Source organism: Alloiococcus otitis ATCC 51267 (genome assembly GCF_000315445.1).
In the GTDB taxonomy this organism is placed as follows: domain Bacteria; phylum Bacillota; class Bacilli; order Lactobacillales; family Carnobacteriaceae_A; genus Alloiococcus; species Alloiococcus otitis.
On the sequence record NZ_JH992958.1, the window covers coordinates 302,579 to 387,570 of the forward strand.

Annotated in this window: 77 protein-coding genes, 1 riboswitch and 2 other annotated features; of the genes, 50 read left to right on the forward strand and 27 right to left on the reverse strand. The window is 45.7% G+C overall.

Annotated elements, in window-relative coordinates; genetic code table 11:
* Nucleotides 1-251 precede the first annotated feature (251 nt).
* The 4 genes from HMPREF9698_RS08435 to HMPREF9698_RS03925 all read right to left on the reverse strand — a co-directional run bounded on the left by HMPREF9698_RS08435 (nucleotide 252) and on the right by HMPREF9698_RS03925 (nucleotide 2,209).
* Nucleotides 252-821, reverse strand: coding sequence for a TetR/AcrR family transcriptional regulator (locus HMPREF9698_RS08435; RefSeq protein WP_003777505.1), 570 nt, complete (start codon nucleotides 819-821; stop codon nucleotides 252-254).
* Nucleotides 822-1,069: 248 nt separating this feature from the next.
* Entirely contained in the window at nucleotides 1,070-1,315 is a 246-nt protein-coding gene (locus HMPREF9698_RS03915; RefSeq protein WP_003777507.1) for a hypothetical protein, read from the reverse strand.
* 66 nt (nucleotides 1,316-1,381) lie between these two features.
* On the reverse strand, nucleotides 1,382-1,591 hold the full coding sequence (locus tag HMPREF9698_RS03920; protein ID WP_003777510.1) for a hypothetical protein: 210 nt from the start codon (nucleotides 1,589-1,591) through the stop codon (nucleotides 1,382-1,384).
* Between the two features lie 24 nt (nucleotides 1,592-1,615).
* Complete coding sequence (locus tag HMPREF9698_RS03925; RefSeq protein WP_003777513.1) at nucleotides 1,616-2,209, reverse strand: manganese efflux pump MntP; 594 nt, start codon at nucleotides 2,207-2,209, stop codon at nucleotides 1,616-1,618.
* A 384-nt stretch (nucleotides 2,210-2,593) separates the two neighbouring features.
* On the opposite strand from HMPREF9698_RS03925, the gene HMPREF9698_RS03930 reads away from it, so the two are divergent.
* From HMPREF9698_RS03930 to HMPREF9698_RS03945, 4 genes are all read left to right on the forward strand, one after another.
* Entirely contained in the window at nucleotides 2,594-3,442 is an 849-nt protein-coding gene (locus HMPREF9698_RS03930) for a glycosyltransferase family 8 protein (RefSeq protein WP_003777515.1), read from the forward strand.
* A 424-nt stretch (nucleotides 3,443-3,866) separates the two neighbouring features.
* Nucleotides 3,867-4,574 (forward strand): WxL domain-containing protein, encoded by a 708-nt coding sequence (locus HMPREF9698_RS03935; RefSeq protein WP_003777517.1) that lies wholly within the window; start codon nucleotides 3,867-3,869, stop codon nucleotides 4,572-4,574.
* 77 nt (nucleotides 4,575-4,651) lie between these two features.
* Nucleotides 4,652-5,740, forward strand: coding sequence for a WxLIP family cell surface protein (locus HMPREF9698_RS03940; protein WP_003777519.1), 1,089 nt, complete (start codon nucleotides 4,652-4,654; stop codon nucleotides 5,738-5,740).
* Nucleotides 5,741-5,757: 17 nt separating this feature from the next.
* Nucleotides 5,758-8,529 carry an Ig-like domain-containing protein gene (locus HMPREF9698_RS03945; protein WP_003777521.1) on the forward strand — a complete coding sequence of 924 codons (2,772 nt, stop codon included), beginning with the start codon at nucleotides 5,758-5,760 and terminating at the stop codon, nucleotides 8,527-8,529.
* Between the two features lie 122 nt (nucleotides 8,530-8,651).
* On the opposite strand, the gene HMPREF9698_RS03950 is transcribed toward HMPREF9698_RS03945, so the two are convergent.
* Entirely contained in the window at nucleotides 8,652-9,107 is a 456-nt protein-coding gene (locus HMPREF9698_RS03950) for a MaoC/PaaZ C-terminal domain-containing protein (protein WP_003777523.1), read from the reverse strand.
* Nucleotides 9,108-9,276: 169 nt separating this feature from the next.
* On the opposite strand from HMPREF9698_RS03950, the gene HMPREF9698_RS03955 reads away from it, so the two are divergent.
* Together HMPREF9698_RS03955 and yghU are read left to right on the forward strand one after the other, a co-directional pair.
* Nucleotides 9,277-10,218, forward strand: a complete 942-nt coding sequence (locus tag HMPREF9698_RS03955; protein ID WP_003777525.1) for an IS481 family transposase — start codon at nucleotides 9,277-9,279, stop codon at nucleotides 10,216-10,218.
* 307 nt (nucleotides 10,219-10,525) lie between these two features.
* Nucleotides 10,526-11,311: a glutathione-dependent disulfide-bond oxidoreductase gene (gene yghU, locus HMPREF9698_RS03960; protein ID WP_003777526.1), complete on the forward strand. Its 786-nt coding sequence runs from the start codon at nucleotides 10,526-10,528 to the stop codon at nucleotides 11,309-11,311.
* A gap of 56 nt (nucleotides 11,312-11,367) precedes the next feature.
* Here yghU and HMPREF9698_RS03965 read toward each other — a convergent pair whose 3' ends face one another.
* The 8 genes from HMPREF9698_RS03965 to HMPREF9698_RS04005 all read right to left on the reverse strand — a co-directional run bounded on the left by HMPREF9698_RS03965 (nucleotide 11,368) and on the right by HMPREF9698_RS04005 (nucleotide 19,067).
* Nucleotides 11,368-12,420: a 2,3-butanediol dehydrogenase gene (locus HMPREF9698_RS03965; RefSeq protein ID WP_003777527.1), complete on the reverse strand. Its 1,053-nt coding sequence runs from the start codon at nucleotides 12,418-12,420 to the stop codon at nucleotides 11,368-11,370.
* A 254-nt stretch (nucleotides 12,421-12,674) separates the two neighbouring features.
* Nucleotides 12,675-13,973, reverse strand: a complete 1,299-nt coding sequence (locus HMPREF9698_RS03970) for a Na+/H+ antiporter family protein (RefSeq protein WP_003777529.1) — start codon at nucleotides 13,971-13,973, stop codon at nucleotides 12,675-12,677.
* Between the two features lie 476 nt (nucleotides 13,974-14,449).
* The gene (gene thiT / locus HMPREF9698_RS03975) at nucleotides 14,450-15,016 is read right to left on the reverse strand and encodes an energy-coupled thiamine transporter ThiT (protein WP_003777530.1); all 567 of its coding nucleotides are present in this window, start codon (nucleotides 15,014-15,016) and stop codon (nucleotides 14,450-14,452) included.
* A 72-nt stretch (nucleotides 15,017-15,088) separates the two neighbouring features.
* A riboswitch (TPP riboswitch) is annotated at nucleotides 15,089-15,188 on the reverse strand.
* A 96-nt stretch (nucleotides 15,189-15,284) separates the two neighbouring features.
* Nucleotides 15,285-15,911, reverse strand: a complete 627-nt coding sequence (locus tag HMPREF9698_RS03985; RefSeq protein ID WP_156795139.1) for a hypothetical protein — start codon at nucleotides 15,909-15,911, stop codon at nucleotides 15,285-15,287.
* Between the two features lie 169 nt (nucleotides 15,912-16,080).
* The gene (locus HMPREF9698_RS03990; protein ID WP_147292213.1) at nucleotides 16,081-16,779 is read right to left on the reverse strand and encodes a hypothetical protein; all 699 of its coding nucleotides are present in this window, start codon (nucleotides 16,777-16,779) and stop codon (nucleotides 16,081-16,083) included.
* Between the two features lie 89 nt (nucleotides 16,780-16,868).
* Entirely contained in the window at nucleotides 16,869-17,510 is a 642-nt protein-coding gene (locus tag HMPREF9698_RS03995; RefSeq protein ID WP_003777541.1) for an ABC transporter ATP-binding protein, read from the reverse strand.
* Nucleotides 17,511-17,512: 2 nt separating this feature from the next.
* Nucleotides 17,513-18,322 carry a hypothetical protein gene (locus tag HMPREF9698_RS04000; RefSeq protein ID WP_003777543.1) on the reverse strand — a complete coding sequence of 270 codons (810 nt, stop codon included), beginning with the start codon at nucleotides 18,320-18,322 and terminating at the stop codon, nucleotides 17,513-17,515.
* Nucleotides 18,323-18,677: 355 nt separating this feature from the next.
* Nucleotides 18,678-19,067: a DUF4430 domain-containing protein gene (locus HMPREF9698_RS04005; RefSeq protein WP_003777545.1), complete on the reverse strand. Its 390-nt coding sequence runs from the start codon at nucleotides 19,065-19,067 to the stop codon at nucleotides 18,678-18,680.
* A gap of 331 nt (nucleotides 19,068-19,398) precedes the next feature.
* On the opposite strand from HMPREF9698_RS04005, the gene HMPREF9698_RS04010 reads away from it, so the two are divergent.
* Nucleotides 19,399-19,884: a hypothetical protein gene (locus HMPREF9698_RS04010; RefSeq protein WP_003777547.1), complete on the forward strand. Its 486-nt coding sequence runs from the start codon at nucleotides 19,399-19,401 to the stop codon at nucleotides 19,882-19,884.
* A 2-nt stretch (nucleotides 19,885-19,886) separates the two neighbouring features.
* Here HMPREF9698_RS04010 and HMPREF9698_RS04015 read toward each other — a convergent pair whose 3' ends face one another.
* Entirely contained in the window at nucleotides 19,887-20,330 is a 444-nt protein-coding gene (locus tag HMPREF9698_RS04015; protein WP_003777549.1) for a YaiI/YqxD family protein, read from the reverse strand.
* Nucleotides 20,331-20,367: 37 nt separating this feature from the next.
* On the opposite strand from HMPREF9698_RS04015, the gene HMPREF9698_RS04020 reads away from it, so the two are divergent.
* The gene (locus HMPREF9698_RS04020) at nucleotides 20,368-21,027 is read left to right on the forward strand and encodes an HD domain-containing protein (RefSeq protein WP_003777551.1); all 660 of its coding nucleotides are present in this window, start codon (nucleotides 20,368-20,370) and stop codon (nucleotides 21,025-21,027) included.
* Nucleotides 21,028-21,036: 9 nt separating this feature from the next.
* Here HMPREF9698_RS04020 and HMPREF9698_RS04025 read toward each other — a convergent pair whose 3' ends face one another.
* Complete coding sequence (locus HMPREF9698_RS04025; RefSeq protein ID WP_003777554.1) at nucleotides 21,037-21,393, reverse strand: GNAT family N-acetyltransferase; 357 nt, start codon at nucleotides 21,391-21,393, stop codon at nucleotides 21,037-21,039.
* A 376-nt stretch (nucleotides 21,394-21,769) separates the two neighbouring features.
* On the opposite strand from HMPREF9698_RS04025, the gene HMPREF9698_RS04030 reads away from it, so the two are divergent.
* Entirely contained in the window at nucleotides 21,770-23,101 is a 1,332-nt protein-coding gene (locus HMPREF9698_RS04030; protein WP_003777555.1) for an MATE family efflux transporter, read from the forward strand.
* A 94-nt stretch (nucleotides 23,102-23,195) separates the two neighbouring features.
* On the opposite strand, the gene HMPREF9698_RS04035 is transcribed toward HMPREF9698_RS04030, so the two are convergent.
* The 5 genes from HMPREF9698_RS04035 to HMPREF9698_RS04055 all read right to left on the reverse strand — a co-directional run bounded on the left by HMPREF9698_RS04035 (nucleotide 23,196) and on the right by HMPREF9698_RS04055 (nucleotide 27,642).
* Entirely contained in the window at nucleotides 23,196-24,068 is an 873-nt protein-coding gene (locus HMPREF9698_RS04035; protein ID WP_003777557.1) for a DegV family protein, read from the reverse strand.
* A gap of 76 nt (nucleotides 24,069-24,144) precedes the next feature.
* Nucleotides 24,145-24,657, reverse strand: coding sequence for an NUDIX hydrolase (locus HMPREF9698_RS04040; RefSeq protein WP_245530960.1), 513 nt, complete (start codon nucleotides 24,655-24,657; stop codon nucleotides 24,145-24,147).
* A gap of 113 nt (nucleotides 24,658-24,770) precedes the next feature.
* The gene (locus tag HMPREF9698_RS04045; RefSeq protein ID WP_003777562.1) at nucleotides 24,771-25,820 is read right to left on the reverse strand and encodes an LTA glycolipid anchor biosynthesis glycosyltransferase, IagA/BgsA family; all 1,050 of its coding nucleotides are present in this window, start codon (nucleotides 25,818-25,820) and stop codon (nucleotides 24,771-24,773) included.
* Nucleotides 25,821-25,831: 11 nt separating this feature from the next.
* On the reverse strand, nucleotides 25,832-26,425 hold the full coding sequence (locus tag HMPREF9698_RS04050; protein WP_003777567.1) for a TVP38/TMEM64 family protein: 594 nt from the start codon (nucleotides 26,423-26,425) through the stop codon (nucleotides 25,832-25,834).
* A gap of 5 nt (nucleotides 26,426-26,430) precedes the next feature.
* Nucleotides 26,431-27,642: a glycosyltransferase family 4 protein gene (locus HMPREF9698_RS04055; protein WP_003777570.1), complete on the reverse strand. Its 1,212-nt coding sequence runs from the start codon at nucleotides 27,640-27,642 to the stop codon at nucleotides 26,431-26,433.
* Between the two features lie 491 nt (nucleotides 27,643-28,133).
* Nucleotides 28,134-28,353, forward strand: a binding site (T-box leader).
* 229 nt (nucleotides 28,354-28,582) lie between these two features.
* On the opposite strand from HMPREF9698_RS04055, the gene HMPREF9698_RS04060 reads away from it, so the two are divergent.
* The 14 genes from HMPREF9698_RS04060 (at nucleotide 28,583) to nrdG (ending at nucleotide 42,818) form a co-directional block, all read left to right on the forward strand.
* Nucleotides 28,583-29,683 (forward strand): methionine ABC transporter ATP-binding protein, encoded by a 1,101-nt coding sequence (locus HMPREF9698_RS04060; RefSeq protein WP_003777573.1) that lies wholly within the window; start codon nucleotides 28,583-28,585, stop codon nucleotides 29,681-29,683.
* Between the two features lie 11 nt (nucleotides 29,684-29,694).
* On the forward strand, nucleotides 29,695-30,384 hold the full coding sequence (locus tag HMPREF9698_RS04065; RefSeq protein WP_374189083.1) for a methionine ABC transporter permease: 690 nt from the start codon (nucleotides 29,695-29,697) through the stop codon (nucleotides 30,382-30,384).
* A 32-nt stretch (nucleotides 30,385-30,416) separates the two neighbouring features.
* Nucleotides 30,417-31,244 (forward strand): MetQ/NlpA family ABC transporter substrate-binding protein, encoded by an 828-nt coding sequence (locus HMPREF9698_RS04070; RefSeq protein WP_003777578.1) that lies wholly within the window; start codon nucleotides 30,417-30,419, stop codon nucleotides 31,242-31,244.
* 31 nt (nucleotides 31,245-31,275) lie between these two features.
* Nucleotides 31,276-32,013: a MetQ/NlpA family ABC transporter substrate-binding protein gene (locus tag HMPREF9698_RS04075; RefSeq protein ID WP_003777579.1), complete on the forward strand. Its 738-nt coding sequence runs from the start codon at nucleotides 31,276-31,278 to the stop codon at nucleotides 32,011-32,013.
* 31 nt (nucleotides 32,014-32,044) lie between these two features.
* Nucleotides 32,045-32,905, forward strand: coding sequence for a MetQ/NlpA family ABC transporter substrate-binding protein (locus HMPREF9698_RS04080; protein ID WP_003777581.1), 861 nt, complete (start codon nucleotides 32,045-32,047; stop codon nucleotides 32,903-32,905).
* A 231-nt stretch (nucleotides 32,906-33,136) separates the two neighbouring features.
* On the forward strand, nucleotides 33,137-34,027 hold the full coding sequence (locus tag HMPREF9698_RS04085; protein ID WP_003777584.1) for an ABC transporter ATP-binding protein: 891 nt from the start codon (nucleotides 33,137-33,139) through the stop codon (nucleotides 34,025-34,027).
* The gene (locus HMPREF9698_RS04090; protein ID WP_003777586.1) at nucleotides 34,020-34,778 is read left to right on the forward strand and encodes a hypothetical protein; all 759 of its coding nucleotides are present in this window, start codon (nucleotides 34,020-34,022) and stop codon (nucleotides 34,776-34,778) included. Before HMPREF9698_RS04085 ends, HMPREF9698_RS04090 begins: the two co-directional genes overlap by 8 nt.
* Nucleotides 34,779-34,920: 142 nt before the next feature.
* Entirely contained in the window at nucleotides 34,921-35,931 is a 1,011-nt protein-coding gene (trpS, locus tag HMPREF9698_RS04095) for a tryptophan--tRNA ligase (RefSeq protein ID WP_003777588.1), read from the forward strand.
* Between the two features lie 287 nt (nucleotides 35,932-36,218).
* Nucleotides 36,219-36,446 (forward strand): glutaredoxin-like protein NrdH, encoded by a 228-nt coding sequence (nrdH, locus tag HMPREF9698_RS04100; protein ID WP_003777590.1) that lies wholly within the window; start codon nucleotides 36,219-36,221, stop codon nucleotides 36,444-36,446.
* A 1-nt stretch (nucleotide 36,447) separates the two neighbouring features.
* Nucleotides 36,448-36,828: a class Ib ribonucleoside-diphosphate reductase assembly flavoprotein NrdI gene (gene nrdI / locus HMPREF9698_RS04105; RefSeq protein WP_003777591.1), complete on the forward strand. Its 381-nt coding sequence runs from the start codon at nucleotides 36,448-36,450 to the stop codon at nucleotides 36,826-36,828.
* On the forward strand, nucleotides 36,806-38,977 hold the full coding sequence (gene nrdE, locus HMPREF9698_RS04110; protein WP_003777593.1) for a class 1b ribonucleoside-diphosphate reductase subunit alpha: 2,172 nt from the start codon (nucleotides 36,806-36,808) through the stop codon (nucleotides 38,975-38,977). The genes nrdI and nrdE overlap by 23 nt, the downstream gene beginning before the upstream one ends.
* 14 nt (nucleotides 38,978-38,991) lie before the next feature.
* Nucleotides 38,992-39,951 carry a class 1b ribonucleoside-diphosphate reductase subunit beta gene (nrdF, locus tag HMPREF9698_RS04115; RefSeq protein WP_003777595.1) on the forward strand — a complete coding sequence of 320 codons (960 nt, stop codon included), beginning with the start codon at nucleotides 38,992-38,994 and terminating at the stop codon, nucleotides 39,949-39,951.
* A gap of 126 nt (nucleotides 39,952-40,077) precedes the next feature.
* Nucleotides 40,078-42,255: an anaerobic ribonucleoside-triphosphate reductase gene (gene nrdD, locus HMPREF9698_RS04120; RefSeq protein WP_003777597.1), complete on the forward strand. Its 2,178-nt coding sequence runs from the start codon at nucleotides 40,078-40,080 to the stop codon at nucleotides 42,253-42,255.
* Nucleotides 42,255-42,818 (forward strand): anaerobic ribonucleoside-triphosphate reductase activating protein, encoded by a 564-nt coding sequence (gene nrdG / locus HMPREF9698_RS04125; RefSeq protein ID WP_003777598.1) that lies wholly within the window; start codon nucleotides 42,255-42,257, stop codon nucleotides 42,816-42,818. Before nrdD ends, nrdG begins: the two co-directional genes overlap by 1 nt.
* Nucleotides 42,819-42,936: 118 nt before the next feature.
* Here the strand turns inward: nrdG and HMPREF9698_RS04130 are convergent, their stop codons facing one another.
* Complete coding sequence (locus HMPREF9698_RS04130) at nucleotides 42,937-43,374, reverse strand: DUF2188 domain-containing protein (RefSeq protein ID WP_003777599.1); 438 nt, start codon at nucleotides 43,372-43,374, stop codon at nucleotides 42,937-42,939.
* A gap of 216 nt (nucleotides 43,375-43,590) precedes the next feature.
* On the opposite strand from HMPREF9698_RS04130, the gene HMPREF9698_RS04135 reads away from it, so the two are divergent.
* Both HMPREF9698_RS04135 and HMPREF9698_RS04140 read left to right on the forward strand, forming a co-directional pair.
* Complete coding sequence (locus HMPREF9698_RS04135; protein WP_003777602.1) at nucleotides 43,591-44,052, forward strand: low molecular weight protein-tyrosine-phosphatase; 462 nt, start codon at nucleotides 43,591-43,593, stop codon at nucleotides 44,050-44,052.
* A gap of 23 nt (nucleotides 44,053-44,075) precedes the next feature.
* Nucleotides 44,076-44,945, forward strand: a complete 870-nt coding sequence (locus HMPREF9698_RS04140) for a fructosamine kinase family protein (protein WP_003777604.1) — start codon at nucleotides 44,076-44,078, stop codon at nucleotides 44,943-44,945.
* A 208-nt stretch (nucleotides 44,946-45,153) separates the two neighbouring features.
* On the opposite strand, the gene HMPREF9698_RS04145 is transcribed toward HMPREF9698_RS04140, so the two are convergent.
* The 3 genes from HMPREF9698_RS04145 to HMPREF9698_RS04155 are packed head-to-tail and all read right to left on the reverse strand — an operon-like array spanning nucleotide 45,154 to nucleotide 47,470.
* A complete protein-coding gene (locus tag HMPREF9698_RS04145; RefSeq protein ID WP_003777605.1) occupies nucleotides 45,154-45,903 on the reverse strand; it encodes an amino acid ABC transporter ATP-binding protein in 750 nt (249 codons plus the stop codon).
* A gap of 28 nt (nucleotides 45,904-45,931) precedes the next feature.
* Nucleotides 45,932-46,597 carry an amino acid ABC transporter permease gene (locus tag HMPREF9698_RS04150; protein ID WP_003777608.1) on the reverse strand — a complete coding sequence of 222 codons (666 nt, stop codon included), beginning with the start codon at nucleotides 46,595-46,597 and terminating at the stop codon, nucleotides 45,932-45,934.
* Nucleotides 46,598-46,621: 24 nt separating this feature from the next.
* Nucleotides 46,622-47,470 carry a substrate-binding periplasmic protein gene (locus tag HMPREF9698_RS04155; RefSeq protein WP_003777610.1) on the reverse strand — a complete coding sequence of 283 codons (849 nt, stop codon included), beginning with the start codon at nucleotides 47,468-47,470 and terminating at the stop codon, nucleotides 46,622-46,624.
* Between the two features lie 993 nt (nucleotides 47,471-48,463).
* Here HMPREF9698_RS04155 and HMPREF9698_RS04160 point away from each other — a divergent pair.
* A complete protein-coding gene (locus tag HMPREF9698_RS04160) occupies nucleotides 48,464-50,416 on the forward strand; it encodes an alpha/beta hydrolase family protein (RefSeq protein ID WP_003777614.1) in 1,953 nt (650 codons plus the stop codon).
* 107 nt (nucleotides 50,417-50,523) lie between these two features.
* On the opposite strand, the gene HMPREF9698_RS04165 is transcribed toward HMPREF9698_RS04160, so the two are convergent.
* The 3 genes from HMPREF9698_RS04165 to HMPREF9698_RS04175 form a co-directional block, all read right to left on the reverse strand.
* Nucleotides 50,524-52,464, reverse strand: a complete 1,941-nt coding sequence (locus tag HMPREF9698_RS04165; protein WP_003777616.1) for a fructose-specific PTS transporter subunit EIIC — start codon at nucleotides 52,462-52,464, stop codon at nucleotides 50,524-50,526.
* Nucleotides 52,465-52,704: 240 nt separating this feature from the next.
* Entirely contained in the window at nucleotides 52,705-53,655 is a 951-nt protein-coding gene (gene manA / locus HMPREF9698_RS04170) for a mannose-6-phosphate isomerase, class I (protein ID WP_003777617.1), read from the reverse strand.
* Between the two features lie 38 nt (nucleotides 53,656-53,693).
* Nucleotides 53,694-54,242 carry a Gx transporter family protein gene (locus tag HMPREF9698_RS04175; protein WP_040292458.1) on the reverse strand — a complete coding sequence of 183 codons (549 nt, stop codon included), beginning with the start codon at nucleotides 54,240-54,242 and terminating at the stop codon, nucleotides 53,694-53,696.
* A 326-nt stretch (nucleotides 54,243-54,568) separates the two neighbouring features.
* Here HMPREF9698_RS04175 and HMPREF9698_RS04180 point away from each other — a divergent pair, with 326 nt between their 5' ends.
* The 24 genes from HMPREF9698_RS04180 to tuf all read left to right on the forward strand — a co-directional run bounded on the left by HMPREF9698_RS04180 (nucleotide 54,569) and on the right by tuf (nucleotide 84,780).
* Nucleotides 54,569-55,642, forward strand: a complete 1,074-nt coding sequence (locus HMPREF9698_RS04180; protein ID WP_003777621.1) for an FAD:protein FMN transferase — start codon at nucleotides 54,569-54,571, stop codon at nucleotides 55,640-55,642.
* Nucleotides 55,643-55,871: 229 nt separating this feature from the next.
* A complete protein-coding gene (rpmG, locus tag HMPREF9698_RS08650) occupies nucleotides 55,872-56,024 on the forward strand; it encodes a 50S ribosomal protein L33 (protein ID WP_083860995.1) in 153 nt (50 codons plus the stop codon).
* Between the two features lie 35 nt (nucleotides 56,025-56,059).
* Nucleotides 56,060-56,227 (forward strand): preprotein translocase subunit SecE, encoded by a 168-nt coding sequence (gene secE, locus HMPREF9698_RS04185; protein ID WP_003777623.1) that lies wholly within the window; start codon nucleotides 56,060-56,062, stop codon nucleotides 56,225-56,227.
* Between the two features lie 122 nt (nucleotides 56,228-56,349).
* The gene (locus HMPREF9698_RS04190) at nucleotides 56,350-57,999 is read left to right on the forward strand and encodes a PTS transporter subunit EIIC (protein WP_003777626.1); all 1,650 of its coding nucleotides are present in this window, start codon (nucleotides 56,350-56,352) and stop codon (nucleotides 57,997-57,999) included.
* A gap of 234 nt (nucleotides 58,000-58,233) precedes the next feature.
* A complete protein-coding gene (nusG, locus tag HMPREF9698_RS04195) occupies nucleotides 58,234-58,776 on the forward strand; it encodes a transcription termination/antitermination protein NusG (RefSeq protein WP_281086590.1) in 543 nt (180 codons plus the stop codon).
* Nucleotides 58,777-58,918: 142 nt separating this feature from the next.
* Entirely contained in the window at nucleotides 58,919-59,344 is a 426-nt protein-coding gene (gene rplK / locus HMPREF9698_RS04200; protein ID WP_003777629.1) for a 50S ribosomal protein L11, read from the forward strand.
* Nucleotides 59,345-59,441: 97 nt separating this feature from the next.
* Nucleotides 59,442-60,140: a 50S ribosomal protein L1 gene (rplA, locus tag HMPREF9698_RS04205; protein WP_003777631.1), complete on the forward strand. Its 699-nt coding sequence runs from the start codon at nucleotides 59,442-59,444 to the stop codon at nucleotides 60,138-60,140.
* A 55-nt stretch (nucleotides 60,141-60,195) separates the two neighbouring features.
* Nucleotides 60,196-60,326: a sequence feature (ribosomal protein L10 leader region), on the forward strand.
* A gap of 29 nt (nucleotides 60,327-60,355) precedes the next feature.
* The gene (gene rplJ, locus HMPREF9698_RS04210) at nucleotides 60,356-60,865 is read left to right on the forward strand and encodes a 50S ribosomal protein L10 (protein ID WP_003777633.1); all 510 of its coding nucleotides are present in this window, start codon (nucleotides 60,356-60,358) and stop codon (nucleotides 60,863-60,865) included.
* Nucleotides 60,866-60,928: 63 nt separating this feature from the next.
* Complete coding sequence (gene rplL / locus HMPREF9698_RS04215) at nucleotides 60,929-61,297, forward strand: 50S ribosomal protein L7/L12 (RefSeq protein WP_003777635.1); 369 nt, start codon at nucleotides 60,929-60,931, stop codon at nucleotides 61,295-61,297.
* A gap of 282 nt (nucleotides 61,298-61,579) precedes the next feature.
* Complete coding sequence (locus HMPREF9698_RS04220) at nucleotides 61,580-62,278, forward strand: N-acetylmannosamine-6-phosphate 2-epimerase (protein ID WP_003777637.1); 699 nt, start codon at nucleotides 61,580-61,582, stop codon at nucleotides 62,276-62,278.
* Nucleotides 62,279-62,296: 18 nt separating this feature from the next.
* The gene (locus HMPREF9698_RS04225; protein WP_003777639.1) at nucleotides 62,297-63,178 is read left to right on the forward strand and encodes an N-acetylneuraminate lyase; all 882 of its coding nucleotides are present in this window, start codon (nucleotides 62,297-62,299) and stop codon (nucleotides 63,176-63,178) included.
* An 18-nt stretch (nucleotides 63,179-63,196) separates the two neighbouring features.
* Nucleotides 63,197-64,720, forward strand: a complete 1,524-nt coding sequence (locus tag HMPREF9698_RS04230) for a sodium:solute symporter family protein (RefSeq protein ID WP_003777641.1) — start codon at nucleotides 63,197-63,199, stop codon at nucleotides 64,718-64,720.
* Between the two features lie 70 nt (nucleotides 64,721-64,790).
* Entirely contained in the window at nucleotides 64,791-65,672 is an 882-nt protein-coding gene (locus HMPREF9698_RS04235; protein WP_003777643.1) for an ROK family protein, read from the forward strand.
* A gap of 10 nt (nucleotides 65,673-65,682) precedes the next feature.
* Nucleotides 65,683-66,507: a MurR/RpiR family transcriptional regulator gene (locus HMPREF9698_RS04240; protein WP_003777646.1), complete on the forward strand. Its 825-nt coding sequence runs from the start codon at nucleotides 65,683-65,685 to the stop codon at nucleotides 66,505-66,507.
* Between the two features lie 114 nt (nucleotides 66,508-66,621).
* A complete protein-coding gene (locus HMPREF9698_RS08445) occupies nucleotides 66,622-68,061 on the forward strand; it encodes a polysaccharide deacetylase family protein (RefSeq protein ID WP_003777647.1) in 1,440 nt (479 codons plus the stop codon).
* Between the two features lie 289 nt (nucleotides 68,062-68,350).
* Nucleotides 68,351-69,565 carry an FtsW/RodA/SpoVE family cell cycle protein gene (locus HMPREF9698_RS04250; protein WP_003777650.1) on the forward strand — a complete coding sequence of 405 codons (1,215 nt, stop codon included), beginning with the start codon at nucleotides 68,351-68,353 and terminating at the stop codon, nucleotides 69,563-69,565.
* 18 nt (nucleotides 69,566-69,583) lie between these two features.
* Nucleotides 69,584-70,759: an FtsW/RodA/SpoVE family cell cycle protein gene (locus HMPREF9698_RS04255; protein ID WP_003777653.1), complete on the forward strand. Its 1,176-nt coding sequence runs from the start codon at nucleotides 69,584-69,586 to the stop codon at nucleotides 70,757-70,759.
* Nucleotides 70,760-70,991: 232 nt separating this feature from the next.
* Entirely contained in the window at nucleotides 70,992-72,293 is a 1,302-nt protein-coding gene (locus HMPREF9698_RS04260; protein ID WP_003777654.1) for a uracil-xanthine permease family protein, read from the forward strand.
* A 324-nt stretch (nucleotides 72,294-72,617) separates the two neighbouring features.
* Nucleotides 72,618-76,187, forward strand: coding sequence for a DNA-directed RNA polymerase subunit beta (rpoB, locus tag HMPREF9698_RS04265; RefSeq protein ID WP_003777656.1), 3,570 nt, complete (start codon nucleotides 72,618-72,620; stop codon nucleotides 76,185-76,187).
* Nucleotides 76,188-76,287: 100 nt separating this feature from the next.
* Complete coding sequence (gene rpoC / locus HMPREF9698_RS04270) at nucleotides 76,288-79,947, forward strand: DNA-directed RNA polymerase subunit beta' (protein WP_003777657.1); 3,660 nt, start codon at nucleotides 76,288-76,290, stop codon at nucleotides 79,945-79,947.
* A 386-nt stretch (nucleotides 79,948-80,333) separates the two neighbouring features.
* The gene (gene rpsL / locus HMPREF9698_RS04275) at nucleotides 80,334-80,744 is read left to right on the forward strand and encodes a 30S ribosomal protein S12 (protein WP_003777660.1); all 411 of its coding nucleotides are present in this window, start codon (nucleotides 80,334-80,336) and stop codon (nucleotides 80,742-80,744) included.
* A gap of 45 nt (nucleotides 80,745-80,789) precedes the next feature.
* Nucleotides 80,790-81,260, forward strand: coding sequence for a 30S ribosomal protein S7 (rpsG, locus tag HMPREF9698_RS04280; protein WP_003777662.1), 471 nt, complete (start codon nucleotides 80,790-80,792; stop codon nucleotides 81,258-81,260).
* Between the two features lie 103 nt (nucleotides 81,261-81,363).
* Nucleotides 81,364-83,454, forward strand: coding sequence for an elongation factor G (gene fusA / locus HMPREF9698_RS04285; protein ID WP_003777665.1), 2,091 nt, complete (start codon nucleotides 81,364-81,366; stop codon nucleotides 83,452-83,454).
* Nucleotides 83,455-83,595: 141 nt separating this feature from the next.
* The gene (gene tuf / locus HMPREF9698_RS04290) at nucleotides 83,596-84,780 is read left to right on the forward strand and encodes an elongation factor Tu (protein WP_003777667.1); all 1,185 of its coding nucleotides are present in this window, start codon (nucleotides 83,596-83,598) and stop codon (nucleotides 84,778-84,780) included.
* The last annotated feature ends 212 nt before the right edge of the window (nucleotides 84,781-84,992 follow it).

The following is an 84,992-nucleotide window of genomic DNA, read 5'->3' on the forward strand; positions in this document are numbered from 1 at the left end:
GATTCAGCCAAACGGATTGCGTATTCACGCAAAAAGTACTGGCGACTGTCATGCACACATGAATTTCATCGTGCAATAACAACAGAAAGACTCAGCAAGTGGGGCTTAGTTCCACTAAGCACTATCGCTGAGTCTGCTTACGCAAGATATTGAACCGCCGTGTACGGAACCGTACGCACGGTGGTGTGAGAGGTCGACTAGCCAATTAATGGCTAGTCTCCTACTCGATTCAATTTAGTGGCTTACCAGTCTTATTCCAAGGGGATTTCAAAAATATCAGTCAGGGAGTGGCTGGCCAAATAAGTATAAGCATGGATGTAAAAGTCGATATCATAGTCATCGTTGAGGTTGTGGCAGTAGTGGTAGAGGACCTGGACTAGGCCATTAGTGTAGAACTTGGCCACATTTTCCATGCCTAAGGTTTGGATGGCCTCCTCATCTTGGAGGGGAAGTTCTTGGAGGAGGTAAATGGCAAAGGTCTCGATCTTATCTGATAAGATGCTAATGAAGTTGGGCTGTCCTTCGATGTTGAAGGCCTTTTTGTAGAAGTCTTTGTTTTTATTGAAGTAGGCAAAGATAACCGGGATGATTTCGGTGACCATGTTAATTTCAACCAAGGAGTAGAGGGTCTTGAACAATTCCTGGTCCAAGATTTGTTCAAAGATCATAAACTTGTCGGAGAAGTAGTTGTAAAAAGTTGGGCGGATGACACCAGCACCATCTGTTATTTTTTTGATGGTGATTTTTTTAAAGGGGATCTTCATCATCAGGGACTTGAAGCTAGCGACCAGTAAGTCTTGGGTATTTCTCTCCTCGGCCAAAAAAACCACCTGCCTTGTATCCGTTCTTAACCTCATTTTAACATTATGCGGCTCTTTTTAACACGAAAACCACTTGGTAAATAGAAGAATATTAAGCTTAAGCAAAGTTGATCAGTCAATTGTATAATAAATAAATAAGACTAGTTTGTTTATCTGCAAAAAAACTTCAAGCCCCCAAGGGACTGAGACAGGTCCCTTGAAGGCTTGAAGCCGGTTAAATATTTATAAGGAGTTAGCAAATGAGTTTATCAGACCAGGCCGATTATGAGGGCGATCACACCGATAATAATAGCGGCCCAGTTGACACCTTTTTGTGGAGAGAAGAGTCCTATGATACCAAGGACAGCAGCAATAATACCGAGCCAGATTGGTTGCCAGAAAAAGCCGATGACACCGACGATAATCCCGATCCAACCGAGCCATAAGCCTGCTGTATCACTTAGTCCACTGTTGTTATTAGGTGCTTGGTTTGTGTTTCCTGGTTCTTGTGACATACAAACGCCTCCTAAAGCATTGTGGTTCGAACTTACAAAGTCATCATCTGTCTTAGCCTAAACTTGTCAGACCATGGCGATAATCAAGGCAATAGCCCCGATTGCGATGGCTACCCAAGCAAGGGCTTTTTGTGGGGAGAATAAATTGATAATACCTAAAACTAAAGCGATAATTCCCAACCACACTGGTTGCCAGAAGAAGCCGATCACACCGATAATAATCCCGATCCAACCGATCCATAATCCGGCCGTATTGCTTAGTCCGCTATCTTCCATTTATTCCACCTCCTAATTGGTCGACTAGATACTTACCAATCTGAAGAGTAGGTCGACGCTGATGACCAAGAAGATGGTCCCAGCAACATAGTGGGCGACTGGTTTTTCTTCAAAGCCAAACCAGTGGCCGACATAGATACCTAAGAAGACGGCTAGGATACTAAAGATGATAAAGGGGAGGAGAATTTCAAAAATTGAAACATCCAAGGCCCCCAGTCCCATGCCGACTAAGATGGCATCGATGCTGGTGATCACCGCCAAAGATAGGATCTTGGTCATACTAAGTTGGTCGACCCTTCGCTCAAGTATGGTGTCCTTGTGGCGGTACTTCCAGATCATAAACAAACCCAAAATGGTAAATATTCCTATTGCAAAAATCAAGAGGATGTCTTGGACTGCCCTTTGATCAATGGGTATACCATAGTCGATCAACCGACCAGTAATGACATTACTCAGACCAACAGTCACAGTCTGCCAAGATCCAAAGAGAATACCAACTTTAAGTAAGTTAAGGTAGTTTATGCGTGAGAGCATGGAACCTTGGATCACCATGGCAGCAAAAACATCTAGTGATATTGCAATAGCTAATAAGACAATTTCAATTGTACCTATTTGCATCACCTGCCTGTTGATCAGGGGGTTTTTGAAGGAGTGATACTGCCAAGACCTCCATCTCCCTTGATTTCTAATTATAGTATAGGTAGAATGATCCAAACATGAAAGATGCAAAAATGGCCATTTGTGGCTAAGATCATGCACTTTTACCTACTTGCATACGGGTCAGCTACAAAAAGGGGAAATTGTATTGGAAGGAAGTCAAAGCTAGGAAAGTGTCAGTTGGGATTGGGGTTTTTGGCCAGTTAAAATGGCTTGGGTAAAAGCTACTGAAGCCCCATTTTTTCATAGGGTTTTGGTTTGTTCTATGCTAAGATAGAGTAACGGTTAGAACTTGGCTTAGATATTTTGACTCAGGAAAAAATCCTAGAATGAAAGGAAGATGGTATGTCCCAGCAGGCTATCTCGGTCCTGGTTTCTTTTGATGAAAATTATATCCCACCCTTTAAGACCATGTTTTACTCCCTCATCCAAAACAATCCAGACCAAGCTTTTAAACTATGGCTATTACACCAACAGGTTAGCGAGTCAGCCCTTGAAGAAATCCGATCATACTGCCAAGACCTGGGAGCTGACTTTCAGGCCATTAAGGTCAAGGACCAGGATTTTCAAAATGCGGCTGTCACCAACCGCTACCCACGTGAAATGTACTTTAGACTTCTAGCCCCCTTTATCCTGCCAGCTGATTTGGGCCGGGTCCTCTACCTGGACCCAGATATTTTGGTGATTAACCGGATTGAAGAGCTTTGGCATACCGACTTGGCGGGTAATTGCTTTGCGGCAGCCTCCCACAAGGGCTTTACAGATATGGTGGGCGGGATTAACCGGGTCCGCTTGCAGACTGAACATGATTATTTCAATACAGGGGTTATCTTGATGGACTTGGACCGGGCCCGCCAGGTAGTTGACCCGGATGAGATCTTTGCTGCCGTCAACAAGTTCGACAAGCTTCTGCTCTTGCCCGACCAAGACATCTTCAACCACCTTTACGGCAAGCACACCAAGCTATTGGCCGAAGAAAAATGGAACTACGATACCCGCAAATACACCCGCTATTACCTAAAAAGCGACCAAGAATACACCCCCGAGTGGACGGCGCAAAACACAGCCATCCTCCACTTCTGCGGCCGGGACAAGCCTTGGGAGTCGACCAAGTTTACTGGTTTTGTCCTCTTATACCAACACTATGACCAGGCCCGGCAGCAATTTGAAAAAGAGCGAAAAATAAAAGCATAAAGACCCCAAGCCCACCCTCTTACTTTAGGATAAGGGTGGGTTTTGACTTTGATGGAGGTTTTTTGAGCCCAAGGTCTTCCTAGTTAAGCAGACTTGGTCTGAGAAAGGTAAGAGTTTATGGATAGTCAGCTTGGACGAGGTGAGAAAATACGACGTTTATTCTCACTGAGTTAGGGGGTTAGTTGATAAGTAGAGTTTCTTATTCTCATTAGCGGGATAAGCATGACGATTACACTTGTGCTTAAAATGATTTGGTTAGTGGGAACTAGTCTTTTATGAGCTTTCTTCTAGGAAAAATATGGTTTTCAAAGAAGAAAAATTAATTATTAAGAATTATAATAAGCCCTTGATTTGCTAGATTAGTTTCGATATAATCGGCTTAACTATTGTTATTTAAAGAACTTGTAAAAAGGAGAGATTGTGAATGAAAGTGAAACACTTTGTAAAAGGGAGTCTTTTAGCAGGCTTAGTCCTACTCCCTGTTTTAAGTAAAACTGTTGATGCAGCACCAGGAGACTACGAACCGCGTTCAGCAAATTCTGACGCTACTGTTGAATTCACCCAACCCCAGGACACTCCATCTATTATAGACCCTGAAAATCCAGGTGAAGACAATGATGAACAAGGCGGTACTGGCCAAACTGGTCCCTTGACTATAGACTGGGTGTCAAACTTGAACTTTGGTAGCCACGAATTTTCAGTCGAAAAGCAAACCTATGAGGCTACAAACCCAGCACCATTTGTCCAAGTTTCTGACCGTCGTGGTACAAGTGAAGGCTGGAACTTAACTGTCCAAGCAGCCCCATTTACTACTAGCGGACTATTGGGTGCTGAAACAAGTCTTCCAGGTGCTACGTTAACCTTTACTGGTGGGGAAGCTGTTTCAAGAATCAACCCACTTTTAGCACCTACTGTCTCTGACCCAATTGAAGTTGAGACCAATAATGAAGCGACTCAAGTTGCGACTGCTACACCAGGTCAGGGTGTTGGCTCATGGGCAATACGTTGGTTGAAAGAAGAGGGATTAACAACTGACTCTAAAGTAGAATTGACTGTTCCAGAAGCTGCTGCTTCACCAGGTGAACACACTTCAACCTTAACCTGGACCTTGACTGATGCACCAGGTCAATAAGGGAGAATACATTTTAAATAAAAACGTCTCTATTTTAATAGAGATGTTTTTATTTAATCATAGGGGTTAGTGAATTTATGAAGAAAAAAATATTATCGCTTTTACTTGTCTTGTCAAGCTTGTTTGCCCTTTTTGCCACTACTGTCCATGGTCAAGATGAGGGACAAGCTGTTCCTTATTCGGTCCAGGCCCTCTTGCCCGACAACCAGGTCAATGACCAGGTTTCCTATTTTGATATTGAAATGGAACCGGGTGCTTCTCAAGCCTTAGAAGTTGATGTCTTCAACTCTTCGAGTGAGGAGATAAAAGTGGCGGTAGAAACCAACTTTGGAGCCAGTAACAGTAATGGGATTATCACCTATGACGGTACTATTGAAGAGTATGATGACAGTATGGAAGCCCCCTTTGACGAAATCAGCCGGGTCTATGAGGAAGAAATAACCATTGCCCCGGAGGACTCCAAGCGGGCCATTATCGATGTGGACATCCCAGAAGAAGGCTTTAACGGTCAAATTCTTGGGGGAATCTTCTTCCGTCTGATCGATGATGAAGAAAACGATGGCCAAGCTGAGGGTGAGGAAGAAGCAGGCCTCGGTTTTGAAAATGAATATGCCTATGTTGTTGGGGTCAACATTGTTCAAGCTGACCCTGAAGAAGATGGTGACCAAGACCAAGCCTGGGCGGATAAAAAATCAGTTGAGGAGATCGACCCAGAATTAGAACTGAATTGGGTGGAAGCGGACTTGATTAACTACCAAACCGGTGTGGATGCTGAGTTTGCTAATAAAACCCCTGTCTTGGTTGAAGGGGTTAACTTCCACGCTTATGTCACCCAGGTGGGCAGCGAGGAAGTCTTGTATGAACGGGAAGTGGATAACTTTTCTATCGGGCCCAACAATGTCTTCAAGTTCCCAGTCCTTTTCAACCAGGAGCCCTTGGAGCCTGGGGACTACACCTACCATGCTAACTTGTCCAATGAGGAAGAAGATTGGGAATTTTCCCAAGATTTTACCATTACAGAAGTTCAATCGGAAGAATTAAACGAACAAGCAGTTGAACTTGACGATGGCTGGAACTGGACTGCTATTGCCATTGGTGCGATTGTCCTAGTCCTCATCCTCATTTTGGTCATTGTCTTCCTACTGCGTAAATTGCAAGCCAAGTAAGTTGAAGGAGGGGTAACGTGAAAAAACTTGTAAAAATAGGGACTAGCCTAATCTTGCTCGTCCAATCTATCCTCCTTGCTTGGCCTGTCCAGCCAGTCCAGGGGCAAGACCAGATTGGTCAAGATTTTGAATTTTTCTTAGACCCCCCTTTAGTGGGTGACCAAAGCATCACTGGGGAAGCCTTGCCCAACCACCCTATTAGCTTAGAGGTCCAAGACCAGGAATTCGAAACCTTAGTTGAAGAAGATGGTCAATTTGAATTTGACCCTATTCCTGGGTTAAGGGAAGAAGATGACATCTTAGTCAAGCAAGGTGAGAATGAACTTAAAAGTCCGGTCTTTACTGAAGACCAGGCCCCAGACCGGGTGGAATTTGAGGGAGACTTCAATTTTGAAGGCCTGGTTGACTTAGATGAGGCAGAAGACCTAGACCCGGATGCTGACCAAGCTGGAGAACAAGAATCTGATGTTGAGGAAGAAACTGAAGACGAGGCCCAAGACAAGTCTGAAGCTGGGTCTGACCCAGAAGGTTCGGACCGGTCTGTAGGAGAAGAAGGGGAGGACCCGGAAAATTCTGAGGATGAAGCAAGTGCTTCTGACGAGGAAGAGGAAGTAGAGACGGAAGACGATTCAGAAGATGCGGACGCCACAGGTGATCCTGGTGATGAGGAAGTGGACGAAGAGGCTGAGGACGAAGAGAATGCAGAAGAAGGCGACCAGCCAATTGGTCAGTCCCGAGCTGCTGCACCACCTAGCCAGGCTCCAGGCCCAACAAGTAGCTCAGCTGCGGTCGCTCAAGTGTCCAACTTAACTGAATTGATTAGGGCTATGGAAAATCCTAACATTGAAATTGTCCGTCTGACCAGTGATATTTCAGGGTCTTCAGGAGCAAGACCTAATATGAGAGTAGACTCCAATAGTCGGCGGAAGATCTTAGATGGCCAGGGTTTTAGTTTGCATATTAACCAAGCTGCTGGTTTTGACACTGGGACCCGGATCGATGATATGGTGGTCAAGAATTTTAGTAATATCTATACCCGTCACTCAGATAATGACGAGGGCTTCATGCGAATGCGGTCTAACCCTTACAATTTCCACCTGGAGGATGTGACCTTTAACGATGATAATTTACCTGATGGGGCCCACCTCTTTTCTGCCTGGGAGTCAACTATCCACTTCTATGGTCAAATCAATGTTAACACCCCTCCCAGTCGTGACTTTATAACCCGGACCCGGCTAGCTCATTTCCATGATGGGGCCCAAGTTGTTTTACGGTCAAATGGAATTGGACTCCAGCAACTCGACCAGGGGAATGTCCGAAACCTTCCTAAGGGGATCGTTGTCGGTGATGGGGTTAACCTAACGATTAAATCAAAGGATGCTGCCTTACACAATACCTTTGCAGGGGCAGGGCCTATCCAACTAGAGATTGGGACAAATTCCAATGTTAACCTGGAGTCGATCGATAATGATGCCATCAATATTGAGGGGACGTCCAACTTTAACATGGAAGTCGCTCCCGGGTCACGACTTAACCTATTTTCCGAAAGATGGTCGGGCTTGTCTGGAACCAATAATAATGCGGACCAAGTCTTTAACCTGGATATCCGGGGCCATTTAGATATTGAAGCCAACCGGGGCCTCTATTTTAGACGGCAAGCCTTCAACTTCACCCTAAGAGAAGGGGCTAAAGCCACCATTCAGGGGGGAGAGAGTGCGGTTTACCAATACAATGCCATTAACCGGAACCGGCCCCAGTTTAATGTCTACCCCCAGGCTAGTTGGGAAGCAAGCAGTCAAAATGGGGATACCTTTAGGCTGCTAGGGCAGTCAGACTTTAACATACAAGCACCTGAATCAGTGGATTTCAGGGCGGAGCAACCTGACACCCTAACCATTTCCAGGGATACTAGCCACCGCTTTAGAATAAGTAACTTATTAATGCGGTCCTGGACCGAGAATATTAATAACCTTTATGCCGGGGTCCAAACCCGACAATTTGATCAAGGGTCCTTTACTTTGACTCCCGATAGCTTTACCGATGTGAATATGACACCATCCAGTTCTGTCTTCCCTAGAGAGTTTCCCCGCACGATGCGGCGGTGGCAGTTTATAGCAGGCTTGGATGATCCGAAAGTGGATGAGCCAGTCTACGATACTTCGACAGAGATTACTGGTCAGGCCCAGGCCAATTCTGAGGTTGTTATCTTAGATGATGACTCAGAAGTTATTGCCGCCACCGATACAGATTCTAACGGACGTTTCAAGTTTGAATTGGACCAGCCCTTTCCAGTTGGGACGACTTTAACCTTCCAAGCCCGTCGGGGAAGTGTTCGGTCAGGCTGGGTAGACGTTGAAGTCCAGGGTAACCGGTTAGAACTATTCTCAGTGGATGACCTAGTCTTCCAGACTACCGAAATCAAAGACCAAGCCAACCAGGTCATTCCTAAGACCCAACCTGTCCAGGCCCAAGTCTTAGATACTCGGCCGGAAGGGTCTTGGCAGCTAACCGCACAAGCCCTAAGTCCCTTGACCAACCAGACTGGCTACCAATTGCCTAATGCCTTGTATTATTACAGTAATTCCACCAATAACTTCCAGCTCTTGGAAGGCCAGGCCGTCCAGGTTGCCAGTGACCAGTCCCCTAACCTTGAGGGGGTTGGGGACTACCTTAGACAGGTAACCTGGGCAGAAGAAGAAGGCTTCCTTATCCGAACCAATCCAATTTATGCCCAGTCAGAAAGCCAGTATACCAGCCGGATCCAATGGACCTTAAAAGACGCACCATAAAGTAAAAAAGCCACGCCCTAGCGCTTTTTAGCGCTTGCAATGGGCATGGCTTTTTAAGGTTGGAATGGAATAGGTAGGAAAAATCCGGGACTCCCTTCCTCCTGGCTCCGGCAGGTTTAATATTATTCTTGGCTATCCTTTTTAAGATAGGTGAAGCAAAGAGTTGATTGTTCTAAGACAACTTGGTCATCTTGGTTGAGTGCTTGGAGGTCAAAGACGACCTTGAGTCGGTTGGGGTTCTTGCTTGAAGGTTTTAATTCACTAATTTTAGATTTGACCCGGATGGAGTCTCCAGGTTTAACCGGTTTAACCCAGGTTAATTCAGTCTTAAAGCCAACCCAGCCATTTTCGACCCGGGTGCTGTCCAACCATAGCCGCATGCCTAGGTTGACTGTTAAGAGGCCACTGGAAATCAACTCCCCATAAGGGCCCTCCTTAGCCAATTCTTCATCCACGTGGAAAAATTGGGGGTCGTATTTTTTTGCAAATTCGATCATTTCTTCTTTAGTTACGAGGTAGCTGTCGCTTTCAAAAGTGTCACCCAAGTTGAGGTCTTTTGCCTGGCGTTTTCCTTCCATCACGCATCATCCTTTCCTGTCACATAAACTTAATTATAAATAAAAGCCCCGGGATGTCAAAAAGCTAGGGTTTGTTAGAGTATAATACTTATGTGACACTTACCATCAAAAAAAGAGGATGCTTCTGCTATACTGAAGTTAGCACCCAACAGAAAGGAAGCATCCTCGTATGGCTATTATAACAGAAGAAATGCGTTATCGCGAAAAAGTTGTAAAATATGCGATCAAACAGGGCAACAATGCCCAAGCAGCCCGCCGTTACCACACCAACCGGATGCAGGTCAAACGGTGGCGTGACCGTTATGATGGCACGGTCGAAAGTCTGCGAAACCAGTCCACTCGGCCCCATAGCCATCCTCGTCAGCACCAAAAAGAGGAGCTGACCTTGATTAAAAAAGTTTATCAACGCTATGGCCATGAAGGGCTTGCCCAGGTTTACGTTGAATGTCAGAAAAGGGGCTATCGTCGGTCCTATGGCAGTATGAGTAAGCAGATTAGAGACCGCAAATGGGGGATGTCGGAAGAAGCTGTCCCCAAACGCTATCCCAAATCAAAATGGCAACCGGACCCGGTGTCTTATCCCGGTGAAAAAGTCCAAATTGATATCAAATACGTCCCTCATGAATGCATTCAGTTTGAGAGTTATGACCGTCGTTACTACCAAATCACGGCCATTGATGAGTTCTCTCGCAAACGACACAGTACCATCGTCGACGAAAAAAGTGTCACGCATACGGCCCAATTTCTGCTTGATTTACAAGACCAGCTGGGCTTTCAAATTCAGATGGTTCAAACTGATAAAGGGGCTGAGTTTGTTAACGATCCCGATAAAACAACGAAAAAGACCTTGTTTGAACAACGCTTAAAAGAGCTTGGCATTCAGTACCGAACCACCCGGCCCTACTCCCCTTGGCAAAACGGAAAGGTCGAAAGAAGCCACCGGGAAGATCAAGTTCGTTTTTATAGTAAGCGCGTTTTTACATCGGAAGCGGATATGAAGAAGCAACACCAGCGGTATATGAGTCGCCATAATAACATTGTCCGAAAAGTCCTCAATTTTCGAAGTCCTAATCAAGTGGTCGATCAGTATAGGGCAGAAGTCGCTTCTTAGCCTTCATCAGTTTACATTTTTTCTTCTCCCGGTCAAGGACCGCTACGCTTTCCTCCTTGACCGGCAGGGCGAAAAAATGAGTTGGTTGTTTAGGCTAACAAGCGTTATTCCTAGAAGCGGGTGTCACATATGTTTGATTACTCTAGACCGGGATGTCAAAAAGCTAGGGTTAAGCTTGTGTAAAGTTTTTTAGACTGGGCTTGGCTGGGCAAAAGTCTTGATGAGGCATATCTTTTAAAGGTCGGCCAGGCTTTTAGTATAATGAGAAAGTAAGCTATGACGACCAGATTATTAGGAGGCTGATAAGATGTCTGACTATCAAATCCCAAAAGTTTGGGAATGGAATGAAGAAAATCCTGATCTTTCCGGTAACCGCCCGACAGCCGGTCCCCGCTTTGACCAAGACTTGCCGGTCGGAGATGCTCCCTTGCAAGTTTATTCCTTGGGGACACCAAATGGGAAGAAAATTTCCATTATCTTAGAAGAGTTGAAAGAATTAGGTAAGGATATTGACTATGACTTGTATAAGATTGATATTACCAAGGGGGACCAGTTTGGGTCTGACTTTGTCAAGCTCAACCCTAACTCTAAGATACCGGCTATGGTGGATCAGAGTCTTGACCCTAACCTGAAATTATTTGAATCCGGGTCGATCCTTCAGTATTTAGCTCAGAAATATGGCCACTTCCTACCAGAGGAAATCCATCAAAAAACAGAGACACTCAACTGGCTCTACTGGCAAATCGGGGCGGCCCCTTATGTGGGTGGCGGGTTCGGCCACTTCTTTGCCCACATTTCCCAAGCCATGGAATACCCAATTGACCGCTTTACCAAGGAGACCAAACGGCAGTTAGACCTCTTGGATAAGGTCTTAGCTGACCGACCCTTTATTGCTGGTGACCAGTACACGATAGCTGATATCGCAATTTGGCCGTGGTATGGGGAACTGGTCTTGGGCAACTTATATAAGCGGTCAGACGAATTCCTTAACGTAACAGAGTACACTCACTTAAGAAATTGGGCAAAAAAAATTGCTGACCGGCCTGGTGTCAAAAAAGGTCTAACGGTTGACTACCAGTCCATTAAAGAATAAAAGTTAAAAAAGCTCCCAGCCTCTGGTTGGGAGCTTTTGACTTTGGAGGGTCTTGGTTATTCTTCTCCGCTCAATTGAACGAGGATTTTAGCCTGGCTCTTGTCATTTTGTAACTGTTCAAAACCATCTTTCACAATATTGTCTAATTCGATTTGATCGGTAATTAAAGGCCATGGGTCCAGTTGACCGCTCTCAATCATATTGATGGTTAATTCAAAGATATCGTCTTCATAGCCCAAGCTAGTTGAAATGTGGACACCGGAAATGGTCAACCACATTGGGTTAAATTCGATGCCGGTTTCGTAAATAGAGACTACATTGACCATTCCTCGCGGTCGAGTAGCTCGGATGGCTTGCTTGAAGACGACATCCACCCCTGCCACTTCAAAGGTTCGGTCGACACCATAAGGATAGTATTGTTTGATGTATTCAACCGGGTCTTGGTTTCCGGAATTGATAGTGTGGGTGGCTCCGAGTTCTTTGGCTTTTTCTAAACGTTTGTCAGATAGGTCAAAGGCAAAGATTTCGCGCGCACCTGCAACCCGGGCTGCCATAATGAGGGCTAGACCGATTGGGCCGACACCAAAGATTGCGACTGATTCCCCAAACTGCAATTCACTTTCCCGGATGGCCTGCATAGCAACTGCAATCGGCTCTACTAGGGCACCGAGTTTTAAGTTGGTATCCTTGTTTAACTTGTAAGCATGTTTGGCATCAAAGACAGCGTATTCGGCAAAGCCCCCATCTTGAGCTAGCCCAATGGTCGACCCGCCTTGGTACATGTCAATTAGGCCACCACCATGCTTACCACTTAAAATCATCGGGTTAACCGCAATCTTGTCGCCAACTTCGATATCCTGAACGTCAGGTCCCACTTCTTCGACAATACCAGAGAACTCGTGGCCCATGGTAATGGGTTTGACTTGGCCAGTTAAAGGGTCTGGTTTGTCACCAGGGATGTTCAAGGGACCTGCATTGTACTCATGCAAGTCACTGCCACAAATACCAGCCCAGGCTACTTTCAATAAGACATCATTTGGGCCGACTGACGCCCGGTCCACCTCTTCCACCCGAATGTCTTTTGCGTTATAGAATCTTGCTGCTTTCATGAAAGCCCTTCTTTCTATTAAAAAAAATTATATCAACGCTTACATCCTATTATAGACTACTTGTAAGCATTTCACAAAAGGAAATAAGGAATGTAAAAAGAATTTACATTAATTTAAAGGGCTTGGCCTGCTTTCGTTTTGGCTAAAATAAAGAGTGGCTGAACATGACCTTTGATTTGAGAAAGACTTGACCTTGGTATAAAAATAAAAAAAGACAGGTGCAACTCGCACCCGTCTTTTGTTTCCTTTATTGATTATAAGATACTGGCACCGACCAGTCCAAAAAGAATCAAGGCGGTATTGTAGTGGAGGAAGGTTGGAATAACGGTATCTTGGATGTGGTCGTGCTGGCCGTCGACATTTAAGCCGGCAGTGGGTCCCAGGGTGGAATCAGATGCTGGGGAACCGGCATCCCCTAAAGCAGCGGCTGTCCCCACCAAGAGGATGGTAGCTGGGCCGCTGAAGCCTAGCTCTAGGGCTAGGGGGACATAGATAGCTGCAATAATGGGGATGGTCCCAAAAGAAGTCCCAATCCCTAAGGTGATAAAGAGACCAACCAAGATCATGCCCACTGCTGCCAGGAAGGGGGTGTTGCCTACCAAGTCGACAATGCTTGCCACCAGGTCTTCAATCCCCCCACTTTGCCGGATGACTTCACCGTAACCAGCTGCCACTAGCATGACAAAGGCAATATAGCCCATCATCCCGATTCCCCGGTCTAACATCTTGTCAATACTGGACCAAGTGACCACCTTGGTCAACAGCATCAGGCCAATGCCGACAATAGCTCCTAGGGCCAAGGACCCAATCGTGAGCTGGATGGCCAAAGCAGACACAGCAGCAATTAGAGCCATTAAGTGACTAGAGGTAAAGGATAAGTCCGCCTCATCCTGGTCCAGGTCAACTTGGTCCATGTCGTAGTCCCGATCTTTGCGGTAGGAGATAAAGACAGCGACCAAGAAGCCAACTAACATGGCCAGACCTGGGATCCACATCACTTGCCAGATGTTATTTAAATCAACCGGTAAGCCACTAGCAGACATTTCGTCCCGCAAGATGCCGTGGAAGATGAGCCCGTAACCAGCCGGGATGGACAAGTAAGGTGCCTTGAGGCCAAAGGTTAAGGCAGAAGCCACAGCCCGGCGGTCGATTTTAATCTTGTTCATCAAGGGGATGAGGGGCGGAATAAGGATGGGAATAAAAGCAATGTGGACGGGAATCAAGTTTTGCGAGAATATACTGACAAGGCCGATGAGGAGGACCAGGACCTTACCGTTATTCTTAATGACCTTGGCAAGCTTCTGGGCCAGGACCTTGTCTAGGCCAGTTTGGCTAATGGTGGCAGCCAGGGCACCAAGGAGGATATAGTTTAAGGCCGTCTCCGCATTTCCGCCCATGCCAGAGACTAAGACCTCCATGACTTGGCCGAGGGGGATGCCAGCCAAAAAGCCAGCCACTAAGGCCCCGATGATTAGACTAATTAAGACGTTGAGCTTGGCCAAAGACAGGACCAAGACAACCACAACGGATAAAAAGACAGGATTTGTTAACATAGTCATGCTCCTTTTGTATTGAAGTTAAATGGCTAGCGACTAACTTGGTCCAATGATGGTAGATCTTTCGTCTTTCAATGAAGTAAAGCCAAATGTTTTTCACCTGTCTCATCCTTTCTATTCCTGCCTGTAAAAGTTGATAAAAAAGACGCCCTTTTCAGAAAAAGGACGTCTAACCGTGGTTCCACCTTTATTTCCTCTCCTTTCGCAAGGGGGAGGCTCAGTGTGTCTGAACACAGTGGTAACGTAACTAACGGTATAATTTTTTTATACAACTCATGGGTGTGTATCTATATTTATTGGTTCAGCTTCCACCACATGCTGACTCTCTAAGCCAATAAAAATAGCTTGGTCCAATCGACGCTTTGATTTATTAAGTAAGATTATACAGGAAAATAATATTATTGCAAGAATAATATGAGAGGAATTTTACCTTGACTTGGTACAGCCATTACCAGGCCAAGAACCCGATAATCTTAGCGGAAGTTGGGTCGAAAGAGTCGCTGGGAAGACTTGAATAAAAAGCCGATGACGAGGATAACAGCCAAAGCGGTGGCTAGTCCACTTGCCCCGTTAAAGACAGCGGAGAAGACCACTTCATTCCAACCCTCTGGTGCAAATTCGCCCCAGTAGATAACACCGGCTACAAAGTGCCAGAAGTAGCGGAGGACCATGGCAAAGAGGGTAGCGACCGAAATAATCTGGATCCCTCTTTTATCAGAGTCTTGGGCCAAGGCCTTCTTCAATGGGCCAGCAAATACCCCAGCAAAGCCCATACAGAAGTAGGGAATGGTGTATTCGATCATGCCTTGGGTAAAGGTCAGCCACTGGACGTCTCCGATAGCGATTTTAAAAATACCGTAGGCTAGGCTAACGATGACCCCTTTTTTCCAGCCATGGCGGAGGGCGAATAAGATGATCGGGATAGAAGAAATGTCCACAGAGAATGAGGACCCAATACCAGTTGGGATAAAAGACAGGATCTGGGCGACCGCGATCATCAAGGCCCCTTCCACAAAGGTCCGGGTAGCATTATTTTCCACAAAAAAACTCCTTTCTTGAGCAAAGGAGCTAGTGAGATGGCCTTTCAAGATAAGGGCAGGCAAAATAAGCATGCCAAAAAGGCCTTGCTTTCCCTCCGCACATACGAATGTGACAGGTTCAAAGGGTCTGGTCTTAACCACTCTCAGCTCTCTAGCTCCCCTAGCAATATCGTTTATATGTTTATCCTATCAGAAAGTCGGCCAGTAAACAATAAGAATTTAAGTTTGATTTGGTCATGGTGGGGCTAGTGGCGACCAGGGCAAGACCTTAACCTGATTTTTGAGTAGTTTGATACAAGGTGAAAAGGATGATTGACCAGACGACGGTTGGACCTAAGATTGTGAAAAACTGTGAGCTGGTATTTGACAAATAGCTAGCCCAGGACACTTGTCCGACGGGGTTGACCGGGTCTAAAAGGGGGCAAAAAATATGAAAAAAGATTAAGACCAAAAGCCCGGCCAGGCTGAGAAAAAGATTAACAGAATCTTGTCCTGTTAGTAAAGACTGTAGGTTATGGAGGATGGACAAGATAGAGATTCCAAACGTTACAGATAAAAATACCAGGACCATCTCAAAAGTTTGTAATGGGCCAACCCAATGAAAGAATTGACCTGCCCTAGCCGGCGGAAAAAAGTAGCTACCCATTACTAATGCTAGTAGCAGGATGATAGCAAGCGAAATAATAGTTGATACCACTTGGCTAAGGAGGAAAGCAGATAAACCCTTTAAGCGAGATTCTATCTTGGTTAAAAGGATGGCAGAAAGGGAAGGATCGCTTCCTGGAATTGACCAGTTAAAAGTTAGAAGCAAAAAAAGAAGGATGAAAAAGAAGAGGCCACTGGCTAGTCGGTTGTCGCCAACAGCTCCCCCTGTACTATATAAAAGCCAATCCATTAAGTTTGCTTCTCGGTCGAATAGTTGGAGATAATTTTGAAAGCTAATGAGCCGGAAAGCTAGAAATAAAAGGAGGGCTAGGCAGAACAGGGCCAGGCGTTTTAAGCTGAAAGTTATTTTTAAGTGGGCGATGACGATTCTTCCGAGCATAGACTTGGTCCTTTCAATTCTATCTTTCAAAATGATTGAAGATCCGAGTGTTGGCTATAATAAGGACAAGGATCAGCAGAACTAAGTAAGTCAATTGAAAAATTGGAGTAAACCAGTCGACAGCCAGCCCAAAGGGTTGGAAAATCTGGCTGGATGCCCTGGAAAACTGGGTAAAGGGTAATAAGGCACTAATGTAATCTGGTAGATTGATAAGGTAGATGACAGCATGGCTTAAACACAAGGCAAGGATAACTAGGCTAACGACAAAGCCATTTTGGGTTAGGAGGAAAAGAAAAAGGGTCAATAAGCCAACCATAAATAAACCCAATATGATATAAACCATTACAACAGTAAAATCAATGAGAAGAGGTGAAGGGGTTTGGTTAATAATAAAGTGGTAATGATTGTCCTCTAGTCGGTGGCCCAGTAAAAACCAAAGGAGTAAGCATGAGGCTAGTAACAAGACCAAGTACTCCACTAGTATCTCTAGGAGTTGCTTAAATTGCTGGTATAAAAATTTTGGGCGGCTATCAAAACGCAGGACTAGGATATCAAAAAAATCATCCTCAAAAGTCTCTGAAAAGCTATTTAAGTAGTATAAGCTAAAGCTAAGGGGGAGGACCCAGTAAATACTGAGTAAGGGGAGGGTAAAAAGATTGAATACTAAGTCTACTAAACCAAGATCGGAAGGGCTGTTTAGCAAATTGGCAGCCATCATGAACTCAAGGCTCTCCATTCTGACTAGAAGGCCAATCAAGGCAAAGATTAAAAGTAGCAATGACAGTTTTTTTAGACTAGCTAGCTTGATCATAGGCTGACTTCCTGTAAGTCAGCCTGGTTGATCTGGTAAGCTTTATCTGAAAGGTCTTGGATAAAATCCTTGTCGTGGGAGATTAAAACAATAGTGGTCCCCTTATTTTTATATTCGACCAATATATCTTTTAACAAGGATAGTCCCTCTTGGTCAAGAGCGTTAGTAGGCTCATCTAGGAGAAAGATGTCCGGGTTTTCCATTATCGCTTGGGCCAGGCTGAGTCGGCTCTTCATGCCTAAAGAATAATCTTTTACTTTGGTCTTTAAAGAGGGAATGAGTCCCACTTTTTCCATGACATTTTGGATGTCTTGGTCAGTCAATTGATTTTTTAAGGAGGCTAAAAATTTTAGGTTATCAAAGCCAGATAGGGTCGGGATAAAGGAAGGGTTACCGAGAACCAAACCGACAGATGGGGCAAGTTTCCCTTTAGCCAGTAATTGTCCATCTAGTAATACTTGACCCTCATCAGGGTAAGACAGGCCACAAATCATTTTTAAGAGGGTCGTTTTTCCTGACCCATTTGGTCCTAGCAAGGCTGTGATTTTGGCACTAGGAAAGGAAGCGTTAATATGATGAAATAATTGACGGTTCTTAAATTGTTTGGATAATTGAACAAGTTTAATTTTTTCTGACATGGCTAGCCTCCTCTTTTTGGTGATGGCAGGTATTTATAGTGGAATAGAGTAAAAATGACCAGTAAATCTAAAGCAATGTAAGCCAGCCAATAAATGAATACTTTGAAAATGTTGTCGGGAAGTTGTAGGGTTTGCAGTAAAAAGATGATGGGTGTGTAGTTAAAAATAGGGAATTGCCGGGGATCTAAGGCATAATAGTGGGTATAAGGGATGGCAAAAATGATTAAAAACAAGGCTATATAGAGCTGGGATTTTTTAGAAACGACCATGCCGACCGCTTGCCCTGTCAATTGGAAAGCGATGGCAGCCAATATGTTGGCCAGAATTAAGCTAAAAGCATAGAGGGGAAGGTCTGCAAATTGTCCCTCTACTAGGAAAGTATGGATAATATTATTTTCTTGGAGTGGGAAGATAAAAAGATAGGCTATCAAAAGGACAGAATAGAGTAAGCCAATGAGGGAAGCAGTGATGAAAGAAGTGCTTAGAATATTTACTATGAGCTGGTGGCGTCTACCAATACGTAGGGCAGATAAGGTCATCATGCCACTGCTTTTATCAGTGAAAAAATAATCCCCAGCAATCCCAAAGACAAAGAAAGGAAGGAACAGAGGCAAAATGGAGGTTGATTCGTCGTGCCTGGTAATAAAGACCTCTAAAGCATGAGGAAAAGCATAGCCTGTTTCAGGAGTATAGGCTAAGGTAGTCAAGTAAAGAAAACTATCCATGAGGACTAAAACAAAAAACAAGAACAGTAAAATCAAGGTTAATTTGTTAAAAAGCATCCGCTTAGCAGTTAATTTTAGTAATTCCACTAGCCCAACTCCTTTTTATTGGCTTATAAAAGGGGATAGGAATAGTCCTATCCCCTGTACTTGTCATTGAAATCTATTCAACTAAGGCTTCCAAGTCCATGTAATAGGAGGAACTTTCCTATGGAGTAGCTAAGACAAGTGGGCCTAAAGCAAAATTGTTTTCTAAAATATAGCACATGGTGTTTAGAAAAACAACTTTTATCAGCTAAATTGTTGATCAACTTTTTCCGTCAGATTCTGTATAAAACTCTAAAAAACACTTTCATAAGGGTCCTATAATTAAAGGGTGAAATAGTCTTTGTAACTAGCCTGGTTACTTTATCTCAAAATGGCTTTCCCAACTCTTGTATCGGCTTTATGGATTATCAGCTGACTTATAGGACCAGTAGACCCATTCGACTTGGTCGCCGTCTTTTAGCTCATACTGGTCGGGAGAAGTCCGGGCTTCCATCTGGTTCACCCGGTAAATCCAGTAGGCCCCTTCTTCATCTTCCTGGGTATCGAATTGGTCAATGGCTAGGATTTCGGTGTCTGACTCGTTGGTTTTGATGTCAAAATGGTCTTTCATCACTTCCAGTAGGGGGTCCCCCTCTTGAAAGCGGACTTCCCGTTCAATGCCGGCCTGGTCGCTGACTGTGATTTTGATTGTAGCCGAAGCTGCCCCCACTCCTCCCCCTTGGCCAAAGAGGGAACATGCTGAAAGCAAGACCAGTGAAAGTATGAAAGTCAATAGCTTTTTGGCCATAAGACCCACCTCCTAGACTTATTATAAGCTTTAATAAGAATTATTTCTATTGAATGTAGCTCGATTGCTTCGGTTATCTTTATTCAGCTGGCAAGCTTGGCAAATTAGGCGGATTGACCTGCAAAAACCATTGTCCAAATCCTGTCCAACTTTTTACAGTAGATAGTTGGTCTTTAGCCGTTGACCTAGGTCAGATTGGACAGATATTATCCCTAAGGTCTAAACTTGACAGCCCTTGTCAAATGTGGCAAAATAGATGTAAAATTTGACCAAAATTGACAAAGGCCGACCCTAGCCTTGTGGTTATGGTCTTTAGGAAGTAGGTGAAGCCATGAGTGACTACCCGACCATCCAAGAGTTTGCCGATCGTTTGGACGTAACCAAGCAAACTGTACATAATCATTTAAAGAAGGTTGCTTCAACTGACCGGACCAAAAATGCCCGGGGGATCATTGTCTTAACGGAAGAGGAACAAGCAGGCTTGATTGAATCCATTACAGGTAAACCAGCCAATGAAGAAGACTTAACCAGTGCTAGCCAGGACCTTTCCCAAAAGATTGAAGACTTGGAGGCTGAAATTGACCAGCTTAAGCTTAAAATTGACGAAAAAGAATCCCAGATCAGGGAATCCAATAGCCGCAATGGTCGTCAGGCAGACCAAATCGATGAACTTAACCGTCTCTTGGACCAGCAGCAACAACTCCAAGCCGTAACCCAGAAGCAATTGAATGCGGCTTTGGAAGACAAGACGGAATTATTGGAGTACAAAGAAAAACAAGAGGCCAAAGGGTTTTGGGCCCGACTTTTTAACCGCTAAGATTAAAGGGTAGTGATTATAGAGTGGAGAGTTTGGCGAAAGGCCTTCCTGTCTGCTTCTTTCAAGGGGGCTGGTCCCTTGACCCGCTGCCTTTTTTTACGGGCTTGTTGGCTATAGTAACGACCTTGGATGAGGCCGTCCAGTAACTTATCTGTGTAGATAAAACCAGTGTGGTGGAGGACATAGCTGACCTTGTTGACCAAGATCAAGGCCAGGCCGTAGTCTTGGGTGACGACGATATCCTGGGCCTGGGCCAATTGGACAATCTTAAAGTCCACGGCATCCCGGCCCTTTTCCACATACAAGCATTGGACATGGTCGGGATAAGGGGTTAGGCTGTAATGGTCAAAGCTAGAGACAATAAGGACAGATACCTCTTGGCCTTGGCTTTCTTCTATGATGATATCTTTAACGGGACAAGCATCCCCATCAACGATAACTTTCAAGCTAGAAGTCCTTTCTAAAGAACTGTGAGGTGGAAGTATGAGTTTTAGTGACCAGGCTATTGAAGAAACGGTTAATTTTGTCAAAAGTCAAACGTCCAGGGAGGGGACTGGCCATGATTGGTTCCACATCCAAAGGGTCTGGCAGATGGCTTGTTATATCCACAGCCAAGAAGGGGAAGGGGACTTGTTTATTGTCCAAATGACAGCCCTCCTTCATGACCTGGCGGATGAGAAATTAGGGGATGAGGAGGCTGGCTTGGAAAAAATTGCTTACTTTTTGGAAGGTCTGGGTCTGTCCCAAAGCAAGATGGAGCAAATTTTAGCCTGCGTCCAGTCCATTTCCTACCACAAACAGCTTGCCCAAGAAAGTTTGTCGGTCGAGGAGCAAATTGTCCAGGATGCCGACCGCTTAGATGCCATGGGAGCTATTGGCATAGCCCGGGCTTTTACTTATGGAGGGAGCCTTGGCCAAGTTATTTGGGACCCGGCTTCTGACCCGCGTTTGCAGGATGACTCAGGAGATTTGGCCAAGGCTACCATTAATCATTTCTACCAGAAGCTATTACTGCTTAAAGACCAGATGAATACCGAAACCGGTCAGGCCTTGGCCCAGGACCGCCATCAGTTTATGTTGACTTATTTAGACCAATTTTACCAGGAATTGGACAGGGTGGAAGACCCAGAAACCCCGGACTAGGGTTGCTAGCTAGCTTGGACCATTGTCATAGAGGTAGTAATAGAGAGGCACTTGCCGGCTATCTTGGACCTGGATGGCCTGGGCCTGTCGAAGTCCAGCCTTTTGGTAAAAGGAAATGGTGCAGTCCTCGTCAGTATGGAGGAAGTAATAGTCTACTCCCTGGTCTTTGAAGTAGGCTAAGGTAGCCTGGAAGAGCTGGCGACCAAGGCCTTGACCCCGGGCACTAGGAGCCAGGATAAAAAGGGTGATCTCCCCTTGGTAGACTAAGTCAGAAGCTTCTTCTAAGCTTCGGTAAGTCTTTTGTTCCAAGTAGTAGTCGTCGATCAATTCTTGGCGGATACTTTGATCTTTGGCCAGGAGGGTCATTAAAGCAGGTGTAGTATCGGCATTTTAAAAGTCGCAAGTTTAGTTTGTCCCTGTCAGACCTTGCCATAATGACTCCGACAACTTGACCTTGGACTAAGGCGACCAGGCCGAAGCTACTGGCATTTAGACAGGATTGGACATCGAAATGGACACAGGCTTGGCCTGCTTCCTTGTCCCTTTGTAAGATGTCTTGGTACCATTCCTGGCCCATGATGGCCTCAATGGCGGGGATGTCTTGTGCCTGGATTGGGCGAAGGTTGCTTTCTCTATTTTCTGCTTTCATGTCATGAGTTCCTCCTGTGAACAATGAGATCCTTGCTCAGTTTTGAATTGACTGGTAAGCTAGGGTGGATTCTAAGAAAGGGGAGTGCAGCCAGTGGCAAGTCAGAAACACCCGCTCTTGGCTGAATTTTTCGAATACATATCTTCCGGTATGGTTTCGATGATTGGCGTGGCCATTTTCATCTTAGCCGATACCTTTTTTATTGCAAACGGGATTGGCCAGGAAGCGGTTGCAGCCTTAAATGTTGCCATCCCCATCGGCAACATACTCCACGGGACTGGTTGGATGATCGGGGTTGGGGGAGCCGCCCTCTACTCTATCGTCCGGGGCCAGGGAGACTTGAACCGGGCGAATGGGATCTTTACCTTTACCGTTAAGTTAGCGGCAATTGTGGCTACAATTGTCTGCCTTCTCCTTTTGGTCTTTAATGAACCCATTCTTTATTTCTTCGGGGCATCTGGTCAAACCATTGGCCTGGCCCAAGAGTACTTTATTATCCATGCCTTCTATGGTCCCTTTTTTATTATAGCAAATACTTTCGTTTCTTTCGTCCGAAATGACAACAATCCTAGGCTAGCTACCATGGCTTTGATGTCGGGTGCCTTTAGTAATATTATACTGGATTACATTTATATTTACTGGTTTAATTGGGGGATGGCAGGGGCCTCCTTTGCCACCATCCTCTCACCGGCTATTACCCTGGCTGTTTTGACCCTCCACCTCAATTATACCAAGCGCAAACTCGCTTTTGCTCCTTTCCGCTTCCACCTGGACCGCTTGCGACGGATCTTTTCTATCGGTTTCTCATCCCTCCTCAACGAACTGGCTTCAGGCATGATTATTGTCTTCTTTAACCAAGCCATGCTGGTCTTAGTCGGGGATGTGGGGGTGTCAGCCTATGCAGTGGTTGCCAATATCAACCTGGTGGCCCTTTTAATCTTCCAAGGCATGGGCCAGGGAGTACAGCCCTTAATTAGCCGGTACTATGGCATGACCCGGGGCCAAACCGTTAAGCGCCTGGTTAAATTCAGCATTTTGGCCATTGCCTTGGTTGGCGGGGTATTAATGACCATCAATTTGTCCTTTACTGACCAGATCGTCTCTCTCTTTAACCGGAATGACAATCCAGAAATGGCTATGCTGGCCAGCCAGGGGATCCGGTTCTTTAGCCTGTCCATTATCTTAGCTGGTTTAAATATCTTGGCCATTTACCTGCTCGCTGCTATAGAGCGGGCCTTTGCCTCCATGTTGATTTCCCTCTTGCGAAGTCTGATCTTGATTCCGCCCATCATTTCCTTCCTAGCTAGTCAGTATGGTGTTGAGGGAGCTTGGGCCACCATGATTGTGGTTGAGCTTATCACCCTAGTCTTTACCATTTCCTTTACCCTCTATTACTGGCGGAAAACCCTGGCAGACCAGACCTAAATTGGACCTGGGCATTTAAGCATAATAGATATAGATAAAGAAAAACACCCTCCCAAAAGACAGCCAATGTCTATAGGAGTGGTGTTTTTAGTATTTAATCCTTGCTTGCGTAGGGAATAACGCCTACCCCAATAGCTCCTTCGCCAGAGTGAGTACCTAAAATCACGGTTAAAAAGTCTGACCGGAAACTGGTGTTTGGGTATTTGACTTGGAGTTTTTCGATCTCCTTGGCAACTTTCTTTTCCCGGTTGGCATGGGCAAAGCAGATTTTAGCCTTGCCATCAAATAATTTCATTTTTTCGTCAACAATATCTTCCATCCGCTTGAGGGCCTTGTTCAGGGTTCGGACTTTTTCATAGGGTTTGACTTCACCGTTCTTGTCAATGATCAAGATGGGTTTGATCCGGAGTAGGTTCCCCATCAAAGATTCTCCTTTGGACAAGCGACCGCCCTTGACCAGGTTTTTGAGGTCTTCCACTACGACGAAAATATCGGTTTGTTCGGCCACCCAACGGAGTTTATCGCAAACTGTTTGGTGGTCTAGCCCTTCATCGAGTAGGGTCATGCCTTGTTCAACCAGGTTTTCAATTAAAAGTGATGTGCCTTTGGAATCAATAAAATAAGTATGAAAGTCATCGGCATAATCTTCGGCCACCACTTTAGCTGATTGCAGGGCACCACTAATTTTAGAAGACAGCAGGATGAAAATGACGTGTTCATAGCCCTTAGCCTTGATGTCATCAAGGATTTCGGAGTATTGTTGGGGGCTGGGTTGCGAGGTGGTTGGCAAGTCTTTGGAAGCTGTCATGGTCTCGTAGAACTCAATAGTCTTCTTGTCATCCCGGGTGTCGGTATAAGTGGTTCCGTCAGGGAAGGTGGTACTCAAGGTTAGTTCGTAGATATTGTCTTGGTCGAGTAAGTCTTGGGAAAGAGTCCCAGTACTGTCAACGACAAAAGCTGTGTTCATTTACTTACCTCCTTTCTAGATAAACCTATTATAATTTAAACTGTTCAAAAAATAAAATAGTTTCCTGACTAAGTTGTCAGTCGGGTAAAATTTCGCTGCCAGCCTGGTAGATATCAAAGAGGGCCTGGAGGAAGGACTTTTGGTAGGGGACAAAGCGGCCCTGGTCCAAGTAGGCGAACAGGTCTGCCAAGTCTAGCCACTGGACGTTTTGGATTTCGTCTTTGGCTATTTGGAGGCCGGCCAAGTCGATTGAGTAAGGAAGCAGGTAATAGTCGGACAGGCCTTGCTGGTAGGAAGCGGTCAGGATGGGGGCTGTGGTCTTGAGGTCCAAGTCCAGGCCTAACTCCTCTTTAAACTCCCGGCTTAAAGCTTCTTGGCTGGTCTCCCCAGTCTTGACCGCCCCACTGCAGGACAAGTCCCATAAGCTTGGCCAGTTTGTTTTAGTCTCTACCCGTTTTTGGCTGAGGACCTGGCCTGAGTCATTGATTAAAAGACCATGGACCATCAAGGTATAGGTCCCTGGACCAGTTTTTTCCTGGCGGCCAATGGTCTCCCCTAGGGGTCGTTTGTTGCCGTCATATAAGTCCATTTTTTCCACAGTCTTGCCTCCCGTGTCAAGTATCTCTAAAACAATACTAGCACTAGGGTCTAACTGAAGCAAAAACGGAGCTTTAGCTAGGCTAGTGCTAGGAGTGGATATTTTTAGTTGGCTTTTTTAGAGAGGAGGCCGGTCTGGCTGTCGGCCAAGTCCATGGCTTCCTGGTAGGCCAGCTTGAGCTGGTGGCCAACTTGGTCAATACTTTTGGCTGCAGCTGCCCGGTAGCCAGCCTGGGTCAGGTTGGGAATTTTGCCTTGAACCAGGTCTTGAATGAGGCTTTTAAATTCCTCAAGGTTCTGCCCCTTGTAGACGTTTTGCCCATGATGGAAGTCTTTGTCAAAAACAGGGATGTCTCGGACGATGGTGTTTGCCTTGGAAGCCAAGGCTTCAAGGAGGACGATGCCTTCAGTTTCTTCATGGGTCAAAAAGAGGTAGATGTCACAAGCAGCATAGGCCACCCGGATGTCTTTGCGGTCAATGTAGCCAGCAAATTTGAGGTTGTCTAGCTTGGTGTAGTAGGCTTGCTGGACTTCTTTCGGCAAGAAGCGGATATCGGTGTGGCCAAACCAGACAAAGTCATAGTCAGGCAGGTCTTTGGCTAATTCGACAAAGTCAATAATCCCTTTGCGTTTAATGGGTAGGCCCACTGAAATGATGAGGGGCCTGGTGGGATCAGCTTGGTAGCGGGCTTTAAAGGCCTGTATTTCCTCTTGGCTGGCCTGCCAGTAGTCGAGGTCAATCCCGTTTGAGATGACCTGGATGGGAGCCTTGAGTTGGTATTGGTCTAGGAGGCTTTTGGAGTAGGCAGAAGGAGTGACAATCAAGTGGCCACTGTTGTAGCAAATTTTTAGCCAAAGCTTAAAGAGAGGGGCTAGGGCATTGGCGAGTTTAAAGGAGTCCCTGAAGTCTTCTTCGGTGGAGTGGGCATGGTAGACCACGGTTTTGCCCCGGAGTCTAGCCCAGCAAGCCTTAAGGAGGGACTGGGGAAAGATGGTGTTGATATGGATGAGGTCATAGTCTTTGACGCGACCCTCCTGGCCTGTGGTATAGGGGATGTCAGCTTTCTGCAAGGCCATTTTTTGGTGGTCCAGGGCCCGGCCAACCCCGCTTTTTTCGATTGATTTGAGCATGTCACTAAGCAAGTAAACTTTCATGAAGAAACCTCCTAAAAAAGGTGTTCAAAGATATTTAAGACGAAGAGTAAACCATAAGAGTAGGCCAAGAGGGTAAAGGGTTTACCAAAAAAGAGGGACAAGAAGAAGTGTTTAAAAGACATATTAGATAGACCAGCTAGGTAGCAGAGGAGGTCAGCTGGACTGATGGGAAAGAACATGCCGAAGGTAAACAAGCGGTCAAAGAGCCGGCTATTTTCGATCTTGCCAATGTATTTATTGTATTGTTTTTCGTTGACCATGGTTTTGACAAAGGGTCTGCCGTACCGTTTGGCAAGGTAGTAGTTGGTAACTGACCCGATCATAATGCCAATAAAGTTGAGTAAAAAACCGTTGACATGGCCAAAGACCAAGATGCCCACTGGGATGGTGATGGCCCCAGGAATAATGGGGAGGACAACTTGGATAAATTGGATGAAGATAAAGAGTGGGCCGGCCCAACTACCAAATTGGTCGAGATAGTGACGCATGACTTCCGGGTTGGTAAAGAGGTTGACCCGGAAGGCCCAGATAAGGAAGATGCCGGCCCCAATTGTGCCTAGGATGTTTAAACCATTGATAACAGTTCGCGATTGCACCTTTGCCATAAGCCCTACCCCCAAGTTCTGAGGGTGGAGAGGCCTTTGTGACTTTTGGCTTGGCTAGAAGCTGGCACATGGTCATCTAAGACTTCTTCGTACAAGTCTGAGACCGCTTGACCAAAGGCTTGGGCTGAGAAGGATTGAAGGGCTTGGCTTCTTGCAAAGTCTCCCATTTGACTAAGGGTTTTAGGATCGGCCAACAAGCGGTCCAGTTTTTGGTAGAAGTCCTCCACGTCTTGGTAGGCAAAGCCGTTTAAACCAGTTTGGATAACCTCCTTCAAGCTGTCGTCTTGCCGGCAGAGGAGGGGGAGGCCACTGAAGAGGGCTTCGATGTAGGTTAAGCCCTGGGTTTCACTGGTGGAAGCAGACACAAAGAGGTCTGCCATTTGGTAGTAGTTGGCTACCTGGTTAGGATCTACCATACCGGTGAAGTGGACCCGGTCACTTAAGCCGAGTTCATTTACCTGACTTTGGAGACTGGCTTTGTAAGGACCGTCCCCACAAATCATGAGTTTTAGGCTTGAATCCTCTCTCTGGCTTAAGTAGTCAAGGATTTCAGACAGGTTTTTCTCTTTGGCTAGTCGGCCCAAGAAGACCAAGAGCCGGTCTCCTTCTTGGTAACCAGCCTGGCTTCGAAGCTCTTGTCGCTCTGCTTGGCTTAGAACGTGGCTGAATTTTTGGCTAGGGATACCAGTTGGGATGATGGCAATGGAGCTTTGGACTTGGTAGCCCATTAGCATGTCTTTGACTTTTTGGGTAGGGGCAATCACGTAGTTTACTTGGTTGAGTAAGTGTTTGGACATAAGGGAGACGATTTTTTTACCCATTTTTTTGTTGGGAGAGAAGTAGTGGGTGTAGTCTTCGTAGATGGTGTGGTAGGTGTGGACGATGGGAATAGCCAAGTCTTTGGCAATAGCTTTGGCCATTTTAAAGGTGGAAAACTCACAGTGGGTGTGGATTAATTCAGGTTGCCAGTTCAGGATTTGGTCTTTAATCCAATCAGTGGTGGTGAAGGAGACTCGGGCTCCTGGGTAAATTTTGTTTAAGCTAATGGAGGAGACGGAATAAACCCCCTCCTTTTCGTCAAAACCTGGTTTGGGCGACAGGGTGAGGACCCGGACCTCATGGCCAGCTGCTTCCAGTGCTTGTTTTAGGGTTTGGATGGATGTCACAACACCATTGATAGCTGGAGTGTATAAATCACTTGTCATTAAAATTTTCATGCTTGGCCCTCCTAGGCTAGGTTTGCACCCATTATTGTCGGTGGTCGCCCTTTCTTCATCTTTAGTATAGCCCAGTGACAGTCTCAAACATCAGTCCATAGACTGATCTTAGCCGGATAGAAAAATGGACTTTGATGGACTTTTTTAACAAAATGAAAAATAAAGCTTGCAATTCTATAAAACTTATATTAATATGGTTAGCAAGATGAAAATTGACTTCCTAGAAGAGATAAGTACAAGATTGAATCCTTTGTAAAGAGAGCTCTGCTTGGTGAGATGGAGTAAAGGATGGCCTTGGAAAATGGTCTCTGAGAAGCTAACTGATGAGCCTTGGCGAGTTGGTTACGTTTGAACAAGCGTTACTTTGTTGGCACTGATAGGTGTTGTAGAGATAGCATGAGCAATTGTGCTATAAGTCAAGGTGGTAACACGACTAAGATTTTAGCGTCCTTGTAGCTGGTTTAACCAGCTACAAGGATTTTTTTATAGGGATAAAAACCAAAAGTGAGTAAGTTATTACCCGCTTGACAGAGAGCTTACACTCGGTGAAAGTAAGCAAGTAGGGTTAACTGAACATGGCTTTTGACATAGGTTTAATGGTTGAGCAAAAAGCAAGACCATTACGGGGACACCGTTATCAAGAGGAGTTCTTAACTCTAGAGGGGGAATTATATCCAAACAAGGTGGTAACGCGGCACTGTCGTCCTTAATTAAACAAGTGGTTTAATTAAGGACTTTTTTTATATTCAAAATAGTAGGCCTAAGACCTCCTAGAGGTGTAGGCTAGATATAGTGCCTGCAAGGTTAAAGCAGTGGTTAGGTTAAGAAATTTTGCTCCTCCAAGCATACAGGATGGGAGTAACTTTACCGGGGATTTGACCTAGCTAAGTGAGCAGACCCCTTGTAGGATTGATAATTTCAAATGAAGGGAGACAAGTGAATGATCGAGCTGAAGGACATTGATGTTCATTTCCAATCAGATGAGCATGTCATCAAGGCGGTGAAAGGAGTTAGTTTAAAAGTAGATAAGGGGGACATATATGGGGTGGTTGGCTACAGCGGGGCCGGCAAGTCAACCCTGGTCCGGACTATCAATCTCTTGCAAAAGCCAACCAATGGCAGCGTCCGGGTGAATGGCCAGGACATGCTGGATTTATCAGCCAGTGAGTTGCGGGCAGCCCGCAAAAAAATTGGCATGATCTTTCAGCACTTCAACCTGATGAATGCCCGGACGGTAGCAGGCAATATCTTATATGCCTTACGGTCGTCTGACTTATCCAGGGAAGAAAAGCAAACCAAGGTCACCGACCTACTAGAATTGGTAGACTTGGCCGACAAGCATGATTCCTATCCCTCCCAGCTATCTGGTGGGCAAAAGCAGCGGGTAGGGATAGCCAGAGCCTTGGCCAATGACCCAGAAGTCCTCTTGTGTGATGAAGCAACTTCGGCTCTAGACCCCAAGACGACCACGGATATTTTAAAGCTTTTGAAACAGTTGAACCAGGAATTGGGCTTGACCATTGTCTTGATTACTCACGAGATGGACGCCATCAAGGAAATTTGCAACAAGGTAGCCGTCATGGGAGACGGGGAAGTGGTTGAACGGGGGGACATTGTTAAGATCTTTACTGAACCGGAGAACCCCCTAACCCAGGAATTCATCAACACAGCCCTTGGGATTGACCAGGCCTTGGAGAAATTGAGCCGGCAGGAGACCGTGATGAACCTGACCAACAAGGACCAGATTGCCCAGTTGACCTTTAAGCAGGGGAGTGCTGGTCAGCCTTTTACCAAGGAAGTTTATGAGCGTTATGGCATTTCAACCAATATTATCTACGGGAATGTTGAGATTTTAAATGGAGACTACATCGGGAACCTGATTGTCATCTTTACAGGGGACGATGAGAGTTTGCAGGAGTCTTACCGCTACTTAGAAGAAAACCATGTGACAGTTGGCTTGTTGGAACATGTCAAAGACGGGGAAGAATACAAGCTAATCCCTCGTAGTGACATTGGTTCAGAGGAAGGAGATACAGAATGACCCTACTTGCAATTTCTGATATTATTGAGCAGCTTTTGCCCTACTCAAGTGAAATACCAGAACGTTTTGTCGAAACCACGATCGAGACCTTGTACATGACCTTGGTGACCGCTGTGATTGCGGGGGCCTTGGGGATTATTTTAGGGGTGACTTTGACCGTGACCCACAAGGGCAATATCTTAGACAACCGCTATGTTTACAAGATCTTGGAGAATATTATCAATATCCTCCGGTCCATTCCTTTCATTATTATGCTGGCCTTGATCTACCCGGTCACCCGGGCCATTGTGGGGACCACCATTGGGACCACAGCGGCCATTGTCCCCCTTGTGGTGGCCACTGTTCCTTTCTATGCCAAACAGGTGGAGTCCGCCCTCTTGGAAGTGGATGATGGGATTGTCGAAGCAGCTGAGGCTATGGGGACCAGTCCAGTTGGCATTATCTTCTCAGTCTACCTCAAGGAAGGCCTGCCCAGTCTCTTGCGGGTATCCTCTGTTACCATTGTCAGTTTGATTGGGACCACCACTATGGCCGGTGCTGTTGGTGGGGGCGGTTTAGGGGACCTAGCCATCACCCGGGGCTATAACCGTTTCCAACACGACGTTACCCTGGTTTCGACCTTGATTATTATGGCCTTTGTCTTTATTAGTCAAGGGATCGGCAACTATTTTGTCAACAAAACCAGTCATAAGAATAAGTAAATAAAATACATTTGTATAAAGGAGAATGAGTTATGTCATATAAAAAACTACTATTAACCCTTGTCAGTGCAGGAAGTTTATTTGCCCTATCCGGCTGTGGCAGCCAAGCAGATGAAGTGGTCCGTGTGGGCGTGATTGGAGAAGACCACGAGGACTGGGAATTCGTCCAAGACAAGGTGGCTGACCAGGGAATAGACTTGGAATTAGTAACATTTTCGGATTACTCCCAGCCCAACCGTGCCTTAGACGACGGGGATATCGACCTCAATGCCTTCCAGCACCGGATTTTCTTGGATAACTTTAATGAAGAATTCGGAACCAATATCGTCCCTATTGCCGATACAGCTATTGCCCCTTTAGGGATTTACTCGGAAGAAGTTCAAGATGTTTCAGAGATTGGTGAAGGGGCCGAAATTGCCATCCCTAACGATGTCACCAATGGGGGCCGGGCCTTGGTCTTGCTCCAGTCAGCCGGCCTTATCGAAGTGGATCCAGATGCGGGGATCCTGCCTTCAACAGATGATATCACAGACAACCCCTTGAACCTGGAAATCACCGAACTGGATGCCTCCCAAACAGCTCGTTCCATTGGGGATGTGACCGCAGCTGTTATCAACTCTGGTATTGCCGTGGATGCCGGTTACATCCCAGATGAAGATGCTGTTTTCTTAGAGCCCGTTGACGAAAATTCAGAACCTTATATCAACGTTATTGCAGCTAATGAAGGCGATGAAAGAGAATCCTTCGACATCATTGTGGATGCTTACCAGTCTGAAGATACCCTGGAAGTCATCAATGAGGCCAGTGAAGATTCCGTAATTGTCGTCTGGGCTGAAGATGGCTATGAATTTTCTGAATAAGTCCTGTTTGTCAGGCAGGAGAGATAATGGGATGAAAAAGAGTGTTAGGAGCTCTACTGATATCTGGGAGGAAGTCGCCGACAAGGTAGCGGACCAGGGAGTGGATTTGGGAGTTGTGACCTTTTCCGACTATGTCCAGCCCAACCGTGCCTTAGATGAGGGGGATATTGATCTCAATGCCTTCCAAACCCGAATTTTCTTGGATAGCTTCAATGAAGAATTTGGATCCAATATTGTCCCTATTGCCGACACCGTCATTGCCCCCTTAGGGATTTACTCAGAAGAAGTCCAAGATGTTTCAGAGATTAGTGAGGGCGCTGAAATTGCCATTCCTAACGAGGTCTCCAATGAAGGCCGGGCCTTGGTCTTGCTCCAGTCAGCCGGCCTTATCGAAGTAGACCCGGATGCGGGGATCTTGCCTACAACAGATGATATCACAGACAACCCCTTGAACCTGGAAATCACTCAACTGGATGCCTCCCAAACAGCTCGTTCCGTTGGGGACGTCACAGCTGCTGTTATCAATTCTGGCATGGTAGTGGATGCTGGCTATAAACCAAACGAAGATGCCATATTTTTAGAGCCCGTTGACGAAAATTCAGAACCCTATATCAACGTTATTGCAGCCGATGAAGGCGATGAAAGAGAATCCTTCGACATCATTGTGGATGCCTACCAGTCCGAAGATACCTTGGAAGTCATCAATGAGGTCAGTGAGAACTCCGAAATTGTCGTCTGGGCTGAAGAAGGTTACGAGTTTTCTGAATAAGTTAGGTTTGTTAGTAAAGGGAGATGGTGGAATGAAAAAGAAAATATTGGGAGCTCTAGCAGCCTTGTCCTTGTTTTCGCTAGCGGGCTGCCAAAGTAGCCAGGCGGAAGAGCACTTGAAAATTGGTGTAGTGGGCGATGCCTCAGCTGACATCTGGGAGGAAGTCGCCGACAAGGTAGCGGACCAGGGGGTGGACTTGGAAGTTGTCACCTTTTCCGACTATGTCCAGCCTAACCGGGCCTTAGCTGATGGGGACATAGATTTAAATGCCTTCCAACATTTGGCCTTCTTGAAGGAATACGTGGAAGATTCGGGAGATGACTTTGTCCCGGTGGGATATACCGCTATTTCGCCTACCTTTGTCTTTGCCGTCGAGGGCATTGATAGTCCCGAAGACATTCCTGAGGGGGCTTCTGTTGCCATTCCCAACACGGTGACCAATGCTGAGCGGTCTTTCCTAGCCTTACAAGACCTGGGCCTCTTGGAATTGGACCCAGAGGCGGGGTCTGCCCCGACCGTCGATGATATTGAAGAGGTCAAGCATGGCCTGGAAATTGTGGAGTTAGACCCCCAACAAGTGGCCCGGGCCTTGGGAGATACAGACCTAGCCATTATCGGGTCCCAGCAGACTGTGGATGCCGATTATGACCCCCAAGACGCCATCTATAATGATGTAGAAGACAGCGACCGGGAAGTTGACCCGCTAAAGAAAAATGCCATTGTCACCCTAAGAGACCGGCAAGACGACCCAGCCATCTTAAAGGTGGTAGACGCCTACCAGAGTGATGACATTAGCCAACTAGTCGTTGATGTGACGGCCGATCTAGTAGCCTGGGAAGAAGGCGATGACCCCATTGGTGACTTTGACCGTGCCTTAGAGGAAGATCGGTAAATTAAAATTATTCCTTAAAGCAAAACCTTCACCTGAAAAGGGTGGGGGTTTTGTTTTTTCAATGTTTATAGGTAAAGTAAGTTTCAGCTTATGAAAATGAGAAATGTTAATAAAATTAGTTAAATATTAATTAAATAAAAAAAACAATTAGATAACATTTTTGCTTAGTTCTTGTTTTATCTTTTCGTTGGTGGAATCATTATTATTGTGTAAAAAGGAGTGTATTAATCGATGGCATTAAAAGTAGAAGGATTAAGCAAGCAATACCCTAAAAGTGACCATTTTGCCTTACAAGATGTGTCTTTTTCTATTGAGGACGGTGAAATAGTCGGTCTAGTTGGTCGCAACGGGTCAGGTAAAACGACCCTACTAAAAATTTTAACCAAGGCATTGCGACCAAGCCAAGGTAAAATTTATTATCAGGGGCAAGACTTATGGTCGCATGCCAACCAATTAAAAGATTTAGGAGTTTTGATCCGACCGGTTTTTTATGACCATCTTACCGTCCTAGAAAATTTAAAATTTTATTTGACCATTCACCAAGCAGAGGCCTACCAAGATAACATTGAACCAGTTCTTAAATTAGTGGACCTGTGGGATAACCGCCAAGATAAGCCTTCTACCTTTTCTTTTGGGATGGAGCAACGTCTTTCTTTAGCCATTTCACTCCTAACCGAGCCGAACTTTCTAGTTCTAGATGAACCTTTTGTTGGATTGGATCCGGATGGGGTTAGGCTCTTGATTCAGATCCTAAAAAAGGCTAGCCAAGTTAGGCAAACAACTATGATTATTTCCAGCCACCAGCTAGCTGAACTAGAAGCCATTTGCCAACGCTTCTTGTTTATTGAACAGGGGCGTTTGGACGAAAAAGCAGCTAAAATTCAAGGAACTTATATCGTATTCCTCAACCATTCCATAAAGTTAACCGATCTTTTTGATAGTCAGCTTTTAGACTACCTCACCTATACAGAAGAAGGTAAAATCTTGCGGATTAACCAGACTATTGACCTGGGGGACTTAAATAAGGTGCTATTCGTTTTAGCTAAAAACAACCTGATCCAGTCCTTTAGCAGAGGCAGTAGTCTCAACCAATATTTTGAAAGAGGGGAAGACCATGACTAATTTATACCGGGCCAATTTAAAACTAAGCTTGAAAAGAAAAGAGTCCTTTATTTTATGGGTTTTTGCCTTGCTACCCTTTATTCTTATCATTGTTGACTTATTTGACACTCAATTTATGCAACTTTCGGCACCTGCTAACTCACTGAGTTTCACAACCTTCTTGGAAGCTGTTATCAACGTTCAATACGAGACCTTTTTGCCTTTAGTAGCTCTTATTTACTTGGTTATTGTTACAGTTGGGGATGAAGTTAGGTCGGGCAAGCTTCTCTTATATAAAGATATCAACCGGGCGGAGATTATCTTTGCTAAGTTATTTTCCCTCTTAACAGTTTACGGTATTTACTTTGGTCTAACTGTTGTGACGAGCTTGTTGACTTATTACACTCACTTGGTCAACCAGCCATATACTTCTGGTCAATTTTTTCCAAGTGAAGGCCAGGAGTTCAAAAATAGTATTTTGATTGTTTTAGCAACCATAGCTATGTCTGTTATTTGTATCTTTTTGACAGCATTTTTATCCTTAAAATTTAATAAAGGACTCACCCTCTTGTTGGTCTCTATTGTTATGTTATTTTCATTTGTTAGTTCAAAATTAACCTTAACGTCCTATATATTCCCTAATGCCTATCCGGAATTTTTCACCGGGTCTAATTTTTGGTTGGTCTTACTAGCCATTCTAGGCAACTTGGTAGGAATAAGTTTCATTCTGTCCTGGTGCAACCAGGCAAGTTTTAAGAAGATTGAATATTAAGTGTCAACAAGCCCTTCCGCTGTAGGCGGGGCTTTTTCTTTTGCAGTAATGCTTACTGGTAGCTTCTAGTCTAGGGCCAGCTTTATTCGCCCGGGGATCTTGTGTATAATGGAAGGGACTTTAAATAGCAAGGAGACTTGTCATGACTAATGTAATATTAACCGGAGACCGGCCAACAGGGAAACTTCACCTGGGCCACTTTGTAGGGTCCTTGCGTAATCGGGTCCGGATGCAGGCTGATCCAGACAATGACCTCTACATTATGGTGGCTGACCAGCAGGCCTTGACTGACAATGCCAGAAATCCCAAGAAAGTTCAGGATTCTATCTTGCAGGTGGCCTTGGATTATTTGGCAGTGGGGATTGACCCGGCCAAAACCACCCTCTTTATCCAGTCCCAAATCCCCCAATTGCCGGAATTAACCCTCTACTTCCTCAACTTGGTGACTACTTCAAGACTTAAGCGGAACCCGACAGTGAAGTCTGAAATCCAGCAGAAAGATTTTAAAAGCTCGATTCCAGCCGGCTTTTTCATCTATCCGGTTAGCCAGGCTGCTGATATCGCTGCCTTCAAGGCCAGCCATGTTCCGGTTGGCGACGACCAAAAACCCATGATCGAACAAACCCGAGAAATTGTCCGCGACTTTAATAGCACTTACCAAACAGATGTTTTGGTCGAACCCGATATTGTCCTTCCCCCTAAAGGCCAGGGTCGTTTGGTAGGGATTGACGGGTCAGGCAAGATGAGTAAGTCTTTGGGGAACGGGATTTACCTGTCTGATTCTGAAGATGAAATCCAAAAGAAAGTCATGTCCATGTATACTGACCCAGACCACATCCATGTGGAAGACCCGGGCAAGGTTGAAGGCAATGTCGTTTTTACCTACCTGGATGTTTTTGCCCAAGACAAGGACAAAGTTCAAGACTTAAAAGACCACTACCGGGCTGGAGGTTTAGGGGATGTCAAGCTCAAACGATACCTTAATGAAGTCCTTCAAGCCCAGCTCAAACCCATCCGGGACCGCCGGCAAGAATTGGAAGCTAACCTAGATTATGTCTACTCCATCCTCAAAGATGGGAGCCAGGCTGCAGAAAAAATTGCCAGCCAGACCCTAGACCAGGTTAAAGAGGCCATGGGGATTAATTATTTCTAAATTATACCAAATCTGCTATCCAATAAAATAACTTCTATATTTATACTTTTATTGAAAACACTCCCATGGTTGTTATCATGGGCTTTTTTCTTAAACAGACCCAAGATGTAGTGTTATATAATAATGATATATCCATATTTTGTGTTTTTCACTTGTTTTCTTTTAAGCCTTTCGCTAAAATAGAGGATGTAAATAAAGACATCTCGACATCAAGTATGGCCAATTGCTTGGACTGACTGCCAATTGGTCCAACTTGAAAGAAGAGATTTAGCCTGGAGGAAATGAAGATGAAAAAAATTGTTGTATACTCAAAACCCAATTGCATGCAATGCCAGTTTACCAAAAAATTCTTAGAAGACCGGGGCATTCCCTATGAAAGCAAGGATGTCCAGTCTAGCGACCAAGCCTTAAATGAAGTGAAAAATATGGGCTACACCTCTCTACCAGTGGTCTTGGCAGATGGCTTGGGTTCTTTCAACGGCTTTAGACCCGACATGCTTAGCAAGTTGGCCTAAGATGAAAGTTGTTTATTTCAGCATAACAGGTCAAACCCGTAAATTTGTCAACAAGCTGGACATGGATTTGCTGGAGGTGTCTCCGGCCGATCCTTTTATTTACCTAGATGAAGACTTTATTATCGTCACCCCCACCTACGATGCCCAGGTGACCGACTTCTGGTACGATTTTTTGGAAACAGGGGACAACAAGGCCCACTTCAAAGGAGTTGCTGGTGGCGGCAACCGGAATTTTAATGACTTGTTTATTTTTACTGCCAAGGACCTGGCTCGTGACTATGGGGTCCCCTTGATCCATGCCTTTGAATTCCAAGGCAGTGATTATGACGTTGAGACTTTAAAGAAAGAGGTGGAAGCACTTGACCACGTTAAAGACCGCTGAAACAACTTACTTTCAGCTCAATAATGAAATTAACCGACCTGTTAATAACCAAATCCCTCTCCATAAGGACAAGGAAGCCTTAGACGCTTATTTTAGAGAGGAAATCAACCCGAAGACCCTGGAATTTGACAGCCTTAGGAAGAAGATTGACTACTTAATTGATGAAGACTTTATCGAAGAAGGCTTTATCAAGAAATACCCTTTTGACTTTATCAAGGACCTCTTTGACCAAGTCTATGCCAAAGATTTCCGCTTCCGGTCCTTTATGGGGGCTTACAAGTTTTACACCCAGTATGCCTTGAAGACGGACGACAAGTCTCACTACTTAGAGCGGTATGAAGACCGGGTTGCTTTTAACGCCCTCTTCTTGGCAGACGGGGACCAAGACTTGGCTCAAAATATTGCCCAAGAGATGATCAGCCAGCGCTACCAACCAGCTACCCCAACCTTTTCCAATGCGGGTCGCAAGCGGCGGGGTGAATTTGTCTCTTGCTTCTTGATCCAGATGACCGATGACATGAACTCCATCGGCCGGGGGATAAATTCTGCCTTGCAACTGTCTCGGATTGGGGGCGGGGTCGGTGTCAACCTGTCCAACCTTCGGGCAGCTGGTGACCCCATCAAGAAAATCCAAAATGCTTCTTCCGGTGTCTTGCCGGTTATGAAACTCTTGGAAGACTCTTTCTCCTACTCCAACCAACTTGGTCAGAGAAATGGGGCGGGGGCGGTTTACCTTAGTGTCTTCCACCCAGATATTATCTCCTTCCTGTCCACCAAGAAGGAGAATGCGGATGAGAAGGTCCGGGTCAAGACTCTTTCTCTTGGCCTAGTCGTCCCAGACAAGTTCTATGAACTGACCCGAAAAAATGAAGATATGTACCTCTTCAGTCCCTATGATGTGGAGCGGATTTACGGCACACCATTTTCATACGTTGACATCACCGCTAAATATGACGAGATGGTGGCCAACCCTGACATTAAGAAAACCAAGATCAAGGCCCGGGAATTGGAGACGGAAATTTCCAAGCTCCAACAAGAGTCTGGTTACCCATATGTTATTAATATTGATACAGCCAACCGGGCCAATCCCATTGACGGTAAGATTGTCATGAGTAACTTGTGCAGTGAAATCTTACAAATCCAGGAGCCTTCCCTCATTAAGGGCAACCAGGACTATGAAAAATTAGGAACGGACATTTCTTGTAACTTGGGGTCGACCAACATTGTCAACCTGATGGAGACTGACGATTTTGAGCGGTCGGTCGAGACCATGGTTCGGGCTTTGACCCACATTACTGACACATCTGATATTGATGTGGTCCCATCGATCAAAAATGGGAACGACAAGTACCACACCATTGGTTTAGGGGCTATGGGCCTCCACACCTTCTTTGCCCTCAACCAAATGCACTATGGGTCGCCTGAGTCGATTGAGTTTACCGATGCTTACTTCTTGCTCTTGAATTATTACAGCCTCAAGGCTTCCAACAAAATTGCCAAGGAGCGCGGTCAGACCTTTGCTAATTTCGAAAATTCTGACTATGCTTCCGGCCGGTATTTTGACTCTTATACTGCTAGCGACTTTCACTTTGACTCTGACAAGGTCCGCCAAATATTTGCAGACCGGGGGATTGACCTGCCAACCGCCCAAGACTGGCAAGACTTGAAAGAAGCCGTTATGGAAGACGGGCTTTACCACCAAAACCGCTTGGCAGTTGCCCCAACTGGGTCCATTTCCTATGTCAATGAGACCAGTGCCAGCATCCACCCTATCACCCGCTTGATCGAAGAACGGCAGGAAAAATTGACCGGTAAGACTTACTACCCTGCCCCTTACCTGTCCAACGAAACCATTGACTACTATACTTCAGCCTATGATACCGACATGCGGAAGGTGATTGATGTTTATGCTGCAGCCCAAAAACACGTGGACCAAGGCATGAGCTTGACCCTCTTCTTGCGGTCCGTCTTGTCTGAGGAATTGTATGAATGGAAGCAGGGCCACTCCGACAAGCAGACCACCAGGGACTTAAACATCCTCCGGCACTATGCCTTTGACAAGGGGATTAAGTCCATCTACTATGTTCGAACCTTTACCGATGATGAAGAAGAAGTCGGCGCAAATGCCTGCGAATCTTGCACTATTTAGGAAGGAGGGCTAGGATGAGTGATTTTTATCAAGCCATTAACTGGAACAACCTAGAAGATTTGATTGACAAGTTGACCTGGGAAAAGTTGGTGGAACAGTTTTGGACCGATACCCGGATCCCGGTTTCCAATGACCTGAATGACTGGCGGGAGCTTTCCCCAGAAGAAAAAGATATGATTGCCAAGGTCTTTGCCGGATTGACCCTCCTGGACACCCTCCAGTCCCAGGACGGTATGTCTGTGATGAAAGACAGTGTCCGGACCCAGCACGAAGAAGCGGTCTTCAACAATATTGAATTTATGGAGTCCATGCATGCTAAGAGCTACAGCTCCATCTTCTCCACCTTAAACACCAAGGAAGAGATTGAAGCCATCTTTGACTGGGCTCACTCCAATGACCTCCTCCAGAACAAGGCCTTGAAGATCAATGAAATCTACCAGAGTCGCCATCCTCTTAAAATCAAGGTAGCCAGTGTTTTTTTGGAATCCTTCTTGTTTTATTCCGGCTTTTTTGCTCCCCTATATTACCTGGGCAACAGTAAAATGACTAATACAGCTGAAATTATCAAGTTGATCTTAAGAGATGAGTCGGTCCACGGCACCTATATCGGCTACAAGTTCCAACTAGGCTACAATGAACTAGATGAAGCGGACCAGGAGGACTTGAAGAACTGGGCCTACCAGCTTCTTTACGACCTTTATGAAAACGAGATGGAATATGCCAGCACGATCTATGACCAGCTGGGCTGGACCGACAAGGTGGGGACCTTTATGCGGTACAACGCCAACAAGGCCTTGCAAAACCTGGGCTTTGACCCCTTCTTCCCTGATACAGCAGAAGACGTGGACCCCCTCGTGATGAACGGGATCTCAACGGGAACTTCCAACCATGACTTCTTCTCCCAAGTCGGTAACGGCTACCGCTTGGGTATGGTGGAGGCCATGAGTGATGACGACTATACCCAGTGGTTATAAGGGTCTTGCTGGTCATTAACGACTTAAAAATAAAGACTTGGCTTGCACCTTAGCGAGGGTGGAAGCCAGGGCTTGTTTTTACCAGCGTATGTGAAAGAAATCACTAGAAAGAAAGGATGTTGACTGATGGTACGGACCCAACAATTGCAGTTAAATGTTTTAGTCCAACCGACCTATGTAAACAAGCGGGATGGTCGCCAGCAAGCCTTTGACTTTGACAAATTTTACCACTCCTACAGCCAGGCCTACCAGGCTAGCCAGGAGTCTGGGGACCAGGTCAGCTCTGCCGACTTCCAAGACTACTTCCTCCAACTTTTTAAAGACTTACCAGGCGACCAGATCCAAGCAGCTAAACTTTACCAACTGATGGAAGACTACCTAGAAGACAGCCAGCAGACTGACTGCTTGGAGGCCTTCCAGTCTATCCGGCGCAAGAAGGTAGACCATTTTAAGAAACAAAGGGATATCAACCAAAGGATTAACACCCTCTTGGACCGGGACCAGGATGTCGTCCATGAAAACGCCAACAAGGATAGCAATGTCTTCAACACCCAACGTGATTTGACAGCTGGCATTGTGGCCAAGGCCACAGGCTTGAAGATGCTGCCGGATCATGTGGCCAATGCCCATGAAAAGGGAGAGATCCACTACCATGACCTGGACTACTCGCCCTACTCTTCTATGAGCAACTGCTGCTTGATTGACTTCAAGTCTATGTTTGAAGAAGGCTTTTACATCGGCAATGCCGAAGTAGAAACACCTAAATCTATCCAGACTGCCACTGCTCAAACAGCTCAAATCATCGCCAATGTGGCTTCTAGCCAGTATGGGGGTTGTACCTTCGACCGGGCAGACCAAGTTTTAGCCCCTTACGCTGAGAAAAACTACCAAAAACACCTGGCTGTGGCCCAAAAATGGATTGAGGACCCTGACAAGCAGAAGGCCTTTGCCAAGGAAAGAACCAAAAAAGATATTTACGATGCCATGCAAAGCCTGGAATATGAGATCAACACCCTCTACACCTCCCAAGGACAAACCCCTTTTACCACAGTAGGCTTTGGCCTGGGTCAGTCTTGGTTTGAGCGGGAAATCCAAAAGGCCATCCTCCAGGTCCGGATTAAGGGCTTGGGCAGGGAAGAGCGGACTGCTATTTTCCCTAAATTGATTTTTACTATTAAGGAAGGGCTCAACCGCAAACCAGATGACCCTAACTATGACGTGAAGGAACTGGCCTTGGAATGCTCAACCAAGCGCATGTACCCGGACATCATAAACTATGATAAAATTATCGAATTAACCGGTAGCTTCAAAGCTCCAATGGGTTGCCGGTCCTTCCTCCAAGGCTGGCGGGATGAAAAGGGTCAAGAAGTTAATGCCGGTCGGATGAACTTGGGGGTCGTTACCCTTAACCTGCCCCGGATCGCCATGGAATCAGGCGGGGACTTTAACCGTTTCAAAGAGATTTTAGACGACCGCCTAGACATTGCCCACGATGCCTTGGTCTTTAAGGCCAATCGGGTTATGGACACCAAGCCAGAGAATGCTCCAATCCTCTACATTCACGGGGCCTTTGGCAAGCGGACCAAGCCAGGCGGGGATATCAAGTCCTACTTCAAGAATCGCCGGGCCACCGTTTCCCTAGGTTATATCGGCCTTTACGAAGTGGCTACCGTCTTTTACGGTGGTCAGTGGGAGGACAATTCCGAGGCCAAGGCCTTTACCCTAGACATTGTCCGCTATCTTAAGGAAAAAACTGGAGAGTGGTCCGACCAAGAAGACCTCCACTTCAGCCTCTATGCCACCCCTAGTGAAAGCTTGACAGACCGTTTTAATCGCCTAGACAAGGATAAGTTTGGTCTTGTGGAAAATATTACCGACAAGGAGTACTACACCAATAGCTTCCACTATGATGTCCGCAAAGATCCGACCCCTTTTGAAAAGCTGGACTTTGAAAAAGACTACCCTAAATATTCTAGCGGTGGTTTTATCCACTACTGTGAGTACCCTAAACTCCAAACCAACCCCAAAGCCCTAGAAGCTGTCTGGGACTATGCTTACGACAAGGTGGGCTATTTGGGGACAAACACCCCGATTGACCACTGCTATGAGTGTGGCTATGACGGCGACTTTAAGCCAACTGACCGGGGCTTTGAGTGCCCAAGTTGTGGCAATACCAACCCGGACACCTGCGATGTGGTTAAACGAACCTGTGGCTATTTGGGCAATCCCCAAAAACGCCCCATGGTCCACGGCCGCCACAAGGAAATTCAGTCCCGGGTTAAACACGTCAAGGGTGAGTCCTAATGGCTAAGGATCCGACCCAATGGACGTCTGACCAATTTTCCAAGGGCTACATTGCTGACTACAAGCCCTATAACTTTGTTGACGGGGAAGGAGTCCGGTGCAGCCTCTATGTGTCTGGTTGTCCCTTTGCCTGCCCGGGCTGCTATAACAAGATTGCTCAGAACTTCTCTTACGGCAATCCTTATACTAAAGACTTAGAAGACCAAATTATAGAAGATCTAGCGGCCGATTACTGTCAGGGTTTGACCCTCTTGGGCGGGGAGCCTTTCTTAAACACCGGAGTCACCCTGTCCTTGGCCAAACGGGTCCGGCAAACATACGGCCAGGCCAAGGATATCTGGTCCTGGTCTGGCTATACTTGGGAAGAAATTGTCGACAAGGGAACAGAGGATAAAAAAGAACTCTTGTCTTACCTGGACATTTTGGTGGATGGCCGTTTTAAACAAGACCAATTTGCCCCAGACCTCCATTTTCGGGGCAGTGCCAACCAACGGATTATCGATGTTCCCCAGTCTCTGGACCAAGGGGAGATTGTCCTCTGGCACAATGGAGACTACAAATAAAAAGAGGCTAGGACTGCTTGATTGAGTCCTAGCTTCTTTTACTTGAAAACTGGTTGGTGGGGTAAGTTGAAGTCTTAGCTTGGTCCGGGGATTGGCCATTATTGGCTTTTTAGAGGCGTCAATTTTCTTTTTGGTCTTGCTTGGTATAGGAGACAACTTGACTCCTCTTGTTGCTAGCGATTTCGTTGGCCCGGCCTAGCGCTTCCTTCTTGCTAGCATAGGAATGACTGGCTTGGTCAGCTCCTTCCGTTCTGACCTGCCACTGGTTTTTGTCGGCATCGAAGGAGACCAGGACGTCCTGGTCTAACAAGTCTGGATCAGCTGCTTCTTCATGGGAGTCGGATTTTTTAGGCCGGCTACCGTACTTGGCCGCCTGAATCTCTTTTGGACTAGCCCCTTCTGCCCAGTTCTTGGCCTGCTGGATGGCAATCGGAATGGCCTGGCCTTCTGGATAATCGCTATCTAGGAGACTGTTAGCTATCTCGATGGCTTTTTTGCGGACCGGAAGGGCTAGGTTTTTAAAACGATCGGGGTAATTTTTTAAGTTCCAGGGCATAGTGGACCTCCTTTTTAAAATGGTTTGCTTAGTTTACCATGAAGGCTAGGTCAAAGCTTATCTAAGCTTTTGGCTTAAAAGCAGGTGTGGGTGTCTTTCTGGCTAGGAGGGGTTTTTAGCTTTTCCTAAAAATGGACTCAGTTTTAGGATCTCTTTGTTCATTTTGCTAGACTATTGGTATAATACTTGTAAAGAAATTAACGGGGAGGAATCTTTATGATCAAGGTAGTCTTTGTTTGTTTAGGAAATATTTGCCGGTCTCCCATGGCCGAAGTTGTTTTTAAAGACTTATTAGAAAAAGAAGGCATAGCCGACCAAGTCCAGGTGGATTCAGCTGGAACTTCTAGCTTGGAAGAAGGCAATCCGGCCCACCAAGGCACCCAGGACCGACTTGCCCAGGAAGGTTTATCAGCGGAGGGTTTACACTCCCGCCCCATCGATCAAGAAGACCTAGAAGCTGATTACATTGTAGCCATGGACCAGAGTAATGTGAACGATATTTTGGCCTATATCTCAGGTCGACCAGCTGGCCAGGTGAAAAAATTACTCGCCTATGCTGGTAGCCAGAAAGATATTGCTGACCCTTGGTACACCGGCGATTTTGATGCCACTTACGCGGATGTGATAAAGGGCTGCCAGGGGCTTTTAGACGAAATAAAGGCCAAGCATTTTGACTAAGACAAACTAGGAGCAGGGTAGACATGTTGAATTTAAAGCAATGGAAGGAAAAATTGCCAGTTGAGAACTTACAGACTTTACAGCCAGTAGCAGGTGGGTCTATCAATGAGGCTTATGAAGTCCAAACGTCATCAGGCAAGTATTTTCTCCTGGTCCAACCCGGAGCCAAAACAGATTTTTATGCAGCTGAAATTGCTGGCTTAAAGCTTTTTGAAGACCACCAGGTCACCGCCCCCAAAGTTGTGGATGCCGGCCAGTTAAATGGGGATGCCTACCTCCTCTTGTCTTACTTGGATGAAGGAGGGTCTGGCAGCCAGTCTCAATTAGGCCAGCTGGTTGCCAAGCTCCACCAGGTGGAGTCTGATTCAGGCCAGTTTGGTTTTGACTACCCAACTGATATGGCGGATATTGCCTTTGACAACCATTGGACAGAGACCTGGCTTGACCTCTTTATCAAGGGCCGGATTGACCCCATGTATGACCGGATCAAAAGCCAAGGCTACTGGGATCAGGGGCAAGCAGCCAAGGCTGACCAAGTGTATGACATCATGGTGACCAGCCTCAAAGACCATGATTCGAGGCCCTCTCTTTTGCATGGAGACTTATGGTCAGGCAATGTAATGTTCCTTGAAGACGGGTTTCCCGCCATCTTTGACCCGGCCCCATTTTACGGCGACCGAGAATTCGACTTGGGAGCCACCTTAACCTTTGGGGGCTTTGGCCCAGACTTTTACCAGGCCTATGAAGAAGCCTACCCCTTAGAACCAGGAGCCTGGGACCGGATCGAATTCTATAACTTATACCTGCTCTTGCTTCACTTGATAAAATTTGGGTCTAGCTACCAAGGAGGCGTAGCCCGGAGCATGGATAAGATTATTCAAAATGTTGAATAGAAGGTGAAACAAGCCAGCCCCTTAGCTAGGGCTGGCTTGTTTGCTTATTAATGACAAGAGTTTTGCGGGTGGGCTTTCTCGAATAAACCGTGTTATTCGAGAATTTATGGTCATTTTTCTCAAACAACTAATGTTATTCGAGAATTTCCCCCAATTTTTCTCGAACAAGGGCCATGGTTTGAGAAACACAACCGCTCTTAAATCTAGCCTAGTAATAGCTAGTGTCTAAAAATTTGCGAAGATCAGTATCAGTAGGGTTATCCAAGGTGTCTTCTGGACTTCCATCCGCTGCAATCTGACCCTGGTTCATAAAAAGGACTCGGTTGGCTACTTTTCTTGCAAAAGAGATTTCATGGGTAACCAGGAGCATGGTGGTGTTGCCTTCTTCCACCAAGCCTTGGATAGTGGCTAAAACCTCTGACACCAACATGGGGTCTAGGGCTGAAGTGGGTTCGTCAAAGAGGAAGACCTTGGGATTGACGGCTAAAGACCGGGCAATCCCCACCCTTTGTTGCTGGCCTCCTGATAGCTCTGAAGGGTAGGCATCTTGACGGTTGGCCATACCGACTTTTTCTAATTGTTCTAAGGCAATGGACCCAGCCTGGTCTTTGTCCACATTCCGGACGGTGACTAAAGATTCCATCACATTTTCTAGGGCGGTCATGTTTTTGAATAAGTTGTAGTGTTGAAAGACCATGGAGGATTGGAGGCGGAGTCTTTGCACGTCTTTCTTAGAGTGAGACTTAGCATCCACTGTAACGTCTCCGATGGTAATTTTTCCGCTAGTGGGTTCATTTAAATAATTTAAGGTTCGCAGGAAAGTTGACTTACCGGTTCCAGAGGGGCCAATAATGGCGACGATTTCCTTGTCTTTGACTTCTAAGTTGATGTCTTTGAGGACGGTATGGTCGCCAAAACTTTTAGACAGATTCTCGATCGTCACTACATTTTCCGTCATAAAAAACAACTCCTTTCACGAAACTAGCTTAATAAGCCTGGGATGATTTTTTAGCGATATAGCGTTGGAAAAGGCTGAGGAGGCCAACAATGACCAGGTAGACAATGATTACGCCTGCATAGATTTCAAAGTAAGCAAAGGTCCGTGACCCTTCAACCCGGGCAGCCCCCATGACATCAACGACCCCTAAGACAAAGGAAAGAGAGGTCATTTTGGTAATGCTGATTACATTGTTAAAGAGGCTGGGGAGGGCTATCCGGGTTGCTTGAGGAATAATGACCCGGCGCATGAGCTGGCTGTCGGTCATCCCCAAGGAGTAGGCGGCGTCCTTTTGCCCTTCTTCAACAGATAAGAGGGCTCCCCGGATGCTTTCAGCCATAAAACCACCTGCTGTCATGCTGATAACGATGGAGACAGCGTTGAGGGGGTTCATATTCTGTACAAAGTCACTGTACATGGCAATCCCATAGTAAAAGAAGTACAAGAGGGCAATCAAAGGAGCACTCCGGATGACGAAGAGGTAGACCTTGGCTAGGGGGTCGAGGATTTTAATTTCATAATAGTTGATCACGGCTAGAATAAGGCCAATGATCAAGCCAAATAAGGTGGCCACAAGGGTTAAATACAGAGTAAAGCGGGCAGAGTAAAAGAGCTGGGGCAGGACTTCAAGCAAGTAGGAAAAATCAAATCCCATATTGGTTATTCCCTCCTAATGAACTTAGTCAAAGTCGTATTCATCTAAATCGATATCTTCTAAGTTTTTGGTCATATCCGAAAAGAGCCATTTTTCCGTAATTTCACCCATTGTGCCGTCTTCCACCATGTCTTCGATGACCACATTTAATTCATCTCTGAGCTGGGCATGTTCAGGAGTGTCTGGCAAGAAGTAAACAACGGGTGCGGCGGTAAGGTTTTCTTCTAGGATTCGGAAGTCGGCATCTCTCGTTTCAATGTATTCGTTCAGCAAGGATCTTGGGGCTCCCACAGCATCAACACTGTCAATTTCCAGCTGCAAGAAGGCATCAGTGGTGGAGTCGTAACGAACGACTTCAAAGTCCATTTCTTCAGCCATTTCCGTCAAGGGAATATCAGCTGCTTGACCAGCTTGGACTCCGACAGTCTTACCTGACAGGTCCTCTAGGCTTTGGATGTCTTCATTGTCAGACTTAACCCCGATGGTATTAGCGTCGGCATAGGCTGGGACGGTGTAGATATATTTTTCGGCCCGCTCTTCGGTCAAGCCATAATTGTTGGCAGCGACATCGCTTCGGTCCGTATCTAATTGACCAAAGGTAGCACTAGACCCGACTCGTTGGACTTGGACATCCCAGCCGGTTCTCTCTTCAATCTCTTCCCAGATCTCAGCTTCTGTCCCGGTCCAGGTCCCATCTTCTTCAACCAAGCTGTAGGGGTGGCCGGTACCGACAGTAGCTACCCGGACGGGGCCTTCCCATTGGTCCATTTCTGCGCTTTCTTGGTCTTCTTCTGACCCACAAGCAAGTAAGACCAGGGCAAGGGCAGCAAGAAAAGCTAAGAGAGAGGTTTTTTTAGAGAAAAGTTTTTTCACTTCTATCAATCCTTCCTATTTTGTTTGTAAAAAAGCCCCTACGCACTGGTTCCAGTACATAAGGGCAAAGTTATCTTTACGGTTCCACCTTATCATTGCAGTTAGACCGACCAACTGCATCACTCATCCTGTTAGTCTATAAAGACTAGCACTTAGCGGTAACGGGCTAGACCGGCACCAGCTCAAGTGAACCACAGCTTTAGGTTCAGTTTCACTGATACGATTCAAAGATGCACTTCCAAGCAAGGACTGGTCCGCTTGCACCAACCGGACTCGCTAGTCAGTTTACTTACTTGTACTTTTCTTATCCTCATCATTTCTCTCTTGCTTAGTTAAAAGGTAGCAAAAATATGATTAGCTGTCAAAAAGTAAGTATTTAAATATGCAATTATTTGGAAATAAATTCATATTGGCAAAGATTGCTAGCTGAGGTGCATGAAAAAAGCTGAGTCTTGATCTTGAGGACCAAATACCTATGACGCATTTTATTCTTAATCTCGACCCACAGTTCGAGAATTTTCGGCTATTATTCTTAAACAACCTTTGTTATTCGAGAATTTTTTCTCGTTTTTCTCAAACAACGTCAGTTATTCGAGAATTAATGGCCATTTTTCTCAAACAACGCAAGTTATTCGAGAATTTCCCTCCATTTTTCTCGAACAAGGGCCATGGTTTGAGAAAAACCACCGTTCTTAAATTTGCCTTAGTAATAACTAGTGTCTAAAAATTTGCGAAGGTCAGTATCGGTGGGGTTATCCAAGATTTCTTCTGGACTTCGATCCACAGTTTGAGAATGACATTTGTTTTTTAAATCTGAACTACAGTTGAGACATAACTAGCTAAGCTAGTGCTAATGGTTAGCGGGTAGTTTTCTTATTTTTTAACTAGGGTAAAAACAATATATCAGCGGGTCTTCAGTCAAACTTAATTGACGTCAGGTCAATAAAGTGAGAAAATATTGATAATATTTTAATTACTAAGGGAGCCGATTGTGTGAGTAAAATAACGAGCCAAAGTTTATATGAATTAAAAAATGTGTCCCAGCCCCTTGCCGTGGATGAGGCAGTTTTTTACCTGGAGACAAGGATTGATAAGGAAAGCAATAGCTACAAGACTTCCTTGTGGCGATTGGATTTGAAGAATCAGGACCGGACCCTCTGGCTAAGTGAGGACTACAATCCCACTGCCATTGAAGTTTCGCCTAATCAGAAGTACCTGTCCTTCCTCTCTAGCTTTAAAGGGGAAAAGGCCCAGCTATACCTCATTCCACTTACAGGTGGGGGAGCTTTTGCCTTAACGGATGAAAAACAGGGTGTCACTAGCTACCTCTGGACTGCCAATTCCGCCTCCCTCTACTACCAAACCAGCCATAAGGAAGAGGAAGATCAAAAGGCAGGTTCAACATGGCCCCAGCCAACTAAGATTAACCGCCTGCAACACAAGGCAGACGGGGTGGGCCTCTTGCCGGAAGACTTGACCTATCAAGTGAAGCAGGTAGCTGTGGCTAGCCAAGAAGTCAGCACCGTTTTGGAAAAAGACCAGGCTTTTAACCTCCAATATGTGGCTCAAGATGAAAGCTATCTCCTTTATGTGGACCGGCTAGACCCGGATGATGAGTGGGTCTACGGGGCCAGTGTATACGAGTATAATATCGCCCAAAAAAAGGCCCGCTTGGTAACGGGCGACTATCCAAAGGGGAGCTTTTACTTTGAGGCTGTCAATAGTGACGAAACGGCCTTCCTCTTATCCGGGAATGACTTTAGCCATGCCTTTGTCAGCCTGGAAAACCTTTACCTGTGGGACCGAGAAAGCCAAGAAGTAACTAATGTGTCAGTTGAAGACAAGATGGTAGGCGATACTATTGTGGGCGACTTCCAGCAAAAGATTAGCGGCTTTCCAGTTAAATGGGTGTCAGACCAAGACTTCATTTATCCAGTCACCGATCATGGGAAAACAGTCCTCTACCAGGGAAATGTCCAGGGGCAGAACGAAAAAGTTTTGGATGAAAAAATCCACCTCACTGGCGGTGACCCAGTCAAAGCGAACCAATTAGTGGTGACCTATTCGACTTTAAACCAACCCAGCCGGCTCGCCTTGGTCGACCTTAACAGCCGGGAAATCACAGACTTGTACAATCCCAACCAAGCCTTTGAAGCGGACCACACTTTTGCAGACATCGACAGCTTCTACTACACAGGGGCGGATAATGACCAAGTCCAGGGCTGGTATGTCAAGCCGCTAGAGTCAAGCGACAACCACCCTGCTGTGGTTTATATCCACGGTGGACCTCAAGTCAACTATGGGGAAAGCTTCTTCCACGAAGTTCAATACTTGGCTGGAGCAGGATATGGAGTGGTTATGCTCAACCCTCATGGGGGAAACAGTTACGGTCAAGAATTTGTGGCTACCATCTTGGGTGATTACGGCAACAAGGATTATGAAGATGTCATGCTAGGGACGGATTATGTCCTGGACCAGTACCCAAATATTGACCCTGACCGCTTATTTGTGGCTGGGGGCAGTTACGGTGGCTTTATGACCAACTGGGTTGTCGGCCACACCCACCGCTTCAAAGCAGCTGTTACCCAGCGGTCGATTTCCAACTGGATCAGTTTCTACGGGACCAGTGATGTGGGAGCCTTCTTTGTCGAGTTCCAACTGCAAGCTGACCTCAGCCGGCCAGAAGACTTGTGGCGGATGTCTCCGCTCGCTTATGCCAGCCAGTCCACCACCCCGCTTTTAGTCCTCCACGGTCAGGAAGACTTGCGTTGCCCTCAAGAGCAAGGTGAACAGATGTATATCGCCATGAAAAAAGCTGGAGTCGACACCAAGCTGGTCTTGTACCCTGACTCTAGCCACGGTCTGTCCCGGCAAGGCCTTCCGAATTTGCGAATCGAACGCTTGGAAGAAATCAAGGCCTGGTTTGACCACTATGCTGGTTTATAGTGGTGAAACAAAGTCGGACTTATAAAAAGCCAATCAGTGAAAAACAGCCAAGAGTCACGGTTACTCTTGGCTGGTTTTGATTTCTTTTGGAGAATAATACATTAATTCTATTGAATCTCTGATAATATTTGTTCTAATTGTTCTTTATCGGAAACTTGAAGCAATTTTTGTCTAAATTCTGAATCAGTTAACTTACGAGCTAGGATTTGTAGAATCTTCAAATGGAGGTCATTTTGGTTTTCTTCTGGGACTAAGATTAGGAAGATTAGATTAACTGGTTCTCCGTCCATACTGTTCCAGTCAATAGCTTGTGATGGACGAGCAAATAAGACTCTAGCCTGTTTTATAGCTTCCGATTTAGCATGAGGGATTGCAATGCCATCACCTACCCCCGTACTACTTTCTTCCTCCCGCTTCCAAATAGCTTGTAAAACTTGATTTTTATTAGTAATTAAATTTTCAAGTTCTGGTAAACTGATTAGCTTGTCCAAAAGATCTTGTTGGTTGTCTTCCGGAGTATCTAATAACCACAAATTTTGATTGGTTAAATCTAATAAGTTCAGTTGATTGGAGCTAAATGATGGCTGAGGGTTTTTGGTTTGTGTAGGTGGATTGGAATCTAATGGCTGGGCACTACCTTGAACAGCAAGCTCCTTCTTAGGCATGAGAAGACCAATTAAAATAGTTGCAACAACCACACCAGCTAAAACTGCTACAAAAAACATTAAGACATTATCAACAGCTCCAAGGACCGCTACAATCGGCCCACCGTGGGCAACATGGTCTGTTACACCAGTTAAAGATGCTACAATTGCCCCTACAGAAGAACCTACCACAATAGAAGGAATAACTCTAAAGGGTGCTTTGGCAGCAAATGGAATAGCCCCTTCTGTTATTCCGAAAAAGCCCATAAAGAGAGATGCTATTCCTGTAGTCTGGTCGGCTTTAGTAAATTTGTGTCTATAAATCAATGAAGCTAAACCAGTAGCTAATGGTGGGATACAAATAGCAACTGCTATTGCTCCCATTACACTTACTTCACCGTCTGCAATCAAACCCACACCAAATAAAAAAGCAGTTTTATTGAAAGGTCCCCCCATATCAACAGCTATCATAGCTCCAAGGATAGCAGCTAAAATGGCCATGTTGGGACCTTGAAGATTAGCTAGCCAGTTTGTCAGACTGGTAAATAGCGAGGCGACTGGAGCCCCAATAAGGAAGATAAATAGTAAACCGACTACTAAAGATGAAATAATGGGTATAAAAATAATAGGCATGACGGAGTTCATCGCTTTGGGTACTGGTATTTTTTTAATAAGTAATGCTACATAACCAGCTATGAAACCAGTTATAATTGCTCCAATAAAACCTGTGTTTGTATCGGCAGCATAAAAGGATTCATTGACAGCAATAAAACCACCAACCATACCCGGAACTAAGCCTGGTCTGTCTGCAATAGCATAGGCGATATAGGCTGATAGTACTGGGCCCATAAAACTCATAGCTACTTCACCGATACCATTAATGCTCTGCCATATGGAATCTTCAGGTATTACAAAGCCAGCTTCGGTTGGTTGGCCACCGAGTGTAAGCGAAAGAGCAATTAAAAGTCCACCAGTTACAACAAAGGGGATCATGTGGGAGACACCATTCATTAATGCCCGGTAGACAATGTTTTCATTTCCACCGTTAGATGCCTGGTCTTTAACGGATTGAGCTTTACCTGATGAGTAAATTTTTCCTTTTTGATCCAAGGTATCCTGAATTAATTTTTGGGGCTTGTTAATGCCCTCTCTCACTGAAACCTCTATTATAGGTAAGCCTTCAAACCTAGATTTATCGATATTAGTATCTGCTGCAATAATTAAACCGATTGCTTGATCAATTTCTTCCTGGCTAAATTTATTTTCTACCCCCACTGAGCCATGTGTTTCTACCCTAACTTGGACTCCTAAATCTGCCCCGGCTTTTTCTAGGTTTTCAGCTGCCATATAAGTGTGAGCCACTCCTGTTGGGCAGGAAGTAATTGCAATTATTTGTTTGTCCATTTGTACTCCTCCTCCAAATGATCAAGATAATCATATCACGATAAGCGCTTACACACAATAGCTTATAATCTGACTATTTTAGCAAAAAGGAAGTAATATTAATCAATAAAGTTTAAATTATAAGTAAAAGAGTAGCTTGTAAACCATTTTGGAGGAATGGAGGCGAATTTATTTGACAAGGTAGCCGCCGCAAGTAAATAGTCTGGTTATATCGTAGTCATGTTGTATTTATATAATTTACTAGTTTGGACGTGAGGCGATCAGGTCTAAATTCCCTTTTAAGCTTACTTCAGAAATTTTGTAAGGTAAGATAAACGAAGATCCTTTAGAAATCTTGTAAGTTTGGTCTTGATAAATAATTTGACCTTGCCCCTCTATAACAGTTACTAGGGTATAAGGATCATCCAGTTTTATATTAACTTGATTCCTAACTTCAAGTTTATAGACACTAAAATAGTTGTGACTGATGAAATGAGTGAGATAGGACTGGCCTAATTGCTTGATGTCAGGTTCATTTTTTGGATCACGATGGGGAATCATGGCTACTTCTATTGATTGATCAATGTGCAGTTGACGTTTCTTCCCTAGACTGTCAGTACGGTCATAATCATAAACACGGTAAGTCGTATCTGAACTTTGTTGAGTTTCTAAAATCGTAACACCGGCCCCGATAGCATGAATGGTACCGTGGGGGACATCATAAAATTCTCCAGCTTTTACTGGTATCTCTCGCAAAAGATCATTCCAATTCCCTTCCTTAACCATTTGTCGAAATTCCGCCTTACTTTTGGCATTGTGTCCATATATTATTTTGGCACTAGGCTCAGCTGATAGGATATACCAACACTCTCGCTTACCTAGATCATTTTCGTGGATCTTGGCATAGCTATCATCTGGGTGGACTTGGACAGATAAATCACCTTGAGCATCTAAAATTTTAACCAACAGAGGGAAATCTTCTTTATTCTCGTAACCGAATAAGTCTGGTCGTTCTTTGTATAGGTCGCCAAGTCTTTGACCATTCATTTTTGGGGGATAGGATATAATTGATTGCCCGTGAGGATGGCCACTGATGATCCAGGCTTCTCCAGTGTGATCACTAGGAATATCAAAATTGAAGTCTTCCCTCAATTTTTCACCACCCCAAATTTTTTCTCTAAAATATGGTTGTAGAAATATAGGTTCTAACATGACAATTCCTCCTTTATGGTTTGATTATTGACGGAAAACTAACCCAACCGTCTTCTATTTTCATTTTCGTAATCTTGGCGGAACTTTCGCATGACGTTGACATATTCAAGGAGGTAGTTGCCGGCGATTCCGATGGCGACACCCGCTAAGATGCCGACAAAGGAAAGGACAGGGAGGTAGAGGAGGACGGTCCAGGTTTGGGCAATGATGCTGGCCATAAAGAGTTGGCCGACATTATGGAGGATGCCCCCGGTGGCGCTGACCCCGATGACACTGACCTTGCTTTGGCCTAAAAATTTGACCAGGAGCATGCCTAGGTAGGAAAACATGGCCCCCATAAAGCTATACAGAAAAGTTGACAGGGTCCCGCCTAGGAGGCTGGTCATGACTAGGCGGATCATGACCACCTTGAAACTATCTTTGATGGGCAGGGTGTAGATAGCAATCAGGGTAATGAGGTTGGCAATTCCCAGCTTGGCACCTGGGGCAAGGGCAAAGGGGAAGGGAATCGCATTTTCTGCCAGGCCTAAAACGACAGCCTGGGCCGATAAAAGGGCAATGTAGATCATTTTTTGCGTCCGGGTCATCATAACCATCCTTTGTATTAGTTTATTTTGCCACATCTGGGCTTAGACTTCTAGAAGAAATTAAGATTTGACAAGTTATACTTGGCTAGGTGTCAGGGCAAATCATCAAGAAGACCGAGAATAACTTGCTTCACCAACTTCTAAGCTATCCTGTAAAAATCCTCATGATTCCGGGTATAATAGAAAAGAGTCTTAGGACTAAGTATCAATGGCTAGCAGGGGTAGGCATTTTTGAGCCTTACCCAGCTAAATTCGTCCGATTGCATGGACAGGGCCTTAACTTTTCGGTAAAATGGTAGCGATTTAAAATGTGAGGAGTATGTCAAGTGCTGAAGGACAAAAAAATCCTAGTCCTCTTAATATCTTTCTTGTTGGTCTTAACTGCTTGTTCTCAGGCGGGAGAAGATGATCCGAGAGACCTAGCAGACCAACCCTATGAACGCCAAGAATTTCTACTGGGGACCCTGGTGGATATCTCGGTTTATGACCAAGGCCAGGAAGAGGCCTTAGACAAGGCGGTTGACCGGATAGAAGAATTGGATGGTATTTTTTCCATGACCAATCCAGATTCAGAGGTTTATGCTATCAATGAAGCTTCTGGCAAAGAACCGGTCCAAGTTTCGGATGAGGTTTATTATGTGATTGAAAATGCCCTGGACTATGCCGCAATCTCTGACGGGCGGATGGACCCCACCATTGGAGCCTTGACCGATATCTGGGGAATTGGCCAAGAGGATGCCCAGGTCCCTAGCCAGGAGGAGATCGACCAGGCTTTGCCCCTGGTTAATTATGAGAATGTAGAGCTTGATGAGGAAGCCAAGACAGTCTACTTGACTCAAGAAGGGATGAAGCTAGACTTGGGGGCTATCGCCAAGGGTTACATTACCGACCAAGCCAAGGATGTTTTAGTTGAGGAGGGGGTCACCACGGCTATTGTCGACCTAGGTGGGGACATCTTTCTCTTGGGGTCATCCAGCCGTGGCCCTCAGGACAACTGGCGGATAGGCATCCAAAACCCCTTTGATGAAAGAGGGGAAATTGTTGGCTTGTTGCCGGTCATGGATGAAGCTGTGGTTACCTCCGGTATTTATGAGCGGCTGATTACCGGTGAGAACGGCCAGGAATACCACCACATCTTAGACCCAGAGACTGGCTACCCTTTTGACAATGAGCTAGCTGGTTTGAGTGTGGCGGCTGCAACCACCATGGATGCTGATGCCCTAGCCACTGTCTTGTTTTCTATGGGTTTGGACCAGGGCATGGAGTATGCTTCCAGCTTAGAAGATGTAACAGCCGTCTTTATCACCCATGACCAGGAGATTTATGTGTCGGAAGGGGATGCATCTGAGTTTGAACTCTTGGATGAATCCTTTGACTTCAAGGGGGATTCCTTGGATTAAAGATTCATTTTTTGCTCAACTCTCTTAGGCCAGCCTAGACCTTGTCTCATGGTCAAGGACCTAGTCTAGGTCTAAGCTAGCACCCCCATGCTTACCCCACTATGAAGGTAGACCTTCCAGTTAGCAAACTAGAGAGACAGGCAGGGCAAGCTCTTCTGAAAATCATTGACAGCAAGGCCCGGTCATGATAAAGTCATTTTGCAGATACATGCAAGGGGAGGTGGCTGACTTGGCTCAAAAGAAAATAGGACTAGCCTGCACCATTTGTGGCTCGCGCAACTATACCAAGCCGGCGGGGTCTAAGAACCGGACAGACCGCTTGGAAGTGAAGAAGTTTTGCAAGTATTGTGGCAAGCACACCACCCACAAGGAAACACGGTAAGTAACAATGGAGTTTAAAAAGAACGGAGGGGTGAAGTGAAGAAGGTAACCACCTTTTTTAGAGAAGTCAAAGAAGAAATGCAAAAAACGGATTGGCCAAGTGGTAAGGAATTGCGGAAAGATTCGGCGACAATTTTCGGCGTCTTGATCTTTTTCTCAGCTTTCTTCTACCTGTCAGACTGGATTTTAACCACACTATTATAAGAAGCAACTTTTAATACTTAGTTAAAACAGCTCCTGGCCAAGGGGCTGTCCTTTTTGTTTGGGCCAGAAAGCCTGGCTCACAGCAAGTCACAAATCAATCAATTAAAAAGGAGAATTAAAGAATGAACGGGAAATTTTTTAACCTGATGCAAAAATTGGGCAAGACCTTTATGCTACCCATCGCCCTCTTGCCTATTGCCGGGCTCTTCTTAGGGATTGGGGCCTCTATTACCGGCCAAGCCTTTGTCGAACAGTGGGGTTTGGAAGCAGTCCTGGGTGAAGGGACTCTTTTAAATGGGATTTTGACCATTTTAACGGATGTTGGGGACGTGATCTTCTCCAACCTGGCCCTTTTGTTTGCCATCTCAGTGCCTATGGGTTTGGCCAAGGCCAAAAAGGAAGTGGCCGCCTTGTCTGGGGCAGTTGGCTACTTTGTGATGTATGCCAGTATGACCTCTACCATCCAAGTCTTTGGCAATATTGAACGCTTGCGGGAGATTGAAGGCTTGGTGGATTCTGTCTTAGGTTTTGAAGAAACCTTGAATACTGGGGTTTTTGGTGGGATCATTATCGGACTTCTAGTCACCTACCTACATAATAAATACTACAAGGTTAAGTTCCCTGATGCCCTCTCCTTCTTTGCCGGGACCCACTTTATTCCGATTGTGTCCACCTTGGCAGGGACTCTTTTAGGGATTCTTTTAGCCTTTGTTTGGCCTTATGTTGGGGCTGGTATTGCCTGGGTCGGCCAGGCCATTGCTTCAGCTGGGGTCATCGGGACCTTCTTCTATGGCTATGTCTACCGAGCCTTGATTCCCTTTGGTCTCCACCACGTTTTTTACCTGCCATTTTGGCAAACTGCCCTAGGTGGGACAGCCACAGTAGCGGGTGAAACCGTCCAAGGGGCTCAAAACATTGTCTTTGCCCAACTTCAAGCTGGGGAAGCCATTTCACCTGCGGCAGCGTCATACTTTTCCTTTGCCTTTCCTATGATGCTGGCTGGTTTCCCTGCAGCAGCCTTGGCTATGTACCACACTGCCCGCAAGGACCGGAAAGAAGATGTCAAGGGTCTCCTCCTATCTTCTTCTATCACTTCCTTCTTGACCGGGATTACCGAGCCGATTGAGTTTTCTATTTTGTTCGCTTCTCCCTTCTTGTACTTTGGGGTCAATGCGGTCTTGGCTGGTTTGTCTACCATTATCGTCCAGCTCTTAAACATTGGAGTCGGCTACACCTTCTCAGCTGGTTTTATCGACTTTGTCCTCTACGGAGTCTTGCCGGGAAATGGCCGGACCAACTGGATTGCCCTAGCCATCTTTACAGTGGTCTGGGGGGTTCTTTACTACATCCTCTTCCGCTTCAGTATTGAAAAATTCGACCTGAAAACACCAGGCCGGGAAGCAGATGATGAAGCAAGTCGCCTCCACACCAAGGATGAATACCGAGAAAGTAAAGGAATCGACAAGGTTAGTTTGGAAGAAGAAGACAGCCAAGCGCCTGCTCGTAAAGAAGACCAGCAATCAGCCCAAATCACCCAGGGCTTGGGTGGCCAAGACAACATTAGTGACTTTACCAACTGTGCTACCAGACTCCGGGTAACTGTGGCAGATGGGTCCAAGGTCCAAAAAAGCCTCTTGCAAAAAACGGGTGCAGCTGGTGTTGTTGTTAGTGGCAATTCTGTCCAAGTCATCTACGGAACCAAGGTTACCGGGGTGGCATCGGATTTAGAAGACTACTTGAATGACCAAGGCTGGTCCAGTGAAGACGAATAAAAACGATCATAACCAGGAGGGTAGGCCCAGTGTCGCCCCTCCTGGATTTTATTTGGCCAGGGTCAGGTAAATCGTCTGGTTTTTTCCTGAAGCCTGTGGTATGATGGTTGGTGAAATCAGTGGGTGAGTCCCAAAACTGGTTGAAAACTTTGCTGGAGAGGCAAGGTTTTTTATTTAGCCTTTTTTATAAAACTGTTAAAAAAACGATACGGAGGGAATAAAATGGCTGAAGAGTTGGAAAGTCAAAAAGCTTGGTACGTTTTGCACACCTATTCGGGTTATGAGAACAAGGTCAAGCAGAACTTAGAATCCCGGACTGAATCCATGGGAATGGAAGATAATATCTTACAGGTCCTGGTACCGGAGCAAGAAGTTTACGAAAACACAGAAGAGGGAGTGGAAAGAAAGACCGAAAAAACCTTCCCCGGTTATGTCTTAGTGGAGATGGTTATGTCTGATGAGGCCTGGTATGTGGTCCGGAACACCCCCAATGTGACCGGCTTTGTGGGGTCACACGGGGCCGGCAGTAAGCCGTCCCCTCTTTACCCAGAAGAAGTGGACAACTTGCTCCGCAGCATGGGCATGAACCCCCGTAAGGTTGACATTGAAGTGGAAATTGGCGAAAATATCCAGATTATTTCCGGTGCCTTTGCTGGTATGGAAGGGACCATCACCGAAGTGGAACCGGAAAAAGGCAAGGTCAAAGCCTCTGTCCAGATGTTTGGCCGGGAAACCACCACTGAGTTGGACTACCACCAAATTGCCAAAATGGATTAGGCACTTGATTGTCAAGTGATATTTGTGTATAATGATTGAGTGCTCTAAATAGGGATATTTGGGGTGCTGGAATAAAAAGTGGGAGAGGAAAAACACGATCCTCATTTTAACCACTCACGGACAAAACAAGGAGGTATGTCACGTGGCTAAAAAAGTTGTTGATGTAGTGAAATTGCAGATTCCTGCCGGTAAAGCAAGTCCTGCTCCACCAGTTGGGCCAGCTTTAGGTCAAGCAGGGATTAACATCATGGGTTTCACTAAAGAATTTAATGCTCGAACAGCTGAACAAGCTGGTATGATTATCCCAGTCGTGATTACAGTTTACGAAGACCGTTCCTTTACATTCATTACCAAGACTCCACCGGCTGCTGTTTTGCTTAAAAAAGCTGCTGGAATTGAGTCTGCTTCAGGAGAACCGAATAAAAACAAGGTTGCCAATGTAACCAGCGACCAAGTTCGCGAGATCGCTGAAACCAAAATGCAAGACTTAAACGCAGCTGACGTTGAAGCTGCCATGCGGATGGTCGAAGGGACTGCCCGCAGTATGGGGATCACAGTAGATAAATAAGCCTACTGAAAGATAGGTCCCTACTTAACTTGGCTTAACTTAGCCAGGAATCAGTGGGAGGTCAAACCGTTATTACCACAAAAGGAGGAATTATTTAATGGCTAAAGGAAGTAAAAAATACCTAGCTGCATTAGAAAAAGTTGACCGTGATAAATTTTACGACGCAGCTGAGGGAATTGAACTTGTAAAAGAAATTGACTATGCAAACTTTGACGCTAGTGTGGAAGTTGCCTACAAACTAGGGGTCGACCCTAAACAAGCTGACCAGCAATTGCGTGGGGCAACCGTTTTGCCACACGGGTCCGGTAAAACCCAAACCGTTCTTGTCTTTGCCAAAGGTGACGCTGCTAAAGCGGCTGAAGATGCAGGTGCTGACTATGTCGGCGACACTGGTTTGGTTGAACGGGTTCAAGCAGGCTGGCTAGACTTTGATATTGTCGTAGCTGCTCCTGATATGATGGCAGAAGTTGGGAAATTGGGCCGGATCTTAGGACCCAAAGGCTTGATGCCAAACCCTAAGACTGGAACTGTTACCCCAGATGTTGCCAAAGCTGTTAAAGATATCAAGGCTGGACAGGTCACCTACCGCTTAGACCGTCAGTCTAATGTCCACGTGACAATCGGTAAAGTTTCCTTTACCCCAGATGAGCTCCAAGACAACCTAGCAGCCATCCACGACATTATTTTGAAAAACAGACCAGCTGCTATTTCTCGATTGGCTTACCTGAAAAATGTAACCATTGCTAGTACATTTGGTCCAGGTGTCAAACTAGACCCAAGTACCATTATTAAATAAGTTAAAAAGAGTCTTGACCTGGTAGGGAAGTCTTGCTATACTTTACCAGGTCAAGATAATATTAAATATTAAGCCGAAGACAGTATGTGGGGCAACCCTTAATTTCATACCGAGGATTGAAATGTATACTAGACTATACACACTCCCTCTATGTCTGCGGTGACATTGAGGTTTTTTTATTGAAAACTTCAAAATTTCATAGGAGGTGTAGATGAATGCCAAAAGAAGAGGTTATCGCTCAGAAGCAAGCCCAGGTGGATGAGTTGAAAGACAAGTTCGAATCGTCTGTTTCAACCATTATCTTTGACTACCGGGGTTTGACTGTTGCGGAAGTCACTGAATTGCGTAAACAATTGCGTGAATCTGGTGTCGACATGCAAGTAGTTAAAAACACCTTGCTCCGCCGGTCAGCTAGCGATGCTGGTTTTGAAGACTTGGAAGATATCTTCAAAGGCCCAACTGCTATTGCCTTTAGTGAGGAAGAAGTTGTGGCACCAGCTAAAATTATCTCAGAATTTGCTGATGACCATGAAGCCATTGAGCTTAAAGGTGGCGTGATTGAAGGTAAAATTGCAACGCTTGAAACAATTGGCAAAATTGCTAAATTGCCAAGCCGGGAAGGTCTACTTTCTATGCTACTATCCGTCCTACAAGCGCCAGTCCGCAATACTGCACTTGTGGTCAAAGCCCTTGCCGAGAAGAAAGAAGAGGAAGACGCTGCCTAGTTTTGATCCAAACCAGGCTTTTCCTTAAAGCTAATAATCTTAATGAAAATGGAGGAATAAGATATGGCCTTAGATATTGATAAAATCATTGAAGACTTGAAAGACTCTACCGTTATTGAATTAAACGACCTTGTATCAGCTATCGAAGAAGAATTCGGCGTCGAAGCTGCTGCTCCAGTTGCTGCTGCAGGTGGCGAAGCTGGCGGCCAAGCTGAAGAACAAACTGAATTCACAGTTGAATTGGTTGACGCAGGTGCTGCTAAAATTAAAGTTATTAAAGCGGTTCGTGAAGCAACTGGTTTAGGCCTTAAAGATGCCAAAGCTTTAGTAGATGACGCACCATCAGCTATTAAAGAAAACATCGAAAAAGACGAAGCTGAAGAATTGAAAGAAAAAATCGAAGAAGCTGGCGGTAAAGTAGAATTGAAATAAGGTCTACTTGAAGCTTGAAGCCTGGGGAAATCCCGGGCTTTTTCTATTGCCTGTAATTTTCAGCCAGCCCAAGCTAAAAAAGCCAGATGGGGCAAGCTACCCGCAATCTCGGCTAGGATGCTCAAGCAAAAAGAGAATGGACTTGCATGATCTTTTAAACATAACTGGCATTTGCTTTATTTTTGAAAGTACTAACATTTTGCTTAGAGTTATTGATTATACTTTCAGAATTTGATAAGCTTGAAAATGAAAAAAGGGCTTTCATATACAAGGAGGAATTTGATGACGACCAAAGACCAATTCGACCATCAGGTAAAAGGGGGCTTAATTGTGTCCTGCCAAGCCTTGCCTGAAGAACCCCTCCACTCGTCCTTTATCATGGGACGGATGGCTTTAGCGGCCAAGCAAGGAGGAGCAGTTGGGATCCGGGCCAATTCCAGCCAGGACATCAAGGAAATTAAGGGCCAAGTTGACCTACCTGTTATTGGGATTGTCAAAAGCGACTATCCGGATGCCGATGCCTTTATCACCCCAACCATCAAGGAAGTGGATGACTTGATGGCTGTCAAGCCTGATGTCATTGCCCTGGATGCAACCGCCAGCAAGCGACCGGGAGGGCAGACCCTGATGGACTTTTTGAAAGAAGTGAAGGACAAGTATCCTAACCAACTTCTGATGGCCGATTGTTCAACTTATGAGGAAGCCTTGCAGGCCGACCAGCTTGGTTTTGACTATATTGGGACCACCCTGGTAGGCTACACTGACCAGAGCCGGGGGACCAAGATTGAGGCGGGGGACTTTGAACTCATCCGCCGGATTCTCAAGTCTGTCTCGACCCCTGTAGTGGCAGAAGGCAATATTGATAGCCCCGAAAAAGCCAAACGGGTCCTAGACTTAGGAGTTCACACAGTGGTGGTTGGGTCTAGCATTACCCGGCCCCAAGTCCTTACCCAACGTTTTGTCGATAAAATTAAAGAATAAAATAGAAAGGAAGAGACCATGCACGACGACTTAAAAGGCTTGCACACAGCCTTAATGATTTCAGTTAACAAAGATGGCAGTTTAAATGAAGAAGGAACGCGGCAAATTGTTCGCCACAATATCGACCGGATGAAGGTGGACGGCCTTTATGTTGGTGGGTCTACTGGGGAAAACTTCCTCTTAGATACTGACATGAAGAAAAGAGTTTTCGAAGTGGTCAAAGACGAAGCAGGCAGTGAAGTGACCTTAATTGGCCAAATTGGGGGGACCAATGTTTATGAAGCGATTGATTTGGCCCACTTTGTGACTGACCTAGGCTATGATGCCATTTCGGCGGTCACCCCCTTTTACTACAAGTATAACTTTGAAGAAATCAGAGACTACTACAAGATGATTGCCCAAGCCGTTGACAACCGGCTCCTGATTTACTCTATTCCTGACTTGACTGGGGTAGAGATATCGGTGGAAAACTTTAAAGCCCTCTTTGAAATTGACAATATTGTGGGCGTGAAATTTACCGCAGCTGACTTCTTCTTGTTGGAGAGACTCCGCAAGGCTTGCCCAGATGAGTTGATCCTCTCCGGCTTTGACGAAATGCTCCTACCAGCAGTGGTCAACGGGGTGGATGGCGCTATTGGGTCAACCTACAATGTCAATGGGGTCAAGGCTCGAGAAATTTTTGACCTAGCCCGGCAAAATAAAATCGACCAAGCCCTAGAAGTTCAACACCAAACTAATGATTTAATTGAAGCTATTTTAGATAATGGTCTCTACCCAACCATCAAGGAAATCTTAAAACTGATGGGGGTTGACGCTGGCTACAATAGACGGCCAATGGCTAGTGCAAGTGATAGCCAGATTGCTCAAGCTAAGGCCATTTATGACCAATATTTAAGCTAATAGAAAGGGGTTTTGGCCATGTCAGGACAAGGCTTTACTTGGATCGATTTGGTAATTTTAATTGTCTACCTAATCTTCGTCCTATTTTTCGGTAATTACTTTGCTAAGAAAGAAATGATTGGGAAGGAATTCTTCAAAAGCGATGGGACGGTACCCTGGTATGTAACCTCCGTTTCCATCTTTGCAACCTTGCTCAGTCCGATTTCCTTCCTGTCTTTACCGGGTAACTCCTTCGGGGGAACATGGATCTTGTGGTTCGCCCAATTAGGGATGATTATTGCTATCCCAATTGCCATAGCCTTCTTCCTCCCAGTCTTTGCCAAGTTGGATATTGACACGGCTTATGACTACTTGGAGCGACGGTTTGACAATAGAGGCCTCCGGGTGGTTTCGGCTATTATCTTTATCATCTACCAAATCGGTCGGATGTCCATCATTATCTACCTACCTTCTATTACCTTGGCGGAATTAACCGGTTTGAATGTCAACATTTTGATCATTGCCATGGGTGCCATTGCCATCTTCTACTCTTACACCGGCGGGCTTAAGTCAGTCCTCTTCTCCGACTTTGTCCAAGGGATTATCGTCTTGGTTGGGGTCACCCTCTCTTTAATCATCTTGATTAACGGGATTGACGGCGGTGTGGGCACCATTGCCGAAACCTTGGCCGACGGGAAATTTATTGCGCCTGATGAACAATGGTTTTCACCAACCATCTTTGAAGATACTGTCTTCCTCGTCTTCGTCGGAGCTGGGATGAATACCTTGACCCAATACATATCCAGTCAAGATATTGTCCAACGTTTTACCACCACCACTAATACTAAAGACCTGACTAAAATGATGCTAACCAATGGGGTTCTTTCCCTCTTTATTGCTACTATTCTCTTTTTGATTGGAACTGGTCTGTTTATCTTTTACGGCCAAGCAGGAATTGCTAGTGGCATGGACCAGGACTTGGCTTACGGCTACTTTATCGCCTACCAATTGCCAATTGGAGTAACTGGGGTCTTGTTGGCAGCCATCTTTGCAGCTTCTCAGTCTACCTTGTCAACTGGCTTGAACTCAGTGGCAACTTCGGTAGCCTTGGATATTGTGGAAGTCTTTGACACCAAGGGCAAATATGACTACAAAAGTAAAACCAAAATTGCCCGTGGCGTTACCATTGTGGTCGGCCTCTTTGCTATAGTGGTCTCCATGATCATGGTCCAATCGAATATTGTCTCTGCCTATGAATGGTTTAATGGCTTTGTTGGTCTAGTCCTCGGTGTCCTCGGTGGGGTCTTTGCCCTTGGTATCTTTACCAAACGCGGTAATGCAGTAGGTGCCTACATCGGCTTCCTTGTTTCGGCTGTGGTGATGATTATCATCGAATTTGTTATCCCTGAAGAAATCAATATCAGTATTTGGGCTAACTCCCTAGTTTCGATCATCGTAGCCTTTGTTGCTGGTTACTTGGGCTCTGTTATTTACTCAGCTATCTCAAGCAAGGATTCTAAACGTGAAGACTACTCTTCTATCCTAGACTTTAACAAAAACTAAATAAGCAAAAGTATGGAGACCGTATTAGCTGTTGGAAGGTGGCTAATGCGGTTTCTTTAAGGAGGAAAATATGAAGGCAATCTGTGTAGATATTGGTGGGACCGCCATCAAGTATGGCATTTTAAGCCAAGATAGACCCGAAGCTCAAGTTGAAATCCAGGCAAAGGGCAGCCAAAATTTGGACCCCAAGAGTCTGGGTGGCCCCAATGTGCCCAGCTTTGTATTTGACCTGGTCCAAGACTATGTGGATGACAGTATTGACTTTATCGGCATCTCGTCAGCTGGGGTGGTGGATGTCCAAGCAGGGGTTATCCAATCAGCCAATGAAAATATTCCAAACTATGCTGGGGTGAAGCTGAAAGAAGAATTACAAGGCTTGACTGACAAGCCTGTTTTTGTCGACAATGATGTCAATTGTGCCAGTCTGGCTGAATATAAGCAGGGGCATGCCAAATCTGCTGAAGTCGCTCTAACCTTGACCCTTGGTACTGGGGTTGGGGGTGGCTTAATTTACCAAGGCCAAGTATTCCGCGGGGCCCACTCGGCAGCCATGGAAGTGGGCTACCTCCCTTTAAAAGATGGGAGTTTTGAAGACCTGGCTTCGGTGACAGGTCTAATCAAACGCTGTGAAGCTCGATTAGGGCAAGAAGGTTTGGAGGGTAAGACCATTTTTGACCTAGCCTTGAAGGAGGGCAACACGGTCTGTTTAGAAGAGATCGACCGGCTAGTGGACTATTTGACAGACGGTCTGCAAGTCTTATGTCTGAGTCTGGACCCGGACATGGTCATCCTAGGGGGAGGGGTCATGGCCCAAGCCGACTACCTTATTCCCCGTATTCAAGACAGTTTGGACCAAAAAGTAAACCGGCCTCTAACAGTTAAGCCGGCCAAGTATTTAAATGATGCTGGCATTCTGGGGGCCTTTTTTACCGGCCTGGCCCAGCTGGGTTAGGAGGAGAGTTATGTTTAAGCCAGACAAGTACGAACTGAACCTGGTCTCAACAATTGAAGGCCTGTATGAAAGTTTTACCCCAAATGAAAAAAAGCTGGCCAAGTATTTTTTAAAGCAACCAGGCCATGACTGCCTGTCATCCCGCCAGGTGGCTGACCAGGTCCAGGTTTCCGAGTCTAGCCTGTCCCGCTTTGCCCAAAAGTGTGGTTACTCGGGCTACAGGGAGTTTATCTACCACTACAAGGCAGCCATCAACCGCCAGGACCTGGACCAGAAAAATACTGACTTAAGCCACCTAGTGGTAGACACCTACCAGGATATCTTGGCCAAGTCCTTTTCTATGGTGGATGTGGCCCAGATTAAGCGGATTTGCAAGTATATTAAAGCTGCTGACCTAATTTATGTTTATGGTTTAGGTAATTCCGCTGCTTGTGCCGATGAATTTAAATTCCGCTTTATGCGGTTTGGCTGCCCAGTCCTGTCTGAGTCCAACCACCACACCATGAAAATCCAGGCTGCTTCTATGAACCCGAGCCATCTTTTAGTGGGAATTACCATTTCGGCCAAGACCCGGGAAGTCATGGAGGCCTTACAAGTGGCTAAGGGAAGGGGAGCTAAGACGGTTTTGATCACCTCAAACAATGACCAGACCTTCCAAGACTTTTGCGATGAAGTTCTCTTGGTGGCTGTTAAAAAGCACCTAGATGAAGGTCGGCTGATTTCACCTCAATTTCCAGTCTTGATTATGTTGGACTTACTCTTTGCCTACTATTACCAAGATAATAATGCGACCTATAACCAGACCATTGCCCCCTTCAAGGACTTGCAGGACTAACATGATTGCTTGCTTCAGGTAAAAATGAAATGTTTGCTTGACCCAGCTATTGAGACAAGCTTATAATAAAAATGTCTGGATACCGATCTGCTTGGTCTTAGAATGGAGTTCCTGATGAAAAAATCAACTGTCTTAACCCTTGTCCTTGCCTTTGTAGCCCTCATTTTACTAGCTTGTTCTCAAAAGCCCTCCCAAAATTCCTTCCAGCCCAAGGAGGCCAATGTCACCCAAAACCAGGCCTTAGTGGAAGAATCCCGGTATCCGGGAATTGGAATTAGTAAGGAAGAAATTCATGGGGACTATGACAACCAATTCATCAGCTACCCTGTTTTTGAAGAAGACCAATTGAACCAGGATATGGAAGACTTTATCCAGGATAAGAAGGATAACTACCAGGCCTTAGCGGACGACTTAGACCTAGAAAACCATGGCCTGACCCAGGATGACAAGCTCTACCATAATATATCCTTTACCGTCCACCCAGTTACTGAGAGTGTCTATAGTCTGGTTTTTGACACTTTTATCCGGTCCAACAAGACCAACCCGGAAACCCATGTCCAGCCCTTGATGGTGGATACAAAAACAGGGACTTGGCTAGAAGTAGCGGACTATTTCACTGACCAGGGGCGAAGGCAATTTGAAGACTTGGTCAAAAGGAAACTAGAAGAGGATTTAGGCCAGTATTTTTTTGAAGAGTTTTTTGAGGAAAAAAGAGCAGATGGGTCTTTTTACCAGGCTGTTTATTTCACTGACCATTCCATTGTCGTCCAGTTTCCCCAATATGAGATCGCAGCCGGTGCCGCAGGAGCCCCGAAAGTTAGCCTAGGCCAGGGCCAAGTCAAGGCCTTTTTAAATGACCAAGGGCACTCCCTCCTAGACCAAACATCTCCTGATTTAGACATGGATGGAGACAAGGACTCGAAAGCTTTAGCCCGGGAGGGAGCAGAAGATCAAGACCAGGAAGAGGAAATTTTAGACCAGGAAGAAGAAGGTAAAAAGCTGGTGGCCTTTACCTTTGACGACGGTCCCCATCCAGAGTATACTGACCAAATCTTGGCTATTTTAGACCAGTATGATGCCAAAGGGACTTTCTTTATGCTAGGGAATAGCGTGGATTTTTACCCCGATGTCGCTAAGCGGGTGGCGGCAGCTGGTCACGAAATTGGCAACCATTCTTTTAGCCACCCTGACTTGACCACCCTTGGCAGTAGCCAGGTCCAATTTGAAATTTCAGAAGGTGACCGGGCCATTGAAACAGCGACGGGGCAAGTCCCTAAGTACTACCGGCCACCTTATGGGGCCCATAATAGCTTGGTAGATGACTTGGCCCAAAAGCCGGCCATCTTGTGGGATGTGGATACCCTAGACTGGCAGTCCAGAGACCCCCAGGCTATCTTGTTGAAAGTCCAGGAAGAAACGTCTGACGGGGCTATTATCCTTATGCACGACATCCACCAGACCACTATCGAAGGCTTCCGCCTGTCGATTGACTACCTAGCCGACCAAGGATACGAGTTTGGCACTGTCAGTGAAGTCTTAGCCCAAAGGGAATAATGTTGTGGAAAGACTAGATAAGTTAGTTATATAAAAATAATAGTTCAAAGGATTAACTGGGGACTTCAGTTAATCCTTTTTGAGTCTTGGAGGATGGAAAGACTTGGGTGTATTTTGAACGTTTAATAGAGGCTTGGCGACTTTTGGCCAGTGAGTGAAGCAAGCTGTAAGAAAATTTAAAAATTTTTCTTTTGTCCTTTTTGTCCCCTCTAAAGTAGGTTAAACTATGTTAGAATGGTTTCATTCAGTAACAATGACTCGCTTTTAAGAAAGATAGGAGATTCTCGCAATGAAAAATTCGCGAAGCCCGCAACGGATTGACTATAGTATTATCTTTCCTGTTTTAATTCTCTGTATTATCGGGATTGTCACCCTTTATGCGACGACCGTCCATATTCAAGGGGAAGATCTGACCGTCACCTTAAGGCAGTTGGGCTGGCTAGTGATTGGGGCAGTCGCAGCTGGTTTATTGCTCTTGGTGGACTCTGAGAAATTGTGGAAAGCAACCCCATATGTTTACGGTTTTGCCTTGTTACTGTTAATTGCCACCCTTCTTTTTTATGACCGACAATTGGCAGCCAGTGCCGGGGCTAGACGGTGGATTAGTATTCCAGGGATTGGGATGACCATCCAGTCGACTGAATTCGTTAAAATTCCCTTTATCCTCATGCTGTCCAAGGTGGTAACGGAACACAACCATAAGTACAAGATCCATACCAACAAGTCAGATTTTTTCTTATTGGGTAAAATTATTCTTTACACAGCTCCGCCCTTGTTCTTAGTCTTAATGCAACCCGACTTAGGAACAGGGTTGGCCTTTGCTGCCATAGCAGCTGGGATTGTTCTCTTGTCCGGTATTCGCTGGCGTATCTTGCTCCCTATTATTATTTTTATCCTGGTCTTTGGGGTAGGCTTTGTCCTTTTAGTCATCTACCAAAGAGACTTTCTCGTTGATGTCTTAGGCTTCCATGAATACCAATTCAGACGGATTGATACCTGGCTCAACCCCCATCAAGACATGAGTTCCTACAGTTATCAAGTGACCCAGGCCTTTAAGGCAATTGGGTCTGGCGGGATTATCGGTAAGGGCTTTGGTGTGTCTGAAGTCTATGTTCCAGTCCGGGAATCGGACATGATTATCGCCTCCATTGCTGAGATGTTTGGTTTTGTGGGGACTTCTATCGTTATTTTTGTCTATTTCCTACTCATCTACAACATGGTCAAGGTTATTTTTGATATCCGGAATGAATTCTATTCCTATATTGCGACTGGGATTATTATGATGATCGTCTTTCACATTTTAGAAAATATCGGCATGAATATTGGCTTGATGCCTTTGACTGGGATCCCCCTCCCCTTTATTTCCCAAGGTGGGTCGGCTTTGGTCGGCAACTTACTCGGGGTCGGTCTCATTATGTCGATGAAGTTCCACCACAAGTCTCATTATTATTCAGGGGAGAGACGGTCCCGCTACCGGTTAAAAAATAGACCAGGCAAAGAATGAAATTAAAGGAAGAGTGTCATGATTCAGGGAATTAAAAACCGCTATAAATTAATGGATAAATACCTCCTCTTTGCCTACCTGGTCATGGTGATCTTTAGCATTATCATGGTCTTCAGTGCGAGTAGCTATTCTGCCATGCAGTCCCAGGGCAACCCGGCCTACTACCTCATCCGCCAGGCTGTCCATGTGACCTTAAGCATTGTGATCATGGCGGTGACGGCTTCGATTTCCTTGAAAAAAATTAACAACAAAAAAACGGTCATGGCTATTGTAGCAATGACAACCCTCTTGCTCCTCGCCGTCCTGGTCTTTGGTCGGGAAATCAATGGGGCTAAAAGATGGATTCCCTTCCCCATCGTCAATATCCAGCCGGGTGAGATCGCCAAGGTGGTGGCGGTTTGGTACATGGCCTTTATCTTGTCCAAACGGGAGACCTCCGATTTGTCTTCGTTTTTCGGGTCGATCAAAAAACCCCTCCTGATCATTTTGCTGATGGCAGCCCTCATCTTCTTCCAGCCGGATACCGGAACGACTGTCATTATCCTGGGAGCGGTGACCATTATGATCTTTGCTAGTGGGATCCCCATTAAGATTGGGCTAGGCTTCTCGGCTGCAGGGGTCGGCATACTGGCTGGTCTCATGCTCTTGATCCGGCAATTTGGGGACAAACTCCCCCTCATCTCCGGCTACCGCTATGAACGTTTCCAAGCCTTTTGGGATCCCTTTTCCTTGGCTGACTCCCACGGTCTACAATTGGTTAACTCTTACTATGCCTTGAGCCGGGGCGGTCTTGGCGGAGTTGGCTTGGGTAACAGTATCCAAAAGACTGGCTACCTCCCCTTTCCTTATACGGACTTTATCATCGCTATTGTTGGAGAAGAGTTAGGCTTTATTGGACTTTTGCTCGTCTTAGCCTGTTTTTCCTTGATTGTTCTGCGGATATTCTTAATCGGCATCCACTCTAAAAAGGCCTTTCGTAGTCTTATCTGCTTTGGTATCGGCACTTTACTTGTCATCCAGTCCCTCTTTAATATCGGTGGGGTGGTTGGCCTCCTGCCTATTACCGGTTTGACCTTTCCCTTCTTAAGTTATGGGGGGTCGAGTTTGATGATTCTGTCCTTTGCCATTGGCCTGGTCTTGAATGTGTCCACCCGCAACAACCACGACCGGCAAAAAAGTAAAGCCGAATCCTAGCTAGGTCTTGAAGCTTGGGATAACTGGCCTTCAGTGAGTCTCGAAATCTTTAAAATAGGATTGAAAAGCCTGGCTCGATTTGCTATGATGGCCTAGGTGAAAAAATCAGCATAGCTTGGACTGGCCTCCAGGTAGAGGAGACTCCCGAGCATTTGTAAGGTTCATTGCCCAGCAATGGCCTTCTTTTTTTGTGCATTTTATCCCCCAATTTTTAAGTAAAGGATGGATAAATGTGGAAAGTAAGCAAGCAGGACTCATCTTAGATGTCTATGACAAGCCGTCAACTGGCAAGGGGTTATTGCTCAGTATCCAGCACATTTTTGCCATGTTTGGGGCCACTATTTTAGTCCCCTTGGTGGTTGGTCTTCCGGTTTCGGTTGCCCTCTTTGCCAGTGGGGTAGGGACCTTGGTTTACCAGTTTTTGACCCAGCAAAAGGTGCCGGTCTATTTGGGGTCATCATTTGCCTATATTTCGGCCATGCAAATTGCTATCCAGCAGATGGGTGGGGACTTGTCTGCCTCCCAGACTGGGATTATTTTGACCGGTTTGGCCTATGTCTTGATTGCTGGTCTTATCGCCGTCTTTGGAACTGACTGGCTCAACCGGATCATGCCGCCGATTGTAATTGGCCCGATGATTATGGTGATCGGGCTCGGCTTGTCGGCTACTGCCATTGAAAACTCAGGCCTTGTCACTGGGGGATCTTGGCGGGAGATCTTAGTGGCCCTAGTCACCTTTTTAGTCACTGCCTTTGTCAATACCAGGGCCAAGGGTTTTATGAAAATTATCCCCTTCTTGGTAGGTGTAGTGGCTGGTTATCTATTGTCCGTCTTCTTAGGCTTGGTTGACTTTAGTCCGGTGCTAGAAGCGGAATGGTTTGCCCTACCTGATTTTTACTTCCCCTTTGAGACACAAGCCTTTCACTCCTATGACCTTTATTTTGGTCCTGAAACCTGGGCTATCCTCCCCCTTGTTTTGGCCACTGCTGCTGAACACGTCGGAGACCATGCTATGCTAGGTGAAATTTGTAAGAAGGATTTTATCGACGATCCCGGCTTGACCCGGACCTTGATGGGGGACGGTCTGGCGACAGCCCTATCTGCCTTCTTTGGTGGACCGGCCAATACCACTTACGGGGAAAATGTAGGGGTTATTGGCATGACCCGGATTGCCTCGGTTTCGGTTGTCCGCAATGCGGCAATACTAGCCGTCATTATTTCCTTCCTGGGCAAGTTTACAGCTTTGATTTCCACCATCCCTGACCCTGTTCTAGGGGGCATGTCTATCATTCTCTACGGGGTGATTGCAAGTTCCGGACTCAAGGTGATGATTGAAGACCGAACTGACTTCAATAAGCCTCGCAATTTAATCATAGCCAGTGCCATGTTAGTGATCGGTATTGGTGGGGCAGTTTTGGACATTGGTCTTGTGACCTTGTCAGGGACCGTCCTTAGTGCCTTGGTCGGGATTGTCCTCAACCTTATCCTGCCCAAAGACCAGGACTTCCAAGGCGACTACTTAAAAGACAAGTAAATAAAGAAGGGTGGCTGGCTGTTGGGCCAGCCTTTTTAATTGAAAATAATTGAAGAAAGTCCTTGACTTCATCCTAGCCTTCCTATACAATGTTTAAGCACATCGATGACAGTAAATAGAAGTCTATGCGAAATATTGTCCGCAGAGGTTTTGTTGATAAGCAAAAGTAATTGAGGAAAAGGGGAATTCTTGCTCGGTTCTTTTGTCTTTTTTTGTGCTTAAAAAGAGGGCAACAAACGAATTGTTATACAAATGTAATATTTTTTACATTTAATTAACATTCACTTTTATTTACCCCATCAATATTTATGAGAGGTGAACAAGTTGGTCGGTAAAAAAGTTAATTTTGGCAAACACCGTGTTCGTAGAAGTTACTCACGAATCAACGAAGTACTCGAGCTCCCGAATTTAATTGAAATCCAGACTGATTCATATGATTGGTTTTTAGATGAAGGCTTGAAGGAAATGTTTAGTGATATTTCCCCAATCGATGATTTTTCAGGCAATTTGTCCCTAGAATTTGTTGACTATAAATTTTACGAAAGCAAGTATACTGTTGAAGAAGCTAGAGAGCATGATGCGAACTATTCTGCCCCCCTCTACGTGAAGTTACGTTTGATCAACAAGGAAACTGGTGAAGTCAAGGAACAAGAAGTTTTCTTCGGTGACTTTCCGTTAATGACAGAACAAGGGACCTTTATCATCAACGGGGCTGAGCGGGTGATTGTTTCCCAACTTGTCCGGTCACCTGGGGTTTATTACAGTCCAAAAGTTGAGAAAAACGGCCGGGAAGGTTTTTCAACCGTTCTTATCCCTAACCGGGGTGCTTGGCTTGAATACGAAACAGATACCAAAGGCATCTCCAATGTTCGAATTGACCGAACCCGTAAAATTCCGATCACTGTCTTGTTAAGAGCTCTAGGGATTGGGTCAGATGATGAAATTATTGACCTGATCGGCTTGAATGACAGCTTGGAAGCCACCTTGGAAAAGGATGTCCACAAGTCTACTTCAGATTCCCGCGTAGAAGAAGCCTTGAAAGACTTGTATGAACGCTTACGTCCAGGTGAACCTAAAACAGCTGAATCCTCTCGTAACTTGATCAATACCCGGTTCTTTGACCACAAGCGTTACGACCTAGCCTATGTTGGTCGCTACAAGATGAACAAAAAACTAGACCTTAAAACCCGCTTGATGGGGACTGTCCTTGCCGAAAACCTGGTTGATCCTGAAACAGGCGAGGTCTTAGCTGAAGAAGGTAGTGAAGTGACCCGGTCTGTGATGGACAAGCTTGGCCCTTACCTTGACGGTGACATGAACCAAGTAACCATTAACCCCTCAGAAGAAGCGGTTATCCCTGAACCCATTGACCTACAAATTGTCAAAGTCTACTCCAAAGAAGATCCAGACCGGATCGTGAACATGATCGGCAACGGGCACCCTGACAAAAAGGCCAAATGGATTACCCCTGCTGACATGATAGCGGCTATGAGTTACTTCTTTAACCTCCAAGAAGGCATTGGCGATGTTGACGATATCGACCACTTGGGTAACCGTCGGATCCGGTCAGTCGGAGAGCTTTTGCAAAACCAATTCCGAATTGGGCTCTCTCGGATGGAGCGGGTGGTCCGCGAACGAATGTCCATCCAAGACATTTCTAGCACCACACCCCAACAATTAATTAACATCCGTCCCGTTGTAGCTTCTCTGAAAGAATTTTTCGGGTCTTCCCAACTCTCCCAATTCATGGACCAAACCAACCCCTTGGGTGAGTTAACCCACAAACGTCGCTTGTCTGCCCTTGGACCAGGAGGCTTGACTAGGGACCGGGCTGGTTATGAAGTCCGAGACGTCCACTATTCCCACTACGGCCGGATGTGCCCGATCGAAACACCTGAAGGCCCAAACATTGGTCTGATTAACAGTTTGTCTACCTATGCTAAGATCAATAAATTTGGTTTTATTGAAACACCTTACCGCCGGGTGAACCGGGAAACTGGCCAGGTAACGGATAAAATTGACTACTTGACTGCTGACGAAGAAGATCTTTACGTTGTAGCCCAAGCCAATGCTGAATTAGATGAAGATGGACATTTTGCTAATGATGTCGTTCTAGCCCGAAGACGGGATGTCAACGAAGAGGTTGACGCTTCCGAAGTTGACTATATGGACGTGTCACCAAAACAAGTTGTTTCTGTGGCCACAGCTTCCATTCCTTTCTTAGAAAACGACGACTCCAACCGGGCTCTAATGGGGGCTAACATGCAACGGCAAGCTGTTCCTCTTATGCAACCAGAGTCCCCACTAGTAGGAACTGGGATCGAACACATTGCAGCCCGTGACTCTGGGGCTGCCGTTATTGCCAAGGCTGACGGGGTTGTGGAGTATGTTGATGCCAAGACGGTCAAAGTCCGTCAAGCTGATGGTACCCTCAACAACTACAAGCTAGCTAAGTACAAACGGTCCAACTCCGGAACTTCTTACAACCAAAGACCAATTGTAAAAACTGGTGAGGAAGTTGACAAAGGCGACATCCTAGCAGATGGTCCGTCCATGGAAAATGGTGAAATGGCCCTTGGTAAAAACCCATTGATTGCCTTCACCACCTTTGATGGCTACAATTTCGAGGATGCCGTCATTATGAGTGAACGTTTGGTCAAAGATGACGTATATACCTCCATCCACATTGAAGAATACGAATCTGAAGCCCGCGATACCAAGTTAGGGCCAGAAGAAATCACCCGGGAAATTCCAAACGTCGGGGAAAGTGCCCTCAAGAACTTGGATGAAAGAGGCATTATCCGGATCGGGGTTGAAGTTCGTGATGGGGACATCCTAGTTGGGAAAGTTACACCAAAAGGGGTTAGTGAACTATCAGCTGAGGAAAAACTCCTCCACGCTATCTTCGGCGAAAAAGCCCGGGAAGTTCGTGACACCTCCCTACGTGTCCCACACGGTAGTGGCGGAATTGTCCACGATGTCCAGATCTTTACCCGGGAAGCCGGCGACGAACTGTCACCAGGCGTTAACTACCTTGTCCGGGTCTTCATTGCCCAAAAACGTAAAATTGATGTTGGGGACAAGATGGCAGGTCGACACGGGAATAAGGGTGTTGTTTCCCTTATCCTACCAGAAGAAGACATGCCATTTATGCCAGACGGAACCCCGATTGACATCATGCTCAACCCACTTGGGGTCCCTTCCCGGATGAATGTCGGCCAGGTCATCGAACTCCACATGGGGATGGCAGCCCGACAGTTAGGCGAGCACATTGCTACACCAGTCTTTGATGGGGCCAACGAAGAAGATGTTTGGGAAACTATCAAGGAAGCCGGTATGGATGCAGATGCCAAAACCGTCTTGTATGACGGCCGGACTGGCGAGCCATTTGACAACAAGGTCTCCGTTGGGGTAATGTACTTTATCAAGCTAGTCCACATGGTCGATGACAAGTTGCACGCCAGATCCACTGGACCATACTCCTTGGTTACCCAACAACCCCTTGGTGGTAAAGCACAGTTTGGTGGCCAACGCTTTGGTGAGATGGAAGTTTGGGCCTTGGAAGCTTATGGGGCTTCCCACACCCTCCAAGAAATCTTGACCTACAAGTCAGATGACGTGATTGGACGGGTAGACACTTATGAAGCCATCGTCAAGGGCCAACGCATTCCAAAACCTGGTGTACCCGAATCCTTCCGTGTCCTCGTGAAAGAACTCCAGTCTCTGGGATTAGACCTTAAAGTCCTCGACAAGGAGCAAAATGAAATCAACCTCCAGGCTGAAGATGACGAATCGGAAGACCAAATAGTTGATTCCTTAGAAGAGATGCGGAAAGAGCAGGAAGAAGAACGCCGTAAGGAAAAAGAAAAAGAAGAGCCAAGTACTGAGTCGTAAGGATATTAGATTTTACTTGTAGGCTGGCGGCAAGGCGTCTTGCCGCTTGCTTACAATGAGCTTAGGGCAGCTCAAATGAAATAAAGGGAGGTTTGCCCCCTTGGTAGATGTAAATAATTTTGAAAGTATTCAAATTGGACTGGCTTCACCAGAGAAAATCCGTTCATGGTCCCATGGTGAAGTGAAGAAACCTGAAACCATTAACTACCGAACATTAAAACCTGAAAAAGACGGTTTGTTCTGCGAACGCATTTTTGGCCCAACCAAGGACTATGAATGTGCTTGCGGAAAATATAAACGAGTCCACTATAAAGGGATTGTTTGTGACCGTTGTGGTGTTGAAGTCACCAAGTCGAGTGTCAGACGAGAACGCATGGGCCACTTGGAATTAGCAGCCCCTGTCACCCACATTTGGTACTTTAAAGGTATTCCAAGTCGGATGGGCCTTATCTTAGACATGAGCCCAAGATCCTTGGAAGAAATTATCTATTTTGCTTCTTATGTTGTTATTGACGGTGGGGATACCCCGCTTGAACGCAAACAGCTCTTGACCGAACGTGAATACCGGGAAAACAAAAGCAAGTACGGCAATGAATTCCAAGCTGAAATTGGAGCTGAAGCTGTTCGGACCTTGCTAAAAAATGTCGATTTGGAACAAGAAGTTGCTGACCTCAAAGAAATCTTAGAGACTGCTACTGGCCAAAAACGGACCCGAGCTATTCGTCGTTTAGACATTATTGATTCCTTCAAGTCTTCCAATAACAAACCGGAATGGATGGTATTGGATGCTATTCCAATTATCCCACCTGAACTCCGTCCAATGGTACAACTAGAAGGTGGTCGGTTTGCAACCAGTGACTTGAACGACTTGTACCGCCGGGTGATTAACCGGAACAACCGGTTGAAACGCCTGCTGGACTTGAATGCACCTCACATTATCGTCCAAAACGAAAAACGGATGCTGCAAGAAGCAGTTGACGCCTTGATTGACAATGGTCGTCGCGGTCGGGCAGTCAACGGTCCTGGTAACCGTCCACTTAAGTCCCTTTCCCATATGTTGAAAGGGAAACAAGGGCGCTTTCGTCAGAACCTACTAGGTAAACGGGTTGACTACTCTGGCCGGTCTGTCATTGTCGTTGGGCCAACCCTTAAAATGTACCAATGTGGTTTACCTAAAGAAATGGCCATCGAACTCTTCAAACCTTTTGTCATGCGGGAGTTAGTTGAGCGAGATATTGCAAATAACATTAAAAATGCCAAACGAAAAGTGGAACGGATGGAAGATGATGTCTGGCCTGTTTTAGAAGATGTCATTAAAGAACATCCTGTCCTCTTAAACCGGGCCCCTACCCTTCACCGGCTAGGGATCCAAGCCTTTGAACCTGTCCTAGTCAATGGGAAGGCTATTCGCTTACACCCACTTGCTTGTGAAGCTTACAATGCTGACTTTGACGGAGACCAAATGGCTGTCCACGTACCTCTCAGTGATGAAGCCCAGGCAGAAGCCCGCATCTTAATGCTGGGTGCTCAAAATATCTTAAACCCTAAAGATGGCCAACCAGTTGTTACCCCTTCCCAAGACATGGTTCTAGGGAACTACTACCTAACCATGGAAGAAGAAGGTAAGATTGGCGAAGGAACTGTCTTCTCCAGTGCTTCTGAGGCTATCCAAGCCTACCAAACAGGCTATGTCCACCTCCACACCCGGGTTGCGATCCGTGCGGTGGACTTACCGGACAAACCCTTTACTGACTGGCAGAAAGACAAGTACTTGATTACCACAGTAGGTAAGATTATCTTTAATGAAATTATGCCAGCAGAATTTCCATTCTTGAACGAACCATCTAAGGTTAACCTGGAACAGCAAACCCCAGACAAATACTTTGTCGACCGGGGCCAAAACTTGAAAGACATTATTGCCGACCGTCCTTTAGTTCAGCCTTTCAAAAAACAAGACCTGTCTAACATTATTGCCGAAGTCTTTAATAACTTCCAAGTGACCGAAACCTCTAAAATGTTGGACCGCATGAAGAACTTGGTCTACAAGTACTCTACCCGGTCTGGTATTACCGTTGGGATTGCTGACGTTTCAGTCCTAGAAGCTAAACCAGAAATCCTGAAAGAAGCCCACGCCAAGGTTGATAAAATCAATGCCACCCACCGCCGTGGTTTAATTACTGAAGAAGAGCGTTACGACAACGTTATTGATGTCTGGCAAAAGGCTAAGGATGAAATTCAAGATGCCTTGATGGATTCCCTTGACCCAAGAAACAACATCTTTATGATGTCAGACTCTGGTGCCCGTGGGAACATTTCCAACTTCACCCAACTAGCCGGTATGCGTGGTTTGATGGCAGCACCAAGTGGTGAGATCATGGAATTGCCGATCACGTCTAACTTCCGTGAAGGCCTGTCTGTCTTAGAGATGTTTATTTCCACCCACGGTGCCCGTAAAGGCATGACCGATACCGCCCTTAAAACTGCCGACTCTGGTTACTTGACCAGACGTTTGGTTGATGTGGCCCAAGACGTCATCATCCGAGAAGAAGACTGTGGCACTAAACGGGGTCTTAAAGTTTCTGCCATCCAAGTAGGAAATGAACAGATTGAAAGCTTGTCTGACCGTATCTTGGGTCGTTATGCCCAAGAAACCGTCACCCACCCCGAAACTGGTGAGGTCATTGTTCACAAGGATGAATTGATTGATGAAGGCAAAACCCGAAAAATTGTCGATGCCGGTATTGAAGAAGTTACTATCCGGTCTGCCTTCTGCTGCAACACCAACCACGGTGTCTGCAAGCACTGCTATGGCCGTAACTTGGCAACTGGCCGGGAAGTTGAAGTCGGTGAAGCAGTTGGAACCATCGCTGCCCAATCCATTGGGGAACCCGGTACCCAATTGACCATGCGGACCTTCCACACTGGTGGGGTCGCTGGGGACGACATCACCCAAGGTCTACCACGGGTTCAAGAAATCTTTGAAGCTCGCCATCCGAAAGGGCAAGCCACCATTACAGAAGTTAATGGTCAAATCCAAGAGATCGTTGAAGACCCTGAAGAACGCACTAAGACCGTCACTGTTAAGGGTAATGTTGACCAACGTGACTACTCCTTGCCAATCAATGCCCGGATGAAGGTTGAAGTTGGGGATTATGTTGAACGAGGCGATGCTCTAAACGAGGGGTCTATTGATCCGAAGGAGTTACTCGCGGTGAGTGATATGATGAAATTGCAGAAATACCTCTTGCAAGAAGTCCAATACGCTTACCGGTCTCAAGGGGTCGAAATTGGTGACAAGCACGTGGAAGTTATGGTGCGACAAATGCTCCGTAAAGTCCGTGTCTTGCAACCAGGGGACACTGATATCCTGCCTGGTACCATGATTGACCTCCACGACTTCAAGGAACGCAACCAAGAAACCTTGATGTCTGGTGGCCAACCAGCGACTGCTAGATTAGTCCTACTTGGTATCACCAAGGCCTCCCTTGAAACCAACTCTTTCTTGTCTGCAGCTTCTTTCCAAGAAACCACCCGGGTCCTCACCGATGCAGCTATTCGCGGTAAAGTTGATGACCTGGTTGGCTTGAAAGAAAATGTTATTATCGGTAAATCCATCCCAGCTGGTACTGGTATGAGAGCCTACAGTAATATTGAACCTAAAAAAGTTGGTGTGGTTAGCGAAAATGTCTACAGCATCAATGAAGAAGACCAAGTCAATCAAGAAGAAAGCCAAGAAACTGAAGAAACTAGCGAAAAATAAGCTAGAGTGAGAAAAGCAGGCCCAAACTTGGGCTTGCTTTTTTCTAATTTAAAAAGCGGTTTGAGAAGTCAAATATTATAAATTTCCCTAACAAAAAACAGCAAAAAAAGCCTTGCAAATCAGGGCAGGAGTGGTAAAATAATTTCGGATAATTCTTTGACACTAGTGCTCAGATGTGCTAGTATACTAAGAGTGCTTTTGCAATATCGGCAAGTGTTATTCGTGTGTGTCGGATGATCGTTGCAAGCTTGCTAGGCAAGGGCTCAAGTCATACCATAGCCAGGTGATAATCACCTCGATATTTTTTCCGCAAAAAGGAACACCTGGACATGTGGAACTAGAGATTATTCAAAAAATAGAAAAAATAGGAAGGGAGGACATACAAGATGCCTACTATTAACCAATTAGTCCGTAAGCCTCGTAAATCTAAATTGTCAAAAACTGAATCACCAGCCTTGAACAAGGGATACAACACCTTGAAACGGAAACAAACAACTGTTTACTCTCCTCAAAAACGTGGTGTTTGCACCCGGGTTGGGACTATGACCCCTAAAAAACCGAACTCAGCTTTACGGAAGTATGCCCGTGTTCGTTTGTCAAACCAAATTGAGGTGACAGCCTACATCCCTGGTGAAGGTCACAACCTCCAAGAACACTCTGTTGTTCTGATCCGTGGTGGTCGTGTCAAAGACTTACCTGGTGTTCGTTACCACATTGTTCGTGGTGCCTTGGATACAGCAGGGGTTAACGACCGCAAATCAAGCCGTTCCAAATACGGTACTAAAAAACCTAGCTAAATCAAGAAACTAGACTAAATAAATTAATCGGAAGGAGGACATGAGATGTCTCGTAAAGGACCAGCTCAGAAACGTGATATTTTACCAGATCCAATTTATAACTCAAAACTTGTTGCTCGTTTAATCAACCGCTTAATGGTCGATGGTAAACGAGGGAAAGCTTCTACTATCTTGTATACAGCTTTTGACAAAGTAAAAGAAGAAACTGGCAATGACCCAGTTGAAGTTTTCGAACAAGCTCTCGAAAACATTATGCCCGTACTGGAAGTTAAAGCCCGCCGTGTAGGTGGTTCAAACTACCAAGTACCCGTTGAAGTAAGACCAGCCAGACGAACTACCCTGGCCCTTCGTTGGTTAGTCAACTACGCTCGTCTGCGTGGGGAGTATACCATGGAAGACCGCCTAGCCAAAGAAATTATGGATGCTGCTAACAATACCGGTGCTTCCGTACGACGCCGTGAAGAAGTACACCGTATGGCTGAAGCTAACAAGGCTTTTGCCCACTATCGTTGGTAATTTTCTTAATTTTAATCTTGTTTTTACCCAAATTTTACACTACTTAGCTATAGTGGTGTAGTACTAAATTAACAGAAGACTATTACAGAGAGGTGTAGATTAAGTGGCAAAAAGAGAATATCCTCTAGAGAGAACGCGTAACATTGGTATTATGGCGCACATCGATGCTGGTAAGACCACTGCTACTGAACGTATCTTGTTCTTCTCAGGCCGGATCCACAAAATCGGTGAAACCCACGAAGGGGCTGCCCAGATGGACTGGATGGACCAAGAACAAGAACGTGGGATTACCATTACTTCTGCTGCAACCACTACTTCCTGGTTAGACCACCGTATCAACATTATTGATACCCCGGGACACGTGGACTTTACAGTAGAGGTTGAACGGTCCCTCCGTGTCTTAGACGGTGCTGTGACTGTCTTAGATGCCCAATCAGGTGTGGAACCACAAACTGAAACCGTTTGGCGCCAAGCAACCACCTACCATGTTCCACGTATTGTTTTTGTAAACAAAATGGACAAGTTGGGTGCCAACTTCTTAGAAGCGGTTGATAGTTTGCATGACCGTTTGCAAGCCAATGCCCACCCCGTTCAATTGCCAATTGGGGCTGAGGATGACTTTGAAGGAATCGTTGACCTAGTAGAGATGAAAGCTTACTACTACGGTAATGAATTAGGAACTGAAATTGAAGAAGCTGAAATTCCAGAAGATATGCAAGAACTCGCTCAAGAACAGCACGAACGCCTTGTTGAAGCTGTGGTTGAGTTAGATGAAGACTTGATGGTGGCATACCTGGAAGGGGAAGAAATTTCAACTGAACAATTGAAGGCGGCTATTCGTCAAGCAACCTTGGACGTTGAATTTTACCCATGCTTCTGTGGTTCAGCCTTCAAAAACAAGGGTGTCCAACTCCTATTAAATGGGATTGTCGACTACCTTCCAGCTCCAACAGACGTACCAGCTATTGAGGGTCACGTGAAAGATGATCCCGATACAGTTGTCACCCGTGAAGCCGGCGATGACCAATCCTTCTCAGCCCTTGCCTTCAAAGTGATGACTGACCCTTATGTAGGCCGTCTAACTTTCTTCAGAGTTTACTCTGGTACCCTAGAAGCTGGTTCCTACATCTTGAATGCAACCAAGGATAGCCGGGAACGAGTCGGTCGTCTCTTGCAGATGCACGCCAACTCCCGTCAAGAAATCCCAGAAGTCTTCTCTGGTGATATTGCAGCAGCTGTCGGTTTGAAAGATACAGGGACTGGGGACACCTTGTCTGATATTGATGATCCCGTCATCCTTGAGTCAATGGAATTCCCTGAACCCGTTATTCAGGTTGCTATTGAGCCCAAATCCAAGGCTGACCAAGACAAGATGTCTGTTGCCTTGGCTAAGTTGGCTGAAGAAGACCCAACTTTCAAAGCTGAGACTGACCACGAAACTGGTGAAACCCTAATCGCTGGTATGGGTGAGTTGCACTTGGACATCATCGTCGACCGATTGAAACGTGAATTCAAGGTAGAGGCAACGGTTGGGAATCCACAAGTATCCTACCGTGAAACCTTCACCAAGTCTGTTCAAGCAGAAGGTAAGTTCGTCCGACAATCCGGTGGTAAAGGTCAATACGGTCACGTCTGGGTCGAATTCACTCCGCTTGAAGAAGGGGAAGGTTATGAATTCGAAGACGCCATCGTTGGTGGTGTAGTTCCTCGTGAATATATTCCGTCCGTTGACGCCGGCTTGCAAGCTGCCATGGAAAATGGTGTCTTAGCAGGGTACCCACTGGTTGACGTTAAGGCCAAACTATATGACGGCTCTTACCACGACGTCGATTCCAGTGAATCTGCCTTTAAGGTTGCGGCTTCTCTAGCCTTGCGTAATGCAGCAAAACAAGCAGAGCCTGTTATCTTGGAGCCAGTTATGGCGGTTGAAATCACTATCCCTGAAGAATACCTTGGGGATATCATGGGACACATTTCAGCACGACGTGGTCAAATCGAAGGCCAAACCCCTCGAGGCAATGCCTTGATTGTTAAAGGATCCATTCCTTTATCTCAAATGTTTGGTTACGCAACCACCCTACGTTCTGCTACTCAAGGTCGCGGAACCTTCACCATGCAATTTGACCACTATGCACCAGTTCCATCAAGTATTGCAGATGAAATTATTAAACAACATGGTGGCAGTTCCAACTAGGCATTAACCACCACATTGAGCCTGGTCCATTTGGGGCTAGAAGTTGAACTATCGTTTTTAAAACGGTATAATTACCCCAAATGGGTTCATGTGCTCATGTTAAAATAAGTAAATAAAGTTCCTTAAGGAGGAAAAATAAACATGGCAAAAGAAAAATTTGATCGTTCCAAAGAACACATGAATATTGGTACCCTAGGTCACGTCGACCACGGTAAAACTACCTTAACTGCAGCTATCACTTACGTTTTAGCTAAAAAAGGTTTGGCAGAAGCTTCAGCTTACGACCAAATTGATGGTGCTGCTGAAGAACGTGAACGTGGTATTACTATTGCGACTGCTCACGTTGAATACTCAACTGAAAACCGCCACTATGCCCACGTTGACTGCCCAGGACACGCTGATTACGTTAAAAACATGATCACTGGTGCGGCTCAAATGGACGGTGCTATCTTAGTTGTATCAGCTGCAGATGGCCCAATGCCACAAACTCGTGAGCACATCCTACTTGCTCGTCAAGTTGGTGTTCCTTACTTCGTTGTATTCTTGAACAAAGTTGACCAAGTCGACGACGAAGAATTACTCGAACTCGTTGAACTTGAAGTTCGTGACCTCTTAACTGAATACGACTTCCCAGGTGACGAAGTTCCAGTTGTTGCTGGTTCTGCACTTCTTGCTCTTCAAGATGACGAAGAACAAATGGACAACATCCTTAAATTGATGGAAGAAGTAGACAACTACATTCCAGCTCCAGAACGTGACGCTAACAAAGACTTCTTGATGCCAGTTGAGGACATCTTCTCCATCACTGGTCGTGGTACTGTTGCAACTGGCCGTGTAGAACAAGGTCAGCTTAAAGTTGGTGACGAAGTTGAAATCGTTGGTATTAAAGATACTGCGACTACAACCGTTACTGGTGTTGAAATGTTCCGTAAATTGTTAGACTACGCTGAAGCTGGTGACAACATTGGTGCCTTGCTACGTGGTCTTTCACGTGACGATGTTGAACGTGGTCAAGTTCTTGCAACTCCAGGTTCAATCACTCCTCACTCTAAATTCAAAGGCGAAGTTTACGTCTTGTCAAAAGATGAGGGTGGCCGTCACACTCCATTCTTCTCTAACTACCGTCCACAATTCTTCTTCCGTACAACTGACGTAACTGGTGTCGTTAACCTACCAGAAGGTACTGAAATGGTTATGCCAGGCGACAACACTGAAATGGAAGTTGAATTGATCGCTCCAATCGCGGTTGAAGAAGGTACCAAATTTACCATCCGTGAAGGTGGCCGTACTGTTGGTGCTGGTGTTGTTTCTGAAATTATCGAATAAAAAAGATCGATTAAAGCAACTGGCTTTGAGCCAGTTGCTTTTTTTATGTGCGCCCGGCATGGGTGACAACTTGGTGGTGAAAGTCCACTGCAGGCCTGGCAGTAGGAACTGTTAGCTGAAGGCAAGGGTGTCCATCGTGAGGTGGAATCTGAAGGAAGCTGGAGGCAAACACTCGCACTGACGAACAGAAACTTCATATCAAGGCTGATTTG

Excerpts from the sequence above, each read along its gene's own strand:
- rplA (WP_003777631.1), top strand. The coding sequence starts at position 59,442 with ATGGCTAAAGGAAGTAAAAAATACCTAGCTGCATTAGAAAAAGTTGAC.
- HMPREF9698_RS04145 (WP_003777605.1), bottom strand. The coding sequence starts at position 45,903 with ATGACGGAAAATGTAGTGACGATCGAGAATCTGTCTAAAAGTTTTGGC.
- HMPREF9698_RS04075 (WP_003777579.1), top strand. The coding sequence starts at position 31,276 with ATGAAAAAGAGTGTTAGGAGCTCTACTGATATCTGGGAGGAAGTCGCC.
- HMPREF9698_RS03995 (WP_003777541.1), bottom strand. The coding sequence starts at position 17,510 with ATGTCAGAAAAAATTAAACTTGTTCAATTATCCAAACAATTTAAGAAC.
- yghU (WP_003777526.1), top strand. The coding sequence starts at position 10,526 with ATGTCTGACTATCAAATCCCAAAAGTTTGGGAATGGAATGAAGAAAAT.
- rpsG (WP_003777662.1), top strand. The coding sequence starts at position 80,790 with ATGTCTCGTAAAGGACCAGCTCAGAAACGTGATATTTTACCAGATCCA.
- HMPREF9698_RS04070 (WP_003777578.1), top strand. The coding sequence starts at position 30,417 with ATGTCATATAAAAAACTACTATTAACCCTTGTCAGTGCAGGAAGTTTA.
- HMPREF9698_RS03955 (WP_003777525.1), top strand. The coding sequence starts at position 9,277 with ATGGCTATTATAACAGAAGAAATGCGTTATCGCGAAAAAGTTGTAAAA.
- nrdG (WP_003777598.1), top strand. The coding sequence starts at position 42,255 with ATGGCTAAGGATCCGACCCAATGGACGTCTGACCAATTTTCCAAGGGC.
- HMPREF9698_RS04010 (WP_003777547.1), top strand. The coding sequence starts at position 19,399 with ATGAGTGACTACCCGACCATCCAAGAGTTTGCCGATCGTTTGGACGTA.
- HMPREF9698_RS04135 (WP_003777602.1), top strand. The coding sequence starts at position 43,591 with ATGATCAAGGTAGTCTTTGTTTGTTTAGGAAATATTTGCCGGTCTCCC.
- HMPREF9698_RS04080 (WP_003777581.1), top strand. The coding sequence starts at position 32,045 with ATGAAAAAGAAAATATTGGGAGCTCTAGCAGCCTTGTCCTTGTTTTCG.
- HMPREF9698_RS03985 (WP_156795139.1), bottom strand. The coding sequence starts at position 15,911 with ATGGATTGGCTTTTATATAGTACAGGGGGAGCTGTTGGCGACAACCGA.
- nrdH (WP_003777590.1), top strand. The coding sequence starts at position 36,219 with ATGAAAAAAATTGTTGTATACTCAAAACCCAATTGCATGCAATGCCAG.
- HMPREF9698_RS03970 (WP_003777529.1), bottom strand. The coding sequence starts at position 13,973 with ATGTTAACAAATCCTGTCTTTTTATCCGTTGTGGTTGTCTTGGTCCTG.
- HMPREF9698_RS03925 (WP_003777513.1), bottom strand. The coding sequence starts at position 2,209 with ATGCAAATAGGTACAATTGAAATTGTCTTATTAGCTATTGCAATATCA.
- HMPREF9698_RS04050 (WP_003777567.1), bottom strand. The coding sequence starts at position 26,425 with ATGGCAAAGGTGCAATCGCGAACTGTTATCAATGGTTTAAACATCCTA.
- HMPREF9698_RS04175 (WP_040292458.1), bottom strand. The coding sequence starts at position 54,242 with ATGACCCGGACGCAAAAAATGATCTACATTGCCCTTTTATCGGCCCAG.
- HMPREF9698_RS04250 (WP_003777650.1), top strand. The coding sequence starts at position 68,351 with ATGAAAAATTCGCGAAGCCCGCAACGGATTGACTATAGTATTATCTTT.
- HMPREF9698_RS04025 (WP_003777554.1), bottom strand. The coding sequence starts at position 21,393 with ATGACCCTCCTGGCCAAAGATCAAAGTATCCGCCAAGAATTGATCGAC.
- HMPREF9698_RS03930 (WP_003777515.1), top strand. The coding sequence starts at position 2,594 with ATGTCCCAGCAGGCTATCTCGGTCCTGGTTTCTTTTGATGAAAATTAT.
- nrdI (WP_003777591.1), top strand. The coding sequence starts at position 36,448 with ATGAAAGTTGTTTATTTCAGCATAACAGGTCAAACCCGTAAATTTGTC.
- HMPREF9698_RS04255 (WP_003777653.1), top strand. The coding sequence starts at position 69,584 with ATGATTCAGGGAATTAAAAACCGCTATAAATTAATGGATAAATACCTC.
- HMPREF9698_RS04235 (WP_003777643.1), top strand. The coding sequence starts at position 64,791 with ATGAAGGCAATCTGTGTAGATATTGGTGGGACCGCCATCAAGTATGGC.
- HMPREF9698_RS04055 (WP_003777570.1), bottom strand. The coding sequence starts at position 27,642 with ATGAAAATTTTAATGACAAGTGATTTATACACTCCAGCTATCAATGGT.
- rpsL (WP_003777660.1), top strand. The coding sequence starts at position 80,334 with ATGCCTACTATTAACCAATTAGTCCGTAAGCCTCGTAAATCTAAATTG.
- HMPREF9698_RS04230 (WP_003777641.1), top strand. The coding sequence starts at position 63,197 with ATGTCAGGACAAGGCTTTACTTGGATCGATTTGGTAATTTTAATTGTC.
- HMPREF9698_RS04060 (WP_003777573.1), top strand. The coding sequence starts at position 28,583 with ATGATCGAGCTGAAGGACATTGATGTTCATTTCCAATCAGATGAGCAT.
- HMPREF9698_RS03935 (WP_003777517.1), top strand. The coding sequence starts at position 3,867 with ATGAAAGTGAAACACTTTGTAAAAGGGAGTCTTTTAGCAGGCTTAGTC.
- nrdD (WP_003777597.1), top strand. The coding sequence starts at position 40,078 with ATGGTACGGACCCAACAATTGCAGTTAAATGTTTTAGTCCAACCGACC.
- HMPREF9698_RS08445 (WP_003777647.1), top strand. The coding sequence starts at position 66,622 with ATGAAAAAATCAACTGTCTTAACCCTTGTCCTTGCCTTTGTAGCCCTC.
- HMPREF9698_RS04220 (WP_003777637.1), top strand. The coding sequence starts at position 61,580 with ATGACGACCAAAGACCAATTCGACCATCAGGTAAAAGGGGGCTTAATT.
- HMPREF9698_RS04090 (WP_003777586.1), top strand. The coding sequence starts at position 34,020 with ATGACTAATTTATACCGGGCCAATTTAAAACTAAGCTTGAAAAGAAAA.
- HMPREF9698_RS04165 (WP_003777616.1), bottom strand. The coding sequence starts at position 52,464 with ATGGACAAACAAATAATTGCAATTACTTCCTGCCCAACAGGAGTGGCT.
- HMPREF9698_RS03940 (WP_003777519.1), top strand. The coding sequence starts at position 4,652 with ATGAAGAAAAAAATATTATCGCTTTTACTTGTCTTGTCAAGCTTGTTT.
- HMPREF9698_RS04240 (WP_003777646.1), top strand. The coding sequence starts at position 65,683 with ATGTTTAAGCCAGACAAGTACGAACTGAACCTGGTCTCAACAATTGAA.
- manA (WP_003777617.1), bottom strand. The coding sequence starts at position 53,655 with ATGTTAGAACCTATATTTCTACAACCATATTTTAGAGAAAAAATTTGG.
- HMPREF9698_RS04150 (WP_003777608.1), bottom strand. The coding sequence starts at position 46,597 with ATGGGATTTGATTTTTCCTACTTGCTTGAAGTCCTGCCCCAGCTCTTT.
- HMPREF9698_RS03965 (WP_003777527.1), bottom strand. The coding sequence starts at position 12,420 with ATGAAAGCAGCAAGATTCTATAACGCAAAAGACATTCGGGTGGAAGAG.
- HMPREF9698_RS04140 (WP_003777604.1), top strand. The coding sequence starts at position 44,076 with ATGTTGAATTTAAAGCAATGGAAGGAAAAATTGCCAGTTGAGAACTTA.
- rplL (WP_003777635.1), top strand. The coding sequence starts at position 60,929 with ATGGCCTTAGATATTGATAAAATCATTGAAGACTTGAAAGACTCTACC.
- HMPREF9698_RS03990 (WP_147292213.1), bottom strand. The coding sequence starts at position 16,779 with ATGATGGCTGCCAATTTGCTAAACAGCCCTTCCGATCTTGGTTTAGTA.
- HMPREF9698_RS04130 (WP_003777599.1), bottom strand. The coding sequence starts at position 43,374 with ATGCCCTGGAACTTAAAAAATTACCCCGATCGTTTTAAAAACCTAGCC.
- HMPREF9698_RS04085 (WP_003777584.1), top strand. The coding sequence starts at position 33,137 with ATGGCATTAAAAGTAGAAGGATTAAGCAAGCAATACCCTAAAAGTGAC.
- trpS (WP_003777588.1), top strand. The coding sequence starts at position 34,921 with ATGACTAATGTAATATTAACCGGAGACCGGCCAACAGGGAAACTTCAC.
- HMPREF9698_RS04190 (WP_003777626.1), top strand. The coding sequence starts at position 56,350 with ATGAACGGGAAATTTTTTAACCTGATGCAAAAATTGGGCAAGACCTTT.
- HMPREF9698_RS04225 (WP_003777639.1), top strand. The coding sequence starts at position 62,297 with ATGCACGACGACTTAAAAGGCTTGCACACAGCCTTAATGATTTCAGTT.
- HMPREF9698_RS04040 (WP_245530960.1), bottom strand. The coding sequence starts at position 24,657 with ATGGACTTATATGACGGCAACAAACGACCCCTAGGGGAGACCATTGGC.
- HMPREF9698_RS04005 (WP_003777545.1), bottom strand. The coding sequence starts at position 19,067 with ATGGCCAAAAAGCTATTGACTTTCATACTTTCACTGGTCTTGCTTTCA.
- HMPREF9698_RS03950 (WP_003777523.1), bottom strand. The coding sequence starts at position 9,107 with ATGGAAGGAAAACGCCAGGCAAAAGACCTCAACTTGGGTGACACTTTT.
- HMPREF9698_RS04020 (WP_003777551.1), top strand. The coding sequence starts at position 20,368 with ATGAGTTTTAGTGACCAGGCTATTGAAGAAACGGTTAATTTTGTCAAA.
- tuf (WP_003777667.1), top strand. The coding sequence starts at position 83,596 with ATGGCAAAAGAAAAATTTGATCGTTCCAAAGAACACATGAATATTGGT.
- HMPREF9698_RS03915 (WP_003777507.1), bottom strand. The coding sequence starts at position 1,315 with ATGTCACAAGAACCAGGAAACACAAACCAAGCACCTAATAACAACAGT.
- HMPREF9698_RS03920 (WP_003777510.1), bottom strand. The coding sequence starts at position 1,591 with ATGGAAGATAGCGGACTAAGCAATACGGCCGGATTATGGATCGGTTGG.
- HMPREF9698_RS04035 (WP_003777557.1), bottom strand. The coding sequence starts at position 24,068 with ATGAACACAGCTTTTGTCGTTGACAGTACTGGGACTCTTTCCCAAGAC.
- nrdF (WP_003777595.1), top strand. The coding sequence starts at position 38,992 with ATGAGTGATTTTTATCAAGCCATTAACTGGAACAACCTAGAAGATTTG.
- HMPREF9698_RS04045 (WP_003777562.1), bottom strand. The coding sequence starts at position 25,820 with ATGAAAGTTTACTTGCTTAGTGACATGCTCAAATCAATCGAAAAAAGC.
- rplJ (WP_003777633.1), top strand. The coding sequence starts at position 60,356 with ATGCCAAAAGAAGAGGTTATCGCTCAGAAGCAAGCCCAGGTGGATGAG.